Source organism: Ruegeria sp. BB10 (assembly GCF_056535725.1).
The window spans coordinates 2,861,345-2,976,687 of sequence record NZ_JBQFIW010000001.1 but is presented as its reverse complement, the minus strand read 5'-3'; the positions used below and the strand labels follow the sequence as shown (position 1 = coordinate 2,976,687).

Sequence of the window (115,343 nt, the reverse complement as noted above, 5' to 3'; positions counted from 1 at the left end):
GTTGGCCATGGTCAGCAACTCGGCCGCCACCGGAAAGCCGCTATCGCGCTTGTCCATGGCGAGGCTGCCAAAGAACCGCCCCGTGTCGCGCCCGACCAGCAGGTACTTCATGGAAAGCGCGCGGAAGGTGTAGAGCAACCCCGAGAGGTAGCGCGACACGATCCGCACCTCTTGTTTCGAGATCGCACCCTCCGCCTCCATCGTCGCGGCCACGCGCAGGAGGTGGACGGTGATCACCTCGAATTTGCGGAAATAGCGGCGCGAGGCAAAAGTGTCGGTCAGGCCGACATGGTCTTGGGTGGGGTCAGTCATTATCCACGCGCTCTTTTCTTTGTCGGTGGCCGAATAACTTCTCATCAAGCTGTTCAAGTTTGATCAGACCGTTGGCGAACAATACGCAGAGGCAGAACGTTGCCAGAAGAACACCCACGATCAGCACAAGTTTGATCACCAAATGGTCTGGCATCCAATCAGCTGTCAGAAGAAGCAAAGTCAGGAACCCGCCAAAAACAACAAAGAGAATCCCTATCCTGAACCTGTAGCGTATTCCTTTTGGCTTGCCTTTGGAACGGAACGTCACTGAAGCGCCTCACCCGCCATACAAATTCTTATCATGCTTCTCGACAATCGAGGCAAACCGGCGCGCAAAGCGTTCATCCGCCTTGGCCTTTTTCTCCAGCACGTCGCGGGCGAAGACCATGTGGTCCTCATGCGCCTCAAGCATGTCGGCCATTTTCTGGTTGGTCGCGGTGCCGATGGCGGCCATGGCGGTTTGCGCCTCTTGGTCCGTTTGCACGCCGATCTCGTTGATGCGGTGGGCCACGTCCTGCTGCTGCGCGGTTTTCAGCGATTTGGTCAGGGCATCATACAGGACCACGCGCTGTTGCGTGTCTGTCTGCAACTTGTTGATCAGCACCATCTGCGTCGCCGCCTGGTTCTGGAGTGAATCGACCCAGGTCTTTCCCTTTTCGATATAGCGCTCCAGCGTTTGGCTTTTAGCCAGCTTGACCTGCTCTTCCTGAACCTTGGCGTTGTATTGCTTGTTCAGCTCTGCCAGTTCGGTTTCCAGCTGGGTACGCGCGGCGGCGTCCTGTTCGACGCTGATCTTGTTCTCCAACGTGATAATCGTTGGGTCCATGCCCTGAATTTCGGCCCGCAACGCTTCCAGTTCAGCCACGGTCGCCTCACGGTCATCCAGCGTGCCAGTCAGGTTATCCTCGACCTTCACGCGCTGTTCTTCCAGCACTGATAGCTGGCCTTCCAGCAGCTTTACGATCACGTCTGACTTGGCGATCAGATCCTGCAGCTTGTCATCGATATTTGCAGTGCGCATGCGCTCCTGCCGCATCGACTCGGATTTGGCTTTGGCAAAGATGCCGACAAACGATTCCCACCCGGTTTTCGATCGCATCTCGTCGAAATCCTTGGAAAACGCGTTGGTCACATCGTCCAGACCCATGATCAGCTCGGCGATATTGGCGTTCATCACCTCGGTATGGGCGTGCACATCCTCAAGCGTGGCATTTTCGATGTCGATATCCGCCTCGGTGGTGCCGATCTTGGCGCGGGCGGCCTCAATCCGCGATGTCAGCCCTTCGATCTGTGATTGGCTTTCACGGACTTTCGCCTGAGTCTCTTCGATCAAGGCATCAAATTGATGGTTCGACATCTCTGCTATCCCTTTTTTTCTTTATTTACCCAATAAGATAGGGAATGTTACGGGTGTTTACATCCCCTTGGGTCCAAATTTCCTCCAGACTTTGACAAACTCAGCCTGAAAAAGATAGGCGTGATGCACGGCCTTGAACTGAAGGTTATTTGATCAAATCTGGATTGACCCGCTGGCGATAGTGGACATAGACATTCCCGACCCCACCTGATTGGGTGCGTTGAACCAATTTTCTGCCGGAGGCTGACCCATGCTGGACGCGACAACCGATCTGAAATCCCTTCTGAAAAACCCTGACCTGCTGGTGACCAAAGCCTATATTGGCGGTCAGTGGGTGGATGGCGACAATGGCACCCTTGCGGTGACCAACCCGGCCCGCGGGGATGTGGTGGCCGAGGTTGCCGATGTCAGCCGGGCGCAGGTGGCAGGCGCCATCGCTCAGGCCGAGGCTGCGCAAAAAGAATGGGCCAAGCTGACCGGCAAAGAACGCGCTGCAATCCTGCGCCGCTGGTTCGACCTGATGATGGAAAACGCCGAGGATCTGGGCAAGATCCTGACCGCCGAACAGGGCAAGCCGCTGGCTGAAGCCGTGGGTGAAATTGCCTATGGTGCCTCGTTCATCGAATTCTTCGGCGAAGAGGCCAAGCGTGTGTATGGCGAGACCATCCCCGGCCATCAGCGCGACAAGCGGATCACCGTGCTGAAACAGCCCATCGGTGTGGCGGCTTCGATCACTCCGTGGAATTTCCCTAACGCGATGATCACACGCAAGGCGGCCCCAGCGCTGGCCGCAGGTTGCGCCTTTGTGGCCCGTCCGGCGACGGAAACGCCGTTGTCAGCGTTGGTGCTGGCGCTGCTGGCGGAACAGGCGGGCGTACCTGCCGGCGTGTTCAACGTTGTGCCCTCGTCTCAGGCCAGCGAGATCGGCAAAGAGTTCTGCGAAAACCCCGGCGTGCGCAAGCTGACCTTTACAGGCTCGACCGAGGTGGGGCGCATCCTGCTGCGTCAGGCCGCCGATCAGGTCATGAAATGTTCGATGGAGCTGGGCGGCAATGCACCTTTCATTGTATTCGACGACGCCGATCTGGATGCGGCCGTCGAAGGCGCGATGATGTGCAAGTTCCGCAACAACGGCCAGACCTGTGTCTGCGCCAACCGCATCTATGTGCAGGCCGGTGTATACGACGAATTCGCAGCCAAGCTGAAAGCCGCAACCGAGGCCCTGCAAGTCGGCGACGGCCTGAAGCAGGGCATCACCACCGGCCCGCTGATCAGTGACGAGGCCGTCGCCAAGGTGCGCGAACACATCGCCGATGCCACGGAAAAAGGCGGCGTTATCCTGACCGGCGGCCTGCCGCATGATCTGGGCGGTACATTCTTTCAGCCCACCATCGTCACCGGCGTGACGCAGGACATGAAGGTCGCGCAAGAGGAGACCTTTGGCCCGCTGGCCCCTCTGTTCAAATTCGAGGACGTAGATGATGTGATCGCCATGGCCAACGACACGATCTTTGGTCTGGCTTCCTATTTCTATGCCAAGGACCTGAGCCGCGTCTACAAAGTGGCCGAGGCGCTGGAATACGGCATCGTGGGCGTGAACACCGGCATCATCTCGACCGAGCTGGGACCGTTCGGCGGCGTCAAACAATCCGGCCTGGGTCGCGAAGGCAGCCATCACGGCATGGAAGACTATCTTGAGATGAAATACATCTGCATGTCGGTCTGATTTTTCCTGATCTCTGCCCGTTGTGCATGGGCAGAGACCAATCATTGGTCGACTTCTTTAAATCCAGCCACGTGGTCGGTAACCTAATTCCAAAGCGAAGTGATCGCGATGCCCGGAACCGGCAGCTTCGGTTAGGGCTCGAGCCAGAAATTCTAGGGGCGTTTGGCAAAGTGAAAAGCCGAGGCGTCCAGGTAAAACTGTGAAAATCTATTTCTTGCACATCTGACACGGGCCCTTCTTTCGCCATTTCAACCAATTAAACAGCAACTTATCCACAGCAGTTAGCTTGGGTAAGCTTCTGGTATTGCTGAGAGTAATTTATTTGAACTGCTTAGACTGTTAAACTATTCGGCTGCAATATTTACGAGAATCCAGTTTTCGGCTAAGCTAACGATTAAAAATACAAAGAAAAAATTTTATTTTGCCGTTCTGTTGAGGTAGATTGGTATTTAGGTAGCTAGTGTGGGGACAACGTCCATGACGCTCTCTAAGTTGTTTTTGGCGGTCGGTTTTGTGACCTTTTGGTCCACAAGTGCGCAGGCGTTGACGATTGATGTAAGTCAGTACGATGGATCGGCCTACGGAAACGGGCAAGGAGTTTTCGAGGGATTTGAAGTCCATGGTGCAGTCCACGGTGAAGGTGAGGTAGCGAACGGCTTCTCAACTGCTGTTGGAACATTCTCGACCTTGGGTGGAGTTGGCACCGGCGGCACAGTTTCCGGTTTGCCTGGCAATTCTGGTAGTATGCTGGCGTTGCGCGAAGGTAATGTTTTCGGACGCGAGAATGTTTCTCCCAATGGGGGTTCGTGGTTTTTGGACAGCAATGACACCTGGGGGTTGAATTGGGATGTCGCCCTTGCCGGTGGGAAATTATTCACCAAACTGATATTCACTGTTTCTGATGCCAGCGATGTTGGTGGGTTTCTACGCATTTCCACCGGTGGTCAAAACCACGAAGTGCGGACCGGAGGAAAATTGTCAAACGGCAACGTTCAACTGGTCACTATAGATTTCGGGGCACCAACCAATTCAGCGACAATAGCACTCGCCAACTATTCGAGTCTGGGTGGGAACAATCCACTTCGGAACGACGGGTTCTCGATTGACGGGGTGCAGATCGCTGCTGTTCCGTTGCCCCCATCCATTCTTTTATTGGGTGGTGCTCTATTCGGCTTGGGCTTCGTTTCTTACCGCAGAAGGCGCGTTTTGGTCTAATCGCATTTCCTGAGAAATATAGCACTTAGCCTAGCAACATTCTGTTCATTTAAAAAGCGTTCGCGATTGTGCGGGCGCTTTCTTCAATTCTTGACCCGCATTATCGGCCAGAGTTCCGACCAAAACAACGCCCCGCGTCTGGAGGAACGCGGGGCGCATGGTGCGGCGGCCCAGAGAGGAGGAGACCGCCGCGGCGTGTGGGTCAACCGCCTTAGTTCACGGCTTTGGCGTCGACCACATCCTTTTCAATGGCGTTGGCCGAAGCGATCTCGATCCGGCGCGGTTTCAGGGCCTCGGGCACCTCGCGCTTCAGGTCAATGTTCAGCATGCCGTTTTCGTGGTTGGCGCCGGTGACGCGCACGTGATCGGCCAGCGCAAAGCGGCGCTCGAACGCGCGGGTGGCGATGCCACGGTGCAGGTAGCTGCGCTCTTGGTCTTCGGCGGCTTTCTTACCGGCGACGATCAGCGCGTTTTCCTTAACTTCGACCGACAGGTCATTTTCCGAAAAACCGGCGACAGCGACCGAAATGCGATAGGTGTCGGCATCGGTTTTTTCGATGTTGTAAGGCGGATAGCTGGGCTGAGCCACGTCATTGGTCAGAACGCGGTCCATCATGTCTGCGATCTGGTCGAAACCAATGGTTGCGCGGTGCAGCGGTGCAAAATCAAAAGTACGCATGTGTCATATCCTCATATCTGAGCGATCTACGATTTGCCCTCCGTTCGGACGGGCGATTGAGTATGCCAGGCCCCGTTCACGGCGACCCGGTACAATTCACATGGGGAGCATTTTGAACGAGTTCAAGACCCGTCGGATGAGATGAACTTGGCACCGGAACTGGACTTGTCCGACCCCACCTGCAATCGGCGTATCCTGGCCTTGGGCTGGGGTGCATCTCGGCGCAGGTCAGCTTTCAAATCAGAAACGATCCCAGACAGTTCCATGCCATACCCGACCTTGCGCCGACCATCAAAACCACCCGCGGATACAACCGACAGAATCTGCCAGCGCGGTCCCTTTTTTGCCAGAATGGCCGACCCCGAAGACCCAAAGGTTACGTCACAGTCAAAGCTGATCAGCCCGCGACCGCGTTGAAGGATGCTGCACGAACGCTGGCGCGTAATCGCCTCGGATCGGCCTTGCCCGTAGGATGCAACGCTGATCTCGTTGTCGTTGATCCGTCCCTCGTACAACGCAAACGGATCGGCGACGCCGTGCGGGACCGGGGCATCCAGACGCATCAGCGCCACATCGATGCGAACTCGCGGTGCCGAGACCGGCGCATTGGCCACAAAATCCGGATGGGTGGCGATCTGGATGACTTTGCGGTCGGCCAGAGAATTACCGTTGCTCAATCCGGCACGGAACGTCACTTCTCCGGGTTTATAGGGCCGGCCGGTGGCCTTATCCAACGCACAATGAGCCGCCGTCAGAACCAGATCCCGTGCAATCAGCGTGCCGGTGCAAAAGCCCTTATTGCCGATATCCAGACGGCCCACCGCCTCCCAGCCATAAAGGTCGTCACGGTCCGTCAGCTTGCGTTTTGCGGTTTGCGAATGGGATGCAGTCGACAAGACAGACAAGCATAAAAATGTGCCCAGCAGAATTCGTATCATGGCTTGATGAACCTCGCGCCAATGTTTCTTTTGGATGTACCCTCAGGGGTCGCAGCCAGAAACCCGCGCCCAGCCGACAGTTCAGCTTGCAACAGGCGCAGCGACCCTTCGACCGGGGTACCGACGGCAACGCGCTGGCCGTTCAACTCGGCCTTGGCAGCCACCACGGACACGATGCGCGGGCGGTCACCCTCAAAGGAAAAAACCGGCGCGCCCGAAGAGCCGAACTCGACATCGCAGGACATCACCAGAACTTCTGACCGGCGGGTCATGACCGAGCAGACCTCTTGTAGCGCCGGGGCTTCAGCCCTGTCCTGCCCGTACGAGACGACGCCCACCTCTTCCCCCCGACGCGGGCGATCGCCGGTTTCAAACGGGATCACAGTGGTGTTGCGAATGGGTTGCCACAACTCGATCAGTGCAATGTCATTGCGCAACCGTGCCGTCGAAGTTTCGTTGTCATAGCGATAGTCCGGATGCACCACCGCCTGCCGCGCCGCACGATAGGCGGACGCGCGGCCCAGACGCCACGCGGCCAAAAACTCGACCCCGGACAGATCGATCCGCTGACCGGTTGTTTTGTCGTACAGGCAATGCGCGGCGGTCAGCACCAAAGTAGGTGAGATCAGCGTACCCGTGCAAAACCCCGATCCGTTTATATCCAGACGGCCAACGGCCATCCACGCCCGCCCGGCATCGGTGGTATCCAGGCTTTTTAGCCCACTATCCTGCGCCGCGGCCGCTATCGGCATCAATGCCAGCGCTAAAGCCCTGATCCAGTTTTGCAAGCGGTTCTCCGGCGTTGCTGTTGGATCACCTTCCTACGGTCGTGGTGGGGCGAAAATAGGGCAGCCGTGCCGGGTTTGGTTTCGTCCGAAAACTGATGCGCCGCTGCATCAACCAGGCTTATCTGAGGATCGGAATCTGTGCCCCATCACCCGGTTGTAAGGCCCGTGGTTTGGGGCCACCGGTGGCCCAGTCCAACAATTCAACCGTGTGCAAAACCGGAATATCTGTACCCGAGCCGATTTGCATCATGCAACCAATATTGCCAGCCGCGATCATGTCCGGTCTCTTCGCCTCAAGCGTTTTCACTTTGCGCTGCTTCAACTGGCCCGAGATTTCCGGCTGCATCAGGTTATACGTACCAGCGCTGCCACAGCACAAATGGCTGTCAGCAGGCTCTAATACGGTGAATCCAGCCTTTTTCAACAAAGTCTTGGGATGAGTTTTGATCTGTTGCCCATGCTGCAGAGAACATGCCGCGTGATAGGCAACAGTCAAGTTCTGGTTCGTACCTTCGGGAAGGTCCAGAAGCATCAGCAATTCGCTGACATCCATCGCGATATCCGCCACCCGCGCGGCGCCTTCCGCCAGCGGATCGTTTCGGAACATGTGCCCGTAATCCTTGACCGTCGTGCCGCAACCCGAGGTGTTGATAACAATGGCGTCCAACCCACCGCCATCCATCTCGGCCGTCCAGGCCTTTATATTGGCTTGGGCCGCTTTGTGACTGTCGCCGGTCTTGCCCATGTGATGGGTCAGCGCGCCACAGCACCCGGCTCCTTTGGCAACCACAACCTCACACCCCAACCGGGTCAGCAGGCGAATGGTTGCGTCGTTGATATCGGTGTTCAGCGCCTTTTGCGCACAGCCCGTCATCAAAGCCACGCGTTTCTTGCGCGGTCCCTTGGACACAAAGCTTTGCGGGTCGTCATTTCGGCTGACCGGAGGGATATGCTTGGGCGCCATATCTAACATCGCCCGCAGCCGCGCATCCGGCATGAGGAAACGAAGCGGGCGACCCAGTTTCGCCCCTAGTAGCGCCCAGCGGAATCGTGTCGGGTAGGGCAGAATTTGCGCCAGTATCCAGCGCAGCGCACGATCACTGAAGGGGCGATTGTAATTCTGTTCGATATAGTCCCGCGCGTGATCAACCAGATGCATGTAATGCACGCCGGACGGACAAGTTGTCATACAGGCCAGGCAGGACAGACAACGATCGATGTGTCGTACCGTTTTTTCATCCGGCACACGCTCATTCTCAAGCATGTCCTTGATCAGATAGATACGTCCGCGCGGGCTGTCGAGTTCGTCGCCCAGTACCTGATAGGTGGGGCAGGTGGCAGTACAGAACCCGCAATGAACACAGCTGCGCAGAATTTCATTCGCGCGCTGGGTCGCCGGGTCCTTTAGCTGTTCTTCGGTAAATGTCGTCTGCATCAATTTATCCCATCAGGCCCGGATTGAAGAGGCCGCGTGGATCAAAACGCTGTCTTAATCCCTTTGTTAGAGCCTTAACTTCGACAGGTTCAGGCTGAAATTGACCCAAAGTTTCTATTGTATCTGCTCCAGCCCGTACCAGTGTTGCGTGGCCGTCAAATGCACCCAAACGTGCGCGCAGATCGGTTCCTTGTGAGACCCGCGCCCAGATCAAACCCCCGCCCCAATCGAACAAAAGCTGGTCCGCCGCCAGACTCCTCGAAACTTCGGGCGCGTCGCTTGGCTTGACCGAAATCCGCCAGACGTCGCCGTCTAGACCCTGAAACGGCTTAACATCACGCAGACCTTGCCACAGGTCCGCAGAATCCGGGATTTCTGTGACCTCACCAAATCTGGTCAATACTGATCTCAGCTGGCCAAAGCGATAGGACACCGAATCGGAAAACCCCTCGATCCGCAAATAGGTGCGCCCATCTTGAGGGTCATACGCGGCCCCGTTGACCTCAAATGGAGATTTCAGCGCTGCGGACATGGCTTGCACTGCGTCTTCAGCATCCGCGACCTGTACAGCCAAGGTCGCGGTGGATTCGGGCTTTGGCAGCACTTTCAGCGACACTTCGGTTAATATCCCCAACGTGCCCCAGGACCCTGCCATCAGTTTGACCACATCGTATCCGGTGACGTTTTTCATCACCCGGCCACCGTTCTTGATCACCTGCCCATTGCCATCGACATACCGCACACCCAGCAGGAAATCCCGGCAGGCACCGGCTTGAATACGCCGTGGGCCCGAGATATTGGCCGCCACGACACCGCCGATGGTGGGCTCTCCGCCCGTGCCCAGCAGACCACGATGATCCATAGGCTCAAACGGCAATTGCTGGCCTTCTGCTTCCAGAGCGGCCTCAATTTCGGCCAAGGGTGTACCGGCCTGCGCCACAAGGGTCAGAGCGCCGGGTTCATACAGGTTTATGCCGCTTAAGCCCACGGTGTGAATGGTTGCGTTTGGCCCGCCAATACCACGGGTGCCACCACCGGCAATACGCACCGGATGGCTCAGTCCGGCCACCATCTCGGCCAGTTCGGTTTCCGTCTTGGGTTTCATCGCATATCTTTTGTGTTAGAGCCTATTATTCCGCAGCCAGACGCACATCGCGCCGGGATGCTGACGCGTCCAGAGGGAACACTTTGGCGGGGTTCAGCAACCATTTCGGATCAAACACATCCTTGATCGACATCTGTGCTTCCAGGTCTTGCGGCGCGTATTGATGTGTCATCAAATCCCTCTTTTCCACGCCTACCCCGTGTTCACCCGTCAGGCAGCCGCCTACATCGACGCATAGCCGCAGAATGTCGGCGCCAAACGCCTCGCATTTCTCAAGATCACCGGGTTTGTTGGCGTCGAACAGGATCAGAGGGTGCATGTTACCATCACCCGCATGAAACACATTACCGACGGGCAGGCCGTAGTCTTGGCTCATCTCGCCGATCCGGCGCAACACTTCGGGCAGGGACGAGACCGGGATCGTACCGTCCAGACACATATAGTCGTTCATCTGCCCCATGGCCCCAAAGGCCGATTTCCGGCCCAACCAAATCTTGGCGCTTTCCTCGGGCGATTGGCTTTCGCGAATTTCCACCGGGTTATGGCGTTTGGCAATCTCGACGATCTTCGACAGCTGATAGTCGATCTCAGCCTCGGACCCTTCGACCTCGATGATCAGCAGCGCCGTGCAATCGGGATAGCCTGCTTTGGCAAAATTCTCACAAGCCCTGATGCACAGCGTGTCCATAAACTCGATCGCGACGGGCAGAATGCCCGATTTGATAATATCCGAGACACAGTGCCCGGCGACTTCGTTGTCGTCGAAACCAATCAGAACCGGCCGAGCGCCCTCGGGTTTGCGCAGTATGCGAAGCGTTGCTTCGGTCACGACACCCAATTGCCCTTCCGAGCCGCAAATCACCCCCAGCAGGTCCAATCCACCTGCATCCAGATGCGCGCCGCCGATCTCAACCACACTGCCGTCCATCAATACCATGGTCACGCCCAACAAGTTGTTGGTCGTCACACCGTATTTCAGGCAATGCGCCCCGCCGGAATTCATCGCGACATTGCCCGCGATGGCGCAGGCCAGTTGTGACGAAGGATCGGGGGCGTAAAAGAAATCCTCTTCCTCAACGGCCCCGGTCACGCTCAGATTGGTGCGGCCGCTCTGAACGCGGATAAAGCGATTGTCATAATCGGTCTCCAACACCTCGTTCATGCGGGCGATGCCCAGAATGACGCAATCCGCCGTCGGCAATGCCCCGCCCGCCAGAGACGTGCCCGAACCGCGCGGCACAACCGGCACGCCTTCGGCATGGCAGATGCGCAGCACGTCCGAGACCTGTTGCGTGGTCGCCGGCAGCACCGCCAGCATCGGAGGACATTTATACGCCGTCAGCGCATCGCATTCATACGCGAGGGTTTCAGCAGCATCATGGATCACAGCATCTTGGGGCAAAACCTCCAGCAATTGCTGCAAAACGGCGTCCCTGCGGCGCAGAATATCTGGGTTTGGCGTTGGCATGTCCATGGCGAGCCCTCCGGTTTGGTAAATTAATATTACCAATTTCAACCACTGGCAAGTTCTCTTGGCCGCGCGTAGTGTCGCGATCATGACCTGGATTGAACGTGCCTTGGTGTTTTCACCGCTCGACTATGCGGCCATTGTGATGCTGTTTTGTGCGTGGCAATGGATCGGCTGGCGGATCGACAACCCTTCACCGCGCAAAAACTCCGTCACGATGATGATGGATGATTTTCGCCGCAACTGGATGCACGAGATGGTAACGCGCCAACCGCGCATGTTTGATGCGCAGATGGTTGGCACCATGCGGCAGGGCAGCACGTTTTTCGCCTCGACCACGATGATTGCCATTGGCGGCGGGCTGGCCTTGCTGGGCAATACCGAACGTCTGGCCGGGGTGGCGCAGGATCTGGCCATAGGCAGCGCCCCGGCCTTGGTCTGGGAGATCAAGATTCTGATTGTACTGGCATTTCTGTCCAACGCGTTTCTGAAATATGTCTGGGCGCACCGCCTGTTCGGCTATTGCGGGGTGCTGATGGCCGCCGTGCCCAATGACCCCGAAGATCCGCAGGCCTATCCCCGCGCTGCGCAAGCCGCCGAGATTTGCGTCACCGCCGCACGCAGCTTCAACCGTGCCCTTCGGGCGACCTATTTTGCGCTGGCCTCGGTGACATGGATATTGGGGCCGGTTGCCCTGATCATCGGCACCACCGTCACCTTTGGCGTGTTGTACCGGCGGGAATTTGCCTCGCATTCACGATCGATCCTGATGGACCTGCCACCCAACACAGGTTCGTGATGACGCGGGTGCGTCGCACACCCTATGGTCAGCGCATGCGATACCTGATTCTCAGTGCCTTTCTGGCCAGCCCTGCCCTTGCCGATCCGTCGGTGATCGAGAATGTCTCGGCCCGTCAGAGCGGTGATACCTGGCGATTCGACGTGACGATCCGCCATCCCGATACCGGCTGGGATCATTACGCCGATGGCTGGCGCGTGCTGGATATGGACGGCAACGAGCTGGGCATGCGCGTGTTGCACCATCCACATGAGAATGAGCAGCCCTTTACCCGGTCGCTAAGCGGTGTGGCCATTCCCGAAGGTGCAACACAGGTTCAGATTCAGGCACGCTGCAATGTTGATGGTTGGAACGAAGACACTACGGTCGTTGATCTGAACTGAGGCTCAGAACACGCCCAGAGTCAGACCCGCAGCCAAAGCAGCACCAATCTCGCGGCATTGGTCCAATTGGTCGTCTGGAACAGTCTTTTCCGCCAAAATCGCCTCGGGCGTTTGCGCATGGGTGCAGATGATCAGTGGCGGTTGCACCTCTTTCAACCGCCAGCCGGTTGCGATCCGGGCGATTTGGCGCGCGGCGTTCTCGCCATCGGACCCGGCGCACACCATCTGGGCATAGGGACGGCCTTCGATCTTGCCCAGTACGGGATAATAGCTGCGGTCGAAAAACTCTTTCATCAAACCCGAAATCGCGGCCAGATTCTCGGGCGCGCAGAACAGGTAGCCATCGGCGCGCAGGAGATCGTCCGGTCCGGCCTGATCGGCGGGTTTCAGGATGGTTTCGGCCTCATCATGCGCGGCCTCAGCCGCGGCTTCGGCCATTTGCCGGGCGCCGCCGGTGCGCGAATGGTAGACGATCAAAAGCTGCGCCATGTCAGACCCGGTGGTAAGGGCCGCCCGACAGGATGGTTGCGGCCCGGTAAAGTTGCTCGGCCAGCATCACACGGACCAGCATATGGGGCCAGACCATCGACCCGAAGGAAATGGAAAAATCGGCCTGGTCCCGCAGATTAGGGTCTATTCCGTCTGCCCCGCCAATGATCAGCGCCAAATCCTGACGCCCGGCATCGCGCCATCCGCCCAGTTTCTTGGCAAAATCCGGCGAGGACATCACCCGCCCGCGTTCGTCCAGGGTGCAGATCACAGCCCCCTTGGGCAGTGCCTTGCGCAGCAGCGCACCTTCGGCCCCCATGCCTGCGTTTTTCTTGTCCTCAACCTCGATCACACGTGCAGGACCGAGGCCCAGTGCGCGGCCGGTCCGGTCAAATCGGGTCAGGTAATCGTCAAGCAGGGTCTTCTCCGGTCCGGCACGCAATCGCCCGACCGCACAAATGCTTATACGCATATTTCTCTCGCCGCCGGCCTGTTAATGCAGGCCGGGATGGCGCCTCAGTTCGCCGAGGCGCTGCCGCCCTGAGGCAGCCACATCTTTTCCAGCTGATAGAATTCACGCACTTCGGGGCGGAAGATATGGACGATCACATCGCCCGTATCGATCAACACCCAGTCGCCGGCATCCTTGCCTTCGACCTTCGAGGTGAAACCGAATTCCTGCTTGATGCGATCCGTCAACTTTTCCGCCATGGCCGAGACCTGACGGGTCGACCGACCCGAGGCAATCACCATGTGATCCGCAACCGAGGACTTGCCTTGCAGGTTGATCTGCACGACATCTTCGGCCTTGTCATCGGAAAGTGAGGAAAGGATACGTTCAAGCAGCTTGTCGCTGATTGACTGAGAGTGAGCCATTACATTGGCCCGGTCATCGGCGGGCAAACCCGCCTGGGTATGTAGAGACAGAACATAGTCCTCCTTTGCTGCGCGCCGTAAAACCCCGGCGCCGGGGTACTAATAAGGTAACAAGGGGAATGCAACATTTCAATGAAACGCCGCTATGCGGGGCGCACAGGGGATCACTCTTTGGCGACCTGTTGCGTGGCTGCGTCGGACAACAACCGAACCTCGCGCTGGGGGAAGGGGATGGAAATACCTTTGGATTTAAACGCATCCCACAGGGCCAGATAGACATTGCCGCGGATATTGGTCAGGCCCTTGGTCGGGTCACTGATCCAGAACCGCAGGACGTAATCCACGCTGCTGTCACCAAACCCGGTGATGTGGCAGACCGGCTCGTGCTTACCGCCACTTAACACGCGCGTCACGGATTTGACCGCACCGATGGCCGTTGCACGGACATTATGCGGGTCGTCGTCGTAGCTGGTGCCGAACTCCAGGTCCAATCGCACGAATTTGTCGGAATGCGACCAGTTCACCACCTGATTGGTGATCAGATCCTCGTTCGGAATCAGGTATTCCCGCCCGTCCCGCGTCACGACCGAGACATAACGAGCGCCCAGCGCATTGATCCAGCCGAACGTGTCGCCCAACGAGATCACGTCGCCCGGCTTGATCGACCGGTCCATCAGGATGATGATCCCGGATATCAGGTTGGACACCACCTTTTGCAGCCCGAACCCGATCCCCACACCAATCGCACCGGACAGCAGCGCAATACCGGTCAGGTCAAACCCAAGCGTGCGGATGGCTGCCAGAAAGACAGCGCCATACAGCAGCACCTGAATGCCCTTGGCCAACAACACCTGCATGGATGGGGTGATGTCGTCATTGTTCATCAGCCCCCGCTCGGCCGCGCGGGTGCCAATACGGGCCAGCGTCAGCAAAATACCGATCAGCAGAACCGCCTTGATGATCCCCAGCGCCGAGATGTGCAGATCGCCAATGGAAATCGCTACCCCGTCCAGAAAATCGGCCACGTCATCGGTCAGATTCAGCGCAATCAGCGTTGCATAGACCCACATGGCCCATTTGAATATCCGCCGCAGGGTCCGGTTGCGCACCAGCCGCGCCACCAGGGCAATGGCCAGCCACGCCAAGGCCAAAGTCGCAAAAACGCCGATAATGTAACTGCGCGACGGCCAGGTGACTTGCTGCATCAACAGATACAACGCCCAGGACATCACCACGAAATAAACCAGCGTCAGGCGCTGCATTAACTGCACCAATGTACGCAGCCGCCATTTCGGCCAGCCCGAGCGGGACCGGGCCCAGGTCTCCCACCGGCCTTGCGTTGCCAATTTCAAAAGGAGGGCCAACCCCCAAAGAACAACAATGATGACCAACTGGTGCTGTCGCCAACCGGGGGTGACAATTAGTTCGACAAGGTTTTCGAATTGCACGGAAAAGCCCGCGACCATGTTTTCATAAAGGTCCGACAGCGAGCTGGGGATCAGGTCCTGATTCATGGTTCCAGCTTGGACAGCGTTGCTCAATGATGCAAGTCTGACACCGGATTGAACCTTGATTGACAGCAAAGCCCGATATATCTGGTGCGCATGAGACTCAATCTGGCCCCTGCACCGACGTTGCAAGACCGCACGCGCCTGCGTGAACGGTTCTTTGGGGCCGCCCGCACGGTTCTGGCCCGCCTATAAGGCGCGTCCAGCCACTCGCCAGCTATTTCTCATTTAAATACGGGAGAGGACCAATGTCCCCCAAAACACTCTATGACAAAATCTGGGATGCCCATGTCGCGCACGAAGCCGATGATGGCACCTGCCTGCTGTATATCGACCGCCACCTGGTTCACGAAGTGACCAGCCCGCAGGCGTTCGAAGGCCTGCGCATGGCGGGCCGCAAGGTGCGCGCCCCGGAAAAAACCATCGCCGTGCCGGATCATAACGTTCCGACTACACCGGACCGCGTGAACGGGATCGAAAACCCGGAATCGCGCATTCAGGTCGAAGCGTTGGACAAGAACGCCAAGGATTTCGGCATTCACTATTACCCAGTGCATGATGTCCGTCAGGGCATCGTGCATATCGTCGGCCCGGAACAGGGCTGGACCCTGCCCGGCATGACCGTTGTCTGTGGCGACAGCCACACCGCCACCCATGGCGCGTTTGGCGCGCTGGCCCACGGTATCGGCACGTCTGAGGTCGAGCATGTTCTGGCCACACAGACTCTGATCCAGAAGAAATCCAAGAACATGAAGGTCGAGATCACCGGCAAATTGCAGCCAGGCGTAACCGCCAAGGACATCACTCTGGCCGTGATTGGTGAGACCGGCACCGCCGGTGGCACCGGCTATGTCATCGAGTATTGTGGCGAAGCGATCCGTGATCTGTCGATGGAAGGTCGCATGACCGTCTGCAACATGGCCATCGAGGGTGGCGCCCGGGCGGGCCTGATAGCGCCGGACGAAACGACGTTTGAATATGTCAAAGGTCGCCCGCACGCACCTAAAGGTGCGCAGTGGGAAGCTGCGATGAACTGGTGGAAGACGCTCTACACTGATGAAGGCGCGCATTTCGACAAAACCGTAACCCTGCGCGGAGAGGACATTGCACCGGTTGTTACATGGGGCACCAGCCCCGAAGACGTGTTGCCGATCACCGCGACCGTGCCGAACCCCGAGGATTTCGAAGGCGGCAAGGTCGAGGCGGCCCGCCGCTCGATCGAATATATGGGCCTGGAAGCCGGCCAAAAGCTGAGCGATGTGGAAATTGACACCGTCTTTATCGGGTCCTGCACCAATGGCCGGATCGAAGACCTGCGCGCTGCCGCCGAAATTCTGAAGGGCAAAAAGATCAAAGATGGTCTGCGTGCCATGATCGTTCCCGGCTCGGGCCTGGTGCGCGCGCAGGCCGAAGAAGAGGGTCTGGCGGATATCTTCAAAGCAGCAGGCTTTGAATGGCGTCTGGCTGGGTGTTCGATGTGCCTGGCGATGAATCCGGATCAGCTGGCACCGGGGGAACGCTGTGCCGCGACCTCGAACCGCAACTTCGAAGGTCGTCAGGGCCGGGGCGGACGCACCCACCTGCTGAGCCCGGCAATGGCTGCCGCTGCGGCAATTACGGGACGGCTGACAGACGTCCGTGAATTGATGTAAGGTCTCCTCATATCTAGATATTTGAGGGATTGAACACATGAGTGACTGGATCAAATGGTTCCTGCTGGGGCTGCTGTCGATAGCATTTGGCGTCTTTGCGCTGGGCAATGCGATTGCAGCTTCAGTTGCGGTGACGGTGGTGACTGGGGTGTTGCTGCTGATTGCAGGCGCGTTGCAGGTTGTCGGCGGGTTCACCGTCGAAGGCACCGGCAACAAGATCCTGTCTCTCATCATGGGTGTGGTGATGCTGTTTCTGGGCTGGTCTTTCCTGGATCACCCGCTGCAGGGGACCTTGACCTTGGCGACGGTGATGCTGGTTCTGTTTATGGCAGGCGGCATCGCGCGGGTCATTTTGTCGTTCCAAATGAAAGGAACGCAGTTTTTCTGGCCCACGATGATCTCGGGCATCTTGTCGATCGTCCTCGCCGCTATCATCTGGACTTATGTGGGCAAGGAACCCCAGGCTCTGCTGAGCATTCTGGGGATCTTCCTGGGCATTGAGATGCTGTTCAACGGGTTCGGATTGGTCTTCATGGCGCTCTTCATCAAGAACGCACCCAAAGACGAAACAATAGAAGCGAAACAGGCTTAAACGCGGGGAACGGGCGCAGCCTTCTCCCGCAGGAGTGTGAACATGGAAAAGTTTGACAAAGTCCACGGGGTGGCTGCCCCAATGCCACTGATCAATATCGACACCGATATGATCATTCCGAAAGTTCATCTGAAAACCATTAAACGGTCCGGCCTTGGCGTCGTGCTGTTTGATGAGATGCGCTATCACGATGACGGGCAGGAGAACGAAGAATTCGTCCTGAACCAACCCGCCTATCGTGAAACCGAGATTCTGGTGGCAGGCGACAATTTTGGCTGCGGTTCGTCCCGCGAGCACGCGCCCTGGGCAATCAAGGATTTCGGCATCAAGGTGGTGATCTCGACCAGCTTTGCCGACATCTTCTATAACAACTGCTTCAAGAACGGCATTCTGCCGATCGTGGTCGAAGAAGAACATCACGCGCTGCTGATGGAAGATGCCCATAAGGGTCAGAACGCCCGCATGACCGTGCATCTGGAAGATCAGCAGATCACAACATCGGATGGCGTCGTGATCGAGTTTGACGTCGACCCACACCGCAAACACTGCCTGCTGAACGGTTTGGACGATATTGGCCTGACGATGGAAAAAGACCATCACATCGACAAATTCGAGGATCACGCAGGCCAGGCCCGCCCCTGGGTGTGATTCTGTGGATGAATCTGTGAATACTCAACCTAATGGGGTCGCCTCGGCGGCCCCATTCGCATTCTTGGGGTCAAAGGTCTAACTACCACAAGATATAGGTATCAATTTGAGATACACGTCGGATTTGCGTCGAAAATGATGCAATCCCGCACCAGTTGCGCCATCATTTTGCCCGAAACTACGTGTTTTCTGCACCCTGGCTTGAGCGAAATGTCGCTTATCGTCAAAGTTGGCGTGACAGAGGCATCCGTCATAAAAAATGCGGCGGGCACAAGTTGGAACGTAAGTCGGCACAGAATCGGCTACTCCGGTTTGGAAAGGGTTCGGATAGTGATTGCGCGCACAACTGGGGCGGCAATTCGGGGAATAATGGTTGCACTGATGGTGCTAACCCCCGCGTTGTACTTGCCCGTATCGTCAACGAATGGCACCGAGATTGTCGTCTTTCTCGCCATTCTCGCATTCTTTCTGACGTTTGCTGAATATAACTCGGCCTTTCCCAGCTTTATCGAATTCCGCGACGCACCACCTGTGAACCGCCTGCGTTTTGTCGGGTTGATGTCGATGATCACTTTCCTGACGCTGATCTGCAAAAACGCCTATGCGCCCAGCGATCTGACCGGGCTTTTCTATGCGTTGGGGCTGGGCATCGCCAATGTTGTCGATTTCCCCTATTCGCCGGTTCGGCTGGTTGTGCTGGTGCTGCCCGCCGATGCCAACGCGCCGCTGATCGAATTGGTGCGTATCTCGGCCAGTGTTGCTTATGTTGCCGCGCTAGTGACCATTGCCAGCTTTGCCTATGCGGTGAAGATGCGCGGCTGGCCTACCGGCAACGGTGCGTTCAACGTCTGGACCAACCTGCCTCTGTTTGACCCGACCAAGGGCGGGGACGTCGTCACCCGCCTGCAACGGGACGGGCGCCTGAATATCTCGATCGGGGTGCTACTGCCATTCCTGATTCCAGCGCTGATCAAATTGCTGACTGACTATGCCAACCCGATCTCGCTGAGCAATCCTCAGACCATGATCTGGACCATGAGCGCCTGGGCCTTCCTGCCCGCCTCGATGATCATGCGCGGCATGGCGACATTGCGCATCGCCAATCTGATCGTTGAAAAGCGCCGCGCCTATTCCACGGCTGAGTCCACACAGGCCGCATGATCCGCATTCTTCTTCTGTTGCTGTTGCCGGTTATGGCACAGGCAGAAACGCTGCGCATTGCCACCTTCAACACCGAGCTGAACCGCGACGGGCCGGGTCTGTTGCTGCGCGATATCCGGCGCGGCGATCCACAGGTACAGGCGGTGGTCGACGTTCTGGTCGCCGCCCGACCAGATATCGTCAGCTTGCAAGGCATCGACTGGGATATGGACGGGCAGGCTTTGACTGCTTTGGCCGATCTGTTGCGGACCGCTGGACTGGACTATCCCCATCACTTCGCCGCCCAGCCCAATGCGGGGCTTGAGACCGCTTTGGACCTGAACGGAGACGGGCGCACCCATGGTCCGGCAGACGCGCAGGGCTGGGGTCTTTTCACCGGTCAGGGTGGGCTTGCGGTGCTGTCACGGCACCCTATCCGCACCGACACTGTGCAGCAGTTTACGGATCTGCTGTGGCGCGACCTACCGGGCGCGCAATTGCCAGTGACGGAAGACGGCCCCTTCCCATCGGAACAGGCCCAGCGCATTCAGCGCCTGTCCGCTGTGGCCCATTGGATAGTACCTGTGGACACACCCATTGGTTCGCTGGATCTGATGACATTTCACGCGGCCCCACCAGTGTTTGACGGCCTCGAGGATCGCAACGGGTTACGCAACCGCGACGAAATCCGCCTTTGGTCCGCAGTTCTGGACGGAGAATTGGGGCATAGGCCCCAAGGCCCCTTCGTGATCGCCGGAGATGCCAACCTGGACCCGACACGCGGCGATGGGCGGAAAGAGGCAATACAGGCGCTGCTGGCCGATCCGCGCTTGCAGGACCCACACACAGATCAACCATTGGAGTCCCAGACTACTGTAGTCTGGAAGGCGGTGGGTGAAATGCGGGTGGATTACGTGCTGCCCTCGGCCGACCTGCAAGTTACCGCAGCGGGGGTGTTCTGGCCCAAACCGGGCACGCCTCTGCGCATCGCCGCCGAACAGGCCAGCAGACACCGGTTGGTCTGGGTCGACATTGCTGCGCCCAAGCAGCTTTCGCACTGATCCATTCATTTCACTTCTGTTATTGCCGCCAGGATCGGAACGTGTATTCATTTCTGAATGGACAAATCTCTTACTCATGCCGACTGGTCTTTGATCCAAAGCTTTCTGGCCGTGGCTCAGACCGGCTCGCTTTCGGCAGCAGCGCGACAGCTGGACCGAAGCCAACCTACGCTGGGCCGCCAAATACACGCGCTTGAGGATGAGCTGGGCGTGTCCTTGTTCGACCGGCATGCCCGCGGCCTGAAGCTCAGCGATGTTGGCGCGCAACTGCTGCCGATGGCGCAACAGATGCATTCGGCGATGACGTCATTCAGCCTGACGGCGGCGGGTCAGGCACAGCAACTGGAGGGGACGGTGCGCATCACCGCTTCGGTCTTCGCGTCGCATCACTTGCTGCCGCCGATTCTGGCACAGATCCGGGCCCAGGAACCTGCCATTCAGTTGGAACTGGTGGCAACGGATACCATCGAAAACCTGCTGTATCGCGAGGCCGACATTGCCGTGCGCATGTATCGCCCGGAACAGATGGACCTGATCTCGCGCTATCTTGGGGATGTGCATCTGTGTTTTTGCGCGGCCCGCACTTATCTGGATCGCGCCGGGCGGCCAACACGCCCCGAAGAACTGTTCGACCACGATCTGGTAGGCTTTGACGCCAATGAACAGATCATCACTAAGATGCGCGCGCGAGGGTGGCCCGCCAGCAGGGACAGCTTCGCCACTCGCTGTGACCTGCAAAGCGCCTATTGGCAACTGGTCCGTGCGGGATGCGGAATCGGCTTTACCCAGATCGAAGTGGCAAAGGCTGATCCGGATGTCGAAATAATACCGCTGGATGTTGATGTTCAGACATTGCCAGTCTGGCTGGCCGCACCGCAGGCCATGCGTCAGACCCCGCGCATTCGCAGGGTCTGGGATTTGCTGGCGGACGGGTTGAAGGCCAGCCTTTAAAGCGCGCCGGTATAGGTGCCGCGCGGCGGGTAGTTGTTGCCCAGAGTGAATTTCAGACCGCCAACAATGTCGGACATGGCAGGTCGGGCAAAGGGCGTGGTCTGTTGCCACGCATAATAAAGCATTCGATTCGGGGCGATGAAGAAATGACCTGGTTCGGCGAACAGGTCAGGTTCGGCGCTGCCTTCGCGCGCGGTTGAGATGCTCAGCCCCCAATCATCCCGCGCCGCAGCCATTGGCAGGCTGTGCCCCACACGCAGCCGCGAAACACCGGCTTTCTCGGCCGTTTCCGCGGCGCGCTCGGCCGTGTCTGTGGTGATCATGATCACTTCGATACCAAGCTCGGCAAATTCATCCAACGCCGCTTCGACCTCGGCCATCTGCTTGATACAGATCGGACAGTGCAGGCCGCGATACTGAATCACCAACGTGCCATTTTCGCCCTTGCCCGTATCCAAATCGAAACGTCCATGGCTTATGGTTTCAATTTTCAGCTCAGGAACGGGGTTTCCCGGTATCAACATGTGTTTTCCTCGTGAATTGGCCGGATCGTCTCATTGACCCGATGCGGCGCAGACGCTAGGGCCTTTGCGACGAAACGCAAGGAGATCCTTCATGTCCAACCCCTCGCTCCTCATCCTGCCCGGAGACGGAATTGGCCCCGAAGTCATGGCCGAAGTGCGCAGAGTAATCGATTGGTTCGGCGAAAAGCGCGGCCTTCACTTTGACGTGAGCGAGGATCTGGTGGGCGGTGCGGCCTATGACGCGCACGGCAAGCCACTGTCGGACGAGACCATGGCCAAGGCGCAGGAAGTTGACGCCGTTCTGCTGGGTGCTGTTGGTGGTCCGAAATACGACGATCTGGATTTCAGCCTCAAGCCCGAACGCGGGTTGCTGCGTCTGCGCAAGGAAATGGACCTGTATTCTAACCTGCGCCCTGCACAGTGCTTTGACGCGCTGGCCGATTTCTCGTCGCTGAAAAAAGACATCGTCGCCGGTCTTGATATCATGATCGTGCGCGAGCTGACCTCGGGCGTCTATTTCGGCGAACCCCGCGGAATCTTCGAAGAAGGCAATGAGCGCGTTGGCATCAACACCCAGCGCTATACCGAATCCGAAATCGAACGCGCCGCGCGCTCGGCCTTTGAACTGGCGATGCGCCGGAACAAAAAGGTCTGCTCGATGGAGAAGGCCAACGTGATGGAATCGGGCATCCTGTGGCGCGAGGTCGTGGACCGTGTGGCCAAGGAATACCCCGAGGTCGAGCTGTCGCACATGTATGCCGACAACGGCGCGATGCAGCTGGTGCGCGCACCCAAACAATTTGACGTGATCCTGACCGACAACCTGTTCGGCGATATCCTGTCGGATTGTGCCGCGATGCTGACCGGCTCGCTTGGCATGCTGCCGTCGGCGTCCTTGGGGGCACCGATGGCCAATGGCCGCCCCAAGGCGATGTACGAACCGGTCCACGGCTCGGCCCCCGATATCACGGGTCAGGGCAAAGCCAACCCGATCGCCTGTATCCTCAGCTTCGCCATGGCACTGCGCTATAGCTTTGATCAGGGCGAAGAGGCGGATCGACTGGAGGCCGCGATCGAGAAGGTTCTGGCAGACGGTGTCCGCACCGGTGACTTGCTGGCCGATGAGGGCGTTCAACCAGTCTCGACCACCGAAATGGGTGACGCGATTCTGGCGGCGCTGGACAGCAGCCTCTGATCCGCTTTCACATCAGACAAATAAAAGGCGGTGCCACGCGCCAAGCCACTATAGGTAAATGTTGACGAGCTATCGACCAGCAGTTAGGCTGCTGGTCGTTTTCGTTTAGAAATAAGAGCTTGTGACGTTCTGGAACCCAAGAAGGCTTCGCAAAAATCTGCGAACAAAATGAGAACTCGGATTCCTCGCCTGCCTGGAGGTTTCTCAGTCAATTTTTGCCGCAATCCACTTTGTGACCTTTACGGCGTATTACCTGACCCACGAGATGGGCGCGGCCGACCAGGTACTCCCGGTTCGAACTTGGCGCGGGGCAAGGTCTCCGGGTCTGGAGATTAGCGCACTTATGGTTGCCCAAGTTGCGGACGGTCTAGCATCCTCAAATCCAACAAGGCATTGGCGGAAGAATACGCAAGGCTCTCCAACCTGAATAGAAGAACAAAACGTGAGAGTTGTCCGAGTGTTGCATGTATCAACCATGGAGCGACCGTTGAGCTTATGCTCAGCAGGTATCGAAAGTTCGGTAAGACGGCCAAAGGAGATCCAAGATATCAGTGCAGAGCGTGTAAGAAGACCTTTTCGATTGGTCGCTCGACGAGGCGACAAAAGCGTAGCGATCTAAATGGAAAAGTCTTTAGATTGCTGGTTAATGGCGTGACGCTTTCAGCTATCTCACGATACCTCGATACATCACTCCCGGAAGTCTATTCGAAGATCGACTTCATCCACGAGCAATGCCAAGCCTTTGCAGCAGATCGGAGAAGCGACTGCCCGAAGTATTTGAAGGAAATAGTCCTCACTTCGCCACGGACACACAAATCCTTCAGGTGAACTGGCCCGACAAAGGTATTCGTAAACTTGTAGAAGTGCGCCACAAGTGCACCGTCCACAGTGATAGCAAGTATGTCATCGCGTCTACAACAGATGTTGATCCCGACATTCACCCGCTTGCCGTCGAAAAGGCGATGGACATTGTCGGTGACAAAGACAAGCCTCGTTCTATGCGAGAGAACGCTCGGATTTGGTTTGCCAGTGAATACATCGAGTTCATTCGCAAACGACACGAGGCGACCAACCCAAAATCAAGCAGGTGGCACCGCAACAAAAATCCAAGAAAGCTTGATGACGATATCAGGCTCCTTGAAAAGGCTGCGAGGGTTCGACAAGACGCGGCCGAGTTTGCGCATATCATGCTGCTAAGGAAGAAGATCGGTAAGAAGTATCGACTGCTGAACTTTTCAGTCGACCGCGATACCGGTGTCTCTTCAGCCTTTTGGCTGTGTTAAAAATGAAGTGCAGAAGAGCGTGGTGCGGATTGCAGACGTCACCATGTCAAAGAATGAAAGCCATCCGCGGCGCATGGGGTTTGTGGCTGAAGGTAACAGGGAATTAGAGCGTGTGGAGCATTTGATGCGTCAGGCAGGGTTCTTGCCTGGAGATGGTGATCAAGCTGTCTCCAGATCACAGGACGGCGCCAAGGAGTACCTTTGGAAGCCTCCTTTGGCAAAATGGCACCCTCCGATATCAGGGAGCTCCTAATGGATCATACCGGTCAGTCTGAAGCGGCCGGCATTCACTATCCGTTCCACTTCATCAATGAGCCGCATAAGCGGGTGATTTTCCGCACTGACCCAACACGATTAGACTTTGTCCAGATGGCCCAGTTCGCGGTTCGGGCGGGAACGCATCCGGTGGACATGTATCACGCTCGGGCACGAACTAAGGTCATGGGATTTGAGCGTGGCTTGGCAACGTCGAGCCGCAAAGTCTGTGGTACTACAAGCAGTACTACAATCCGGTCATGGTTATGAAGCTGGTGGACATCTTGAGGTTTTCCCATAACTACACCGACCTCATGGTAAAGAACACAAGAGCCCAGCTATGAAGCTCGGTATTGCAAAGGGCTTTGTGTATGATCGGGATCTCTTCAGCTTCTGAACTCGGCAAGCGCAAAGCCGCTGTTTACTTTAGCATTTGAGCGGTCGAAAATTCTCGTACCAATATCTCTCCGCTTTCTGTAGTAGTCGGCCCAGTTCTTTCTCCTCCACGTTTGACGAAGTCTTTTCTGGGTTCGTACAAGAGAAAATTTTGACAAATTCTAGAATCGAAATATTGTAATTTGAGTTGTCGGTTCTCAGCCGCTTTCCACTGACAACCTTCGGTGAATATGAGGCGGTCAAACTCATTTGCGGGAAAAACAAGCCCTATTCATGGGCTAGATCGATCAAATAAGTGGATCGTTGGTTTGGACTTTAAAACGACGCAAGAAGTTCCCGAAAACGACCATTAGGAACATCTAAAGGCAGTCGAAGCATCGTCTAGTTTTTTTAGGGTGATTAAACGGCGCTTCTAAAGTCTGACCTACCCACAAGAATAGGAAGCTATTCGGAATAGCCCAAGGCGTGTTGTGTCCTGCACGGTATATAGACCGTTAACAGAGCGCGATTTCTTAACTTTGATGCTTTTCCCGAGAAGGAGACAAACATGATCAAACCTCACCAAGTTGCCTCGTCCTTGGCTGCTTTCTTTTGTACTTTTGCGATCTCCGCGACGGCTCAGGATTTTGATCCGACATCGCTATCGACCTACGGGAGCAAACCCAACATCATTCTGATCGTTTCTGACGATACTGGTTATTGGGACCTTGGTGCCTATCATGGTGGCGCAGCGCGTGGCATGGACACCCCCAACCTTGATCAAATGGCCAAGCAGGGGATGATGTTCACGGACTTCTACGCTCAATCCTCTTGCACGCCGGGGCGTGCAGCAATGCAGACTGGGCGTTACCCGAACCGTTCAGGCATGACGACGGTCGCCTTTCAGGGTCAAGGTGGTGGACTGCCGGCGGCAGAATGGACGATTGCGTCTGTTTTGAAACAGGCTGACTACAACACTTACTTCATGGGTAAGTGGCATCTCGGTGAAGCGGATTACGCCATGCCAATTGCCCATGGCTATGACAAGATGGAGAATACATTCCTCTATCACCTGAACGCGTATACTTATGCTCTGGACGACTGGAATGTGCAGATGTCCGACGATCAGAGGGCATTTTATAAAGAGAACACCACTGGCGTATTTGAAGGTGTAGCTGGTGAACCTGCCAAGGAAGTGCTGACCATTGAAGACATGACAACCGCAGATCTAGCTGCGTTGGACAAGGTTGGTGCAGAAAAGGCAGTGGCGGAACTGGAGCGTCTTGCTGGTCTGGACAAGCCGTTCTTCATGTCGATCAACTGGGCTGCAAACCACCAGCCTAACCTGCCGTCGCCTGATTTCGTGGGTAAGTCGGCGGTAAAGAACAAGTACGGCGACAAGGTGGTCGAGCTTGATTTCCACACTGGTCAAATCCTTGACAAGGTGGAAGATCTTGGAATTGGGGAAAATACCCTGATCATTTACACTGTTGATAATGGCGCGTGGCAGGATGTTCATCCTGATGCCGGCATGACACCGTTTCGCGGAACTAAGGGAACCGACCGGGAAGGAGCGTACCGCGTACCGTTCTTCGCCAAATGGACAGGTAAAATTGCGCCGGATTCGAAGTCGAGCGACATTACCGGTGGTACTGACTTGATGGCCACCTTTGCGAGCCTTGCAGGAGTGCCGTTGCCGACCGAAGACCGGGAAGGTCAACCGACGATCTTTGACAGCATCGATATGGCTCCAGTCCTGTTTGGAGAGGCTGATCCGCAGCGCAACTCCTGGGCATATTTTACAGAAAATGAACTTTCGCCGGGCGCGGTGCGCGTTAACGAATGGAAAGCTGTCTTCAACATGCGTGGCGACAACGGTGCACGGGCCGGTTCTGAAGCCCCGGCAGCCGAATTGGGTTGGCGCGGTGCTGAAAAGTACGTTGCCACCGTTCCGCAGGTGTTCAACCTGTGGGAAGATCCCATGGAGCGGTATGACATCTTCATGACAACCGGGCGTGAGAACACTTGGACAGTTCCGACGCTGATGGGCGAACTTGAACGTGTGGTAAAAACCTACATTGAGTATCCGCCGCGTCCAGTTCAGAGCGAGTCATATTCTGGTCCGATTACTCTAACCGAGTATCACCGGTTCAAGACTGTGCGAGACCAGCTGGAAAAAGACGGGTTCTCGCTAAGCCTTCCAACCGGGAATTGATGCAAATGGTTGAGGCGTCGTTATGCGGCGCCTCGACACTTCGATGACACAGTCGAGTGGGGCAAGGAGTAGCAAGGTGCAGACCAATCTGAAGGCTTCAGGTACAAATGTAACTTCGACCCGGAATTTCCTTGCCAGGTTCTTCTTTAGCCTTTTCGTCTTTCTGGGAGTATCTACGGCAACAGGCAATCCTGTGGTTGCACAGGAGAGCGACGCGGCGTCAGCAGCAGCTCAGGCGAATAATCCGCTGGCAAATTTCAAAGCGGTCAACGTTCAGAACTATTATATTGGCGATATTTCCGGAACGGACCAAACTGGCAATCAGTTTTGGCTCAGGTATGCGCAACCTTTGAGCTTGGGGAACACAAATTGGGTTCTAAGGGCCTCTTTGCCTTTAAATTCATTCCCGGCACAAAGTGGGAAAACGACGGGCGTTGGTGACCTCAACGTTTTTGCCGCTTACCTTATAGATATTGGAAATCCGGCTGTTAGCTTTGGTGTTGGTCCTCAATTAACCGCGCCAACAGGTTCGACGGATGGGTCTGGATCTAAAAAATGGTCAGCCGGTATCGCGAACGTATTGTTCAATGCGTCGTCACCGATATTCCAATACGGTTACCTTCTGACTTGGCAAGCCAGTTTTGCCGGAGACAGTGATGCAAAGGATGTAAATATCGGAGCTTTTCAACCTTTTCTGTTCTACCAACTCGGTGGAGGGACATACCTAAGGTCAGCGCCAATAATGACCTACGATTTTGAATCGGACAGCTATAATGTGCCAATCGGCTTGGGTATCGGGCAAGTGTTCAAAAAGAAGGACATCACCTACAACTTCTTTGTCGAACCGCAGTACTCAGTTGCGAGCAAAGGGCCAGGGCAGGCAAAATGGCAGATCTTTGCTGGCTTCAATACTCAATTTTGAAGGTAATGCCTTTTCCAACTACCTCCATGTCGGCCGCTCTCGCGTTGTGAGGTCTTTCGCTGCACCAAAATCCAATGCAAGTTAGTTGGTGTCAATTTTCCATCGTCTCAATCGGAGCAAAGAAAAAGAGGCTGAAATCTCAGCCTCTTTCAACATTTACCTATAGGGCCTTGGCCACGCGCACCGCCTTTTTTATTGGTGCATCAGTTGCCGAATATATTGTTCAGCAGATTGTTGATTGCATTTTCAAACCCACCCTGCCTGCGGCGTTGTCGCTGCGGCTGTGCCACCTGTTTAGGTGGATCCGGAGCCAACATGGGCAGCGGCGTGGGCGTCATACCTTCGGTCACGCGTAGCATGGTTTCTTTCCAGATCTCTGCGGGCAGCCCACCCCCGGTAACTCCGGACAGGGGTGTGTTGTCGTCATAACCCATCCAGACACCGGCCACGTAATCCGCTGTAAATCCGATAAACCACGCATCCCGCGCCGCCTGCGTCGTGCCTGTCTTACCGGCCACCTGCCAGCCCGGCAGTTGCGCCCGTGCGCCGGTCCCCTCGGACACCACACGCTGCATCATCCAGGTCAGCTGCTTGGCGGCCTTGTCGTTGATCACCCGCTCACCAATGCCCGAACTGGTCACCATCACCGGCGTATCATCCTCCAGCAGCTTCAACTCTGATAGGCCATAGGGTTCCACGGCCGAGCCGCCATTGAGGATACCGGCATAGGCACCGGTCATCTCGATCAGCGTGCTTTCCGATGCGCCCAGCGCCAAGGCCGGACCCTGCGCCAGATCGCTGTCGATGCCGAACTCACTGGCGACCGTGCGGACATTGTCCAGACCGGCAACTTCGGCCACTTTCACTGCCGGGATGTTCAGCGAATTCTTCAGTGCATCTGCCAGCGTAACCCGACCATAGAACTTGTGGGTATAGTTCTTGGGACACCACTGACCGGACCCTGGAATGTTGACGCAATAGGGCTCATCCACAACCGTATCCAGCGGTGAATAGCCCAGCTCCAAAGCCGTGGCATAGACAAACGGCTTGAAGGACGATCCGGTCTGGCGCAATGCCTGCGTGGCGCGGTTGAACGCACCCGAGACCCGCGTCTGGCGCCCGCCGACCATGGCGCGTACGGCGCCGTCTGCCGACATCACCACAATTGCGGCCTGCGCCTTGGACCCTTCGCGGACCTTCTCCTGAAAGATGTATTTCAGCGCTTCTTCTGCCGATTTCTGCAAGCGCTGGTCCAGGGTCGTCTTGATCACCACATCATCCGTGGTATCTGCCCCAAAGTAACTGGGCAGCTCGGTAATGACCCAATCGGCGAAATACCCGCCGGCCCGTGCTGCTGCGGCCTCGGACAGTTGTGCGGGGTTGCTGCGGGCACTGCTGGCTTGCGCGGTTGTCAGATAGCCCTGCGCCTCCATCAGCCCCAGCACCAGACGCCCCCGATCCTGCGAGCGTTGCAGGTTGTTCGTGGGCGCATAACGCGTGGGGGCCACCAGCAGACCGGCCAGCATCGCCGCCTGCGCCGGGTTCACCTCGGCTGCAGAGATACCGAAATAGCGCTGGCTTGCGGCCTCGAACCCGCGGGCACCGGCACCAAGGAACGCGCGGTTGAGATAGATGGTCAGAATCTCATCCTTGGAATACTTGACCTCCATCGCAATCGCATAGACCGCTTCCTTGGCCTTGCGCCACAGCGACCCCTGACGGCAATCGGATTCATACGCAGCCTCGGACTCCCATTCGCTGGGCACATACGGCACGCCCAAGCAGAGCAGCTTGGCGGTCTGCTGCGTGATGGTTGATCCGCCATGGCCTGACAGCGGCCCGCGCCCCTCGCTCAGGTTGATGCGCACAGCACTGGCCACACCTCGGGGGCTGACGCCGAAATGGCGATAAAACCGCTTATCCTCGGTGGCGACGACAGCGTTTTTGAGGTGCGGTGAAACAGTGCCCGCCGTGATCACCCCGCCGAACTGATCCCCGCGCCAGGCAAAGACCTTGCCGTTGCGGTCCAACAGCGTGACCGACCCCCGCGCCCGACCGTCCAGCAGTTCATTCACATCTGGCAGCGTGGTGTAGACAACTCCAACAGCCAGCGCCAACAGCATCGCAACCACCGCGCCGACGCGCCAGGTTATGCCCCAGATCAACCGCCAGACCCACCGGAAGAAACGGCGGAAAATACCCCCACCACCGCCACCGGATTTCCGGCGCGCTTTCTTACGCGTGGTCTTGCGCGTCGTCGTTTTGCGCGCGGCCGCCTTCTTGCCCGCGGGTTTCGCGGTGCGCTTGGTCGTCGTCGGCTTGCGCCCTTTCGACGGGTATCTTTTATCCGCGACAAGCGGTGCCTTTCGGCGCCTGAACTCAGTCATGCTCAAACTCTGCCCGGTTATCGTTTTGAGGCACAATACCCTGCCACGCCGACGAAGTAGAGGTCTGAATTTCCGGCAATCGCCCTCTTTAAGTTGCCCATTTTTTACGCATTTGCCAAATTTTGTGCAAAAATTGCGCACTTCGGCGCGCATTCCCCCTGCGTCGCCCCCCCTAAACCGTTCCTTCCCGCGATCAGTCGCGCTCTTTTTCTGCAGGTGCAAACAAGCCGGACCCACCGGGGAAGCAGAGGGGAATAGCGTGAAACTGATTATTGCGACAATCAAGCCGTTCAAGCTTGAAGAGGTGCGCGAGGCACTGACCGACGCAGGCCTGCAAGGCATGATGGTGACCGAGATCAAGGGCTTTGGCTCTCAGTCCGGCCACACGGAAATCTATCGCGGGGCCGAATACGCCGTGAACTTCGTACCAAAAATCAAGCTGGAGATCGTGGTGCCTGCCACGATGGCCGACCAGATCGTCGAAACCATCACCAAAACCGCCCGAACCGGCAAGATCGGCGACGGCAAGATTTTTGTCCTCGATGTCGAGCAGGCCCTGCGCGTGCGGACCGGGGAAATGAACGAAGAGGCGCTGTAAGCGCTCTCTATCCAAAAATATTCGAGGACTGACTATGAACCTGATGAAATCTCTCATCCCTGCCGCCGCGATCATCGCGTTGCCGCAGATGGGTCTGGCGCAAGAGGCAGCTGCCGAAGGCGAGGCCGCGCTGCACACCCAGTATATCTTCACCACTCTGCTGTTCCTGATGGGCGGCTTTCTGGTGTTTTTCATGGCTGCCGGTTTTGCCATGCTGGAAGGTGGCCTGGTGCGTTCCAAGAACGTGGCGATGCAGATGATAAAGAACGTGGCGCTGTTTTCCATCGCCGCGATCATGTATTGGCTGATCGGCTTCAACCTGATGTATCCGGGCGATGGCTGGTCCATCACCGGTTGGTTGGGTCCGTTCTTTTCGACCACCAAGCTTGATCCCGTCGGCGTGGGTGCCGATGCGGCCGCGCTGGATTATGCCTCGGTCGGTTCGGATTTTTTCTTCCAGCTGGTCTTTGTGGCCGCGACTGCATCGATCGTCTCGGGCGCTGTGGCGGAACGCATCAAGCTGTGGCCCTTCCTGGCCTTTGTCGTCGTGCTGACCGGCATCATGTACCCGATCACCGGGTCGTGGCAGTGGGGCGGTGGTTGGCTGTCCGAAGCCGGATTCTCGGACTTCGCCGGGTCGACCGTGGTGCATTCGGTCGGTGGCTGGGCAGCACTGGCTGGTGCCATCATCCTTGGCCCGCGCATCGGCAAGTACAGCAAAGACGGCAAAGTCATCCCGATCCCAGGCTCCAACCTGGCGCTGGCAACCTTGGGGACATTCATCCTGTGGCTGGGCTGGTTCGGCTTCAACGGCGGATCGCAGCTGGCGATGGGCACCGTGGGGGATGTCTCGGACGTGTCGCGCATCTTTGCCAACACCAACATGGCTGCCGCTTCGGGTGCCGTCGCAGCGCTGATCATGACCCAGCTTCTGTATAAAAAGCCGGACCTGACCATGGTGCTGAACGGCGCACTGGCCGGTCTGGTGTCGATCACCGCCGAACCTTTGGCCCCGACCCTGTTCGGCGCACTTTGGATCGGTGCCGTGGGCGGTATCATCGTGGTCTTTGCGGTTCCGATGCTGGACAAGTTCAAGATCGACGACGTGGTCGGTGCCATCCCGGTTCACCTGTTCTGCGGTATCTGGGGCACCATCGCCGTCATCTTCTACGGCGAGGCCACGCTGATCACACAATTGACCGGCATCATTGCCTACGGTGTCTTCACCTTTGTCGGAGCCCTGATCCTGTGGATGATCCTGAAAGCCACCGTCGGCATCCGCGTCAGCGAAGAGGACGAGATCAACGGCCTCGACATGGCGGAACTGGGTATGGAAGCGTATCCCGAGTTTTCAAAAGGCTAAGAGTCAACCACTCTCAAACAAAAAACCCGGGCGTTCGCGTCCGGGTTTTCATTTTTTAAAACTGCGGGATTTCAAACCCCGACGTCGACAATCGCCTTGGCCAGAATTGGCACCGTCGTTGCATTCAGACCGGCGATGTTCAGACGGCTGTCGCCGACCATGTAGATACCGTGATCGTCGCGCAGTTTCTCGACCAGTTCCGGAGCCGCACCCAGGCGCGAGAACATACCGCGGTGCTGAGCAATGAAACCAAAGCGGTCCGAGCCGCTGAGTCGTTGCAATTCATCCGAAAGCTGCTGACGCAGACCCAGCATGGACAGACGAACATCTTCGAGCTCAGTGGCCCAATCGGCGCGCAGGGCGTCGTCATTCAGGATGGTGGTCACCACGCGCGCACCGTGATCGGGCGGGAAGGAATAGTTCTGGCGGTTCAGGAAGGCCAGCGTTGCCTGATTCAGAGCCGTTTGCGCCGCATCGTCACTGATCGCCATCAACAGGCCGGTACGTTCGCGGTAGATGCCGAAATTCTTCGAGCACGACGCCGCGATCAGGCAGCGCTTGACCGACGAGGCCACAAGACGGGCCGCCTGCGCGTCCGCCTCAAGGCCATCGCCAAAGCCTTGATACGCAATGTCGATCATCGCAACCAGACCGCGTTCGTTGATCAGGTTCACGACCTCTTGCCACTGCACCATGTTCAGGTTGGCGCCGGTCGGGTTGTGGCAGCAGCCGTGCAATAGCACCACGTCACCCGCCTTGGCCGTCTTGAGATCCTCGATCATGCCATCGAAATCGACGCCTCGGGTATCGCCGTCGAAATAGCGATAGGGGACCATCTCCATTCCCAGATAGTTCAGAATCGACAGGTGGTTCGGCCATGTCGGGTTCGACACGAAAACGCGCGCCGATGGGTTGGCCATGCGGATCAATTCGAACGCTTGGCGGCAGGCTCCGGTGCCGCCCGGAGTGGCCACGGCAGCGATGTTACCGCGCGGCACGGACGTGCCCAGAATCAAACCAATCATCGCATCCGCATAGGCCGGATCACCGGCCAGACCGGTATAGGCTTTGCTTTCCTGCTCTTCCAGAATGCGCTTTTCGGCGGCCTTCACCGCGCGCATCACCGGGGTCACGCCTTCGGCATTCTTGTAGACGCCAACGCCCAAATCGATCTTTTGATCACGCGGGTCTTCGCGGTACATCTGCACCAATGCCAGAATTTTGTCGGCAGGTTGCGGCTTGAGGTTCTCGAACATCAGTTCTCTCCGGTTGCGACGGGCAGGGTCGGGAAGGCACCCCATTCAGCCCAGGAGCCGTCATAAAGCGAATGATCTTTCTTGCCCAAGCGTTCCAACGCCAGGCTGAGGATGGCGGCGGTCACGCCCGACCCGCAGGATGTGATCGCGGGCTTTGACAGGTCCACACCTGCGGCTTCGAACACAGCGCGGCAATCGTCGGGCGATTTCATCGTACCATTCTTGTTCAGCAACAGGTCAAAAGGCACGTTGCGCGACCCCGGAATATGCCCCGACCGCAAACCTTCGCGCGGCTCAGCCGCAGTTCCGGCAAAGCGGGCGGCGGATCGGGCATCGATAATCTCATGATCGGCGAGTTTGGCTGCGGCCGATACCTGCGTCACATCCCGTACCAAATGGTTTTGCACTCGTACGGTCATATGGCGATCCCGAATGATCGGCGGCAGGTCTTCGATTTCTCGGCCCTCGGCCTGCCATTTCGGCAAGCCGCCATCTAAAACAGCGATGTTTTCCTGACCCATCAGCCGAAACAGCCACCAGACCCGCGCCGCAGACATCAACCCGGCACCGTCATAGACCACGACCTGATGTCCATCCCCCACACCCATCGCCCGCAAGCGCGACATGAATTTTTCGACCGGTGGTGCCATATGCGGCAAGTCCGAACGCTGATCGGAAATATCATCGATATCGAAGAACCGCGCGCCGGGAATATGGGCGGCATCATATTCCGCCTTAGCATCCCGCCCCTGTTGCGGCAGATACCACGACCCGTCCAGAATCCGTAAATCAGGATCCTTGATATGGGCGGCAAGCCATTCGGTGGAAACGAGTGTTTTCGGATCGTCCAGCATCAAAGCCTCCCCTAAGCGAGCTTGAGTTTTCCCTATACGCGCACGCATTCGGGTTCAAGACTGGATGGGGCCTAGCCCGCCTAACGCGCGCGTCTGAGACGGAAAAACTGAACGATCCCGATCATACTGATCAGAATCCAGAAGGATTCGATCAACATCGACGCCAGATTGAAATTCTGAAGCAGCGAATAGACGATCAGGATCGACCCGGCGAGGTTCAGCACCGGGAATGCCAAATCGTCCGAATTCATCATCCGCATCTGAGTGGCAAAATACGCAGCCACCACGACCAAAGCACCGATTGAGCCAATCGCGTCCGCCAGTGTTAGAGTTTCCAGAAAAGCGCCCATATCTTGCCTTTTACTATGTGGGGTCAGGTTCAGCCGATCGCGGGCAGCGCATCCAATTGTGCATAATGGTGCATGTTCAAAAAAACAGCCCCTTGATCACTGGCGCGATAGCCATGCGGCAGGTCCGCCGCAAATCGCAGGCCCTGTCCCGCCTCAAGCGCCACCCACTCCCCATCACGCAAAATCTCAAGCGCGCCGTTCAGGACAAAGACCTCTTCCGTCACGCCAGTCGCGTGGGCGGCGGATTCGTGGCTTTGGTTCGGCGAAAGCTCCACATGAAATGTCTCGGCCCGCAGGGCGGGGTCAAAGGGAAAGACGATCTTAACCTCGATGCTGCCTGGAAAGGTCACCGTGCGAAACACGTCAGGCATTGTCGTATCGCGCAGTGCCGCCGTGCCGATTAATGCACTGAGGGGCAGTTGAAACCCTTTGGCAATCTTCCACAGCGTCGCGATGGTCGGGCTGGATTCTCCACGCTCGATCTGGCCCAGCATGGCTTTGCTGACGCCGGTCATCTCGGCCACCTTCGACAGGCTCAGCCCCGAGGCCGCCCGCACATCCCGCAGTTTCAGTGTAATATCGTCCGGTGCCATCTGATCGTCTTTCGAATCCTCTTGTGCGTTATAGCGCACATGTGGTACGTGCGCTATAACGCACACATCCCGCATATCGCAACCGGGGCAAAAGGGAAACAGCATCATGCCAATGTACCGATCCAGAACCTCCACCCATGGCCGCAACATGGCCGGTGCCCGCGGCCTGTGGCGCGCAACCGGTATGCAGGATGACGATTTCGGCAAACCGATCATCGCCATCGTCAACTCGTTCACCCAGTTCGTTCCCGGCCACGTTCACCTGAAGGACTTGGGCCAGATGGTCGCGCGTGAGGTTGAGGCAGCAGGCGGCGTCGCCAAGGAGTTCAACACCATTGCGGTGGATGACGGCATCGCCATGGGCCATGACGGAATGCTGTATTCGCTGCCCTCGCGCGAAGTGATCGCGGATTCGGTCGAATATATGGTCAACGCTCACTGCGCCGATGCGATGGTCTGCATTTCGAACTGCGATAAGATCACCCCCGGCATGCTGATGGCCGCAATGCGCCTGAACATCCCGGCCATCTTCGTCTCGGGCGGTCCGATGGAAGCGGGCAAAATCGACATCGCTGATCTGGACGTCAAAAAGATCGACCTCGTCGACGCGATGGTTGCCGCCGCTGATGACAAATACACTGACGAACAGGTGCAGCATATCGAAGAAAATGCCTGCCCCACCTGCGGGTCATGCTCGGGCATGTTCACTGCCAACTCGATGAACTGCCTGGCCGAAGCGCTGGGTCTGGCGCTGCCGGGCAATGGTTCGACCCTGGCCACCCACGCTGATCGAAAAGATCTGTTTCTTGAAGCCGGTCGCCGCATCGTCGAGATCACAAAACGCCATTATGATCTGAACGAAAAAGGCTTCCTGCCGCGCGAGATCGCAACCTTTGAGGCGTTTGAAAACGCCATGAGCCTCGACATTGCCATGGGCGGATCGACCAACACGGTTCTTCACCTGCTGGCCATCGCGCATGAAGGCGAGGTGCATTTCACCATGTCCGACATGGACCGCCTTAGCCGCAAAGTCCCCTGCCTGTGCAAGGTGGCACCAAACACTGAAAACGTACACATGGAAGACGTTCACCGCGCCGGGGGTATCTTCTCGATCTTGGGTGAGCTTGGCCGAGCGGGGCTGCTGCACGAAGATTGCGCCACCGTGCATTCCGCCACGATGGGTGAGGCAATCGCGAATTGGGACATCAAGGTCGCCAACAACCCCAAGGCGCAAGAGCTGTTCAAGGCCGCCCCGGGGGGCGTGCGCACCACCCAAGCCTTCAGCCAATCGAACCGGTACAAGGAACTGGATATCGACCGCGAAGGCGGTGTAATCCGGTCGAAAGAGCATGCCTTCAGCCAGGATGGCGGTCTGGCGGTTTTGTTTGGCAACATCGCTCGGGACGGCTGTATCGTGAAAACTGCAGGCGTTGATCCCGCCAGCCTGACCTTCACCGGATCGGCCTATGTCTGCGAAAGTCAGGATCAGGCGGTCAATGACATTCTGACCGGCAAAGTCGAAGCGGGCGACGTCGTGGTGATCCGCTATGAAGGCCCGCGCGGCGGTCCGGGGATGCAGGAAATGCTGTATCCGACCTCGTATCTGAAATCCAAAGGTCTGGGCAAAGCCTGCGCCCTGCTGACTGATGGTCGGTTCTCGGGCGGTACATCGGGCCTTTCGATTGGCCACGTCTCACCCGAAGCCGCCGAGGGCGGTGAGATCGGACTGGTGCGCCCGGGCGACAAGATCGAGATCGACATCCCCAACCGCAGCATCCATCTGGCTGTGTCTGACGAGGAACTTTCAGCACGGCGCGAAGAGCAGGACGAAAAGGGCTGGGTTCCAGCCGAGCCGCGCAAGCGCAAGGTGTCGACCGCACTGAAGGCCTATGCCAAGCTGACTACCAGCGCGGCGAAAGGAGCCGTGCGTCAGGTCTGAACCGGGTTGCGGTAGGCAGACTATAGGCCTCGCTGTATTGCACAGCGGGGCCTTTTCATTTTTGAATGCCAACTTGATCAAAAGGAGCTCTGATGACGATTTGGCGTCCGTATCAAGGCATTCGGGTCAAGGCGATCGGCTTGCTATGGAGAGGTCCCAGTCTCTTGGTCGCCGACGTCCATGACGACAGTGGCAATCTGAAAGGTGTCCGTCCGCTTGGCGGTACAGTTGAGTTCGGCGAAACTTGGCAGGACGCGCTGAAACGCGAATTTCACGAAGAGCTTGGCGTTGACATTCAGATTTCCGGCGCGCCTTTGGTTTTGGAGAACATTTATCGCCACGAAGGCCAGCTGGGGCACGAGATAATTTTCGCCACAGAAGTGGCTCTATCAAATCCATCTGCCCTACCAAAACATGCTATCACCTTTGCCGAGGATAACGGACTCATGTGCAGAGCCAGTTGGCGCGACCTCAGTGAACTCGATACGGATAGCGGACCAAATTTGTACCCTATCGGTCTGAAACGCGAACTGATCGCTACCTGAGCCATCTCAGACGGCCTCCCGCGCCCGACCCGTACCATCGGCTACGCCGATTCTACGTTCGGCCTTGGGCCCGGCGCCGCGCTGTGCGCAGCGCCGGGCCCAACTAGAGGAGACGTCTCGTCAGAGACATTGACGACAGGCGGAAGTGCCTGCCTTATGGCAGGTCAATCGCCTAGTTTGGCGTGAACCTCATCCATATCTATTTCACCGATCGGCATCTTATTTGCAGGGTTCTCAAAATCGTAGCGGAACAGTTCGAAATCCTGTTTGTAGATTTCGTAGACCAAATGCATGGACAGATCGTCGAAATAATCCTCGACCGGATGCGCACGTTTGGGGCCATGCCCTTCGGATTCGTTGAACCGTGGAATATCTGAAAGGCTGACCGCGTGAGGTGTGTCCAGATTGTCCAGCACCCCCTGCATTCCGTCATTGAATTTCTCGGTCCAGAAAATGCGGTCGTAGCGTCCACCATTTACGATGAAAGTCGAGACATGCCCTGACACGGCCGACCAGTGAATGTCCGGGTCCATCGGTCGGCGCCAGCGGATCGTATCCCGCGCAAACAGCAAAAAGCGGCGAAAACTGGCGATCTGGTCGAACTCACCCTTGCCATCATCGCCGCCCACTTCGATTCCGTAATTATAGATCAGCGTCGGGACCAGATTGCCCCGATACCGGCTGCCATTGCGCTGAATACCGCAAATCTTGTCGAAGAACGAGCTAAGTATCCGGGTGTACGGATTGCGCACACAGGTAAAAGAGTATGAGGCGTGTTTGCGAATATTGCCGGAAATCCGGGCCTGGCTGTCGGCAAAGGCCCATTTGTGCATACCGTCCTTGGCGTCATGAATATCGCCGTCGAAAAACCGACCGTGGTCCGAGTAGTACATAATCTGCCCGATGGTCGAGCACGCACATTTCGGCACAACACGGTACACCATACTCTCACTCTCGGTCATCCATGTACCGGGAAAACCCATCTGCAATGCCTCCTCAGCGGGTCAAAATAACCACACGCGCCCGCCTAGGCTCATAAAGAACCAAAAATATTCTGTTTATTCAATCGCTCATCCTCAGTATCAGAGAGCAAACAGGCAGAAACGGACGTTACAGACGCAATATGGCAAAAATTGCCTATATTCTATTGTGCCACAAGGACCCTGACGCAATCATCGCGCAGGCCGAGCAACTGACAGCCGCAGGCGACTGCATGGCCATCCATTTTGACGCGCGCGCCAGCGCGGTGGCCTATGACCGTATTCGCAGCGCGTTGAAAGGTAATCCAAATGTGGCTTTTGCCGCCAAGCGCATCAAATGCGGCTGGGGCGAGTGGTCTTTGGTGCAGGCGACCCTGAATGCCGTGCAGGCTGCGGTGGATGCGTTTCCACGGGTCACCCATTTCTACATGCTGTCTGGCGATTGCATGGCGATCAAAACCGCCGAGTACATCCATTGGTTTCTGGACGAAAACGACAAGGATTTTGTGGAAAGCCACGATTTCTTTGCCAGCAACTGGATCAAAACCGGTATGAAGGAAGACCGGCTAATTTACCGTCATTTCTTCAACGAACGCACCCAGAGCAAGCGGTTCTATGCCGCATACAACCTACAAAAACGCTTTGACCTGACGCGCGATATCCCCGCAGACATCCAAGTTATGATCGGCAGTCAGTGGTGGTGCCTGCGCCGCCGCACGGTCGAGATGATCCTTGAGCTCCTGCAACAGCGCCCGGATGTGGTCCGATTTTTCTCGACCACCTGGATACCGGATGAGACGTTTTTCCAGACCCTTGTCCGCCATCTGATCCCCAAGGAAGAGATTGAGAACCGCACCCCCACTTTCCTAATGTTCTCGGATTACGGGATGCCGGTGACCTTTTACAACGATCACTACGACATGCTGCTGGGGCAGGATTACATGTTTGCCCGCAAGATCAGCCCCGAGGCGCATGAGTTGAAAGAGAGGCTGGGCCAGCTCTATGCCAGCGAAGGGGTCGAGTTCCAAATCTCGGATGAAGGGCGGAACCTCTATGGGTTTCTAACCGGGCGCGGGCGCGTTGGCCGCCGCTTTGGGCAGCGCTTTTGGGAGGCCGGGAATACCCTGGGTCCCGAACGCGAACTATATCTAATTGCGTGCAAAAAATGGCACGTGGCTAAGCGTCTGGTCGATCAGATCACGTCCGAGACTGACATTCCTTGTGTCGAATACCTGTTCAATGAAGAAGACACCCTTCTGCCTAATCTTGGCGGTATCGAGACGACGCTAACCAAGCGCTCCCGCCACCGGCGCGCGGTCGTGCGGATGTTGTTCGATCATTTCCAGACCGACAAGCTGGTATTGTGTGTGGACCCGGCAAATCTGGATATCATTCAGGATTTCTGCTCGGACCAGGTCAGGACCCGGGTTCTTGAGATCGAATGCGACTATTCTGACGATTACCTGATCGGCCATGCGCGGCGGGTCGGTCTGGCCGGAGAAAACAGCCCATCGGAAACCGTGGCGCGCCTTGTGCCGGCCTTGCGCAATTCGCTGACCTATGAATCCGAGTTGATCCGGGGTGCGGGGTTCGAAGGATACTTGCGTATCCGCGAGGCCAATACGCGGGCTGAAAACGAAGAGGTAATGGCTGAATTTCTGAATGTCCCAGAAGACAAGGCGCAGGCCGTGATGAGACTGGATTATCTGTTTGCAGACTGATCCGGCGGCACCTGCCGATGCCGCCGGAAGGGTCAATCAGATGTCGAACTTGACGCCTTGGGCCAGCGGCAGTTCGGCTGAGTAGTTCACCGTATTGGTCTGACGCCGCATATAAGCCTTCCAGGCGTCCGAGCCGCTTTCGCGCCCGCCACCGGTTTCCTTCTCGCCGCCAAATGCGCCACCGATCTCGGCACCCGAAGGTCCGATATTTACGTTGGCAATTCCGCAATCCGACCCGGCTGCGGTCAAAAACTGCTCGGCCTCACGCATGTTCAGGGTGAACACGCACGACGACAGACCTTGCGGTACGTCATTCTGAATCTCGATCGCATCGTCAAAATCGTCATAACCCATGACATAGAGGATCGGAGCAAAGGTTTCGGTCTTCACCACATCGCTTTGGCCGGGCATTTCGACGATGGCGGGTGCCATATAGACCCCGGCTGGCACGCCTTCGGTCACACGGTTGCCGCCGAATACGGTGCCGCCTTCGGCCTCGGCCGCTTTCAGGGCTGCGGTCATGGCCGCACCCGAGGCTTCGTCGATCAGCGGGCCAATCAAGGTGCCCTCAGCCAGCGGGTTGCCAATGGGCAAACCAGCATAGGCCTTTTTCAAACGGCTCACCAATTCTTCACGGATCGAGTTATGCACAATCAGACGGCGCAGTGTGGTACAACGCTGACCCGCGGTGCCCACAGCCGAAAAGACAATCGCCCGCACTGCCATTTCCAAGTCAGCCGACGGACCGACAATCATTGCGTTGTTGCCGCCCAGTTCCAGAATGCACTTGCCAAACCGCTGCGCCACGATGGGGGCCACTGCGCGGCCCATACGGGTTGAACCCGTGGCCGAGATCACCGGCACATCCTCGCTGGCCACCAGCGTCTCGCCCAGCGCGGCGCCGCCGATCAGGGTTTGCAACAAGCCTTCGGGCGCGTCGCCGAACCGGGCCAGTGCACGTTCAAAGATTTTCTGACAGGCCATTGCCGTCAGCGGGGACTTCTCGGACGGCTTCCAGATCACCGGATCGCCACACACCAGCGCAAGCGCTGCGTTCCACGACCAGACTGCGACGGGGAAGTTGAAGGCCGAGATTACGCCCACCGGACCCGCCGGGTGCCATGTCTCCATCATCCGGTGGCCGGGCCGTTCCGAGGCAATGGTCAGACCGTATAGCTGGCGCGACAGGCCAACGGCAAAATCGCAGATGTCGATCATCTCCTGCACTTCGCCCAGACCTTCCGAGGTGATCTTGCCAGCCTCCCAGCTGACCAGCGCGCCCAGATCGCCCTTGGCGGCGCGCAATTCCTCGCCCAGCAGACGGATCAACTCTCCCCGGCGCGGCGCGGGCACGGTGCGCCATGCCTTGAAGGCCATTTTCGAACGGGCAAGGATGGCCTCCATGTCGGAAGCTGGGGTCTCATGCACCTCGGCCAGCAGGCTACCGTCAATCGGCGAGGTCACCTTGAGCGTGCCGCCGGTCAGTTCGGCCTCGGTCAGGTCCAGATTTGCCAGGGTGGTTTGCGCAGTCATCACGATGTCTTTCATATCTCAGGCCGCCTTGTTCTGTTCAGTTACGTCGCCGGCGCGATAGAGTCGGCCAAATTCAGTGTTGAGGAAATCGGACAGGTTCACCTGTTCCTGCCGGATAAATCCTTTTGCGGGCAGTCCCCCGGTGCGCATCAGGTCGACCACGCCCAGAACGCCTGCGGCGGTGGTGACCTGAATGGCGCTCCAGACCTGTCCGTTGAGGGTGCGGGCAAAGCTTTTGTTGATCAGGGATTTCTCGCGCAGCGCACCGTCAATCAGACCCTTGGCAGTGCAATAGACCAGCACCACATCCTGATCGGTGCGCGGCAGCGCGGTCTCGAAGATGTCCTTCAGCAGGTCGCGGCGGCGCTCCAGCCCCAGATCCTTGAGCAGCAGCTTCAGGATATCGCAATGGCCGGGATAGCGGATCGAGCGATAGGATACCGCCCGCGCCTTACCCTCAAGCGTTTCGGGCAGCGTGCCCAACCCGCCGGAGGTGTTGAAGCATTCGTATTCCACCCCGTCATGGCCCAGCACTTCGTAATCTTCCAGCGGCGCGGTTTTCACGCGCTCGCCATTCACGATGGCATCGCAGGGGTTGCAGTACTCGTTGATCAGCCCGTCGGTCGACCAGGTCAGATTGTATTTCATCGCGTTGGTCGGATAGAGTGGCAGCGCCCCCACCCGCATGTGCAGGCTGTCCAACTCGTCAAATTCGGCCGCCAGCGACGCGCCAGCAATGCCAACGAAGCCCGGAGCCAGACCGCATTGCGGCATGAAGGCGGTATCGCTGTCTTCGGCCAATTCGCGCACCGCATTGGTGGCTGCAACGTCTTCGGTCAGGTCAAAGTAGTGTGCCCCGGCGGTCTTGGCCGCCTTGGCAATCTTCGGCGTCAAAAAGAACGGAGCAGCTGAGATTACGGCATCAAACCCAGACAGTCCTTGGGTCAGTTGTGCCTCATCCCCCACATCGATCTGCCGGGTCGCAATCCCCTGTTTATTAAGCACCGATAACGCCGCCAGATCGCGGTCGGCAACGGTGACCGAGTAATTCGACGATGCTTGCAGCAGGCTGGCGATCATCTGACCGATCTTACCTGCCCCTATGACACAAATGTTCCAGCTCAAAACGCGCCTCCTCTTTCGTTTAGGAAAAGTATGAGGGGTGGGCTGTTCGATCTGCAGGGGTATTCTTGACGAAAACGCGGAGAGTTACGTCATTACGACGGTAATTTCGACATAATGTCAAAACCATGGCTGACAGGAAGCGGGCGACAAAAGCTACAATCCGAACTCGTATAGTCAAATCAACAACATCGGTGATTTTTGTGTCCAAATGCGATACGGTACGCGCAATTGGGCCCATTTGTTCGCGCTGAACGTGCGCGTTCTGTTGGCCCGGCCAGTGCAGATTAACCGTCGGGCCGGTCCTATATTTCTGTTTGACCATAAGACGCCTGACACATGCCACAAGACGCAGCACTGGTTCTTTGACGACATTCACGGCTTTAGTTCAGGGGGGAACAGACGTGCCTAAAGACCCGATTGAAAACACTATTTCCTATCATCCAACCGAATCCGAATGGGCGCTGATACAAGAAGTTCTGCCCGCCGATGATCCAACCGTAATCCAACCGCATTTCGAGTGTTTCGAGGTGGCTGAGGATACGATCCTGCCATCGCAGGGCATGTATGTGGTGCTGGGGGGCGAGGTGCATCTGCGACAGGACGAGACGGTTCTGGCAACGGCCGATGCGGGCGACTATTTCTACGAGGAACATCTTGAAATCTTTGATATTCCCGTCAGCCTCGAAGCTTTGGCCACGCCCGGCACCAAGTTGGCTTATTTGTCCAGCAATCACTGGCTGGAAATTCCGACTGACATCCGCGAGGCCTGCTATGACACCCTGTTCGGTGATCTGGTCAGCGTGCATTTGCAGAACTTTCAGCAACCCATCAATTGCTGCAGCGTGACGGCAGCAGCGCTGAGCATGTCGGCGCTGGGGTTCAGTTGCGAGGTCAACGATATCTTTCGCGAATGTGCCCTGCCCACGTCTTTCGTGGTCAATGATGGTATTTCACTGGGTGAGCTTTACGACGTCGCCTGCACCTTCATCCACACCCAGGGCCTGCGCGACAAGGTGCAGGTTCAGGCCTATTTCATGGACGAGGCCACGACCTCGGTCGAAATTTTGCTGAAGGCGATCGACGAATCCAACCGCCTGGGTGGAGACAACGACATCCTGGTGGCAAATTTTCAGGTCGGTGTCGCCCATGGCAAACCGACCATGCCGGGGGGCCACTTTGCCATCATCGCCAAGTGCAACCCCAGCACCGGGCTGGTGCATATGATGGACGTCCACCCCGAGAAATACGGCAAGCTGTGGGTCACCACCATCGACCGGCTGTGGGCCGGAATGTCGGATCGCGACGGAACCTCGATGCGATCACGGGGCATCCTGCGGTTTTCAGCGCGTGAGGCTGTTAAGACCAACCTGCAGACCCTGCAGCAGGACTGCAACTATGTGGACAGCACATTGTATCTGGCCAAAGACCCCAAGAAACGCCGCAACCTGTTCCGGCGGGCCAGCCCGAACATGAACTCGTTGGGGGTGCTGGCCGAAAGTCTGGCGATCCTTGGGGATGAGCAGGTCGATGAAGACAAGCTGCTGATTGCCACGCAAACCGATTACACCGAAGCCTTGAGCCGTGTGTCCACCGCCAAGGAAATGCACAGCCTTGCGCAGCGGTACCTGAGCCAATCGCCCGATGTGCATCTGGGCAGCACGTTCCACAGTTATGCCTTGCGACCTAATCCCGAGGAGATAACACCCGAGAAATGGTTCCAAGATCATTTGCGCTTGCTCAACAGCGATGATGATCGGCACCTGATGATCAACATCGACTTTAACCGCGTGCTGGGGTTTGAAGTCATCCGTCCGCCCGAGAACGTCTATCGTGAAACGGCCTTGCTTGAGGAATTCTGGTGCCTCTGCATCGCCTATGACGAGGATACCGATCTGGTGACCGTGGTGGATATGAGCCCCGCGACCTCGCAGGTGTGGCAGGCCCCGCGCGGGCATATCTTCCGCGGCCTGCGTGATTTGAAAAACCCAGCGATGCTGGTGATCGAGGAACACGACCCCCCAGAAGACCCCACCGACGTGGCCCGCATTGTCGCGACCAACCCGCTTGTGCTGTTTTACGCCGATGAGGACCCGTGGTCCTATATGCTGCGTAGTATCCTGTCCAATATCGGCATCACCAGCATCAAGCTGATCGACATTGAAGGCCACGGGGCCAATGTGATGAAGATCCGGCGGCAACTGAATGTGCTGACCGGTAAGGAAAAACCGCCTTACCTGTTTTTCCAGAGCGAATGCCTGGGCAGGCGGTCGGACATTGTCGATATGATCCTGAAAGGTCGGTTGCAGGAACGGGTACACAAAGCCGGTCTACCGGTTCTGCTGCGCCATGAATCCCCCAGCCTGGACAAGAACATCTTTGGTTATCCCAAGGGCGGGTTGACCGATGCGCCGACCGAAAAGCGCAACGTATTGCTGTGCGCCTGCGGATCATCGGCAGCCGACAAGGTGCCGGAACTGGTGGAACGGATCACACAGGCCGGGCACAACGTGAAACTGATCCCCTCGGTCTCGGCCGAGAGGTTCTTTCGCGATTTCGGTGCCGAACGGATCGAACGATGCATCACCCATAACGACTATTACCGCGACGATGACGAGTGGAACTTTCGCTATATCGAGTTTGGAATGCCCCTGCGCGCCTCGCATCTGGCGCTGTGTGACTGGGCCGATTGCGTGATCGTGGCGCCGGTGACCTGCAACACAATGGGCAAGATCGCCAACGGAATTGCCGACAACCTGCTGACCTCGGTCTTTGTGGCGTGGCAATACCGGAACAAACCGGTGATCCTCTGCCCCGCTTGCAACACCAATATGTGGAACAACGTCACCACCCAGAACAATGTCGAAAAACTGCGCGATCTGGGTATTGATCTGGTCGGGCCGCGCAAAGGGCGGCTGTCTAACGGCATGATGGGCATCGGTATGATGGCCACCCCGGATCAGATCATGGAGGTTCTGGACGAGGCCTTCGAGGAACTGGCCGATCAGGAACACAACATCTGCAAATGGGCGCAAGAGGCCGCCGCCTCGGATGAATTCGCGCAATGGGGCCGTGTATTTCAGGCCATCGACAACGGTATGGCTGGAATTGATATCGTTGATGACAGCAACGGCGACACCCTGTTGCACTACGCGGCAGGCGGCGAAGGCGAGATGAACGAGAGCGGGATGGATCTGGGCAAGCCCGACCTTGAGGCGGCACAGGCGCTGATCGACCGTGGCATCAACGTCAACGCCAGCAATGACCACGGCTTTACCAGCCTGCATGTGGCGGTAATGAACAACTCGGTCGAGATGGTGAAAATCCTGCTGGCAGCTGATGGGATCGACGCCAGTTCGTGCATCCAGTTCCTGCAGAATCCCAAAAACGCCAGAGACGCCAAAGTCTCGGACGAAATCCAGGCGATGCTGGACGATTGGGCCAATACTCACACTCTGACTGAGCTTGAGGATGAGGACGAAGACGATCTGATAGAAGACCGTGAAAAGACCCATCTCTACTTCACCTACGGATCGTTGAAGAAAGGCTTTCCCAATCACGATGCCCATGCCGAGGTGCTGGATGATTTTGTGGGCGAGGCGATCACCCGGCAACGCATGCCCCTGATCGTGCCGCACAAACCGTTCTGCGATAATCCGAACTGTGGGTTTTTGCACCGGATGGCCACGCTGGTCGACCAGAAAGGCCGTGGCAAAGCGGTGCGGGGCGAGGTCTATCGCGTCTCATCCACCGGGATGAAAGAGCTGGACAAGCTTGAAGGCTATCACGGCCCCAACTCGCCCGAGAATGTTTATGTTCGCAAGCGGATCAACGTGTTGATCAACGGCGTCAAAAAACCCGCCTATACCTATGTGATCGCGCATCCCACCAAGTATCTGGATGAATGGGAACAAGGCACATCCGGGATCGTGGCGGAATACACGCTGGATATGGCCACCGGTACGCCAAAACCGGGGTTTCAACCGACAGCCTAATTGTGGGTTTCGATCACGGCCTCAACCTCGGGTCCAGCCTTGAGGCTGAGGTTGTAGCCCGTGATCGCCACCATGCACAGAAGGACAACAGGCCAGAACGCGGCCTTTGGGTACAGGTTGTCCTTGTAATGGATAAGCCGCAGGGACGGCACAGCCTCGGATGCAAACAAGTAGGTGTTTACGGAAACCGCCAGCAACAGAAAATACATCAGGAAAAAGAACGACTCCATGTAGATCACCGGCGATCCGGCAAAGCCTTCACGCAGCTGTACATGGGCCAGCAGGATCACGAAAAACAAGACCGAGCATGTGCCGATCACGCTGGAGGTACTGAAATCATGCCGTTCGATCAATTCGGGGCGGCGGGTCACCGTCATTACCGCACCGAACAGCAGCATCGTCACCACGATCAACGGGATCATGTGGACAATGAAAGCGTTCCCGAAATTGCGCTTGATGACGAAGTTATAATGCAGTTCCGGCAGGTTGGTCTGGAACTCGTTTTCGCCAATTCCCAGCGTGGTATCCAGATCGGACAAGCGATAGTCGAAATAGGTGTTCTCACGCTCCCACGTGCCCATGACGATGCGAGGATCTATGCCAAAAATATCATCCGGCCCGGTGGCGGGATAGGACGTAAAATCAGGGATTAGAGCCACATTTATATCAAACTCACCGGGCCAAAACCGGACCCAGACGGTTTTATGGTCGAACGGATAGCTGGTGTAGTCAAAGCTCTGCCGCAGGGTCTGTTCAAAATACCAGCCAATCAGGGTCACGCCGTCCTGCTCCATCCTATAGGCCTCTTCGATTACACCATTCGCGGCATCGACGGCCTCGGGCAGGATGAACCCGATCTCTTTTTCGGTTGGCTTGATCGCGTCATGAACGCCGTCTTCGAAATGTTGCCAGACGTAGCCGCTCACGCGCACGTCGCTGGCGCCGGTAAAGCTGAAGGATTTGATGAAGATGCCGGTTTTGACCCGATAGTCGGGCAAATTGTCCAGCTTTTGCAGATACTCATCGACTGAGGCCTCATCTGGCAATTGCGTCGGGTCGCCCTCAAAATGGTTCAGCGCGACCAAAAGTTTGAACAGCACGACGGCCAGAGCAAGCGTCAGGGCACCGGAAATCAGCCAAACCTTCTTTTCGATGCTCATTCAGCCCCTCGCCCGCTCAATTCAACCGCCCGACCAGAGATTGCGTGATGCCCATCTCGGAAAAGCGCGCGCCCAGCGCTTCGAAATCTTCATGTGCTGACATGGGAATGCCCCAGCCCCCGCACGCGGCCAGAACCCTGGTGTGCTGTATCGACAGGTCGACCATTGGCAGGGGTTCCTCGGCGGTGAATTTTGCCAATGCGTCCGCATATTCAGTCGCCCGGTCCCATTCCTGCCGTGCCAGCATGACGGCGCTGGCATCGGGATAAAAATGCAGGTGGCTGTGGCCAACGCAACCCTCGGCAATGATCTGGGCGCCCAGTTTCAGGTGCTGATCCTGTTTATTAGGGTCTGTTTCCGCCATGGCCAGCGCCGACAACGCCTTGGGCCCCACGAAATTCCGACCATGTTCGAGCGCAATATCGACAGCCCGCTGACCGGTTTCCCGTGCATCGTCCATCTGCCCGGCGTAAACCTGTGTGCGGGCCAGATGCTCCAATGCCTGCGCCTCAAGCCGCTTTGCGCCTACGCGGCTGGCAATTTCGGCCGAAACTGCGAAGGTCTCCAGCGCCCGATCCAGCTCACCCAAAAACGTATGCGCAACGCCTAGGCAGGTCTGGGCCACGCATTCCGGCACAAAGGCAAAATACTTCTGGGACACCTCGATGGCCTCTTGTGCATCCAGCTTGCCCTGCGCCACATCGCCGGTATAGCTGCGCGCCACGCTGAGGTTGTGCAGGTTCGCTGCCAGATCACGCACTAACCCCTTTTCTCGTGCCCGTTCCACCGCCTGCGTATAGAACCCCGTGGCGGTCTGCATGGTCGCGTTCATGAAATTCGCATCGCCGAAACCGCTGAGCGCACCGACCTCAAGCCGCGCCGATTCCAACTTTCTGGCCAGTGTTAGAGCCTTTTCATTGCTTTGCAGGGCGTCCTCGACCCGACCCAGAGGAAAATACACATTGCCACGGACATAGTTGATCTGGGCAATATCGCGTTCCGATCCACACCGCTCTGCAGCTATCTCGGCCGTACCCAGGCTTTGCAATGCGTCTTTGTACAAACTGGCCTGCCGTGCGGCCTGCGCCAACCCGATATGGGCGCGGGCGGTCTGTTCATCCGTTTCAGCCAGATCGGCCGCTTCTTTGAATTCGCGCAAGGCGTCGTCCGACAGGCCCTGCAAACGGTGGGTTTCACCGCGCGCGCAAAACAGATCGAACCGTACCCCGGATGGCGCGGGCAATTCCAAGGCCCGTTCGATCAGCGGGCTGGCATCATCAAACTGGAACGCCTGAATCAATTTCTCGGCAGCTTCCAGATACGCTTGTGCCGCATTGGTGGCACCTGCCCGATCCAGATGTTGCGCCCGCAGGGTGGCATCGCGATCCTCGAACCATTTCGCGGCCTGACGATGCAGCCGCGCGCGTTCGGATTTCACCAGCGTCGCATAAGACCCGTCGCGGATCAGCGCGTGGGCAAACATCAGATCGGTTCCTGCCTCACGGATCAGGGCGGACCGGATCAGGGTCGAAGTGTCCAGATGCCCTTCACCCAAGACATAGTTCAGCACCTCGGGCGAGAACCTCTGACCCAACACCGAGGCCGCCTGAATCGCCGCCCGACTGCGCCGGTCCAGCGCATCCAGCCGCGATTGCACGATGCCCTGAATGCTGCCCGGCACGGATTCGCGTTTCAGCACATCGATATTGCGCAAGAGCTGTTCCAGAAACAGCGGGTTGCCCCCGGCGCGCTTTACGCAGGCATCCAGCAGTTCGGGGTCCACGCCGGTGAACTCCTGAACCAGCTGTCGGGCCTGCTCATCCCCCATCGGCGCCAGTTCCAGCTTCGAGATCAGCGCGCCTTCGGTGCCCATTTGCCATTCACGGTTGATCGGATCGCCCTCGACCCGGCTGGTCATCAACAGTACACAAGGCAAATCGCGCGTGGTCGCGGCAATATGGGCGCAGGCGGTCAGAATTTCGGGGGCGGCCCAGTGGATATCCTCGATCTGGATGAGCATCGGCGCGTCACGACTGCGTGCCGCGATCAGCTCGTCGATCACTTGCCGCCTTCCGCGTTGGCGGGTGGCGTTATCCATCACAGCATAAACTTCGGCCAGGCCAGGGTCCTGCTCCAGTTCCAAAAGCGCGTTCAGATGTGCCACGTTAGACGGCGACACCCAGCCCTTGGTCACCGCATCCTGCGCCATTGCAGCACCGGTGGCAGCGTCATCCGTCGGTTGCAGCCCCAGAATGCTGCGGGCAACGGACTGGATGGCCGAATGCCCCTCACGCGCGCCGAAATCCATGACCACGCCATTGTGGATCGAGTATCCGAGCTCCGCAGCCATTTCGGCAACCTGTTCGGACAGATGAGTCTTGCCGATGCCCGGCTCGCCCAGAACGATATGCACCTCACCCTTGCCGTGCTGCTGGCAGCGATCGAACGTGGCCGAGAACAGCGACATCTCGCGCTCGCGACCGACAAATCGGTGCCGGCGTGACCGGATGTTGCGCGCCATTCGATCCAGACGCCACAGTTCGACCGGTTCGTTCAGCCCCTTGATCGGCTTTTCACCCAGCGACTCGCCGACAAAAAGCGGCCCTAACGCGCGCTGAATGTCATGGGACACCAAAGTATCACCCGGCGTCGCCATATCGGTGATGCGCGACGCCAGATTAACGCCGTCGCCCGTCACCGTGTATTCTGTATGCGCCTGACTGCCGGTTGTGCTGGCGATCACCTGACCCGACGCGATGCCGATGTGACACGACAGAGGCGGGTTCAAAGCGGGCAGCACTGCATGGATTTCCAGCGCCGCCCGCGCGGCCCGCTCGGTATCGTTGGTGTGCGATATCGGCGCTCCAAACACCGCCATCACCGCGTCCCCGATATGCTTGTCGATCCGACCACCGAATTTTTCGACCACATGATCCACCTTGGCAAAAAACGCGTTCAGCAGTTCATGCATGTCCTCGGCGTCCAACTCGCTGGTCAGGCGGGTAAAGCCGGTTAGGTCGGCGAACATGACTGTGACTTGCCGCCTGGCGGGCTCCAGCGGGGTTTCGGGCTCATAGGGTTGAACGGTTTCGACAGTCTCAAGCTCAGCAATCGCGCGCAGCAGCCTGCGGCGGTCTCCGACAGCGGTCACTCCGATTTCGATCAGGTCTTCGCCCGTCAGATCGGGCAAAATTGCGAAATCAATTTTGTTATCCAAAAAGGCTTGCGCATAGTCAGATAGTCCAAGTGCGCTTAGCCAGTCCCTAAGGTCCTGAGACATGTCGCCCCTCTGAAGCCCCCAACTTCAGTCACAGACCTAGCACAGCAGACCCGTCTGAGTCTGCAATGGTTAACGAATTTAATGTTTATGTACGCCCATATGCACGAAACAGGAGCATCTGACCGCAGAGATTCAGGATGAGCTTATCGAGATTTGCCGCGTTCAAACCTGTAACACCGTGTGGCCTTGTCAGATTTCAGCTTATGAATGGCACGCGTGCCTCATCCAGAGATGTCTGCCCGCCGGGCAAGGTCAGTTCATGGATCACCGGATTCGACCGGGCGATAACCCGGCCTTTGCGCACCACGGTCAGACGATGGGCGCGCAGGCGGATCGCCTCGATCTTGTCGCTGGCCTGCAGCAGAACGAAATTCGCGTCGCAACCCTTGGCCACGCCGTACCCCTGCAACCCCATGATCCGGGCCGAGTTTTCGGTCACCGCATCAAAACACCATGCCATATCAGCCCGGCTGGACAGCTGGCCCACATGCAGCCCCATAAAGGCCACGTCCAACATGTCGGCCTTACCCAGCGAATACCACGGGTCCATCATGCAATCCGATCCGAACCCCACGGTGATCCCCGCATCGCGTAATTCGCGCACGCGGGTCTGGCCGCGGCGTTTGGGATACGTGTCGTGGCGGCCCTGAAGCATAATGTTGATCAACGGGTTTGGGATTGCATGTACCCCGGCTTCGACCATCAGAGGGATCAGTTTCGATACATAGTAGTTGTCCATCGAATGCATCGAGGTCAGATGCGACCCCGCCACCCGTCCGTTTAGACCCAATCGTTGGGTTTCATAGGCCAACGTCTCGATATGGCGGCTTTGCGGGTCATCGCTTTCGTCACAATGCATGTCGACCATCAAGCCACGTTGGGCCGCGATTTCGCAAAGCTGACGTACAGAGTCGGCCCCGTCCGCCATGGTGCGTTCGAAATGCGGAATACCGCCCACCACATCCACACCCTTGTCCAGTGCGCGGATCGTGTTCTGCATCGCGGTAGGGTCGCGCAGAACACCGTCCTGCGGAAAGGCAACCAGTTGCAGATCCAGGTGGTCCTTCACCTGCTCGCGCACTTGCAGCAGGGCTTCAACACCCTTCAGCTCATCATCGCAGGTATCCACATGGCTGCGGATCGCGCCAATCCCCTTGGCCACGGCCAGCTCGCAATACCGCATTGCACGCGCAACGATGTCCTCGACCGTTTGGATCGGCTTCAGCTCTCCCCACAGCGCGATACCTTCCAGCAATGTGCCCGAGACATTCATGCGCGGAATACCTAGCGATAGAGTCGCATCCATATGAAAATGCGGGTCAACAAAAGGGGGAGAAACCAATTGGCCACCCGCATCGATTACTTCGCCAGCTTCGGCTGTGATCCCGGATTCAATCGCGGCGATCTTGCCATCCGCGCAGGCAATATCAATGCCAGTCTGGCCATCGGTCAGGGTGGCATTCTTGACGATCAGATCGAACATGACGTTTCCTATCGTTGGCCCTTGAACCAGGGGGTGAGCAATGCACGCGGATAATCCGCCGACCGCGCCGCAACCACAAGGGCGATGATCGAGAGGATATAAGGGGCCATCAGGAATACCTGACCTGGCACCAGCGCGCCGATCTCGGTTTGCAGCCGCACCTGCAACGCATCAAAGGCCCCGAACAACAACGCGCCCAACAGCGCCTTTCCAGGCCGCCAACTGGCAAAGATTACCAGCGCGATGCAAACCCAGCCGCGCCCGTTGACCATGCCGAAGAAGAAGGCATCAAAGGCGCTCATCGTGAGGAAAGCCCCGCCCAAAGCCATCAAGGCCGAGCCCGCGACAATGGCCCCGATCCGCAGCCCGTAAACCGACAGGCCTTGTGCATCGACACTGTCCGGGTTGTCTCCAACCGCCTGAATGGCCACGCCCAGGGCGGTGCGGTTCATCACATACCAGACCACCGCCACCATGAGCAGAGCCAGCCATGTCAGTGCGGTTTGCTGGAACAAAACAGTCCCTAAAAAGGGTAGATCTGACAGTACGGGCAAATCCAGCGGTTGAAATGGCTCGATCCGCGGCGGTGACGACACGTTCGGCAATGCGGTGCGATAGGTGTAATAACTGACGGAGGTTGCAAACAGAGTGATCCCCAGCCCCGAGACATGTTGCGACAGACCCAGAGGCACCGTTAGGATCGCGTGCAATAGGCCAAAAAAGGCCCCGGCCAGCGCCGCGACCAGCACGCCGCCCCACAGCCCCGCGCCCAACCAGACGGCCATCCAGCCGCACATCGCTCCGACGACAAATATCCCCTCGATCCCGAGGTTCAGCACGCCCGCCCGTTCGCAAATCAACGCACCCAGCACGCCAAAGATCAGCGGCGTGGCGATGCGCAAGGACGCGGCCCAGAAGCTTTCGGAGAGCAGGATATTAAGGATATCCATCATGACGTGACCCCTGACGTGCTGGCCCGAACGATCCTGTAGCGGGCAAAGAACCCACCAACCAACACGCAAAGCAACGAAACCGACACCACCAGATCGGCCAGAAAAGACGACACGCCCATTGCGCGGCTCATACTGTCAGCCCCTACGAACACGGATGCGATGAACAACGCGGCGATCACCACGCCCACAGGTGACAGCCCCGCCAACATGGCGACCACGATGCCGGTATAGCCAAAGCCCGGCGACAGGTCCGAGGTCAGATACCCCTTGAGCCCGGCGACCTCGCTGACCCCGGCCAGCCCCGCAAGGCCACCAGACAAGATGGCCACGCCAAACAGCGAGCGGTTTACATTGATCCCGGCATGGCGCGCGGCAGCAGCGTTTTCCCCCACCGCCCGCAAACGGAATCCCCAAACCGATCGGGCCAGCATGAATTGCGCCAATCCGGCCAGTATCAGAGCCACAATCAACCCTGAATGCACTCGCATCCGCTCGATCAAAGGCGGCAACATACCCTGATCCAGGATAGGTGCGGATTGCGGCCATCCCAGGCTCATTGGGTCCTGTAGGGCCCCTTCCAGCATCATCTGCACAAAGATCAGAATGATGAAATTCAACAGCAAGGTAGTCACCACCTCATCCGCGCCAAAACGGATTTTCAGATAGGTCGGGGCAACCATCCCTGCCGCACCCGCTGCAGCACCCAGCACGACGATCAGCGGTAATAACAAGATACCATGGACATCCAGCACCCCCGACCCAACCGCCACAGCCGCCATCGCACCCAGATACAGCTGCCCTTCGGCCCCGATATTCCACAGCTTGGCGCGGAACGCCAAAGCGGCGGCCAGACCGGTAAAGATCAGTGGCGTGGCGCGCGTCAGCACCTCGGAAAATGCGAAAACAGAACCAAATACGCCGCGAAACATCTCTTGATACGCCAGAATAGGGTTCGCCCCCGCGGCCAGCAATGGAATGGCGGCAAACCCCAGTGCAATTATGGCGGACAGGATTGGAACACCCAGGGTAAAGGCTCGCGACTGAGTCTGGCGCGGTTCTATGCGGATCATGCCGGTTCTCCTGCCATCATCAGCCCGATCTGTTCGCGGTCACGGCCGGGGGCCTCGTGCAATTCACCATCGCGGATCACCACGATGCGGTCGGCCAAACCCAGAATTTCATCAAGATCTTCTGAGATCAGAACCACTCCGGCCCCGCGCGCGCGCGCCTCAAGCAGGCGGCGTCCGACCTCGGCAGCAGCCCCCATGTCCAGACCACGCGTCGGTTGATTGGCCAGGATCAAACGCGGTGCCCGATCAAATACCCGCGCCAGAATAAGCTTTTGTATATTGCCACCCGACAGCAACCGCGCCGGTGCTTCGACACCCGGCCCACGCACGTCATAAGCCTTTGCAAGGCGCGCGGCGTTCTCTTCGATCGCCTCACGTCGCAGCAGGCCGCGCGATTGCACGTCGCTGTCACCCAATCGCTCGATCACCATGTTTTCAGCCACGCTCATCGCGCCAACGATGCCTTCGTGGTGGCGATCTTCGGGGATACGACCCACGCCCGCCCGTATCATCGCCGCGGGGTTGAGCGTGCCGATTTCAACTCCATCCACCTTTATTAGACCCTGTTCTGGCTGAACGAGACCAGAGATCACATTGGCCAACCCGCTTTGTCCGTTGCCCGAAACCCCAGCGATCCCGAGGATTTCATGCGCATGTACAGTTAGATCTACAGAACTGAGCGTATCGCGCTTGGACCGGCCAGCGACTGACACGCCGGACAGGCTGAGTACCGGAACGCCCGGCGCCATGGTGCCCCCGGCAAGTTCCGGCGTATCCGCCCCGACCATCATTCGGGCGATAGATTTCTCATCCGCTTCGGATGTAGCCATCTCACCAACTTTGCGCCCGTGGCGCAGCACCGCGATCCGATCAGAAAAGGCCAGAACCTCGCGCAGCTTGTGGCTGATGAAAATGACCGACAGCCCCTCATCCGTCATCATACGGATGTTTTCGAACAATGTGTCGGCCTCTTGCGGGGTCAGCACGGCGGTGGGTTCGTCCAGTACCAAAATTCGCGCCTGCCGATACAGGGCTTTCAGGATTTCCACCCGCTGCCGTTCACCCACCGACAATCGTCCTACGGGCGTATCCAGCGGCGCGGTCAGGCCACTTCGATCTATAATGGCCTGAATCTTTTCTCGGGCCTCCTGCCGGCTGCGGCGCAGTGCAAGCAGGGGTTCTGAGCCCAATGTGATATTATCTAGGGCCGAGATATTCTCGGCCAGCGTGAAATGCTGATGCACCATGCCCACGCCTGCGGCCAGCGCCACCTGCGGGTGACCCAATGGCAAGGGCTGCAGAACACCCGCCTCGTCAGCGACGTCGATAGACCCTGAATCGGGCAAATAATGCCCGAACAGCATATTCATCAACGTGGTCTTGCCTGCGCCGTTTTCGCCGAGCAACGCCAGAACTTCGCCTTTGTTCAGGATCAGACTAACATTGTCATTGGCGATTACCGGGCCGAAATGTTTGCTCAACCCGTTGAGCTTGAGAACTGTAGTCATGGGGAAAGCGGGCCGGCGCAAAGTCCGGCCCGATTGCAATCAGTTGTCCGAGACCGGGCGGTCATCGTTGACATTCACCCGGAACAGACCGTCCAGAATCTCGGCCTGACGGGCATTCACCGCCTCAAGAACCTCGGCCGGAACCAGCTCTTCATCCAGAACCATTGACCCGCCGCCATAACCCATAAAGCTGTACTGGCCGTAATCCGCAGCCTCGAATGAGCCGCCCGCAACATTGGCGATAGCCTTGTCGATGGTCGGCTCCATATGCCACAGGGCTGAGGCCATGATCGTGCCGGGGTAGTCACCCGACGTGTCGATGACGTTGCCTACGGCCTTTACACCACGCTCAACCGCCGCATCCGAGACACCAAAGCGTTCCGCGTACATGATATCCGCCCCCGCATCCATCATCGCAATGGCGCTTTCCTTGGCCTTGGGCGGATCGTACCAGCTGTCGATGAAGGTCACGAGGAATGTGACATCCGGGTTCACTTCACGCGCACCATCCATGAAAGCGTTCATCAGGCGGTTTACCTCGGGGATGGCATATCCACCGACCATGCCGATCACGTTCGATTCCGTGGCAGCCCCTGCCACCATGCCAGTCAGGTAAGACGGTTCGTGAATCCAGTTGTCGAAGACCGAGAAATTAGGCGCTACCGGTCCAAAGGAAGACCCCATCAAAAAGGCGGTGTCGGGATAATCCTTCGCCACCTTGCGCGCGGCGCGTTCCAGGCCAAACACCTCGCCCACAACCAGCTGTGCGCCCTGTTCGGCATATTCGCGCATCACACGTTCATAATCTGTGTTCGCCACATTTTCCGAGAACACGTATTCGATGTCACCACGCTCGGCTGCGGTGTTTAGGGCCTTGTGTATGCGGCTGATCCATTGCTGTTCCACCGGCAAGGTATAAATCGCCGCGACCTTGACGGTTTCCGCCGCCGCCAGACCGGCGGAGAATAGGGTTGAGGCAGCCGCCACAGCGGCCAGCAGTACTCTTCTTGAAAATATTGTTTTTGTCATAACACTCTCCTGTCTGGCAGGATGGCAGCATTTTTTTACTGTTCAGTCAATTTTTTCATCCATGTCCCATGGGAACATGACTGTATCTCAGACAGTTTCGGCCGTGTTTCTAAGGTTGGGGTATGGTCAAGCGCTTAGGCCCAAAGCTCATGTTTTGGTGCTATAGGGCAAAGCGGCACGACACACGTTTTACGTGTGTCTGGCGTAAAAGTTTGTAAGCAGGTGTCTAAAGGATAATTCCGGTGTCACGACACATTACACCAATCTAAAAACTAAAGACTGCCGCAATGGTTTTCCCGGTGACAGCGCGCCGTATTGGCGCACTACTATTCGTTTGTTTGAACAGCGGATCAGTTGGTGCCCACTGTGCTTGTGGTGCTGTTTGACGACCCACCGCCACCGCCGCCCGAAGCAGCCACACCTACTGCGGCCGCAGCCACGCCAAGTGCGGGCGCGACAAGAGGTACAAAACCAGTCACACCTTCAGCCGCAGCTGCAGCCGCCGCATCGTCCAATGGGGCTACACGAGTAGGATCTACAGGCTCCGGGGTCGTCCCGTCGGTCGCGTCCTGCGCAAAGGCGCTTGTGGTTGAAAGGGCCAGAACCAACACGGTCGCTCTGATCATCATGAATCTCCTAAAACAAGTCTTGGCCGGACGCTATCACACCCGTTCGGAGGTGAGAATGCTATTGCTGAAAAAATTTCTATAAACGTGCAGATTAAATCCGTTTTTTCAGAGGCTTGCCACATATCCGCGCCCGCAGACCCCCCAGGCGCGTTTCCTTAAATTCGAGGGTGGCCTGCAACGCTATCCGGCCCGGCCACACTGCCGTTAACTCTTCAATTGCAGAATTGCCACAAGGTGTTTTGTGGATATTTTTTTTGGCGGATTGTTTCGGGACGTTTGTTTTGAAAGTTGTTAGTGAGGCGCCGATCGAAAAAGCGATAGATTGACGTGAAGATTCGAGCGGTGTCTTTGAGGTTGAGAAGCCTGTTGGCGTTGGTATGTGCGGGTGCGGCGGGCATGGGTCAGGCGCAGTCTGTTTCGACCTATGGCACACCCGGCCTGCTTGAGATTCCGACCGCCGAGATGTTCGATGACGGGGCGCTGGTGTTCACCGCTGCGGGGTTGCGCAATAGCGGGCGGGGGACGATGACGTTCCAGATGCTGCCCTGGGTGCATGGCAGCTTCCGCTATGCGGTGATCGACAGGCTGGATGGGCCCGACACCACCCGGTATGACCGCAGCTTTGACATCCATTTCCGGTTGCGCGAGGAAAGTCGGCACAGCCCGGCCATCGTGATGGGGCTGCGCGATTTTGGCGGTACCGGCGTCTATGCCGCCGAGTATTTTGTGGCCACCAAGACCTTTCAGGACCGGCTCAAGCTGACCGGTGGCATCGGCTGGGGCCGCATGGCGGGGCGGGGCGCGTTTTCGAACCCGCTGGGTGTGTTTGGCAGCCGGTTCGACACCCGGCCGCCGCCAAATTCGAACGGTCAGGGCGGTGAGCTGGAATTCGGCAACTGGTTCCGTGGCGATGCGGCGCTGTTTGGGGGCGCCAGCTGGCAATATAATGACCGGCTGACCTTTCTGGCCGAGTATTCCCCCGATCTGTACAGCCAGGAAGCGGTCAACGACAGTTTCCGGGTCAGATCCCCGATCAATGTCGGGGTCCAGTACCGGTTCGACAATGGCACGCAGCTGACCACATCTTATCTTTATGGCTCCACGCTGGGGCTGACGCTGAGCTATTTCGTCGACCCGCGCAAATCGGTGGCGCCGGGCGGACAAGGTGCCGCGCCACCACCGTTGCAGCCCAGATCCCAGACCGCTGCCGCAACAGCGGACCGCGCGACCGGCGACATCCGGTCCCGGATGCAGGCCGCGCTGGAACAGGAAGGGCTGCGGCTGGTCTATCTGTCGGGGACCGGCGATACGGTTCAGGTCGGGGTCGAGAATACCACCTATGGTCAGGCCGCCCAGGCGTTGGGGCGCACCGCCCGCGTGCTGGCCAATGAAGAACCCGCCCAGACCGAGCATTTCGACATCGCGCTGATGTCGAACGGCGTGCCGCTGAGCGCGGTGCGGGTCAATCGCGACGACCTGTATGAGCTGGAACACGACCCCGACAATGCCTGGCGCAGCTTTGCCCGGGCCGAGGTGTCGGACACGCTGCCGCTGATGCAGGGCGGCATTCTTACGGATGCTTACCCGCATTTTTCCTATCGGTTCGGGCCGTATCTGAACTTTTCCTTCTTCGACCCCGACGACCCGCTGCGATACGAGGTGGGCGCCGCGCTGGGGCTGGATTACACGCTTTCGCCGGGCTTCACCCTGTCAACCGGGCTGCGGTTGCCGATCCTCAGCACGCTGGATGACAGCACCCGGGTCTCGGATTCACCGCTGCCGCATGTGCGCTCAGACTGGGCGATCTATGCCCGTGAATCCAACCTGCGGATCGAACATATGACCGGCGAGTATCTGTGGCGGCCGGGCACGAACCTTTATGCCCGCACCACGCTGGGCTATCTCGAGACCATGTTCGGCGGGCTGTCGGCGGAACTGCTGTGGTATCCCAGCAACAGCCGCCTGGCGCTGGGGGCCGAGGCCAATTATGCGGTGCAACGCGATTTCGACGTGCTGTTCGGCTTTCAGGATTATTCCGTCGCCACCGGGCATGTCTCGGCCTATTACGATCTGCCGGGCGAATATCACGCGCAGGTCGATGTCGGGCGTTACCTGGCGGGCGATTATGGCGCCACCTTCACGCTGGATCGCGAGTTTAACAACGGCTTCAAGGTGGGGGCCTTCTTTACCCTGACCAATGTCAGTTCCGAGGAGTTTGGCGAAGGCTCGTTCGACAAGGGCATCCGGCTGGAGATCCCGGTCTAGTGGCTGACCGGGCGCCCGTCGCGCAACAAGATCGCCCAAACCATCCGCCCCGTTCTGCGCGATGGCGGCGCGCGACTGCATGTGCGCAACCGGCTCTATGGCGTCACCCGCGAGGCCCGCGCGCAGGACCTGTCGCGCGGCTGGGGGAGGTTCTGGCGATGACAGCCCTGCGCCGCCCTGCCCTGCTGGCCCTGCTGGCCCTGATGCTGATCTCCTGCGGCGACGCGCAGGAAGATGTCGATCTGCTGAAGGGGGCGCTGTTTCCCAATGCGCCCCGGTTCCATCCGCGCGCGCAGGCGCTGGCCGCGCGCCGCCCGATCCCGCCGCGGCTTGAAGTCGGCTTTCCCGCCCGCGATCTGGCCGGGGTCATGTTGCTTGAGACCGAGCGCGCCGGGGTACAGACCTGGCTGAGTGCGGATGGCGCCACCATCACGCTGGATCAGGGGCTGCTGACCTCGGCCAAGGGTTCGGCGGCGGTCTGGCCGGATCGGATGTCAGCCAGAGCGCGGCGCTGATCCTGAGCGGCGGTTCGGGCCGGGCCGAGCGGTTCCACAGCTTTCTCAACGGCAATGACGAGATCGAGCTGCACGCCTATCGCTGCCGGATCACCCCGTTGGGGTCTGACCCGGTGGTGTTGCAGGCACGCCCGTTGCCGCGCAAAAGCGGCAAGAGGATTGCTATGGGGTGGCCGAGACCTTCAGCAACATTTACTGGGTGCAGGACAGCACCGGCCGCATCGTCCAGTCTTCGCAATGGACCGGCGATTTCCTGGGCAACATGGTCATAAAGGTGGTGCCCGATGAGAGTTGAGTTTTGAACAGCAAAGGACAGCGCGTGCGCCATTTCCCCCTTCTCCTCAGTGCGCTGGCCCTGAGCGGCCTGATCGCCGGATGTTCAACCATCTACCGCAGCCCCTCGGTGACCGCAGGCGTGTCGGATGCCGGCAAGGTCCGTGTCGTGCCGGTCACGCCCGAGACCGTGCTGGTGGCCAACCGCTCGCCTTATGCGCCCAAAACCCTGCCTTCGGTGTTTGGTCTGTCGGCAGGCTCCGGCTCCTCCACCAGCTTGCGCGGCACCGGCCCCCTGCCCGAGGCGCCCTCGACCCAGGACGGATCACGCGCCGGGCTGCAGCTGGACCCGCCACCGCAAGTGAACCCCGGCCCCTACACCATTGGCATCGGCGACGTGCTGGTGCTGTCCACGCCATCCACCCAAGGCACCGCCGGAGAGCTGTCGGGCCTGCTGGCCGCGCAGAACAGCCGCAACGGCTATACCGTGCAGGATGACGGCTCGATCAACATCCCGATGTCGGCCGCGTGCGGCTGGTCGGCCTGACCGTGGATGAGGCCGAGGCGCTGCTGTTCCAGCGTCTGGTGAAAACCAGATCGACCCCACCTTCAGCCTGGAAATTGCCGAGTTCAATTCCCGCCGCGTCTCGGTCGGCGGCGCCGTCGGCCAGCCCGGCATCCAGCCCATCACCCTGACCCAGCTGACCTGGGCGAGGCGCTGTCGGCCGCCGGGTCGGTCTCGGTCAGCGATATCGACAATTCCTCGGTGCGCATCTACCGCGACGGGCAGATGTATCAGATCCCGCTGGAAGATCTGTATGCGCGCACCGCCTTGCAGAACCTCAACCTGATCGCCGATGACTCGGTCTTTGTCGATACCGACTATGATCTGGACCGGGCCGAGCGCTTTGCCCAGCAGATCGCCCTGCGCGAGACCGTGCTGGAAGGCCGCCAGACCGCCCTGCAAGAGCTGAACGTGGCCGTCAATCTGCGCCGTGCCGATCTGGATGAGCGCCGCAACAACTTTGTTCAGTCCATCGAACTGGATGCGGTCGATCGCGATTATGTCTACCTGTCCGGCGAGGTCCGCACCCAGGGCCGCTATGCCCTGCCGTTCAACCACGCGGCCACCCTGGCCGATGCGCTGTTCGACACCGGCGGCGGCATCGCCAAGGAAACCGGCGACGCATCGGAGGTTTATGTGCTGCGCGCCGCAACCGACGCCCGCGAGTTCGGCGCCGTCACCGCCTGGCACCTTGATATCCGCAACGCCGCACAGCTGACCCTGGCCGCGCAATTCCAGCTGCGCTCAAACGACATCATTTTCATCGCGGAAAACCCTGTCACAAAATGGGGCCGCACCATCAGCCAGATCACCCCATCCCTTGTCACGACGCCAATCAATGCCGCGGTAAATTAAGACACCCACCCGGGCACCGCCATCGCGCTCAATCAACACAAGCGCGCGCTGGCCGCCCGGGCCGGATCATTGCCTTCACGTCTTTCAAAAGCTTATCACACACCAAAAACACGATTATGATCGCACCGGGCGTGCCGACCCTGGGTACACAAGGAACCAAGATATGAAGATCGCGATTGCCGGGATTGGCTATGTTGGCTTGTCCAACGCCGTGCTGCTGGCGCAAAACCACGACGTTGTTGCCCTGGATGTGTCCGCCGCGCGCGTGGACATGCTCAACCAGCGCGAAAGCCCGATCCAGGATGCCGATATCACCGACTTCCTGACCAACCGAACGCTGAACCTGACCGCCACCACCGATCCCGAAGCCGCGTTTGGCGGGGCAGATTTTGTCGTTGTGGCCACCCCGACCAATTATGATCCGCGCAGCAACTATTTCGACACCAGCTCGGTCGATACGGTGATCGACCAGGTCACCAGAGTGAACCCCGATGCTGTCATCGTGATCAAATCCACCATCCCCGTGGGCTTTGTCACCGATGCCCGCGCGGTTGGCACCGACAATGTGATCTTCTCGCCAGAGTTTCTGCGCGAGGGGCAGGCGCTGCACGACAACCTGCATCCCAGCCGGATCATCGTCGGCGAACGCTCGGACCGGGCCAAGGCCTTTGCCGAGCTGCTGCTGGAAGGAGCAGTCTCAAAAGATGCGCCGGTGTTGTTCACCGACCCCGACGAGGCCGAGGCGATCAAGCTGTTCGCCAATACCTACCTTGCCATGCGTGTGGCCTTTTCAACGAGCTCGACAGCTATTCCTGGCCGGCGGCATGGACCCGCGCCAGATCATCGAAGGCGTCAGCCTCGACCCGCGCATCGGCGCGCATTACAATAACCCCTCGTTCGGATATGGCGGCTATTGCCTGCCCAAAGATACCAAACAGCTGTTGGCCAATTACAACCATGTGCCGCAGAACCTGATCCGCGCCATCGTCGATGCCAACCGCACCCGCAAGGATTTCCTCAGCGATCAGATTCTGATGAAAGGGCCCAAAACCGTCGGCATCTACCGGCTGGTGATGAAAGAAGGCAGCGACAATTTCCGCCAAAGCTCGGTTCAGGGCATCATGAAGCGGATCAAGGCCAAGGGCATCCAGGTCATCGTCTATGAACCGGTTTTGAGCGAGGATCATTTCTTCCACTCACCGGTGATCCGCGATCTCGACGCCTTCAAGCAGCAGGCCGACCTGATCCTCGCCAACCGCATCTCGGACGAGATCCGCGATGTCAGCGACAAAGTCTTCACACGCGATCTGTTTGGCGCGGACTGATCCCGACAGAGGGGATTTGAGGATACAAAAAACCCCGCCGCCGGAAGTCCGGTGGCAGGGCTGTGCGCCGTAAACGGCGGATACCTTACGTCAGCACAAGCGCATGAATGCCCGACGCCGTCGTGCCGGTCGCATGCACACGCGTAACCCCCACCGGCAGGATCGAAAAATCCGTCACCTGAACGGTGCGCGTCTCCCCTCGCACCGTGGTCATCACCACGGCCCCGCCCCCCTCAACATAAAGACCAATCGCCACATCCGACAAATCCGCCACATCCGACGGCGCAACAGGCAAAACATCACGCGCAGGCCCCGAAAGGCTGGAAACGCGATTGATAAAAGGGTTCATGCTCATCAGCCCAACCTCACTCAGTCATCTCAATCAGAAACACCTTAAACAAAACACAACTAACAAAACCAAAACACACCGAACGGAACGGCTGCACCAAGCTTTCCGGGCAACAAAAAAGGCCCCCGTCCGGGGGCCTGATCAATGCGCCATACCTGGCTGCGTGGCGTCAAATGGGGTTGGAACGTCAACCCTTTGCGCCCTGACCGCGCGCATAAACATCCTCGTACCGGACGATATCATCCTCACCGAGATAGGTTCCGGTTTGAACTTCGATCAGAACCATCGGCACCTTGCCAGGGTTCTGCATCCGATGCACCGCCCCCAACGGGATGTAAACCGATTGGTTCTCGGTCACCAACTGTTCCTTGTCGTCGATCGTCACAAGTGCCGTACCTTCGACGACGATCCAGTGTTCCGAGCGGTGGACATGGCTTTGCAGGCTCAGCGACGCGCCAGGGTGGACGTGAATACGCTTAACCTGGAACCGGTCGCCAACCACAAGGCTTTCGAACCAGCCCCAAGGGCGGTGATCCTTTGGGAAGGTTGTAGCCTGTGCAGCGCCTTTTTCCTTTAGCGCGCTCACCGCTTTCTTAACGTCCTGCGCCCGCGAGGCATCCGCAACCAGAACCGCATCATTCATTGCCACGGCGATGATGTTTTCAAGCCCGATGCCCACCAGCTCCAACTGGTCACTGTCCGAGCGCAGCAGCGCGTTGTGGCAATCAATGGCTGTGGCTCCGCCGCTGGTCACCACGCCGTCAGAATCCGGCCCGCTTTCTCGCCAGACTGCATCCCATCCACCCAGATCGGACCAAGCCGCGTCAAACGGGACAACCGACAGGTTCGTCGCCTTCTCCATCACCGCGTAATCGATTGAGATATCTTCGGCCTTGCCCCAGGGTTCAGGGTTCAGGCGCAGAAAGCCCAGATCCGGCGTCGCCGTATCGACGGCTGCCTCGACGGGCGATATCAGTTCGGGCGCATGAGCCCGGAAGGCCGCAATCATATCCGATGCACGGAAAAGAAAGATTCCGGCATTCCATTTGAAATTACCCGCTTCGAGCATTTCAGTTGCGCGAGCCAGATTTGGTTTTTCCACGAACTTTTTCAGCGGAACGGGTGATCCGCCGCTGTTCGATGCGCTCGCCAATTCGAGATAACCATAAGCCGTTTCCGGATGCGTTGGGGTGATCCCGAATGTTACCAGTTGCCCTTGCTCGACAGCCTCCAACCCGCGGGCAACCGCATTCTGGAACGCCGCCACATCAGGCACTACGTGATCGGATGGCGCAACCAACAGCACCGCGTCCGGATCCTCGGTATGGGCGCGCAGCGCGGCAGCGAGGACCGCTGGGGCCGTATTCCGCCCTTCGGGCTCAATCAAAATGGCACCGGGATCAATGCCGACGGCCTGCAATTGCTCGGCCACGATGAAGCGGAAATCCGAATTGGTCAGAACCATCGGAGCAGCGAATTCCAACCCCGCCGCCGCGCCGGACAAACGCCGCGCTGAGGCCTGGAAAAGTGTCTCATCCCCAACAAGTGGCACAAATTGTTTGGGGTAACTCTGCCGCGACAACGGCCAAAGACGCGTCCCGGACCCGCCGCAAAGAAGAATAGGGGTGATCAACATGATAAGCTCGAAACCTGATTTAATTTAAACAGGTCCTATTAGATGTGAATTAGCGTGACAAGATTTTGCTCAGCTTCAACAGGAAAAAGCAAGTGCAACCGCGGATTTGCGCCTGTACGGGCTCAGTCTTCAGCCTTGTGACGTCAAAAATCTGGGCTCCCCACCATCCAGGCAAACTGCACTTAACACACCAGTTGCAAAAGCGCCGGTATCAATGGAAATTCGTCCCTTTTGCGCGCCAGCCTCACCGACAATCGTATGCCCGTGTACAACCCAAACACCGTCGCGCCTGATTGTTTTTAGAAATGACGGATGACCCCAGATAAGGGTCTTTTCCGACTGGTCGGTGGGCGGAACATTGGGGTCAGCACCGGCATGCACCACAAGGACGTTGCCCGACATTTCCCAGATCTTCAGCCCGGTCACCCATTGATACAACGTGTCGCCCATCGCCTCTTGAAACCTGTCCCGGCACTCTGTCAGCTCATCACCGGTCATCTCAGCCCGGACCCCGCGCACATCGAACGAGGCCAAGGTCTGCAACCCGCCATAACGCAGCCACCGCGGACCCTGTTCCAAAGGGTCTTTCAGGAACCGCAGCATCATCTCTTCATGATTGCCTTTCAGGCAGGTTATATCGGGGCGCGCACTGATCAGGCGCAAGACCTCGGCGCTGCATTCTCCGCGGTCGACATAATCACCCACCAGAATGATCCGATGGTCCTGCGGCACTTTGTTCAGTAGCTTTTCCAACTGCACGACACAGCCATGCACGTCACCGATTACGCATATTGGAGTATCTGGGGTTGGTGGCAGAAACGGGGCACGCCGCCTGAATCGTCCGAAAAGGGATGACAGCACGATGAACTTTTCTCCTGCCCGGTTAGCCAAAAAAGAGCCGATACAGGAAATCCGGCACCGGCCTTAGATCCACACGTGATACCCGGCGACCTGACTGCGGGCAAGACCGGGTTCAGGCGGTTCGGCAAGCGGGTACGCCCATTTGAATGATCTCGCGGCCTTTGACCTTATAAAGCCCGTTGATCCGGTTCCGGGCTTTGGTCATGAACCAGGATTTCAGCGGTTCCGGATAGTAGGCGGCCATGATCTGGCTGAAATAGTCGAAATCATCTTGCGCAAGCCGGCGACCGTTTCGGGAAGGGCCGTGAAACCCAAAGGTGGTATCAGGATCAACGCAAGTTCCGGGCAACCCCAGAAACATCGTGCATGTCGAATAGCAGATACGGCCCCTGATCTCGACCAGAACTCCGTTGCGCTTGAGGTTTTCCAACTCGATCAAACGGTCATGCAGATAGCCGCCGCGATCGCTTCCCACCACAAGTAACTGCTGTGCCTGAGCGCGTGTTGGCGCAAGGGTCACCGGTATCAATGTCGCGACACTCAGCAAGACGGTAAAAAACCGGACAATGCTACAAGCAGAGCGCTGTCCTGTTTGCGCTGACGCTTTGAAACAACAGTCGAGGAAACCCGGCATGGTTCTATCTCCGATTCCAGTAATGATCTGGATCAGGGCTAGAGAACCGCGATGCCTCAGCTGTGCGCCGCCTGTGGCGAAACTTGGCCTTAAATCAATGTTTTAATAGGTTTTTTACGTAAACTTTCCATGTCCAATACGCACGCAGCGTTGCGCGAATGACGCTTAGGGTCATGGGACGGTCTTAGATTCGGTGTCGCCGAGCGATACAGCGACAGATGCGTCTGCCCGATAGAACAAGCGCACAGAGATCAATACTCTCAGTCACTTGTAAACAAAACGCAGTATATCAGATCAAACACCCTTTACCAAACTGCCCACAAGTTTTGGACGCAACCAAGCGTGCGGGCGCGGATGTTTTTTGTTGTTTACCAGAGACTTGAAGCCAAACAGGACTTTTCACCCGCATGTTTGTTCAGCAGCTTTGGAATAAAGCGGGCAAGTTCTAATTCGACCAGCGCTTGGTACGCCGCTGGAGACGCCAAAGATCACACCAGTAAGAAATCCGCCAAGGTGAGCAAAGGGCGACCTTCCACCACTTCCGACTTTCCTGAAAAAGCTTTTGTTCATATTCCTTTTTGGAATAACGTTTGGGCAGCGCGATGTGAATCTTAGAACTGAATTCCTGAGACGTCGCAGACGTATCGGGTGCGTTCAGCATCGCACTGGTTTGCAATGCCAGCTGACGCCTAAGCCCGACTTCAAAACTCGAGGGATGCACATAATCCACAACCATGTTGGCGCCGTCACCATCGCTATCTGCCCAACTGTCACCCAGCGCAGTATTGGCGAACACAACCGTGCTTTGCAGGTTGTCCCAATCGCTGTAGAAACTGTCCCATACCGCCGGGCGCACGATGTCCTGCAAAACGAACCCTTCGGCAAGAAACAGCAAAGCCCAAAAGCTGGGCCATGAAATCAGCAGGTCCTGAACCTGTTGTTCAGCTACAGGAACCGGTGAGAATACTACAATATCAGCGTAACTCGTTAGCAGGTTTACGCTGTGTTCCGCTTCACTCAGGCTTGCCGCAGGAACGCCCTTAGTGACGTGAATGATACGAAGGCCACCATCAGTGGCCTTCTGAGGAGAAACGGTCTTAGACAGCGCGCTAAAGGAAGATTGAGTGACACGTGGAACACCGCTCTGCTCATAGGCCGCGCACCATTCCGTGTGCTTTCGGCCTTCCAGAACGATAATTTCACTTACATGTTGCTTGCACGCTGAAACAACCTTCTCAACGGCTAAGCTCCTTGTTTCACTGTCATTCATTCAGATTTACACTCTGGCGGGTTTAGTAGGTATTCATAAAGATTTGGACCGCTGTCCGGAATTTCCAGCCACATTAAAAATGCTGCCCAGATATCTCTAACCTCTGATTTTGAGACATTGAATGGGCGATTTCCGTAAACGAACTCCAGTTGCTTCCCAGCAAAAGCGGCGCACGCGATAGCAGGATTACATCTGCCAGCGCATATTTAAGCTGCACTTCAGATCGGTCATATACCGTTCTTGGCAGGCTGGTCACGCGATCTTGGTATTTCGCAGCGAAAGCACCATAGGATTCAGAGTTATCCGACGCCAGAAAAATCGTGGAATCGGCCTTGGCCTCCAGCAGTTGATCCAGACGTTTGAAGAAGAACGCATAGTGGGATCTGCTGCGGGCACGTCTGGAAATCTCGTCTTCTGACCGCGACCAGGCTCCGGGAACGTCCCCATGAGGGTCCGTAGCCGCGCCGCCATTCATACGCACATGCACGGCGATGTCGTTTTGGCTGCGTACGGACTCGATCATCTCTTGCACATCCGCACTCGGTTTCAGCTCACGCAGGAATTTCCGTTCAATGGGGTCGTAGGGTTTGCCGAATGTAAACCTGTAGGCCGATTGGATAACGATATCCCGCTGCGCCTTAACCAATGAGGCGGTGTCAAAGGCCTCCCGGAATGCCTTGCTCATCAGGTCGACCGTTAACGCGTTCTCCGGGTCGTTCTCTTTGGTATCCTCGACAGCCCCGTCAAATTCGAACAATGACGCAAAGGTGCAATCGCAATGTTCGTCAGGCACCCACCGAATGATCAGTTCGCGATCGTGGACTTGTGAAAATGAAAACCCCGAAGCAATTGCGCGCAATCGGTTGCCCAAACCATGCTGCGCATCGACGACAAGTTTCGGCTTTTGCAGGCTATGCCCCAGCGGAACGGTAACTTCGCCTGTATTCTCTTCCGGTTGCAGCGACGTGTTGCTGATGGCCACTATGGCGTCTTCCAACGAGCGGGTCATCAACGCATAATCCACAGCTTCACAGGAAACAGAGACCGCAACACCTTTGAACACATCATGTATTGCGCTAACCGCTGCTTCGGCGCGTTCCATCCGCGTGCCAATAAGGTTTGTATCTACGCCGTAGGGGTGGCTGCGTCTTAACCGCAATATGTTCGCGGTTTCACTAAGCACCCGGAAACCTGTCATTGGGCAACTCGCATCCCACGGGGCGCAGGAAGACGCAGTTTGCCGGTTCAACGCGATCCAGAACTGCGGAAACGACTGCACTTCGTCCCATCCGGTGACCGGTGTACTTTTGGGGCGCTCAACACGTCTTACGTCGGAATGATCAATATGGCTGATGGTGTCGGGATCGACATCTTCTCTTTGCACGCCTGCGTCGGTCAGGCGTCCGTACAGGTCGTCGTCATCCCAGCCATAGGTGACAATCCGCTCGTTGAAGCCGTTAACAGCCAAAAGATTTTCACGCCCAACGACGAAAAAGCCGTTCACGTGGCTTTGTCCGGATTTCACCAGGCGCCAGTTCCCTGCAGTCAGTTGGTCAACACCTGTTGTGTTGCGGCTAAAGAACTCTGAATCGAGGATAATGTCACTGTCGACTTTGATAATCTTGTCTTTGGTCGCAGCGCGGAATCCCAGATTATACGCGTGGGACAAAATCCAGGATCCTTCATCCTCGACCCGAAGAATGCGTATACGTGGATCAGTTATCCCCGCTTTCCGAAGAGTGATCTCAACCGGAATTTCCGAACTCCAGTCCACGATGATAACTTCGCCAATTTCCTGATGCACAAGCCACGTTGGCAATGTCTGCGCCAGGTGGTCATTTCGGTTCATGCAGCATGTGACAGCAGCAAAACCGGGTTCCATGGCTGCATCGGGTTCATATTCTGCGCCAGCTTCTTCAAATTTTGGAAGGTTGCGCCAAACGTCAGGTTGCGTTCGTATCTCATTGTAGAGGGCAGAAACCGAAGTTGGTGATTTAGCGTTCCGCACCGAAAGCTGTGCTCGAATCAAACTGCGAAATGTGTCCCTGGCGTCAACTGTTGTGACGGTGTCATCAGATGCGTTCGCATCGCAGAGGCTTGCAACTATATCTTTAGAAGATTGCATTTTCTCAGTTTGAACCCTTGGTATGCCAATGCCTTCGGTATTTTAATATTTTGGTCGTTCAGTACATTCCACCTGGGATTGCGTACAAACAACTTGAGCACCGAGTACCTGTTTGTTCAGGCGTGTCAATCACCAAAGACGGTATCTTTGAAGCAAGCCTCCAAGATTTCAACCTGGATGAGCGGTGATACGCCGGAATCATTGTTTTGACGCCCTTGTCAGGTCAGCTTGCTGTCTTGGTTGTGTTCCAGTTATCTGGAGTTTTAGGTTATTGGCCTCGCATCGCTTAGGTCAATTTGGTTTTCCGGCATTGAAGCTTTGTTTTGGATGGGGTTTTTGCCACTCACCCCATTGTTTTATGGTTCTGACGGGTTGAGTTTGTTAAGCGATTGATCTTGGGGATCAATTGTAGTGTGACCGGGCTGTTCTGAGATTTTCTGACGCTGGTTGCGGGAGTAGGATTTGAACCTACGACCTTCAGGTTATGAGCCTGACGAGCTACCGGGCTGCTCCATCCCGCGTCAGTGTCAGATTTGTATCATCGTTAGAGAGATGTTTTGGGCTTTTACTAGGTTTGGCGGTGACCTACTCTCCCGGGGCTTAAGCCCAAGTACCATTGGCGCGGCAGTGCTTAACTTCCGGGTTCGGGATGGGACCGGGTGTTTCACTTGCGCTATGACCACCAAACCGAGGAAAAGCCCATGTCTGCATTCTTGCTGAGCAAGAAAGCGACGGGTGGCAGGCAGCGTCTTTGCGTGCAAAGGCGCGTTGCCACTCGGTTGTTATGTCACCCCTTTACGGGGTTTCACATCAATCAACGTTGTCCAACTCAAGGTCGGTGTATGCTTTTGGTCTTGTTTGATCGCCTACCGCTTCGCTACTTGAGGCGGTGAGCTTTGTCTTTCTGTTACTGGATCAAATCAAGCCTATCGGGCGATTAGTACCGGTCAACTGAACGCATTACTGCGCTTACATCTCCGGCCTATTGACGTGGTGGTCTTCCACGGCCCTCAGGGAGACCTTGTTTTGAGGGGGGCTTCCCGCTTAGATGCCTTCAGCGGTTATCCTGTCCGATCATAGCTACCCAGCACTGCCGTTGGCACGACAACTGGTCCACCAGTGGATCGTTCACCCCGGTCCTCTCGTACTAGGGGCAACTCCTCTCAAGTCTCCTACACCCACGGCAGATAGGGACCGAACTGTCTCACGACGTTCTAAACCCAGCTCACGTACCTCTTTAAACGGCGAACAGCCGTACCCTTGGGACCTGCTCCAGCCCCAGGATGAGATGAGCCGACATCGAGGTGCCAAACACTGCCGTCGATATGGACTCTTGGGCAGTATCAGCCTGTTATCCCCGGCGTACCTTTATCCGTTGAGCGATGGCCCTTCCACTCGGGACCACCGGATCACTATGGCCGTCTTTCGACTCTGCTCGACTTGTCAGTCTCGCAGTCAGGCTGGCTTCTGCCATTGCACTCAACGAGCGATTTCCGACCGCTCTGAGCCAACCTTCGCGCGCCTCCGTTACGCTTTAGGAGGCGACCGCCCCAGTCAAACTACCCGCCACGCAGGGTCCCGGATCCGGATAACGGACCGCGGTTAGACATCAAGAGTGCGAAGGGTGGTATCTCAGGGAGGCTCCACGGATACTTGCGTTTCCGCTTCAAAGCCTACCACCTATCCTGCACATCACAATCCTGATGCCAGTGCGAAGCTGTAGTAAAGGTGCACGGGGTCTTTCCGTCTAACCGCGGGAAGCCTGCATCTTGACAGGCAATTCAATTTCGCTGAGTCGATGTTGGAGACAGCGGGGAAGTCGTTACGCCATTCGTGCAGGTCGGAACTTACCCGACAAGGAATTTCGCTACCTTAGGACCGTTATAGTTACGGCCGCCGTTTACCTGGGCTTCAATTCAAGGCTCTCACCTCTCCTTTTAACCTTCAGGCACCGGGCAGGCGTCAGACCCTATACGTCGTCTTGCGACTTCGCAGAGCCCTGTGTTTTTAATAAACAGTCGCCACCCCCTGGTTTGTGCCCCCAGCCCCTAGTTGCCTAGGAACCGGGCCTCCTTCTCGCGAACTTACGGAGGTATTTTGCCGAGTTCCTTCAACATCGTTCTCTCAAGCGCCTTGGTATTCTCTACCAGTCCACCTGTGTCGGTTTAGGGTACGGTCTGATAGGAGGGCTATTTCCAGGAACCTCTCAGCAGCCCAATCAATCCGATAAGATTGAACTACACCTGAGATCCGTCACCACTCCACGGCCCAGGAATATTAACCTGGTTCCCATCGCCTACGCCTTTCGGCCTCGGCTTAGGGGCCGGCTTACCCTGCTCAGATTAGCTTTAAGCAGGAACCCTTGGACTTTCGGCGAGAGTGTCTCTCACACTCTTTGTCGCTACTCATGTCATCATTCTCACTAGTGATCTCTCCACCGGATCCCTCACAGGCCGGCTTCATCGAAAGCCTCTCTCCTCCAATCCGCCCGAAGACGTGAAGGAGGAATGAGACTATGTCACACTACGCTCTGCTACCATGCCTTACGGCATCCTAAGCTTCGGCTCATGGCTTGAGCCCCGTTACATCTTCGCCGCAGGACAACTTATTTAGACCAGTGAGCTGTTACGCTATCTTTAAAGGATGGCTGCTTCTAAGCCAACCTCCGGTTGTTTTGGTCGTCCCACCTGCTTTCCCACTTAGCCATGAATTGGGGGCCTTAGCTGTAGGTCAGGGTTGTTTCCCTCTCCACTACGGACGTTAGCATCCGCAGTGTGTCTGCCATCTAGTACTCCCGGGTATTCGGAGTTTGGTTAGGATCAGTAAGCCTGTGGGGCCCCATTACCCATCCAGTGCTCTACCCCCCGGGGTATTCGGATGACGCTCTACCTAAATAGATTTCGCAGAGAACCAGCTATCTCCGAGTTTGATTGGCCTTTCACCCCTAGGCACAGCTCATCCCGATCCTTTTCAACGGATGTGGGTTCGGTCCTCCAGTAAGTGTTACCTTACCTTCAACCTGGCCATGCCTAGATCACTCGGTTTCGGGTCTGATCCCACGAACTCATGCGCCCTATTAAGACTCGCTTTCGCTACGCCTACACCTAACGGCTTAAGCTTGCTCGTGAGACCAAGTCGATGACCCATTATACAAAAGGTACGCCGTCAGCTCGCAAGGAGCCTCCGACTGATTGTAGGCGTTCGGTTTCAGGTACTGTTTCACTCCCCTCGTCGGGGTGCTTTTCACCTTTCCCTCACGGTACTGGTTCGCTATCGGTCAGCAAGGAGTACTTAGCCTTCGAAGGTGGTCCTCCGATCTTCAGACAGAATTTCACGTGTTCCGCCCTACTTAATACGTCCATCAAAGCTTCCTATACGGGGCTGTCACCCGCTATGGCCATGCTTCCCAACATGTTCTAGTCACTTATCTGGCTCGGCTGGTCCCCGTTCGCTCGCCGCTACTAGGGGAGTATCAATTGATTTCCTTTCCTCCGGGTACTTAGATGTTTCAGTTCCCCGGGTTTGCTCTTAAAACCCTATGTATTCAGGTCTTAAGTACCTGTTTAAGCAACATATTGATTATCAGAGATAACAATATGAAGCTTTCAGGTGGGTTGCCCCATTCAGAAATCCATGGATCAAAGCTTATTCTCAGCTCCCCATGGCTTATCGCAGAGTATCACGTCTTTCATCGCCTCTTGCTGCCAAGGCATTCACCAAACGCCCTTCTCGCGCTTGATTTGATCCAGAAAGAGAAAGACACGAAGTCCTTCACGGCAGGCCCAGCTGGTAACTAAAGGCCGCCTCTGTTTCTGAACCAAAAGCATACTTTCCCGCCTTCCATCCTGGAACCCATGCTGCCGATGTCGGTCGGCCCCACATGGAGAATGGAAGACAATGCATGATCGTCAGATCATGCGGGTTAGTGTACTTGACTTGGACAACTCTGTTCGTTTCAGCCGGGATATTCAAAGAGGGACGAGGAAACATCCCTAATCGAACCTCCTCCGAAGAGGACCAACTGAGATCAACGCCACACTCGGCGCGATCAAACAGTGTTGATTGATTTCTCTCTATACGATGTCAAAGCCTCCGAAGAAGCTGCGTCCAATCGGACGGTTAAGAACCCAAAGGTGCTTAACGATCTGATCGAAAGGTAAATGGTGGAGCCTAGGAGGATCGAACTCCTGACCTCCTGAATGCAAATCAGGCGCTCTCCCAGCTGAGCTAAGGCCCCAAAAGTTTTTGGTGGGTCGAGGAGGACTTGAACCTCCGACCTCACGCTTATCAGGCGTGCGCTCTAACCACCTGAGCTACCGACCCAGTTGATTTTGCAAAGCAAAATCGACGTTGCCCGACAGGCGCTTTTGCTCGCAAAAGCTGCCGAGAGGGCCAGACCTCACAGCGTGCAGGCCTGATGTGTTCTGAAGAGATATGAGGACGGCTCGGTCCATGAGTTTGATCAACTTTGTTTGTTGATCTTCTGCTAAGTGTATCACGAGATTTGCGAACAAATCTAACTAGATACATCCTTAGAAAGGAGGTGATCCAGCCGCAGGTTCCCCTACGGCTACCTTGTTACGACTTCACCCCAGTCGCTGATCCTACCGTGGTCCGCTGCCCCCAAAAGGTTAGCGCACGGCCGTCGGGTAGAACCAACTCCCATGGTGTGACGGGCGGTGTGTACAAGGCCCGGGAACGTATTCACCGCGTCATGCTGTTACGCGATTACTAGCGATTCCGACTTCATGGGGTCGAGTTGCAGACCCCAATCCGAACTGAGACAGTTTTTTGGGATTAACCCATTGTCACTGCCATTGTAGCACGTGTAGCCCAACCCGTAAGGGCCATGAGGACTTGACGTCATCCACACCTTCCTCCCGCTTATCACGGGCAGTTTCCTAGAGTGCCCAGCCGAACTGCTGGCAACTAAGGATGTGGGTTGCGCTCGTTGCCGGACTTAACCGAACATCTCACGACACGAGCTGACGACAGCCATGCAGCACCTGTCACTAGGTCACCGAAGTGAAAGACCCATCTCTGGGCCGGTCCTAGGATGTCAAGGGTTGGTAAGGTTCTGCGCGTTGCTTCGAATTAAACCACATGCTCCACCGCTTGTGCGGGCCCCCGTCAATTCCTTTGAGTTTTAATCTTGCGACCGTACTCCCGTGCGGAATGCTTAATCCGTTAGGTGTGTCACCGAATAGCATGCTACCCGACGACTGGCATTCATCGTTTACGGTGTGGACTACCAGGGTATCTAATCCTGTTTGCTCCCCACACTTTCGCACCTCAGCGTCAGTATCGAGCCAGTGAGCCGCCTTCGCCACTGGTGTTCCTCCAAATATCTACGAATTTCACCTCTACACTTGGAATTCCACTCACCTCTCTCGAACTCTAGACCGATAGTTTTGAGGCAGTTCCGGGGTTGAGCCCCGGATTTCACCCCAACTTTCCGATCCGCCTACGTGCGCTTTACGCCCAGTAATTCCGAACAACGCTAACCCTCCGTATTACCGCGGCTGCTGGCACGGAGTTAGCCGGGGTTTCTTTACCTGCTACCGTCATTATCTTCACAGGCGAAAGAGCTTTACGACCCTAAGGCCTTCATCACTCACGCGGCATGGCTGGATCAGGGTTGCCCCCATTGTCCAAGATTCCCCACTGCTGCCTCCCGTAGGAGTCTGGGCCGTGTCTCAGTCCCAGTGTTGCTGATCATCCTCTAAAACCAGCTATAGATCGTAGGCTTGGTAGGCCATTACCCCACCAACTACCTAATCTAACGCGGGCTAATCCAATGGCGATAAATCTTTCCCCCGAAGGGCTCATACGGTATTACTCTCCGTTTCCAGAGGCTATTCCGTACCATTGGGCATATTCCCACGCGTTACTAACCCGTCCGCCGCTCACCCCGAAGGGCGCGCTCGACTTGCATGTGTTAGGCCTGCCGCCAGCGTTCGTTCTGAGCCAGGATCAAACTCTCAAGTTGAAAGCACATTGCTGCGCTATCCTTGACGTTCGAACCTCTGCACATCTCATCAGGAGGCTAATCCTGATGAAGTCTTCTGTTTGATGTACACAGACTTCCTAAGAAATCAGTGAACCACTCAAACAGTGAAGCTGACACTAGATCATCGGCCCCGATTGCTCGAGAAACCTACTAGCGCGATATACAGACATTCAATCCGTCGAAACGAACCAAACCGCCCACATATCTCTTCAGTTATCCATCAATGTCAAAGAACATAACACCCAGAGCCAAAAACCAGACCGTTGCGCCAATAACCTCAGCGCGCCCGCCTAACAAATCCCTCAAGATGCCCCCAGTCTCTCCTGAGCGTCTCCGCCGTCTCCAGCGTCCCAACACCGCCTCAGCAGCGCCGGTGAAGGGGTATTTACGGATTAGGTCTGGGACCTGCAACCCCCATTTTGAAAAAACTTCGCTTTTCCCCGTAGAAACTTACCAACCTTAATGAAATCAATAAGTTAACTTAACAATTCGTGGAAAAAACCCGCTTACAGGCCACTGAAATTGGGGGAAGGGTTGGTCTATGGGCGGAATCGTACCCAATGCTTGGTATGCGCCCGGGGCTGGGCCAAAGAAAACGCCGCCCGAGTCTCTTCGGACGGCGCAATCATTACGTTAGTCGCGTGTTTACGACAGATCGAAGCGATCCGCGTTCATCACCTTGTTCCAGGCCGAAACAAAGTCGCAGACGAATTTGCCCCCGGCATCAGCCTGACCGTAGATCTCGGCCAGCGCCCGCAGTTGCGAGTTCGACCCAAAGACCAGATCAACACGCGTACCGGTCCACTTGACCGCCCCGCTGGCGCGGTCGCGGCCTTCATAGACGCCGTTGCCCGCAGGCTTCCACTCGGCACCCATGTCCAGCAGGTTGGTAAAGAAATCGGTGCTGAGCGTGCCGACGTTGTCAGTAAACACACCATGTGTTGTGTCGCCGAACGTTGCGCCCATTACCCGAAGCCCGCCAACCAGCGCCGTCATTTCCGGGGCTGACAGAGCCAGTAGCTGCGCCCGGTCGATCAACAGCTCTTCGGGCGATACGCTGTAGTCGGACTTTTGGTAGTTTCGAAAGCCGTCTGCAATTGGCTCCATCACCGAGAACGACTCGACATCCGTCTGATCCTGCGTCGCATCGGTGCGGCCCGGGGCGAACGGTACCTGAACCTCATGACCCGCCGCTTTGGCGGCCTGTTCAATACCGGCTGCACCGCCCAGAACGATCACATCGGCCAAAGAGACCCGTTTGTTGCCCGACTGCGCATCGTTAAACGCTTTCTGAACGCCTTCCAACGCATCCAGCGCTTTGGACAGCTTCATCGGTTCGTTCACGTCCCAGTCTTTCTGCGGCGCAAGACGGATGCGGGCGCCATTGGCTCCGCCGCGCTTGTCCGACCCGCGGAATGTCGAGGCCGAAGCCCAGGCGGTCGACACCAGTTCAGAGACCGACAGGCCGGCTGCCAGAATCTTGCTCTTCAGGTCAGCCACATCCATGTCATCGATCAGGTCGTGATCCACGGCCGGTACATTGTCCTGCCACAGCAACTCTTCGGTCGGGGCCTCATCACCGATATAGTTCGAGCGCGGGCCCATATCGCGGTGGGTCAGCTTGAACCAGGCACGGGCAAAGGCGTCCGCGAACTCTTCCGGGTTCTCGTGGAACCGCTTTGAGATCGGGCCATAGATCGGGTCCATGCGCATCGCCATGTCCGCCGTGGTCATCATTGTCTTGACCTTTTTCGACGGATCATGCGCCGCGGGGGCCATATCTTCTTCTTTCACGCCGACCGGTTCCCAGATCCAGGCGCCCGAGGGGCTTTTGGTCAGGTTCCAGTCATAGCCGAACAGCAGGTCGAAATAGCCATTGTCCCATTGGATCGGGTTCGCAGTCCACGCCCCTTCGATCCCGCTGGTGGTGGTGTCGTCGCCTTTGCCCGAACCGAACTTGTTTATCCAGCCAAGGCCCATTTCCTCGATCGGCGCAGCCTCGGGTTCCGGACCAACCAGATCGGGATCACCTGCGCCGTGTGCCTTGCCAAAGGTGTGACCACCCGCGACCAATGCGACTGTCTCTTCGTCATTCATTGCCATCCGACCAAACGTGTCGCGGATGTCACGACCAGAGGCCAACGCATCAGGCTGCCCGTCGGGGCCTTCAGGGTTCACATAGATCAGGCCCATCTGCACGGCGGCCAGCGGGTTTTCCAGATCACGCTCGCCTGAATAGCGGCTGTGAGGATTGTCTGTCGGAGCGAGCCATTCCGTTTCCGTACCCCAATAGATGTCTTCTTCGGGTGCCCAGATGTCTTCGCGGCCACCGGCAAAGCCAAAGGTCTTGCCACCCATGGATTCGATGGCGCAGTTACCGGCCAAAATAATCAGATCTGCCCAGGAAATCTGATTGCCGTATTTCTGTTTGATTGGCCACAACAGACGGCGCGCCTTGTCCAGGTTGCCGTTGTCCGGCCAGCTGTTCAGCGGCGCAAAGCGTTGGTTGCCGGTCGACGCGCCACCACGGCCATCTGCGGTCCGGTACGTTCCGGCGCTGTGCCAGGCCATCCGGATGAACAGTCCACCGTAATGACCGTAATCTGCCGGCCACCAATCCTGAGAATCCGTCATCAGCGCGTACAGGTCTTCCTTCAGCGCCTTCATGTCCAGCTTCTTGAACTCTTCCGCGTAATTAAAATCGCCCCCAAGCGGGTTCGACGCGGGCGCATGCTGGTGTAGGATCGACAGGTTCAGTTGGTTGGGCCACCAATCCCGGTTTGACCGGGTTCCGGCGCCATGCATCACCGGGCATCCGCCCGTTTTGGGGTTATCACTTCCATCCATATCGATCTCCATTCCTGGCTAATTTCCGGCAGGTTCGCACGGTTCAAACTTGGTCGATCAAGAACTCATGCAGATGACACCTTTACCCGCCCTTAACGCGCGCCCAGGGGCACGCGTTTTTCGCTCGGGGGGATCGGCGACTCTTTGGTCTTGTCACCACCAGAAGTAGCAAATCAAAATCATGCATAAAAGTTTTGTTTAATGATGAATGCGATAGGGAATGATTATGGATTTTTCATAATCCACCGCGTTCTGACCCGTTCACCGGCAGCACCACAAAATAACCTTGGGTCACATCCCAATAGCGCCAATTGTTTTTTTCGATCGCTGCGCCACAGTCAGACCCACGAAAAGTTACAGGCATAGCCATGCCCGATCCGGCACTGAGGGAGTCAGGATGGAATTCGACTACGTCATCGTTGGCGGCGGGTCCGCGGGTTCGGTACTGGCCAATCGCCTCAGCGCCGACCCAAACACCCGCGTTTGCCTGCTTGAGGCCGGCGGTCGTGGCGACAGTATTCTGGTCCGTATGCCCTCGGCCGTGGTCGCTGCCCTGCCCGGGCGGCCAAAGATCAACAACTGGGCGTTCGAGACCGTGCCGCAGCCGGGCCTGAACGGACGCCGGGGGTATCAGCCGCGCGGCAAGGCACTGGGTGGGTCCAGTGCCATCAATGCGATGCTTTACATACGGGGGCAGCGTCAGGACTATGACAGCTGGTCCGATCTGGGCTGCACCGGCTGGGATTGGGAGAGCGTGCTACCCTATTTCAAACGGTCCGAGAATAATGAGGACGGAGCCGATGATCTGCATGGTGACAGCGGTCCGGTTCAGGTTTCACACCAAAAAGAGCCGCGCCCGATCACTCATGATTTCATCCGCGCAGCCGAACAAATGCAGCACCGCCGCACGCATGACTTTAACCGTGGCAACAATGAAGGGGTCGGCCTGTACCAAGTGACCCAATTTCACGACCCGGCCCGAAATGGAGAGCGTTGTTCAGCAGCTGCGGCCTATGTCTTTCCGGTGATGGACCGCCCGAACCTGAAGGTCATCACTCATGCAGTGGCAAAAGAGCTGACATTCGACGGTCAGCGGGCGAGCGGCGTGATCTACAAGAAAAAGGGCAAAGGGCCCGACATCGTGGTTACGGCCAGACGAGAAGTGCTGATTTGTGCCGGTGCACTCAAATCTCCGCAATTGCTGCAACTGTCAGGAATTGGGGATGGCGCGGACCTTGCCCGACACGGCATCACGGTGCGCCATAACCTGCCCGGCGTTGGCCAGAACCTGCAGGATCACCTAGATTTCATTCTGTCCTACAAAACAAAAGACACTGACAGTTTCGGGATCGGGGCGACCGCATCGGTGAACCTGCTGCGGCACCTGCTGCGTTGGCGTAAGACCGGCGTGTCAATGGCAGCCACACCCTTTGCGGAAGGGGCGGCTTTTCTGAAAACCTCACCCGATCTGGACCGGCCCGATATTCAGCTGCATTTCACCATTGCGTTGGTTGATGACCATGCCCGCAAATTGCATTACGGTCACGGCTTTACTTGTCACGTCTGCAAATTGCGTCCCGAAAGCCGAGGCACGGTGGGGCTGCACAGCGCCGACCCATTCGCCACCCCTGCCATTGATCCAGCGTTCCTGTCTGACGACCGTGATCTGGAAACACTGATCAAGGGCGCGCGGATGACGCGTGACATCATTCAGGCCCCGGCGCTGGAGAAGTATCGGCACAAGGAAATGTTCGGAACCGAAACCGCGCAAACCGATGCCGATTGGGAAAACCACATCCGCGATCGCGCCGACACGATATATCACCCGGTCGGGACCTGCAAAATGGGTTTGGATGACATGGCCGTGGTCGACCCGGAATTGCGCGTACGCGGTATCGATGCGCTGCGCGTGATCGACGCCTCGGTTATGCCGACGCTGGTGTCCGGTAACACCAATGCGCCCACCATCATGATTGCCGAAAAGGCCGCTGAACTGATCAAGGCTGCTGGCTGAGCGTCAGGTGTCTTTCATCAGGGCCTCAAGCCCGGTGCGGTAATCAGGATAAAGCAGACGTATGCCCAGTTCGTCCTTGATCCGGTCATTCCTGACCCGCTTGTTTTCGTTATAGAAACTGCGGGCCATTGGGGTCAGATCAGCCTCGTCGAACGGCACCTCTGGCGGTAAGGGCAGGCCCTGCAACTCAGCGGCATAGGCAATCACGTCCTGTGGTGGCACCGGCTCATCATCGCAGACGTTAAATATGGCACCAGGGTTGGGCGCGGCCATCGAGGCGGCCAGAACCTGTGCGATATCCGCGACGTGAATGCGCGAAAACACCTGACCGGGCTTGATAATACGCCGCATCCCCGCCCGCTTGAGCTTGGAAAACGGACCGCGACCGGGACCATAGATGCCCGCCAGCCGGAAAATATGTGTGGGCAGCTCAGGGATGCTCATCCACTGCTGTTCAGCCTTCACCCGCCATCTGCCACGCTCAGCCATGGGCGCAGGCGGGGTAGTTTCATCCACCCATGCACCCTGATGATCGCCATAGACTGCTGTCGTCGACAGATATCCAACCCATTCAAACTGCGCAGCCCGCGCGGCAATCTCATCTTGCAGGGCAGCCAGCACCGGGTCTCCGTTCGCTTTCGGCGCCGTCGAAATCAGCAAATGCGTCACCCCGTCCAGATTCGGCACCTGCCCTGGCCAGACCAGCGGGTCTGCTCCGGATGCGCGAATAGCGGGGGATTGGGCCGGGTCGCGTGTGGTGCCGTAGATGCGCCAGCCTTGTGGATTCAGTAGCTGGGACAAGGCTTGCGCCGAATATCCGTGGCCGAACGAAAAAAGAGTTCCTGTCATGGCGCCTTAGATGATCCGCAATCCCGGCGGATGCAAGCAATTGCGCCGGAATACTTGATTCGAATCCCTCAATGCGCCTTTCTTTTGAGTATGAGTGACAAAACGCCCAATCTGCACGCTGCCTATGCCCTGGACTCACCGGAAGAACACAAACGGCTCTATGCCGAGTGGGCCGGGGACTATGACGATTCCTTTGCAGCACTTGAAGACTATCAACTGCACATCCACACGGCCCGTGCCTTTGTGAGCGCGGGTGGGCAAGGCCCGGTTCTGGATGTGGGTGCCGGCACAGGATTGTGCGGTGCGGTTCTGGCCGGTCTGGGCGTCGGGCCAATTGATGCCACGGATATCAGCGCCGAGATGCTGGATCAGGCCATGCGCAAGGATATCTACCGCGATGCGATTGAGGCAGACCTGAACCAGGGTATCCCGGTCCCGCGCGACAGCTATGCGGGCATCGTATCCTCGGGCACTTTCACCCATGGCCATCTGGGCCCCGAGGCCCTGCTCGCCCTGTTGCGCATTGCCCGCCCCGGCGCACAGTTCGCCCTGTCGATCAACGCAAAGCACTATGAGAAAATGGGCTTTGCCGAAACCTTGCACAAACTGGCGCAGGGCCAGATTCGAAACCTGACCCTGCCCGAGGTGCGCATCTACGGGGACCTCGCCGCAGGCCCCAACAAGGATGACACCGCGTTGATCGCCTTGTTCGAGCGGAGCTGATCTTTTAGGTATACATCTGCTTTTTGAAAGCGCGCGTCCGCGTCGTCGCCTCGGCCGAGCCGTCGTGATAGGTGCCAAACCACTTGTCGAACGGAATCTCAGAGGTGCCGTAGTTGCACTCGAAATACCGATGATGCAACTGGTGGAAGAAGTCCCCTGCGCGGGCGGCATCGGTTTCCCGGGCACGCAGCTTTTCAAATCCGGAATGCGACAGGACCGGGCTGACCTGTTGGAAATAGGCATGGAACAGCAGGTGCAGCGGATGCGAGGGCACGATCAAGTGGATGAAGTAGGTGGTGAAATATAGGAAGTTTTCGAACCAATGGTTTGAAATGCCTGACCACGGCCCCGTATTTACGTTGCGGTGATGCACGGCATGCACGTGTTTATACAGCTTGGGGTGATGTTCCAGCCGATGCACCCAGTAAAAATGCAATCCCGACCACATCGGGATGAATGCCAGCCAAACCATGCACCAGACCGGCGCGCTGGCCCAAGTTACGGTGGGCACATAGCCGTTCGCCATGGCCCAGTAGATGATCCACTGATACACTGTTGCGACTGTCATCGCGCTGCCCAGCGTCCACCAGATATTGTCCCAAACCTGATTGCGAAAGGTGAACGTGCCGTTGCTGCGGGTTAGGTCGCGGCGGTCGAACTTTTTGTACATGCCCTGCCCTTTGCGCATGTACAGCCACCAGTGCAGACCACCCGCGATTAGAATCTGAGGCACCATGTTCAGCAGCCAAATGCGGAACATCCAGCCGGGTGCAAAGGTTTTCATCGTCTCTAACCCTGGGAAAAAGAGCGCATAGGCTGTCACCGCCAGCACCAAGCACAGCGTCAGCGACGTGATCTGCAACCAGGCGCCGCTATACCATTTCAGCACGGCAGCGGGGCGCGGAGGCCAGTTGAACAACGGGTTCAATCCCACTGGCCCCTCAGGGTGGTAATTCCAACGGGCGGCTTCGGGGTCCTGAGTGGAATCGGTCATAGCATTACCCTTTATGTGGCGTAGTCTGAGCCATCGGCATCCAGCAGAGCCTTGATTTCGCGCAGATGCGCATCGGCCTGATCGGGATACTCGTCCAGTTCCTGTGCCGTCTTTTCGGCAATCTCATCCGACAACACGCGCAACGATTGGCCGGTTTGCAGCGCACGGATATACGTTTCGGCCGCGCGTTCGAAATAGTACAACCGGTTGAACGCATCCGCGGGATCGCTTCCGATCACCAACACGCCATGGTTGCCCATGATCATGACCTTCTTCTGCGGATCCGACAGCATTGACGCGCAGCGCTCACCTTCACTTTCAAAGGCCAGACCACCAAATTCGTTATCCACCACATAGCGATTGTAGAAGGTGGCCGTATTCTGATCGATCGGCGGCAGGCGACTGTCGGCCAGCGAGGCCAAAACGGTGGCAAAGATCGAATGCACATGCATCACACAGCGCGCATGCGGGCAGTGGCGGTGGATCGAGCCATGCAATCCCCACGCGGTTGGGTCAGGCGCACCGGGCTGGGACATGACGTCCGGGTCATTGGCATCCAGCAGCAACAGATTCGAGGCCTTGATACGGGCAAAATGCATCTGATTGGCATTCATCAGAAACTGCGTACCATCTTCATTCACTGCCAGACTGAAATGATTGGCGACGCCTTCATGCATGTTCAGGCGTTCTGTCCAACGAAAGGTGGCGGCAAGATCTACGCGGTCCTCCCAGTGGTCGATATTGGGGCGCAGGTTTGTGACGGTCATTGCGGGCTCCGATAGGGTGGTTGGGGCTGCTGAAAAGCCTGCCTGCGCTTTAAAAAATTGACCAACGAAAAAAACAGACCTAATTCATAAGTTGAGCTAATGGCAGGATTATGCGAATGCAGAAACAGCTTCCTCCGCTGGGGTGGTTACGCACATTTGAAGCCGCTGCGCGCCACTTATCCTTCACCGGCGCTGCCCGCGACCTGAACATGACCCAAAGCGCGGTCAGCCAGCAGATCAAATCGTTGGAGGGATATCTGGGTCAGCCCCTGTTCCTGCGCCGCCCGCGCGCGCTGGAACTGACCGAGGCCGGCATCACCTATCTGCCGGTGGTGCGCGAGGCGTTTCGAACGCTGGTCCGCGGCACGCAAGCCGTCACAGGCGCGCAGCAAAACGCCGTTCAGGTGCAAAGCAACATCACGTTTGCCGTCAATTGGCTGGCCCCGCGCCTGCCGCAATTCCGCGAGGCACACCCAGAAGTCCAACTGAACATTTTTACCGAATTATGGGAGCCGCGGGAGATGGCCGAAGGGGCCGCCGTGGAAATCCGATTTTCTCTGCGCCCATCCGATTTGGTGCGAACGGAATTGTTGCGGACCGATTATTATTACCCAGTCTGTGCGCCGGGCTATGAAGTGATGCTGGACACGCTGCAACTAAAGCCGTTGTTCGATTGTTCGAATCTGCTGTCAAACTGGGCAAATTGGGCCGAAGAACAGGCTCTAATTTGGGGAAATCCGCCTATCACTTACTCGACAACCTATTTGGTCAGCCTGTCCGTCGCGATGGCAGGCGGGGGGCTATGCCTGACCCACGACACTATTGCACGCGGCTTGATCGAACAGGGGCGGCTTGTGGCCCCCTTTGCCCATCGCGCTCCAATGCCCGAAGCCTATTACCTGTTATTGTCACCCCAAGCCGAAGAAACCCCGGGGGCGCTGGCCTTTGCAGATTGGTTGCGCCGCGAGATGGAGGCAGACGCGCAGCCTTGATATGGGGCACTCCCGCCCATCGTCACTGCCGCTGTGCGGCACTTCCTCTGGTTGGGCCCGGCAGCGCTGACGCGCTGCGTGACGGTTTCATGACAGCTGTACGGTGGGGGTTGAACCTTTCTCTGCATTCAGGAAAGTTGAGCCATGGAATACACACCTTTCCCAAGCTGGCCCGATGTCGCCCCTAAATTGATTGCCGTTGCCGCGGGACGGGAGGCCGCGGATTTGGTCATTCGCGGCGGCACTTGGGTGAATGTACATAGCCGCGAAACCCTACCCGATCACGACATTGCCATTGCCGCCGGGCGCATCGCGTATGTTGGGCCCGACGCGTCCCATTGCATTGGCCCCGACACGCAGATCATCGAAGCACATGGTCGCTATATGCTGCCGGGACTGTGCGACGCCCATATGCATATCGAATCGGGGATGTTGACCCCGGCTGAGTTTGCCCGTGCGGTGATTCCGCATGGCACCACCTCGATGTTCACCGACCCGCATGAGATTGCGAATGTGCTGGGGCTGGACGGCGTGCGCATGATGAATGATGAGGCGCTGATGCAGCCGGTGAACATCTTCACGCAGATGCCGTCATGTGCGCCGTCGGCACCGGGGCTTGAGACCACAGGTTATGAGATTACGGCCGAGGATGTGGCAGAGGCCATGAACTGGCCGGGCATAATCGGGCTGGGCGAGATGATGAATTTCCCCGGTGTTATTCACGGCGATCCAAAGATGCTGGCTGAAATCGCGGCGACTCAGCGAGCCGGGAAAACAGTCGGTGGGCATTACGCTTCGCCTGATTTAGGGCCTGATTTTGCAGCATATGTGGCCGGCGGACCAGCGGATGATCACGAAGGCACCTGCGAGGCCGATGCCATTGCCCGAGTGCGGCAGGGCATGCGGTCGATGATGCGGCTGGGCTCGGCTTGGTTTGATGTGGAAAGCCAGATCACAGCGGTCACCGATAAAGGATTGGACCCGCGCAATTTCATCCTGTGTACCGATGATTGTCATTCCGGCACCCTGGTCAATGACGGACACATGAATCGGGTTGTGCGCCATGCAATTGCTTGTGGTTGCGATCCGCTGGTGGCCTTGCAGATGGCAACGATCAACACGGCCACCCATTTCGGGTTGGAGCGTGAGATCGGTTCGATCACTCCGGGACGGCGAGCGGATATTATTCTCAGCTCGGACCTGACGGAGCTGCCCATCGAGATGGTCATTGCCCGCGGTCAGATTGCCGCCGAAAAGGGCGCAATTTCAGTGGATTGCCCGCACCTGAACTGGCCGGGTACTGCGCGCGACACCGTACATTTGGGGCACGCACTGACCGGTGCGGATTTCGAAATCAATGCCCCCGCAGGTGCCAATCGTGTGCAGGCCAATGTGATTGGCGTTGTGGAAAATCAGGCCCCCACAAAGGCGCTGAAATGCGAGCTGCCAATCATCGGCGGTTTGGTCGAAGGCGAAGGCGAGGTCTGCCAGATCGCGCTGGTCGAGCGCCACCGCGCCACCGGGGGGGTGACAAACGCCTTTGTCTCGGGCTTTGGATATCAAGGCAAAATGGCGATGGCTTCGACTGTGGCGCATGACAGTCACCACATGATCGTTGTCGGCACCGACCGAGACCAGATGGCACTGGCAGCAAACCGTTTGGCCGAGGTGGGTGGCGGCATCACTATATTCCGCGATGGCGCGGAACTGGCACTGGTGGAACTGCCCATTGCAGGCCTGATGTCGGATAGCCCAGCGACTGAAGTGGCGGCGAAAGCAGAACAGATGGTCGCGGCTATGCAGGCCTGCGGCTGCCAGTTGAACAACGCGTATATGCAGCACTCGCTGCTGGCCTTAGTCGTGATTCCCGAATTGAGGATTTCAGACCTTGGGCTGGTGGATGTGCGGACCTTTGAAAAGATCGACCTTTTGGAACCCCTTGCATGACAATAATCAGAACACCCGACGTTCCTACACCCGAGAAGTTCACCGACCCCGCGGCGGCGGTGGTTCGTCTGGAACAGATTTACGATCAGGCGACCCAGTTCCTCTGCGACAGCTTTGCAAAGGCAATAGAAGGGGAGGCACCGCCCGAACGATTCAGAGCCTATTACCCGGAAATTCGCATCAAAACCGCGACCTATGCTCAGGTCGACAGTCGGCTTAGTTTTGGTCATGTCTCTGAACCCGGCACCCATGCAACCACGGTGACACGGCCCGATTTGTTCCGGTCCTACCTGACGCAGCAGATCGCACTTTTGATCCGCAACCACGGCCAACCTGTGTCCATCGGTGCCTCAGACACGCCGATCCCGGTGCATTTCGCTGTTGCCAACAACCCTGATCTTGTCGTCCCGCATCAAGGTGCGGCCGGGTTTACGCTGCGCGATGTGTTCGACGTGCCGGATCTGACAACAACCAATGATGACATCGTTAACGGGGTTCATGATCACGAAGGGGATCACGGCCCGCTGGCCTTGTTCACCGCGCAACGGGTGGATTATTCGCTGGCACGGCTGGCGCATTATACGGCGACCGATCCCAGCCATTTCCAGAACCACGTGTTGTTCACCAACTACCAGTTCTATGTGTCCGAATTCGAAAACTACGCCCGATCACAGCTGGCCGATCCGGAAAGCGGCTATACAAGCTTTGTTTCAACCGGAAATGTCGAGATCACCTCGCCAGATGGCACATTGGACCAACCCCTGAAACTGCCGCAAATGCCGACCTATCACCTCAAACGCGAGGATGGGTCCGGGATTACTCTGGTCAATATCGGGGTGGGGCCGTCGAACGCCAAAACAGCCACCGACCATATTGCCGTCCTGCGCCCGCATGCCTGGTTGATGGTGGGCCATTGCGCCGGGTTACGGAACACGCAGGCATTGGGGGATTTCGTGCTGGCCCATGCCTATCTACGCGAAGACAAGGTACTGGACGACGACCTGCCCGTCTGGGTGCCGATCCCGCCCCTGGCCGAGGTTCAGGTCGCGTTGGAACGCGCCGTGGCCGAAGTCACCGAACTGGAAGGCTATGAACTCAAGCGGATCATGCGGACAGGCACCGTCGCCTCGGTCGACAACCGCAACTGGGAACTGCGCGACCAGTCCGGCCCGGTGCAGCGCCTCAGCCAATCCCGCGCGATTGCGCTGGATATGGAAAGCGCCACCATCGCCGCCAATGGCTATCGGTTCCGGGTTCCATACGGCACATTGCTGTGTGTTTCCGACAAACCGCTGCATGGTGAATTAAAGCTTCCCGGCATGGCGTCGGCGTTCTATACCACTCAGGTCAGCCGCCATCTGGCGATTGGAATCCGTGCGATGGAACACCTGCGCGGCATGCCGTTAGAGCGTCTGCACAGCCGGAAATTGCGTTCATTTGACGAAACGGCCTTTCTCTGAAGCAAAAAAGCAACGAAATCCCCCTATTTTTAGGGTTTTCGACGCTACTATTCGTTGTGTTCGCCCACAATATCCCGTTACAGTTACGCGGTGAGGCCCTATTTATCGGGCACGTTAAGGAGACCAAGAAATGGCAAAGCCTATGACAAAGACTCAGCTGGTTGCTGCTCTCGCTGAGGAAATGGGAACCGACAAGAAAGCTGCAAACGCTGCGCTTGAGGCCGTGACCGGCCTGATCACCCGCGAAGTGTCGGCTGGTGGTGCGGTAACCCTGCCCGGTGTTGGCAAAATCTACTGCCGCGAGCGCCCCGAGCGCATGGTGCGCAACCCCGCCACCGGCGAGCAGTTCAAGAAAGAGGCCGACAAGGTGGTCAAGATGACCATCGCGAAGGCTCTGAAAGACAGCGTGAACGGCTGATCCCAGTCTATACGGACAAGCGATTGAGGGCCGCCGATTGGGGGCCCTTTTTCTTTGCCTCAGTGCAGGCTTAGCAGCACTTCCAGATCGCGGCGGTTGAGGCGGATCATCAAAGCCCTGTCATCAGCAGACAGTTTTGCCCCTTTGCGAATGTATGCCTCGAGATACGCGGCAATTTCACTGGTCGAGCGATAGTACAAATCCGGCGAAGACCGGCTGAGTTCATCCACAAGCCTAAACAGCAGCTTCTTCTGTTTTTCCGAGTCCAGATCTTTGCGTTTTTCTTCCAGCATGAAGTTTCCTATCACCCTTACAGACGAGGTAGGGCTTCATAGCTCTTCAACAACTCTTACGCGTTGTTTCTTTCCGATATTTTGGGCGCTTTTTTTGCACCTAGCGACTAGAAGCAATTTCGATTGCGATGAGTTCTTTCGGCCCAAAGATCAAAACCCTGTTTAAAAACTTAAATTGGCAACCAGCAATCCGCCTCGTCAAAATAAAACTTCGTGAAAACTGGAGGCGCAAGGAAGGGATTTGGCCTCAATAAGACTTCTATCAAGGCTGTTTCATCTGGAAGCTTTTCACTACTTACTAAAGAACTTTCGGCGTCAATAACCCAGTGGTGCAAGTTTTTTGATTTTAGAACCGCGACGAAAGCGTGCTTCTTCAAACAGCCAACTTTCGCGGTTTCATCAATCAAACGAATGTAGGAAGTTTGTCGACCGCTCAGGCTCTCAAGAGCCGCCATTCGATAGGACTGATAAGCAAAAGCAAAGGCAAGCAATGAGAATAGCAGTAAAAGAATTATTCTTTTCATAATCTTAAGCTACGAATACACAATTGATTTCACAAGCCGACGCAAAGCCATAATCTTACTCTGCAAAGCTGCGAAAACTGCCTGCTTTTCCGATGGAAACAACGGGCGCCTTGGCGCCCGTTGTTCGGTTAATCGCCAAAGTTGATCAGTGAACCGTCTCAACCTTGTGGAAGTCCAGATCGCGGTCTTCAGGCATCGAGTCGATGCTCAGTACCTCTTTGCGCTTGGCGATCAGGATATAGACCACGCAGGCCAGATACAGGCCGACGACCACCGCTCCGATCCACTGGATCTGCAACCACTGGCTCTGGAACAACAGGGTCAGCACGAACAGCAGCACGACGTTGCCTGCGACATAAATCGCCTTGCCAAACCGCTCGACCGTCATGTTCAGGTTGTCGGTGTAGAGCCTAATAAGCGAGTCCAGCGAGTTGATTACGAAGGTCACGCCTACAATCACCATCGCGATGTTGGTGATGCCTGCGGTGCTGATGCCGTTCAGGTGGTAGTAGTAGAGAACGGTGAACCAGATCGCCAACGGGATCGACGGGAAGATCAGCAGCGCTGCCAGCAATTGCCAGGTCTTCAACCCACCCACAAAGCGCGAGGTGAACTGGCCAATCATGATCGACCACGCAAACCACCAGAACAGGTAGAAGGCGTGATAGTCGGTCAGCGGCAGGACGAACTTGTGCAGATTGGCGAAATAGGCCCCGATATTGCTGCTGGTTTCCGCAAAACCTGTAAAGCCCATGCCAGCTGCAACCCACATGCCAAGGATCAGCGCCAGAAACAGAAAGGTCGAACCCACCGAAAGGATACGCACGTATTTCAGGTCGGTCGACGAATAGGCCGCCGCCAGAATGACCACAAATACGATGACATAGAAGGTGGTGACCACGGATTCGCCGTCTCCGACCTCGGGCAGGTAGCCGGGCAGGTAGATCAGGAACAGGCTGGCGGTAAAGGCGCAGGTGCCGATGATGACCACGTTGTTGATCAGCTTGATCAGCGGGATCTCAAAGAACTTGACCCGCGGTTCGATCACGCAGAAGTAGAATGCGGTCAGGAAATAGAAGGCCCAGATCAGAAAGCCCCAGAACCCGAACTCGATCGCCAGCGGATTGGCAAAGGCATAGGCTGGATCTTCGGCATAGCCGCCGAACTCGGTCAGCGGGAACATGATCAGACCTACATCCAGACCGGATGTGAACAGGATCGCGATGAAGGTGAACAGATGAACAGGTGTCACACCGACACAGCGCAGATTCCACCATTTCACAACGAAGAAAGCGACCAGGCCCAAAGCCAATAGGACGCCAAAAGACAGAATGTATTCCAGAAGCACTGACAAACCTCCCATAATCAGCCAGATTTTTCGCATTTATCTTTAATTGGCCGGTCAATCAATAAAAACGTCGCAGTTTTCACGCTTGCCCCAAAGGTGTGGTTTTTTGGCAAGGGGCGCTTGCGGCCTGATAGAAATTCGGAAACAGTCGCCGCGTTCTGACTGGGGGATGCTCAATGGATCTGCGCGCCATCGCCATGGGGCTGGTTTTTGCTTTTATCTGGTCCTCGGCTTTTACCTCAGCCCGGATCATCGTTGCCGATGCGTCGCCTCTGTTCTCGCTGGCACTGCGATTCTTGATATCGGGATTGATAGGCGTGGCTATCGCACGGGCCATGGGGCAAAGCTGGCACCTGACCCGATCCCAGTGGCGCGCTACAATTCTGTTCGGAATTTGCCAGAATGCCCTTTATTTGGGTCTGAATTTCTATGCGATGCAAACAGTCGAAGCCTCGGTGGCGGCTATAATCGCGTCCACCATGCCGTTACTGGTCGCTTTGGCCGGATGGTTGTTTTTGGGTGAAAAGCTGCGTCCGGTTGCGGTGCTGGGTCTGATCGCCGGATTTGCTGGCGTCGCCCTGATCATGAGCACCCGCATCGGCGGTGGCCTCGACCTGTTTGGTGTGGCTTTGTGTTGTATCGGGGCGCTGGCGCTGACTTTTGCCACACTGACCATCCGCGGCGCCACATCGGGCGGCAATTTCATGATGGTAGTCGGATTGCAGATGCTTGTGGGCTCAGCCGTTCTGTTTGTTGCCGCCCCCATATTCGAGACGATCTTCATCCACCCAACCGTGCCCCTGGCGATGGCCTTCACCTATACCACTTTGTTCCCGGGCCTGTTGGCCACGCTAATCTGGGTTCTGCTGCTGGACCGGATCGGAGCCACCCGCGCGGCGACCTTCCATTTCCTCAACCCGGTCTTCGGCGTTACCATCGCCGCTATTCTATTGGGTGAAAAGCTAGGCCCGCTGGATGCTGTCGGGGTTGGGATCACGACACTGGGCATTTTAGCAGTGCAGCTTTCCCGCCAACCTGCTCAGGGCAATAAAGCCTCGACCTGATGCAGCAGCTTTGGTGAGTCCGGTTTCACATTTGCACCATATGTAGCGACGACTTCCCCGTTGGGATCGAGCAATATTTTGTTAAAATTCCAACCAGGCTCAAACCCGGTTTGCGCCTTTACCTCCTTGTAGAATGGATGGGCATCGGCACCCCTGACCGGCGTAATATCCGTCATTGGCAATGTTAGTCCATAATTCAGCTCGCAGAATTGCCGGACTTCTTCAGCAGACCCTAACTCCTGATTGAACGAGTCTGACGGCACGGCCAAAACCACAAGTCCGCGGTTAGAATAAACCTCATGCACCTTTTGCAGAGCTTCATATTGTCCGGTAAATCCGCAGTGTGACGCAGTGTTAACGACAAGAACCGGTAGTCCCCTCCAATCTGCGATCGAAATGGTGCCACCATCGATTGACGCGAATTCTCCGCCCAACGGCGCGGCCTGAACGGCGCGACCAAGCATTATCAAAGCCGTTAGTAGAAGCATTCTGATCATTACATACCCTCCCTTTGCTCTCATTACGTATGGAAACCGATTGCAGATCACCTGCACGACTGCGCGAGAACACTGAAATAGGGCTTTGAATTCTGCACCCCTGCCCCCAGATTATGCCACAAGTCTAATGACCGGAGGACCCATGACCCAATTCACTAAATCCCCCGAGGCCATCGCGGCATTGTCGCCCGAAGAGTTTCACGTCACGCAGCGCAGCGGAACTGAGCGCCCGGGAACCGGCAAATACCTGAGCAACAAGGAACCGGGTATTTACGTGGACATCGTCTCAGGCGAGCCGTTGTTCGCCTCGACCCACAAATACGAATCCGGTTGCGGCTGGCCCAGTTTCACAAAGCCCATCATCCATGAGCATGTGGAGGAGTTTCACGACGCCACCCATGGTATGATCCGCACCGAAGTCCGCTCGAAACACGGCGACAGCCATCTGGGACATGTGTTCCCGGACGGCCCGCGTGAACATGGCGGGCTGCGCTACTGTATCAACTCTGCCGCCTTGCGATTCGTTCATCGCGATGAGATGGAGGCCGAAGGTTATGGCGAGTACCTGATCCATGTGGAGGACATCAAATGACCGAACAACGCGCCGTTCTTGCCGGGGGCTGTTTCTGGGGCATGCAGGACCTGATCCGCAAATTGCCGGGCGTGTCGCGCACGCGCGTTGGCTATACTGGCGGTGACGTGCCCAATGCCACCTATCGCAATCACGGCACCCATGCCGAAGGAATTGAGATCTTTTTCGATCCAGCCAAGATAACCTATCGCGAATTGCTGGAGTTTTTCTTTCAGATCCACGACCCGACCACGCCGAACCGTCAGGGCAATGATCGCGGGATGAGCTATCGCTCGGCCATCTATTTTGTCGATGACGAGCAAAAACAAGTGGCGCTGGATACGATCGCCGATGTGAATGCCAGCGGTCTGTGGCCCGGCAAAGTGGTGACCGAGGTCGAGCCCGTCAGTGATTTCTGGGACGCCGAGCCCGAACATCAGGATTACCTGGAACGTATCCCAAACGGTTACACTTGCCACTTCCCACGCGCCGGATGGGTTCTGCCCAAACGCGACGCGGCTGAATAATGGTGATAGTCCCCTGCGGGGCTATTCCGACGCAACGCGGGGCCTGCCACTGGCCTCAACGGTGACCATAGCCTCGACGAATACCTCCTGCGCTTCGATACGGGCAGTGCGGATGTCCCGGTCAACCACGACCCGTATATCCGCAGCCCCGGCCTGACGCACAGCGCCCTCTGCCTCGTCCCGCAGCACCGATTCAAGCATGTCCAGCGCCTTGTCGGACGCGGTGAAATCCTGTGGACCGTCCTCAAGATGTACCCTGAACCGCCCCTCGGACGGGGATGTCACCGTGCCGGACCGGCGCAGGGTCAGCCGTCCGACCACAGCACCGATAGCGTTGGCCACGCCCGCGTGTTCAGGCAGGATCATGCGGGCGTGCAGTCGTTCCCCAACCGCTGGGTAATAGCTGGGGGCCGAGGCCCCAAGACCCACCACATCCACATTCAACGCTGTATCCAGCGCCAAAAGTCCACGATGGCGCGCCAGCCCTTTTTGCGTCAGAACGTGACGGGCAAGATCGGCAGAGGGCACGCCAAAGTCATCGGCCTCTTCAGCAAAAGCACTCTCTAACAAGGTCAATGCGGTCTGTTTGGTCAGCTGATCCACGATCATCTGCGCCAGCTTTTCCGGTGATGCGGCCAACATGTCGCCGGATCCTACACGCTTGCGCGCGACAATCTCCAACGCTTTACGCGCCGCATCCGCATCCCACGCATCCAGCCGGCCCAACATATGGCTGGCATCCGAAGGCGTCACGCCAGAGACCTGAACGATCCCGCGATCCACCAGGCGCATCAGGGCACCGTTTTCCATCCGGGTGCGCAACAGGTCACTCAGCGGCATGACATTATTGCCCAACCGCTCCATCAACGCCTCTTCCCGCGCGCCCAGGCCTTCGGCGTGGATGCCTGGGACCTGGCGGGCAAACCGGGTATCATGTTCGCCCACCGTTGTGGACCGCAATTGCATATCCAAAACCGCGTGGACAACATCTGGTGCCTCAGATGCAATCAGGGAAACCGGCAAAACCCGTCGCGGCCCCAAAAACACACCGCCACCCAAACCTTCGGTCACCACATGCATCTGACTGTCACCACCCAGACCATGGGTACGCATCGCCACGGCTTCAACCATGGTGCGGAAACCGCCGACCTGAGCGCCCGCTGGGTCAATTGCAGGTTTGCCATCGCGGATCAGGGCCACATCCGTGGTCGTTCCACCGATATCCGACACCAGCGCATTCTCTGCCCCGGTCAGCCAACTGGCTCCGACGATAGACGCCGCAGGTCCGCTGAGGATGGTCTCAATCGGGCGTTCCCTTGCCTGTTCGGCACTCATCAACGCACCATCTCCACGCACAACCATCATCGGCGCGGTGATGCCCAATTCCAGCAACCGATCCTGTGCGCGCCCGATTAACCGGTCGATCATCCCGATCAAACGGGCGTTCAATACCGCCGTCACCGCCCGTTTCGGGCCGTTCAATTTGGCTGACAGATGATGTGAGCATGTCACCGGTGCGCCGGTCCTGTCGGTGATGATCCGTGCGGCCTCCAGCTCATGTGCGGGGTTGCGGGTGGCAAATTGCGAGGCCACCGCAAAGCCAGATATGCCTTTATGAGAGTCTAAAAATGCGTCCAACGCGGTCACATCCAACGGCGTGGTCTCTCCCCCGGCATGGGTGTGACCCCCGGAAATTACCAGCGCCGGATCGCCCTTCAGCGCATCCCGCAATCCGTGCTTATCCAGATCGCCATCCTTGAACCCGATGTAGATTAACGCAACCCGTCCACCCTGCCCTTCAACGAGCGCATTCGTGGCCAGTGTGGTCGACAAGGACGCCATGGAAATCTGCCCCGGTGCCACCTGCGCCGCATCCAGAACCGCCTGAATAGCCTTACCCACACCGATCGCCAGATCAGCTCGCGTGGTCAGGGACTTGGCCGAGGCGATCACCTCACGCTCATCCCGGATCAGCACCGCGTCGGTGTATGTTCCACCCGTATCCACCCCCAAAGCCAGCGCCATCGGGTTCTCCTTCCTGTTCGCTGCTGATGGGTGTAGCGGTTTGGACCGACACGTCCAGCCTGTTTGCGGCACTTACGCCAGTTGTTCGACCGCCCAGCGCGCGGCATCTGCCACCGTTGGGTCTGAGTCTTCCACCAATCCTTGCGCCACCGGTCGCAACGAAGCCATTCCCGAATTGCCGATGGCATACAGAACATTACGCACGAACCGATCGCGCCCGATCCGTTTGATGGGCGACCCGGAAAACTTCGCCCGAAACGCGGCATCGTCCAATACCGCCAGCTCCGCCAGGGGTGGCGCTTTCAGATCGTCCCGTGCGGCGTACCGGACATCGCTGGCCGCAACGGCGAATTTGTTCCACGGACAGGCTGCCAGACAATCGTCGCAACCGTAAATCCGATTGCCCAGCTTGCCGCGCAGGTCTTCCTCAATCGGACCTTTATGTTCGATTGTCAGATACGAAATGCAGCGCCGCGCATCCAACTGATACGGGGCCGGAAACGCATCCGTTGGACATGAATCCAAACAAGCCCGGCATTTTCCACAATGATCGGTTTCGGCCACGTCGACCGGCAAGTCCAATGTCGTGAAAACAGAGCCTATAAAGGCCCAATTTCCCCAATCTCGGCTGACAAGGTTGGTATGTTTCCCCTGCCAACCCAGCCCTGCGGCATGGCCTAACGCCTTCTCTGGAACAGGCGCGGTATCAACAAAGACCTTAACTTCTCCGCCGCATTCGGCAATCAGCCAGCGCGCCAGCCGCTTCAACCGTTTCTTGACCAGATCATGATAATCCTTGTTCTGCGCATAGACAGAGATCGCCGCCCTGTCTGGATGATCCAGTATATCAGTCGGATCATGCTCGGGCGCATAGCTTTCGGCCAGCATGATCACCGACCGCGCCTCGGGCCACAGGGCCGCCGGATCACCCCGCCAATGGGTACGCTCAGCCATCCATCCCATTTGCCCATGATATTCAGCCTGAAGAAATGCCTCCAGCCGTGACGGCACCTGCGGTACATCCCAGGGTCGACAGATCCGGCAAGACACAAAGCCCTCGCTCAGTGCCTGCGCCACCAACTTTTCCTTTAGATCCGATCCGCTCTTCATCTGGCTAAAAATATCCTTGGGGGTGAATTGGCCTATAGGGCCAAAAAGGGGCAGACAGCCCTTGTTCCACCCTATCAGAAATCCAGATCGGCGTAATGCGCAGGGGGTCGGAATCCAGGCACCTGATCGGCAAGAATCGACCGAAACGCGGGGCGTGACTTGATCTTGGCATACCAGTCTTTCACCGCTTGCGATCTATTCCAGTCCACGTCCGAGATATAATCCAGCGCTGACAAATGTGCAGCAGCGGCAAAATCGGCCAATGTCATCTGATCCCCCGCCAGCCAACGGCGGTGATCCAAAAGCCAGGCCATGTAGTCCAGATGATATTTGATTGCCCGCGCGCCTTCCTTGACGTTCTTGCTGTCCGGATAGCCTTCACCGGTGACTTTCTTGTTCACACGTTCATACAGCAGTTTCGAGGTCACCTCGTGGTGGAACTTATCATCGAACCACCCCACCAAACGCCGCACTTCGTACCGGCTTTCGGGTGTTTTCGGCATCAACGCAGGCTCCGGACGCGTTTCCTCGATATATTCACAAATCGCCGCGCTTTCCGCCATCACCTGCCCGTCCAGTCGCAACACCGGCACCTTTCCGGCAGGGTTGCGGCGCAGGAAATCCGGGTCTTTCTCCCAGTATTTCTCCTCGACCAGCTCAACCTCGATCTTCTTTTCCGCCAAAGACAGACGAACCTTGCGGCAATAAGGGGACAGGGGAACGTGAAACAAACGCGCCATGAGCTTCCAATCGAACCAGTGTATACCCCCCAGCTTTAGCCTTGAGGGGTGTTGAGTTTCAATCCTCGAAACAATCCGCGCGACCATCTGCGCGGATGGTGGCCGCTCCATCCAGGATCGACGCGGCCCGTCTGCGCGTCCGCACTGACGGATCAGTGACTGAGCGATTGCGAGGTGAGGGCAAAATCGCCGCGATCCGGGCCGCCTGAACCGGACTCAGCCGGGCAGCGGATACGTTGAAATTGCTTTGAGCCGCCGCTTCGACCCCAAATACGCCCTGTCCGGTTTCAGCGACGTTCAGATAGACCTCGAGAATACGCTGTTTGCTCCAGAAGATCTCGACAACCGGCGTGATCGAAGTTTCCAGCGCTTTACGCACCCAGCTGCGGCCCTGCCACAAGAATACGTTTTTCACCACCTGCTGGGTAATGGTCGACGCCCCACGTGATCCGCCATCTTCAAGCGCATCGCGAATTGCCTCAACGTCAAAGCCCCAGTGTTGGCAGAAATTCGCGTCCTCAGCCGCAACAACTGCACGCGCCATGACGGGTGAGATTTCCTCGATCGGGACCCAGTCACGCTCGACCTTGCCCAGCCTACGCCATTCCGACCAGATCGTGTGTGTCACGGGCGGGTTTACCACCGAATACAAAGCGACCAATGCAACGACCAACACAACGGCCGCCAACAAGCCACGACTGACCCATCGGCGAAGCCGTTGCATCAGTGGGGTTTTGGCTTTGGATGCCTTTTTTTTCTTACCGCTTTTTTTGCGGACCGCTGCTTTTGCCATGTCACAGCTATACGACGTTGGGCGCGCGTTTGAAACGGGTGTTGTCGGTATAAGGATTTAAGAAAACCCGCGCAGCCAATTGGCGCGCGGGTTTGAGACTGGTCTGTTGCAACCCGTTATTCAGCCGGAACAGCCGTTGCTTCGGTGGTCAGAGGGTGGCTGAGCTTGTTCAGCATCTCTTTCGGGCAAACCTGCAAGAAGTTGGCCTTTTCAACATCCCAATGCTGCAGAATGTCGGCGGCCTTGCGGCTGAAGGTTTCGGCCTGATGGGTTTCGATCAGCGATTTCAGCTGATCTTCCCAATGGTCGACGGTCACCGGGCAGGTCACCAGCGTTTCCATGTTCATCAGCGCCTGCGCCTTGCCTTCCGGGTCGTACAGATAGGCCATACCGCCGGTCATGCCCGCGCCAAAGTTGGCACCAATATCACCCAGGATCACCGCGATTCCGCCGGTCATGTATTCACACCCGTTCGAACCGCAGCCCTCGATCACAACCTTCGCGCCCGAGTTGCGAACCGCGAACCGCTCGCCCGCGCGACCTGCGGCAAACAGGTGGCCATCGGTGGCGCCGTACAGGACGGTGTTGCCGATGATAGTGTTGTCATCCGCCTTCAGCGGGCTGACCTGTGGCGGACGCACGACGATGGTACCACCCGACAAACCCTTGCCGACATAGTCATTGGCGTCACCCGACACTTCCAGCTTCAGACCGGGTGCTGCAAAAGCCCCCAGCGACTGACCGGCCGAGCCCTGCAGTTTGACGTGCAGGTGATCGGACTGGAACGTGTTCCGCATGCCAAAGTTCTGCACGATATGGCTCGAGACGCGGGTGCCCACAGTCCGGTGCGTGTTCTGCACCGCATAGGACAGCTGCATTTTCTCACCGTCTTTCAGGAACCGCGCCGCATCCCGCACGATTTCAGCGTCCAGCGTATCCGGCACCGCGTTACGGTCCTTGTCGCGATTGTAGACGATATCATGCGCGCCATCGACGGTGATCAGCAGCGGGTTGAGGTCCAGATCGTCCAGATGCGCCGATCCACGGCTGACCTGCGCCAACAGGTCGGCCCGGCCGATGATCTCATCAATCGAGCGCGCGCCGAGGCTGGCCAGCAGCTCACGCACTTCCTGCGCGTAGAAGGTGATCAGGTTCACCACCTTGTCTGCATTACCGGTGAATTTGGCGCGCAGGTCCTCGTCCTGCGTACAGACACCAACCGGGCAGGTGTTCGACTGGCACTGACGCACCATGATACAGCCCATCGCGATCAGGGCGGCAGTGCCGATGCCGTATTCCTCGGCCCCCATCATCGCGGCCATGACGATATCGCGACCAGTCCGCAGACCACCATCGGTCCGCAGGGTGACACGATCGCGCAGGTTATTCATTGCCAGAACTTGATGCGCCTCGGTCAGGCCCATCTCCCACGGCAAACCGGCATATTTGATCGACGTCGCGGGCGACGCACCTGTACCACCGTTGTGGCCCGAGATCAGGATCACATCCGCCTTGGCCTTGGCCACACCGGCGGCAATCGTGCCAACGCCCGAAGACGCCACCAGTTTCACCGTCACCTTGCAGCGCGGGTTGATCTGTTTCAGATCATAGATCAGCTGCGCCAGATCCTCGATCGAGTAGATATCGTGGTGCGGCGGCGGCGAGATCAGCGTCACACCCTTGGTCGAATGGCGTAAACGCGCGATCAGGTCGGTGACCTTCATGCCCGGCAGCTGACCACCCTCACCCGGTTTCGCACCTTGGGCGACCTTGATCTCCAGCTCTTCACATTGATTCAGGTATTCCGCAGTCACACCGAACCGGCCCGACGCCACCTGTTTGATCTTGGCTGACGGATTGTCGCCATTGGGTTCCGGTACGAAATGGGCCGGATCTTCACCACCCTCGCCCGAGTCGGATTTCGCACCGATCCGGTTCATCGCCACGTTCAGCGTCTTGTGCGCCTCGGGGCTGAGTGCACCCAGCGACATGCCCGGCGTGACAAAGCGTTTGCGGATCGAGGTGATCGATTCCACCTCTTCGATCGGCACCGGTTTGCCCATGGGTTTGAAATCCATCAGGTCGCGCAGATGGATCGGCGGGTTCGACTGCATCTTGGTCGAATATTGCTTCCACAATTCATATGAGGCCCTATTACAGGCCATCTGCATCATATGCATCGAGGTTGCTTCCCACGCGTGAGTCTCACCCGACTTGCGTGCTTTGTAGAAACCGCCGATGGGCAGCACATCCAGACCGCTGTCCCAACCCTTGGCGTGAATTTCTTCGGCTTTGACGCGGATGCCGTGAATCCCGATGCCCGAAATACGGCTGATCATGCCTGGGAAATACTCGGCCACCATGGCACGGCTCAGACCCACGGCTTCGAAATTCAGCCCGCCTCGGTAAGAGGAGACAACCGAGATACCCATCTTGGCCATGATCTTGAGAAGTCCCTGATCAATTGCCTCGCGATAGCGGGCCACATTTTCGGTCAGCGTGCCATCCAACAGGCCACGTTCAATGCGGTCGGCCAGCGAATCCTCGGCTAGGTAGGCGTTCACAACTGTCGCGCCACAGCCAATCAACACGGCAAAATAGTGCGGGTCGATACATTCCGCCGACCGCACGTTGAGCGAGCTGAAGGTCCGCAGACCCTGACGTGTCAGATGGCTGTGTACCGCGCTTGTGGCCAGGATCATCGGCATCGCCACTTTGTCCGGCCCGGAATACTGATCGGTCAGCACCAGATGCCCTGCACCAGAACGCACGGCCTCTTCCGCTTCGGCTCTGATACGGATCAAAGCGCGGTCCAGCGCGCCCTCACCGGGTTCAAAGCTGCAATCGATCTCAGCCAGCGGCGCGTTGAAGTTTTCGGCCAGAATTTCCCACTGAGCGTTGCCGACAAAAGGGCTTTCCAGAACGATGATCTCGGTCTGGCTACTGTCCTCGTCCAGCACGTTCTTGAGGTTCCCGAACCGCGTCTTCAACGACATCACGCGGTATTCGCGCAAGCTGTCGATGGGCGGGTTGGTCACCTGGCTGAAATTCTGCCGGAAGAAATGGCTCAGCGGACGGTACTGCTTTGACAGCACAGCCGAAGGCGTGTCATCCCCCATCGAGGCCAAAGCCTCTTTGCCGTCCTCGGCCATGGGTGCAAGGATCTGCTCAAGTTCTTCGACCGAATATCCAGCCGCGATCTGACGCTTGCGCAGTTCCTCACCCCTAAACAAGGGCTGTTCGGTTACACTGCCCAGCGTAGTGTCCAGATCGTTGATTTTGCCGACCCAGTCGCCGAACGGCAGGGCGCGCGCCAGCTTGTCCTTGATTTGCTTGTCACGGAACAGCTTGCCCTTCTTCATATCCACGGCCAGCATCTGCCCCGGACCCAGCGCGCCTTTTTCGGTCACAGTGGCCTCATCAATCGGCACCATGCCAGCCTCAGAGCCCGCAATCACCAGACCATCGCCCGTCACCACATAGCGCATCGGGCGCAACCCGTTCCGGTCCAGACCGGCACAGACCCAGCGGCCATCTGTCATCGCCAGCGCGGCGGGACCGTCCCACGGCTCCATCACCGAGTTGCAGTAGGAATACATGTCACGCCAGGCCTGCGGCAGTTCCACCGCCTGCTTGGACCAACTTTCCGGCACCAGCATGGTTTTCGCCATCGGGGCCGAGCGGCCCGCGCGCACCAGAACCTCGAAAACCGAGTCTAATGCGGCCGAATCTGACGATCCACCCGCGATGATCGGCTTGATGTCTTCGGCATAGTCGCCAAAGGTGCCACTGGCCATGCGGATCTCATGACTTTTCATCCAGTTGACGTTGCCCTTCAGGGTGTTGATTTCACCATTATGAGCCAGCATCCGGAACGGTTGCGCCAACCACCATTGCGGGAAGGTGTTGGTCGAATAACGCTGGTGATAGATCGCAAAGGCGGATTCGAACCGCTCATCCATCAGGTCGGGGTAGAAAACCGCGACCTGCTCAGCCAGCATCATGCCTTTATAGATGATCGAGCGGCAGCTCAGCGACGCCAGATACAGGTCCGAAATCCCGGAAGCAGCGGCAGCTTTTTCAATACGGCGACGGATGACGTACAGCTCACGTTCGAACGTCTCTTCATCTACACCTTTCGAGTTGGAGATCAGGATCTGTTCGATCTCGGGTCTGGTCGCGTTGGCCTTTTCACCCAAGCAGGTCACATCGACCGGTACGTGACGCCAGCCGTAGATGTAATATCCCATGCGCAGAACTTCGGTTTCTACGATGGTCCGGCACTGTTCCTGCGCGCCGAAATCGGTACGAGGCAGAAACACCTGACCGACAGCGATCAACTGGTCCAGATTGGGCTCATGACCTGTGCGGCGGATCTGGTCATAGAAAAAACGAACCGGGATCTGCACGTGGATGCCCGCACCATCGCCGGTCTTGCCATCAGCATCCACGGCGCCGCGGTGCCAGATCGCTTTCAGCGCATCAATACCGGCGTCGACAACCTTGCGTGATGCTTTGCCGTCAACGGATACAACAAGACCCACGCCACAGGAAGAATGCTCTTCTTCCTCAGAATAGAGACCGTTTTTTGCCATCCATTCACGTTTGGCTTCTTCGGCCCGTACCCAATCGGCATCATATTTGGTCATTGGCTGTCTCCTTCTTCCGAGGGGGCAAACATCGCCTCGACCTCGGCTTTGGTCATTTGCTTGCGCTCACCTGCGAACGCATACCCTTTGGGCTTTTTGTCGATAAAAAGTTCCAGTTGCAGTCCGTGGCCCGTGTCTTCGAACAGGCCCGCTGCTATTTCTGTGTGTCCGTGCATGTCGCCGGGCGCGGTGACCCGGTACCACAGGGCCGAGCCGCATTCGGCGCAAAAGGCGCGCTCGGCCCAGTCGGACGAGGTAAAGGTCTTGACCGGTCCCAGCGCGGCATACCCCTCTTCGGCTTGAAAACTCACCAGCATTGAACTGGTCCAGCGGCGGCACTGGTCGCAATGACAGGCACCCAGCGCATCCTTCGCTGGGGTGGCGGTGACGGTGACCGCACCGCACATGCATTGGCCTTGCAGTTCAGGCATTCCTGACCCTCCTGTCGCTGGGCTGGGTGTTACTCGGCTGCGACGGCAGCCTTGCTGTTGAACCTGTCAATGATCGCATCGGCACAGTCGCGGCCGTCACGGATCGCCCAGACCACCAGCGAGGCGCCACGCACGATGTCACCAATGGCATAGACACCGTCCATCTCGGTTTCGCCGGTTTGGAACGCGGCCTTAACGGTGCCCCAACGGGTCACGGGCAGGTCGGGCTGACCAAACAGCGTAGGCAGGTCTTCGGGCTCAAAGCCCAGCGCCTTGATGACCAGATCGGCCTCTTCGACATAGTCCGCACCTTCGATGACCTCGGGGGCTTGGCGACCAGTCGCATCTGGCTGACCCAGACGCATCTTTTGCACCATCACGCCAGAAACCTTGTCATCGCCGGTGAACCCTTTGGGGGCGCTCAGCCATTCAAAGATCACGCCTTCTTCCTCGGCATTCTGCGTTTCACGCTGCGATCCCGGCATGTTCGCCCGGTCGCGGCGGTACAGGCATTTGACCGATGTCGCACCTTGACGGACCGAGGTACGTACGCAGTCCATCGCGGTATCGCCGCCACCAATCACGACAACCTTTTTGCCGTCAGCATTCAGCCGGCCATTGTCGAAATCCTCGACCGCGTCACCAAAGCTTTTGCGATTCGAAGCGGTCAGGAAATCAATGGCAATTTCGATACCATTCAGGCCACTGCCTGGCATGGACAGATCACGGGATTTATAGACCCCGGTTGCGATGATCACGGCATCATGCTTGGCGCGAATGTCGTCGAATTTGGCGGCGTCCACTTCGCAGTTCAGCTCGAACTTGACCCCGCCATCAGCCAGCAATTCGTTGCGACGCTGAACAATGTCCTTTTCCAGCTTGAAGCCTGGAATACCGTACATCAACAGGCCACCGGCACGGTCGTGACGATCATACACAGTGACCTGAATGCCAGCCCGGCGCAGCATGTCCGCAGCCGCCAATCCACCGGGTCCGCCGCCTATGATACCGACGCTTTCGCTACGCTCGGCTCCAGGTGCCACGGGGGTCACCCAGCCTTTGTCCCAGGCGGTGTCCGTGATGTACTTCTCAATCGTGCCGATGGTAACCGTGCCGTGGCCTGATTGTTCGATCACACAATTACCTTCACAAAGACGATCCTGAGGGCAAATGCGGCCGCAGATTTCCGGGAAGGTATTGGTGGCCTGGCTGGTCTGATACGCCTCTTCCAGACGGCCCGTGGCGGTCAGGCGCAGCCAATCGGGGATGTTGTTGTGCAGCGGGCAATGCGACTGGCAATACGGCACTCCGCATTGGCTGCAGCGACTAGCCTGTTCTTCCGCCTTGGCTGCGGCGTATTCAGCATAGATTTCGTCAAAGTCTTCTTTGCGGTCATCGGCGGCACGCTTTTCAGGCATGACGCGGTCGATCTGCACAAATTTCAGCATCGGTTGCTTGGCCACGGGTTAGACTCCATGAATTGGCTTGGTCGCGCCTGTTTAAGAGATACCTTACGGGATTAAAAGTCAATTATGCTGACCTAAATTAAAAAAATACACGACGTCAGGAAAAGTAATTGGAAAATGTCGTCATTTTTAGTTCCGTTTCGGACCTTTTTACGTGCTTTCCTTTTCGGCATCGCACTTATACCCATTTCCCCTAACAATACGCGGCGGCAGCACGGCAGGTTAAATGAGTCTATTTCAGTTGATTCTCGCGGCGATTATTCAGGGGATAACTGAGTTCTTGCCGATCTCTTCCTCGGGTCACCTGATCCTGCTGCCCAGCTTGACCGGTATGGAAGATCAGGGGCTGGCCATCGACGTCGCCGTGCATGTCGGCACGTTGGGCGCGGTTATCCTGTATTTCTGGTCCGATGTGAAACAGGCCGCTGCCGGCCTGCCACGCGCCCTGACCGGGCAGATCGACACCCCGCAAGCACGGCTGGCGATGAGCCTGATCATCGCAACGATTCCCACGGTCATTGTCGGTGCCATTTTGTTCACAACCGGGCTCAGCCAGTCCCTCCGCTCGATGGCGGTGATTGGCTGGACCATGCTGGGCTTCGGATTGTTACTGTATTGGATGGACCAAAAGGGCCCCCAAACCAAGAAAACCAACGATTGGGGCCCGCGCGATGCGGTCATCATGGGATTGTGGCAGGTTCTTGCGTTGATCCCCGGCACCTCGCGGTCAGGTATCACCATCACCGGCGCGCGGCACCTGGGGTATAGCCGCGAAGACGGCGCGCGGATCGCGATGCTGATGTCGATCCCGACGATTCTGGCCTCGGGCGTATTACTGTCGACACAGGTGATCCGCGAGGCGGATGCCCAACTGGCTAAGGACGGTGCCATAGCCGCTTTTTTTGCCTTTATCTCGGCCTTATTGGCGCTGTCCCTGATGATGCGTCTGCTGCGCAGCGTCAGCTTTACGCCTTATGTAATATATCGCGTGATTCTTGGGGCAATCCTGCTGGTGATTGCCTATAGCTGATCAGGTACGCAGGTTGTCTGCTGATTTCTGGATCTCATCATACTGGCCCGAGGGACGGAACTTCCACAGGTAGTCCGGCAAGATAGATTCCAAAGTAGCCGGTTCGATCTCCAAGTCGCCAAAGCCTTTAGCATCGCCCGACACCACATTGTCCCGGCGCAGATTCGTCAGCTGATCGCGCGTCAGAATGTGGTTGGGAAACAGCTGAAAACTGACAAATTTGGCTATATCCAGCACACCCGCCATGATCCGGGCGGCCCAGAACGGCACACCAACAATCACCCGGCGGCGATGAATCACCCCCAGCATCTGCTGCATCAGCGCGCGGAAGGATTTTACCTCTGGGCCGCCCAGCTCATAAGTGCCACCCTCGGCCTGCCCCAGAACGCCCTGCACGGCGGCCTTGGCGACATCATCCACATAGACCGGCTGGAACTTGGTCTCTGCGCCGACCAAGGGCAGGAACGGCCCCATCCGGGTCATCCCGGCAAAGCGGTTAAAGAACTGGTCCTCGGTTCCGAAAATAACCGACGGGCGCAGGATCACCGCGTTCGGCATATGCGCCAGCACACCGGCCTCGCCCTGTGCTTTGGTGCGGGAATACTCGCTTTTGGACGTGGCGTCCGCGCCGATGGCCGAGATATGCACCATCCGCGCAACACCCTGTTCGGCAGCGATGCGCGCGATCCGCTCAGCCCCTTCGGCCTGTACCGCGTCAAATTCGTTCTTACCCAGCTCGTTCAGCACACCCACGCAGTTCACCACCGCATCGGCCCCATGCATCACGGCAGCAACCGACGCATCATCGCGGATGTTGCACAAAATGGGTTCAACCTGACCAACCACGCCATAAGGTTTGACGAACATCGCCTCGTTCGGGCGCCGCACTGCGACCCGCACACGCCATCCTTCATTTGCCATACGCCGGGCGATATACCGACCGACAAATCCCGATCCGCCATAAATCGTGACCAGTTTGGACATGCGAGGGCTCCTGCTGATTGGTCTTGATCCGATCTACCGCCCAAAGCACCGGCAAACAAGGCGCAATAACGCCGCGCGTCCGCGAAAACCCCGACAATTTCCCAAGCGTTTCGGAGGTGGGTCAAAAAACTTGAAAAAATCTTCCCGAATCTGGTTGACGCCCCCCGTCAGTAGGCTTAAACGCCGCTCCACGACACCTGCCCAGGTGGCGGAATTGGTAGACGCGCTAGCTTCAGGTGCTAGTGTCCGTATGGACGTGGAGGTTCGAGTCCTCTCCTGGGCACCAAATCCCCGACAGATTTTTGGCTTGTCTCTGATCGTATCAAATACGTGTTCGGGTGACGTATTCCCCCAATTTCTATCTATTGGACGTCTCTCCCTTAGGGCTTTGCTTTGCCAGATTCCTGCGGAGACAGACTGGCTAAATGGTCCCGTTCAGGCCTTAGCGAGACCCGCATCTTTCGTGACGCTACGTCACGAAAACTGGCCGGGTGAGTGAGCATCTTTACGTAAAGGTAAGCTTTCCAATCATTTTTTGACTGGTCGGTTAATAAATGACGCAAAAACCCGGATTCTTCCCCCTTACGGTGGCAAACGACCTGCCTAAATGCGCCCTGTCGCTGCGGATCATCACTCACGGATTAATGATCCTCGAGCTCTCGACCATAGGGTTCGGGTCGGGTCCGCAGCGGCAAATTTTTACGCTTTGAATTTGAAGGACCGCAACAATGAAGAAAATTTCGTTTCTCAGTCGCTTCAAGTTAATGAAAGCGCACCGGATGGACGTTTCAGAAGATGACCTGTCTTCGGATTATCGGCGTACGCTGCCCCTGGTGAAGAAATCTGAACTCAAGGTACTTTTTCGAACCGTTCTGGAAGAAAAGCAGGCGGACCTGCCATCGCGACGCCGGTAATGGCATACTAACCCGGATGGTTCAGACCCGTCCGTTTGAACCGGTCAGTCTTACCCTGTCAGACCCGGGATTTTTCGAACTTTTCCCAAGCGGAATGAAACGCATTGAAATCAAACCCCGGCTGTGTGGCAGCGTCGAGGACGATGCGCTCGGTGGACAGCAATTTCTGGATTGCGCCCTTTAGTTGGTCAACAACATCTTCTGGTATCACCAGCGCTCCGTGCTGATCGGCATGGATCAGATCACCGGGATTGACCGAAAGACCAAAGATCGAGACCGGCGTATCGACCGCGCGCACGTGGACGAAACCGTGGCTGGGCCCGACCGATCCGGCAACCACCGGGAACCCCTGTGGCAGATCGCCAAGGTCGCGCATAACGCCGTTCGTCAGCGCGCCGGACATGCCGAACCCCTTGTGTACGGTGGTGTTGATCTCACCCCAATAGGCACCGATACAGTTGGGGAAATCGACATCCTCGATCACCGCAACCGAGGGTGCGGGACCTTCGGCCATGTATTTGTAATAGTCCATCCGGCGTTCCCTGATGACCTCGGGCGCCTCGGACGGAGGCTGCACAGCGGCGATCTTTGCCGTACGGGCGTAGCCCACGATCGCAGGTTCCGACGGGGCCGAACACAGCATGGTGCCGCGCGAGAAGCCGTCAAATCCGCGCTTGCCCTGCGCCACCTCGATGGCGTTGCAGACGGTGGGGGTGTCAACCTTGCGCAACAGGGTCAGAAGGGAAGGTGTCATGGGGCCTCCAGCCAGCGGATCAGGGCCGCTGTTGTGTCATTGGGTTGTTCCAGAGTGGGCAGGTGCCCGGCTTCTTCGATGATTTGTAACGTGCTGTTGGGCAGAAGGTCGTGCATCAACTGGTGTCGCTCGACCGGGCACAGGCCATCCTCGCGCCCACACATCACCAGTGAGGGACCCGTGTAGACGGCCAGTGTTTCGGTCTGGTCCGGGCGATCCATCAAAGCGCGGGATTGGCGAAGGAATACGTCCGGACCCAGATCAACGGCCATCGCCATGCATAGGTCCAGAATGGCCCCCTGATGCGGACCGTCGGCCAAGTAATTGGGCTTCATCTCGTCGCGCATCACCTGCCGCAACTGACCTTCCTGAACGGCCTTCATCTGCGGCCCACGCCGGGCTTTGACATCGGGCTTTTCGGCCAACGGATTGGTGTCCATCAACGCCAACCGTTCAACGCGATCCGGGGCTTCCCGCACCACCTCCATCGCAACGATGCCGCCCATCGACAGGCCGGCCAGCGCAAAGACCGACGGTGCGTTTGACAAGATTTCGGCTGCCATCTCCTGAACACTGTCCTGCGTCACCAGCGGGAAGGTCATCAGCGGCCGTGACCCGGACAACGCAGCGATCTGCGGCTGGAACAACCGAGCATCACACATCATACCGGGCAAAAGAACCAGCGGTGTCATGCCGAGGCCAGTTTTGCACCCTCGGACAATGCCGTCAGCTTGGCATAGGCAATATCGGGATCCACCGCGCCAAAGCCTGCAAAGGTGCCAAACCCACAATCGCTGCCTGCGATCACCCGATCGGCACCGACGATATTGGTAAACCGCGTGATCCGCTGCGCCACTAATTCAGGGTGTTCGACAAAATTGGTGGTGGTGTCGACCACACCGGGAACCAGAACCTTGTCGTCCGGAATCTCGGAATTACGGTCGCGGAACACGGTCCATTCATGGGCGTGGCGCGGGTTCGAGGTTTCAAACAGCACGTAGCGGGATTTGGTCGCCATCAGAGTGCTGAACACCTTATCCATGGCGATGTCACAACAATGTGGCCCTTCGTAATTGCCCCAGCAGATATGCACCCGCACCCGGTCCTGCGGAACATTCTGCAGCGCGTGGTTCAGGGCCTCGACATGCATGTCGGCGATCTTGACGAACTCTTCATCGGTCAGGTCGGTGAACAGCATGTGCCGCGACAGGGCCAGATCAGGGCAATCCAGCTGCAAATCCAACCCGGCGGCCACGATGGTTTCGTATTCCTCCTTCATCGCATCGGCCAGCGCGGCCAGATAAGCCTCACGCGTGGGGTAGAAATCGTTCTGCAGAAACAGCGAGATGACCCCTGGTGAGGCGGCATTCATAAAGCCCTGCCCGGCCCCGTGCTGCGCCATCGCAGCCTTGAGGTTGGCGATGTCCTTCTCAAGCTCACCCTGCCCTTTCGACCGCACCTCGCCGGTACATTGAGGCCGCGCGTATTGGGGCGTACCGCCATCATCAGCCAGCCGTTGCAGAAAACCGGGGAACATCTTCAGATCGGCGGGCGCATTGCGCGGGCTATCGCCCGAAAACCCGGTGTAACGGTCCTTGACATAGGTGGCATAAGAAATCTTTGAGGTCTCGCCATCGCTGACAATATCCACACCGGCCTCGATCTGCTTGCGCACGGTCTCGGCCACGGCGTTAGTCATGCAGGCGTCAAATGCGGCGGGGTCAAAGGGTTCCTCCCGCTCGCGCGCAAAAATGAAATCCACCACGTCCTGAGTTCGTGGCAAGGATCCGACATGTGTTGTCTTTACGGTCATGGAACCTCCGTTAATTCTTGCGTGCCATCAGCACAGTATGGCTTTGGGTTTCCGGGTCCTTGGCCAAAAACCCTGTCATGATCATCCCGTTTTCTTCAAGGCAGGTGGCGTAACCGGCGGGTGAGAGAGAGGCGTGATACACGGGTTCGCCGCCAACAGTTCCCTGTTCCTCACCTGCGCTGGGGCCAACGGTCAGCATCAACATTCCGCCCTTGCGCAGATGGCGGGCCATCCGGGCGATGCAGTCTGTCTGTTCGTCAGCCGTCAGGTGGAAAAAGCTGTTCCAGGCGATAATGCCATCAAATCTCTGATCCAGTTCGAAGTCCCGCATGTCTGCCTGCAACCAATCGCCATCGGTCCAGCGGTCGCGGGCTATCTCAAGCATGGCTTCGGAAAAATCGACGCCGGTGACGGTGAACCCTTCGGCCTTGAACCAGCGGGCGATGGGCTCACCAGTTCCGCAACCCAGATCCAGCACATGATCGCCGGGTTTCAGGCTGGCGGTGAAGCGCGCCAGCCAGCGCGCTTCGAACAGGGCCTTCGAGCGTTGCGCGTCATAGGCCCTGGCCTGCCGTTCGTAAACGGCATGGGTATCGTCCGGATCGACGGTCATCCGACCCAGGTCGCACCGGCGGGATCGTCGGTGGCCGTGATGCGGTACAAGCCTGCCTGCCCGGTCATTGACGGCGCGATCGTGTAGGTTTCGCCGGGCATGACAACCGCAGTATCGCCGTTGGACAAGGTGGTGGAATAGCCATCCACGGTAATGCGCCAATGGCCGCTTGCCGGCATCAGAACCACAGGCCTTTCGGCTTTGACCGGATCGTTGACGGCCGAGCCACGGGTCAGGAAATCAACTTCGAAACCCGGTTTATCCTTGATGATGCCGGTCTCACCGATCACCAGCGCGGGTTTGTCCGCCGCCAGCGCCATCAGGTCCCAATAGCGGGCGACGTATTTGCCGATCACCGCGTCGACCGGCACCTCTGGATAGGCTTGCAACTCTGCTTCGTTCAACAAGGGCATCGGCCGGACATTGTGGGGCAGTTCCTGACCCTTTTTGCTGTCATAAAGCACACCGTTGTCGCCCAGCATCAGACCATGCGCCTGTGCGTCCTCGATCACCTGCGGGGCCCATGTGACACCGCCACCGGCATCATCGCCACCGAGGATCGACATGATCATGCCGTAGTCTTGACCGACATTCTCGAACCCGCGGAAGATACCGGTGGGAATGTTGAAGATATCCCCCTCTTCGGCAATGAATTCTCCGGCCGTGCCATAGCGTCCCCAGAAGAACCGCCAGCGGCCTTTCGCGACAAAAAACACCTCGGCCGTGGTGTGGCTGTGCAGCGAGTTTCGGCATTTCGGCGGCTGACCCGCCGCGCCGATGTTAAAGCCGATCTTGTCGGTGATGTGGACGTGCTGATCGGGCGATTCCGACACGCCGCCACCGATGATGGTAAAGTTCTCTTTCTGATCGCTGCCCGGAGTGTGAGCGTCGATAAAGGCGGTTTTACAGGGTTGCAGCTCGCCATAACGGACGATGCGTTGTTGAATGGTACTCATGACGGTGTCTCCTTGGATTTGGGGGAAAGATGGGATCAATTCCCGCCCCCGGGAGGCCGATTGTTCAGACGCCGTGCGCGCAGCGACGCACGATGGGTATGATAGCGCCGTGCTGTCTGGCTGGCGTTCAGGGATGAGGCCATCGCGGTCACCTAGCCCTCTCCACCCTGCAGCAGGATCTGTTTCCAGACCGAAGTTTCGTCGAACAGCGTGTACTCGCGCCGCAGCTGTGGCTGACCGCCGATCAGCGCACCAAACTCAGCATGGCTGATGCCCAGAACATAGACTTGCGCGCCGGTTGGGGCGCCAAATGCACCCCAGCCATCATGTTTACCCCACAGGCTCCAGCGCACGGCAGCACGGGGCGGCATGTTCGGATCATCGCGACCAATCTGGTGTTCAACCTTGAATTCCGCATTGGGGAAGCTGGCCCGCAGACCCATCCAGAACCGATCCACCGCATCCCAGCCATGGCCAGTGACACCGCCGACATATTCTGATTGCACGGCGCGGTCATACTCGGCCTCGATCACGCCCATATCGGCATTCATGATCTTGGTCAGGATATAGGCATAGCGCTGACCCCATTCATTGTCATTGCCCTTGCCTTTATAAGGGCCGGGCTGGTCGGTTTCTGGCGTCAGCGGTTTGACGCAGTTCTCTGGCCCGCCCTCGCGCGCGATCAGGTCAGCAGCGTATTCCTTGGGGTCCCAGCCCATCTGCCGGACGATGGCACCCTGATCGCGGATCAACCATTCATCGTCGATCTGATTATCTTTGGCGTGACAGTCGGCCAGAATCCGATAGCGCAGCTTTGTGCCGCTCGGCTTGCCATACACCCCTTCGGCCAAATGCGTCGCGGTCGAGATGATCCGGTGCGAACTTAACATCCCCTCTTCCGGCGTGCCGGACCAGATCACATCCTCGCCCAACAGCTGCCGATCCGGAAACTCAGCCAGTGTTGCCATGGTGGCGCCGATGACGTTCTGATTACCCAGAACAACGGACCCGGGCGAGCGCACGACGATATCCTTGCTGTAATAGTCATGCAGCGTGGCGATGCCCCGGTCTTCCCAAATTTCCTTGGTGATACCGATAATATAGTCGGGAAAATCCCGAAACTTCGGATCGAAGCCTTTCATATGTCTGTCCTTTGTGGGGTCCACCCTTTTGGCAACCGGGCCGAGGTACGTACAATCAGCGGCCCGTCTATGGCCACCTTGCGCGCCGCGGCAGCTGCCGGGTTTTCGATATGATCCAAAAGCGCTTCTACGGTTTCAGAAACCATCAGATTGGCCCGCTGTCGGATCGTCGTGAGGTTATAGGCAAGCCACCCAGCCTGCGGGACATCATCGTACCCGACCACCGAGACATCTTCGGGCACACGCAGACCAAGCTCAAAGCGGATGACATCCATGACGGCCAGCGCCATATGGTCATTTGCCACGAACACGGCATCAGGCCTGTCATCCGGTGCAACATCAAACATGCGACGAGCGGCAGTCCGGGCATTTTCGGTGTGAAACTCGCCCACACCATGGGCAAACACGGTCTCACCGGCCTCAGCCAATGCCGCCCGGAACCCGGCCTCGCGGTCACGCTGGGTCGAGGCGCCCTGCCAACCCGCGATATAAGCAATGCGACTGTGGCCAGCGGCAACCAGGAACTCGGCCACCTTGCGGCCACCGGCATAATTGTCAGACGTGACCGACGTGATCCCGTCCAGGTCCTGACTTCGGTTGAACAGCACCACGGGTACACCCGCCTGCTGACAGCGCGTTGCAATATCTGACGACATCGCAACCGAGGCCAAAACAACGCCATCCACCTGATAGTCGAGGATTTCCTCCATCACGTCATCAATGTTACCCGCCGTGCGAGAGGCCATGAAGATCAGCACGTGATACCCCTGTTCTTGCAGGGCGTTGGACAGTTTCTCAAGCGCTTCGGGATAGAAGTAGTTGTCCAGATAGGCGACCACCAGACCGATGATACGGCTTTTGCCCGACACCATTGCGCGCGCCAGAACATTGGGTCGATACCCCAGCTCTGCCGCCGCCTTGCGCACCTTTTCTTCAGTCTTTTTGCTGACCGAGGCACCCGGCGTGAACACCCGGCTAACCGCCGACTGACTGACGCCTGCCAGTTGCGCAACCTGAAGGGATGTGACTTTTTCTGCCATCAATCCGCTGTCCACCCCCCGTCAATCAACATCGAAGTTCCGGTCACCAAAGCCGAGGCGTCCGAGGCCAGATAGGTCACCGCGCCCATGATGTCTTCGACTTCACCGACACGGTCCAGCTTGATC

95 protein-coding genes, 4 tRNA genes, 3 rRNA genes and 3 pseudogenes (2 of these 105 running past the window's edge) are annotated in these 115,343 nt (G+C 57.4%); 39 read left to right on the top strand and 66 right to left on the bottom strand.

Annotation, left to right across the window (positions count from 1 at the left end):
* The 3 genes in view from ACR3EP_RS15285 to ACR3EP_RS15275 are tightly spaced (at most 9 nt apart) and all read right to left on the bottom strand, a layout consistent with a single transcriptional unit that may run on beyond the window.
* On the bottom strand, positions 1-312 hold the 5' end (the start) of the coding sequence (locus tag ACR3EP_RS15285; RefSeq protein ID WP_480638563.1) for a hypothetical protein. It extends 807 nt beyond the left edge of the window; 312 of the gene's 1,119 nt are visible here — the first part of the coding sequence; its start codon is at positions 310-312; its stop codon lies beyond the left edge, outside the window.
* Positions 305-580: a hypothetical protein gene (locus tag ACR3EP_RS15280; RefSeq protein WP_170345712.1), complete on the bottom strand. Its 276-nt coding sequence runs from the start codon at positions 578-580 to the stop codon at positions 305-307. Before ACR3EP_RS15280 ends, ACR3EP_RS15285 begins: the two co-directional genes overlap by 8 nt.
* Positions 581-589: 9 nt before the next feature.
* Positions 590-1,669: a coiled-coil domain-containing protein gene (locus ACR3EP_RS15275; protein WP_170351872.1), complete on the bottom strand. Its 1,080-nt coding sequence runs from the start codon at positions 1,667-1,669 to the stop codon at positions 590-592.
* 250 nt (positions 1,670-1,919) lie between these two features.
* Here ACR3EP_RS15275 and ACR3EP_RS15270 point away from each other — a divergent pair, with 250 nt between their 5' ends.
* Both ACR3EP_RS15270 and ACR3EP_RS15265 read left to right on the top strand, forming a co-directional pair.
* On the top strand, positions 1,920-3,395 hold the full coding sequence (locus ACR3EP_RS15270; protein ID WP_480638562.1) for an NAD-dependent succinate-semialdehyde dehydrogenase: 1,476 nt from the start codon (positions 1,920-1,922) through the stop codon (positions 3,393-3,395).
* Between the two features lie 477 nt (positions 3,396-3,872).
* Positions 3,873-4,610: a hypothetical protein gene (locus tag ACR3EP_RS15265; protein WP_480638561.1), complete on the top strand. Its 738-nt coding sequence runs from the start codon at positions 3,873-3,875 to the stop codon at positions 4,608-4,610.
* Between the two features lie 211 nt (positions 4,611-4,821).
* Here the strand turns inward: ACR3EP_RS15265 and ACR3EP_RS15260 are convergent, their stop codons facing one another.
* The 6 genes from ACR3EP_RS15260 to ACR3EP_RS15235 form a co-directional block, all read right to left on the bottom strand.
* Positions 4,822-5,289 carry an Hsp20 family protein gene (locus ACR3EP_RS15260; RefSeq protein WP_170351869.1) on the bottom strand — a complete coding sequence of 156 codons (468 nt, stop codon included), beginning with the start codon at positions 5,287-5,289 and terminating at the stop codon, positions 4,822-4,824.
* 122 nt (positions 5,290-5,411) lie between these two features.
* Positions 5,412-6,227, bottom strand: coding sequence for a trypsin-like serine peptidase (locus tag ACR3EP_RS15255; protein WP_480638560.1), 816 nt, complete (start codon positions 6,225-6,227; stop codon positions 5,412-5,414).
* On the bottom strand, positions 6,224-7,015 hold the full coding sequence (locus tag ACR3EP_RS15250; RefSeq protein WP_226689697.1) for a trypsin-like serine peptidase: 792 nt from the start codon (positions 7,013-7,015) through the stop codon (positions 6,224-6,226). Before ACR3EP_RS15250 ends, ACR3EP_RS15255 begins: the two co-directional genes overlap by 4 nt.
* A 118-nt stretch (positions 7,016-7,133) precedes the next feature.
* Positions 7,134-8,450 (bottom strand): glycolate oxidase subunit GlcF, encoded by a 1,317-nt coding sequence (glcF, locus tag ACR3EP_RS15245; protein WP_480638559.1) that lies wholly within the window; start codon positions 8,448-8,450, stop codon positions 7,134-7,136.
* Positions 8,451-8,454: 4 nt separating this feature from the next.
* Positions 8,455-9,555 carry an FAD-binding protein gene (locus ACR3EP_RS15240; RefSeq protein WP_480638558.1) on the bottom strand — a complete coding sequence of 367 codons (1,101 nt, stop codon included), beginning with the start codon at positions 9,553-9,555 and terminating at the stop codon, positions 8,455-8,457.
* 25 nt (positions 9,556-9,580) lie between these two features.
* Entirely contained in the window at positions 9,581-11,029 is a 1,449-nt protein-coding gene (locus tag ACR3EP_RS15235; RefSeq protein ID WP_480638557.1) for an FAD-linked oxidase C-terminal domain-containing protein, read from the bottom strand.
* 82 nt (positions 11,030-11,111) lie between these two features.
* Between ACR3EP_RS15235 and ACR3EP_RS15230 the strand changes: the two genes are divergently transcribed.
* Both ACR3EP_RS15230 and ACR3EP_RS15225 read left to right on the top strand, forming a co-directional pair.
* On the top strand, positions 11,112-11,822 hold the full coding sequence (locus tag ACR3EP_RS15230) for a DUF599 domain-containing protein (protein WP_170351864.1): 711 nt from the start codon (positions 11,112-11,114) through the stop codon (positions 11,820-11,822).
* 35 nt (positions 11,823-11,857) lie between these two features.
* Entirely contained in the window at positions 11,858-12,205 is a 348-nt protein-coding gene (locus tag ACR3EP_RS15225; RefSeq protein ID WP_170399387.1) for a hypothetical protein, read from the top strand.
* A gap of 3 nt (positions 12,206-12,208) precedes the next feature.
* Here ACR3EP_RS15225 and ACR3EP_RS15220 read toward each other — a convergent pair whose 3' ends face one another.
* The 4 genes from ACR3EP_RS15220 to ACR3EP_RS15205 all read right to left on the bottom strand — a co-directional run bounded on the left by ACR3EP_RS15220 (position 12,209) and on the right by ACR3EP_RS15205 (position 15,084).
* Entirely contained in the window at positions 12,209-12,694 is a 486-nt protein-coding gene (locus tag ACR3EP_RS15220) for a flavodoxin family protein (protein ID WP_480638556.1), read from the bottom strand.
* 1 nt (position 12,695) lies between these two features.
* On the bottom strand, positions 12,696-13,166 hold the full coding sequence (rlmH, locus tag ACR3EP_RS15215; protein WP_480638555.1) for a 23S rRNA (pseudouridine(1915)-N(3))-methyltransferase RlmH: 471 nt from the start codon (positions 13,164-13,166) through the stop codon (positions 12,696-12,698).
* Between the two features lie 44 nt (positions 13,167-13,210).
* Positions 13,211-13,570, bottom strand: coding sequence for a ribosome silencing factor (gene rsfS, locus ACR3EP_RS15210; protein ID WP_058276550.1), 360 nt, complete (start codon positions 13,568-13,570; stop codon positions 13,211-13,213).
* A gap of 164 nt (positions 13,571-13,734) precedes the next feature.
* On the bottom strand, positions 13,735-15,084 hold the full coding sequence (locus ACR3EP_RS15205; protein ID WP_170351860.1) for a mechanosensitive ion channel family protein: 1,350 nt from the start codon (positions 15,082-15,084) through the stop codon (positions 13,735-13,737).
* A 90-nt stretch (positions 15,085-15,174) separates the two neighbouring features.
* Between ACR3EP_RS15205 and ACR3EP_RS15200 the strand changes: the two genes are divergently transcribed.
* The 7 genes from ACR3EP_RS15200 (at position 15,175) to ACR3EP_RS15170 (ending at position 21,122) form a co-directional block, all read left to right on the top strand.
* A complete protein-coding gene (locus tag ACR3EP_RS15200; RefSeq protein WP_170351859.1) occupies positions 15,175-15,273 on the top strand; it encodes an isopropylmalate isomerase in 99 nt (32 codons plus the stop codon).
* Positions 15,274-15,326: 53 nt separating this feature from the next.
* Positions 15,327-16,730 carry a 3-isopropylmalate dehydratase large subunit gene (gene leuC, locus ACR3EP_RS15195; protein WP_480638554.1) on the top strand — a complete coding sequence of 468 codons (1,404 nt, stop codon included), beginning with the start codon at positions 15,327-15,329 and terminating at the stop codon, positions 16,728-16,730.
* A 37-nt stretch (positions 16,731-16,767) separates the two neighbouring features.
* Entirely contained in the window at positions 16,768-17,322 is a 555-nt protein-coding gene (locus ACR3EP_RS15190) for an HdeD family acid-resistance protein (RefSeq protein ID WP_170351857.1), read from the top strand.
* 42 nt (positions 17,323-17,364) lie between these two features.
* Positions 17,365-17,970 carry a 3-isopropylmalate dehydratase small subunit gene (gene leuD, locus ACR3EP_RS15185; protein WP_170351856.1) on the top strand — a complete coding sequence of 202 codons (606 nt, stop codon included), beginning with the start codon at positions 17,365-17,367 and terminating at the stop codon, positions 17,968-17,970.
* Positions 17,971-18,351: 381 nt separating this feature from the next.
* Positions 18,352-19,131: a hypothetical protein gene (locus tag ACR3EP_RS15180; protein ID WP_174818948.1), complete on the top strand. Its 780-nt coding sequence runs from the start codon at positions 18,352-18,354 to the stop codon at positions 19,129-19,131.
* On the top strand, positions 19,128-20,171 hold the full coding sequence (locus ACR3EP_RS15175; RefSeq protein ID WP_480638553.1) for an endonuclease/exonuclease/phosphatase family protein: 1,044 nt from the start codon (positions 19,128-19,130) through the stop codon (positions 20,169-20,171). Before ACR3EP_RS15180 ends, ACR3EP_RS15175 begins: the two co-directional genes overlap by 4 nt.
* 57 nt (positions 20,172-20,228) lie before the next feature.
* The gene (locus tag ACR3EP_RS15170) at positions 20,229-21,122 is read left to right on the top strand and encodes a LysR family transcriptional regulator (RefSeq protein WP_170351853.1); all 894 of its coding nucleotides are present in this window, start codon (positions 20,229-20,231) and stop codon (positions 21,120-21,122) included.
* On the opposite strand, the gene ACR3EP_RS15165 is transcribed toward ACR3EP_RS15170, so the two are convergent.
* The gene (locus ACR3EP_RS15165; protein ID WP_480638552.1) at positions 21,119-21,646 is read right to left on the bottom strand and encodes a redoxin domain-containing protein; all 528 of its coding nucleotides are present in this window, start codon (positions 21,644-21,646) and stop codon (positions 21,119-21,121) included. The two genes, ACR3EP_RS15170 and ACR3EP_RS15165, sit on opposite strands and share 4 nt — an antisense overlap.
* A gap of 91 nt (positions 21,647-21,737) precedes the next feature.
* Between ACR3EP_RS15165 and leuB the strand changes: the two genes are divergently transcribed.
* The 5 genes from leuB to ACR3EP_RS15140 all read left to right on the top strand — a co-directional run bounded on the left by leuB (position 21,738) and on the right by ACR3EP_RS15140 (position 27,891).
* Positions 21,738-22,841: a 3-isopropylmalate dehydrogenase gene (gene leuB, locus ACR3EP_RS15160; protein WP_170361851.1), complete on the top strand. Its 1,104-nt coding sequence runs from the start codon at positions 21,738-21,740 to the stop codon at positions 22,839-22,841.
* A gap of 495 nt (positions 22,842-23,336) precedes the next feature.
* Positions 23,337-23,669 (top strand): transposase, encoded by a 333-nt coding sequence (locus tag ACR3EP_RS15155; protein WP_480639034.1) that lies wholly within the window; start codon positions 23,337-23,339, stop codon positions 23,667-23,669.
* Positions 23,573-24,124, top strand: coding sequence for a hypothetical protein (locus ACR3EP_RS15150; RefSeq protein WP_480639048.1), 552 nt, complete (start codon positions 23,573-23,575; stop codon positions 24,122-24,124). The genes ACR3EP_RS15155 and ACR3EP_RS15150 overlap by 97 nt, the downstream gene beginning before the upstream one ends.
* A 1,198-nt stretch (positions 24,125-25,322) precedes the next feature.
* Positions 25,323-26,969 carry an arylsulfatase gene (locus ACR3EP_RS15145; RefSeq protein WP_170362759.1) on the top strand — a complete coding sequence of 549 codons (1,647 nt, stop codon included), beginning with the start codon at positions 25,323-25,325 and terminating at the stop codon, positions 26,967-26,969.
* A gap of 76 nt (positions 26,970-27,045) precedes the next feature.
* On the top strand, positions 27,046-27,891 hold the full coding sequence (locus ACR3EP_RS15140; protein ID WP_480638551.1) for a hypothetical protein: 846 nt from the start codon (positions 27,046-27,048) through the stop codon (positions 27,889-27,891).
* A 203-nt stretch (positions 27,892-28,094) separates the two neighbouring features.
* On the opposite strand, the gene ACR3EP_RS15135 is transcribed toward ACR3EP_RS15140, so the two are convergent.
* Positions 28,095-30,278, bottom strand: a complete 2,184-nt coding sequence (locus tag ACR3EP_RS15135; RefSeq protein ID WP_480638550.1) for a transglycosylase domain-containing protein — start codon at positions 30,276-30,278, stop codon at positions 28,095-28,097.
* A 259-nt stretch (positions 30,279-30,537) separates the two neighbouring features.
* Here ACR3EP_RS15135 and ACR3EP_RS15130 point away from each other — a divergent pair, with 259 nt between their 5' ends.
* Together ACR3EP_RS15130 and ACR3EP_RS15125 are read left to right on the top strand one after the other, a co-directional pair.
* On the top strand, positions 30,538-30,876 hold the full coding sequence (locus tag ACR3EP_RS15130) for a P-II family nitrogen regulator (RefSeq protein ID WP_170351849.1): 339 nt from the start codon (positions 30,538-30,540) through the stop codon (positions 30,874-30,876).
* 34 nt (positions 30,877-30,910) lie between these two features.
* Positions 30,911-32,239, top strand: a complete 1,329-nt coding sequence (locus tag ACR3EP_RS15125; RefSeq protein WP_480638549.1) for an ammonium transporter — start codon at positions 30,911-30,913, stop codon at positions 32,237-32,239.
* A gap of 71 nt (positions 32,240-32,310) precedes the next feature.
* On the opposite strand, the gene ACR3EP_RS15120 is transcribed toward ACR3EP_RS15125, so the two are convergent.
* The 4 genes from ACR3EP_RS15120 to ACR3EP_RS15105 all read right to left on the bottom strand — a co-directional run bounded on the left by ACR3EP_RS15120 (position 32,311) and on the right by ACR3EP_RS15105 (position 35,292).
* Positions 32,311-33,495 (bottom strand): amino acid aminotransferase, encoded by a 1,185-nt coding sequence (locus ACR3EP_RS15120; RefSeq protein WP_480638548.1) that lies wholly within the window; start codon positions 33,493-33,495, stop codon positions 32,311-32,313.
* Positions 33,495-34,349 (bottom strand): 3-mercaptopyruvate sulfurtransferase, encoded by an 855-nt coding sequence (gene sseA, locus ACR3EP_RS15115; protein ID WP_170399356.1) that lies wholly within the window; start codon positions 34,347-34,349, stop codon positions 33,495-33,497. Before sseA ends, ACR3EP_RS15120 begins: the two co-directional genes overlap by 1 nt.
* Positions 34,350-34,429: 80 nt before the next feature.
* Positions 34,430-34,699: a CBU_0592 family membrane protein gene (locus tag ACR3EP_RS15110; RefSeq protein WP_170351845.1), complete on the bottom strand. Its 270-nt coding sequence runs from the start codon at positions 34,697-34,699 to the stop codon at positions 34,430-34,432.
* Positions 34,700-34,728: 29 nt separating this feature from the next.
* Complete coding sequence (locus tag ACR3EP_RS15105) at positions 34,729-35,292, bottom strand: helix-turn-helix domain-containing protein (RefSeq protein ID WP_480639033.1); 564 nt, start codon at positions 35,290-35,292, stop codon at positions 34,729-34,731.
* A 106-nt stretch (positions 35,293-35,398) separates the two neighbouring features.
* Between ACR3EP_RS15105 and ilvD the strand changes: the two genes are divergently transcribed.
* Both ilvD and ACR3EP_RS15095 read left to right on the top strand, forming a co-directional pair.
* A complete protein-coding gene (gene ilvD, locus ACR3EP_RS15100) occupies positions 35,399-37,231 on the top strand; it encodes a dihydroxy-acid dehydratase (RefSeq protein ID WP_170379356.1) in 1,833 nt (610 codons plus the stop codon).
* 92 nt (positions 37,232-37,323) lie between these two features.
* Entirely contained in the window at positions 37,324-37,776 is a 453-nt protein-coding gene (locus tag ACR3EP_RS15095; protein WP_480638547.1) for an NUDIX hydrolase, read from the top strand.
* 164 nt (positions 37,777-37,940) lie between these two features.
* Here the strand turns inward: ACR3EP_RS15095 and ACR3EP_RS15090 are convergent, their stop codons facing one another.
* Entirely contained in the window at positions 37,941-38,759 is an 819-nt protein-coding gene (locus ACR3EP_RS15090) for a sulfotransferase family protein (RefSeq protein WP_480638546.1), read from the bottom strand.
* Positions 38,760-38,899: 140 nt separating this feature from the next.
* Here ACR3EP_RS15090 and ACR3EP_RS15085 point away from each other — a divergent pair, with 140 nt between their 5' ends.
* Positions 38,900-40,477 (top strand): DUF5928 domain-containing protein, encoded by a 1,578-nt coding sequence (locus tag ACR3EP_RS15085; protein ID WP_480638545.1) that lies wholly within the window; start codon positions 38,900-38,902, stop codon positions 40,475-40,477.
* Between the two features lie 36 nt (positions 40,478-40,513).
* Here ACR3EP_RS15085 and amaB read toward each other — a convergent pair whose 3' ends face one another.
* Positions 40,514-42,025 (bottom strand): L-piperidine-6-carboxylate dehydrogenase, encoded by a 1,512-nt coding sequence (amaB, locus tag ACR3EP_RS15080; RefSeq protein WP_480638544.1) that lies wholly within the window; start codon positions 42,023-42,025, stop codon positions 40,514-40,516.
* A gap of 3 nt (positions 42,026-42,028) precedes the next feature.
* Positions 42,029-43,135 (bottom strand): saccharopine dehydrogenase family protein, encoded by a 1,107-nt coding sequence (locus ACR3EP_RS15075; RefSeq protein WP_170361843.1) that lies wholly within the window; start codon positions 43,133-43,135, stop codon positions 42,029-42,031.
* Positions 43,136-43,536: 401 nt separating this feature from the next.
* Between ACR3EP_RS15075 and ACR3EP_RS15070 the strand changes: the two genes are divergently transcribed.
* Positions 43,537-47,127: a flavoprotein gene (locus tag ACR3EP_RS15070; protein ID WP_480638543.1), complete on the top strand. Its 3,591-nt coding sequence runs from the start codon at positions 43,537-43,539 to the stop codon at positions 47,125-47,127.
* Here the strand turns inward: ACR3EP_RS15070 and ACR3EP_RS15065 are convergent.
* From ACR3EP_RS15065 to ACR3EP_RS15030, 8 genes are all read right to left on the bottom strand, one after another.
* Positions 47,124-48,287, bottom strand: coding sequence for a hypothetical protein (locus tag ACR3EP_RS15065; protein WP_480638542.1), 1,164 nt, complete (start codon positions 48,285-48,287; stop codon positions 47,124-47,126). The two genes, ACR3EP_RS15070 and ACR3EP_RS15065, sit on opposite strands and share 4 nt — an antisense overlap.
* Before the next feature lie 16 nt (positions 48,288-48,303).
* Positions 48,304-51,567: an adenylate/guanylate cyclase domain-containing protein gene (locus ACR3EP_RS15060; RefSeq protein ID WP_480638541.1), complete on the bottom strand. Its 3,264-nt coding sequence runs from the start codon at positions 51,565-51,567 to the stop codon at positions 48,304-48,306.
* A 196-nt stretch (positions 51,568-51,763) separates the two neighbouring features.
* Positions 51,764-53,050 (bottom strand): amidohydrolase family protein, encoded by a 1,287-nt coding sequence (locus ACR3EP_RS15055; RefSeq protein ID WP_480638540.1) that lies wholly within the window; start codon positions 53,048-53,050, stop codon positions 51,764-51,766.
* Between the two features lie 8 nt (positions 53,051-53,058).
* Positions 53,059-54,000: an ABC transporter permease gene (locus ACR3EP_RS15050; RefSeq protein ID WP_170351939.1), complete on the bottom strand. Its 942-nt coding sequence runs from the start codon at positions 53,998-54,000 to the stop codon at positions 53,059-53,061.
* Positions 54,000-55,073 (bottom strand): ABC transporter permease, encoded by a 1,074-nt coding sequence (locus ACR3EP_RS15045; RefSeq protein WP_170399328.1) that lies wholly within the window; start codon positions 55,071-55,073, stop codon positions 54,000-54,002. Before ACR3EP_RS15045 ends, ACR3EP_RS15050 begins: the two co-directional genes overlap by 1 nt.
* Positions 55,070-56,581, bottom strand: coding sequence for an ABC transporter ATP-binding protein (locus ACR3EP_RS15040; RefSeq protein ID WP_480638539.1), 1,512 nt, complete (start codon positions 56,579-56,581; stop codon positions 55,070-55,072). The genes ACR3EP_RS15045 and ACR3EP_RS15040 overlap by 4 nt, the downstream gene beginning before the upstream one ends.
* Positions 56,582-56,620: 39 nt before the next feature.
* A complete protein-coding gene (locus ACR3EP_RS15035; RefSeq protein ID WP_170379376.1) occupies positions 56,621-57,610 on the bottom strand; it encodes a BMP family protein in 990 nt (329 codons plus the stop codon).
* A gap of 350 nt (positions 57,611-57,960) precedes the next feature.
* Complete coding sequence (locus ACR3EP_RS15030) at positions 57,961-58,236, bottom strand: hypothetical protein (protein WP_170351938.1); 276 nt, start codon at positions 58,234-58,236, stop codon at positions 57,961-57,963.
* 399 nt (positions 58,237-58,635) lie between these two features.
* Between ACR3EP_RS15030 and ACR3EP_RS15025 the strand changes: the two are divergent.
* The 5 genes and pseudogenes from ACR3EP_RS15025 to ACR3EP_RS15005 all read left to right on the top strand — a co-directional run bounded on the left by ACR3EP_RS15025 (position 58,636) and on the right by ACR3EP_RS15005 (position 64,037).
* A pseudogene (locus ACR3EP_RS15025) lies at positions 58,636-60,666 on the top strand (YjbH domain-containing protein).
* A complete protein-coding gene (locus ACR3EP_RS15020; RefSeq protein WP_480638538.1) occupies positions 60,663-61,019 on the top strand; it encodes a hypothetical protein in 357 nt (118 codons plus the stop codon). The pseudogene ACR3EP_RS15025 and the gene ACR3EP_RS15020 overlap by 4 nt, the downstream one beginning before the upstream one ends.
* A 169-nt stretch (positions 61,020-61,188) precedes the next feature.
* Entirely contained in the window at positions 61,189-61,314 is a 126-nt protein-coding gene (locus ACR3EP_RS15015; protein ID WP_480638537.1) for a hypothetical protein, read from the top strand.
* A 24-nt stretch (positions 61,315-61,338) separates the two neighbouring features.
* A pseudogene (locus ACR3EP_RS15010) lies at positions 61,339-62,712 on the top strand (polysaccharide biosynthesis/export family protein).
* Positions 62,713-62,875: 163 nt separating this feature from the next.
* A pseudogene (locus ACR3EP_RS15005) lies at positions 62,876-64,037 on the top strand (nucleotide sugar dehydrogenase).
* Positions 64,038-64,122: 85 nt separating this feature from the next.
* Here ACR3EP_RS15005 and ACR3EP_RS15000 read toward each other — a convergent pair.
* From ACR3EP_RS15000 to katG, 13 genes are all read right to left on the bottom strand, one after another.
* Complete coding sequence (locus ACR3EP_RS15000; protein ID WP_480638536.1) at positions 64,123-64,392, bottom strand: spike base protein, RCAP_Rcc01079 family; 270 nt, start codon at positions 64,390-64,392, stop codon at positions 64,123-64,125.
* Positions 64,393-64,573: 181 nt separating this feature from the next.
* Positions 64,574-66,022, bottom strand: coding sequence for a mannose-1-phosphate guanylyltransferase/mannose-6-phosphate isomerase (locus ACR3EP_RS14995; protein ID WP_480638535.1), 1,449 nt, complete (start codon positions 66,020-66,022; stop codon positions 64,574-64,576).
* Between the two features lie 129 nt (positions 66,023-66,151).
* Positions 66,152-66,883 carry a metallophosphoesterase family protein gene (locus ACR3EP_RS14990; RefSeq protein ID WP_480638534.1) on the bottom strand — a complete coding sequence of 244 codons (732 nt, stop codon included), beginning with the start codon at positions 66,881-66,883 and terminating at the stop codon, positions 66,152-66,154.
* A gap of 112 nt (positions 66,884-66,995) precedes the next feature.
* On the bottom strand, positions 66,996-67,361 hold the full coding sequence (locus ACR3EP_RS14985) for a hypothetical protein (protein ID WP_425082674.1): 366 nt from the start codon (positions 67,359-67,361) through the stop codon (positions 66,996-66,998).
* Between the two features lie 601 nt (positions 67,362-67,962).
* Positions 67,963-68,787 carry a hypothetical protein gene (locus ACR3EP_RS14980; RefSeq protein ID WP_170400155.1) on the bottom strand — a complete coding sequence of 275 codons (825 nt, stop codon included), beginning with the start codon at positions 68,785-68,787 and terminating at the stop codon, positions 67,963-67,965.
* 73 nt (positions 68,788-68,860) lie between these two features.
* The gene (locus ACR3EP_RS14975; protein ID WP_480638533.1) at positions 68,861-70,669 is read right to left on the bottom strand and encodes a galactosyltransferase-related protein; all 1,809 of its coding nucleotides are present in this window, start codon (positions 70,667-70,669) and stop codon (positions 68,861-68,863) included.
* A 687-nt stretch (positions 70,670-71,356) separates the two neighbouring features.
* Positions 71,357-71,433 (bottom strand) — tRNA-Met (locus tag ACR3EP_RS14970).
* Positions 71,434-71,484: 51 nt separating this feature from the next.
* A 5S ribosomal RNA gene (rrf, locus tag ACR3EP_RS14965) occupies positions 71,485-71,599 on the bottom strand.
* 229 nt (positions 71,600-71,828) lie between these two features.
* Positions 71,829-74,653: ribosomal RNA gene (locus ACR3EP_RS14960) — 23S ribosomal RNA — on the bottom strand.
* A gap of 420 nt (positions 74,654-75,073) precedes the next feature.
* Positions 75,074-75,149: transfer RNA gene (locus ACR3EP_RS14955), tRNA-Ala, on the bottom strand.
* A gap of 9 nt (positions 75,150-75,158) precedes the next feature.
* A tRNA-Ile gene (locus tag ACR3EP_RS14950) sits at positions 75,159-75,235 on the bottom strand.
* A 213-nt stretch (positions 75,236-75,448) separates the two neighbouring features.
* Positions 75,449-76,901: ribosomal RNA gene (locus tag ACR3EP_RS14945) — 16S ribosomal RNA — on the bottom strand.
* The 16S, 23S and 5S rRNA genes sit together here with 3 tRNA genes alongside, the layout of an rRNA operon.
* Before the next feature lie 666 nt (positions 76,902-77,567).
* Complete coding sequence (katG, locus tag ACR3EP_RS14940; protein WP_480638532.1) at positions 77,568-79,769, bottom strand: catalase/peroxidase HPI; 2,202 nt, start codon at positions 79,767-79,769, stop codon at positions 77,568-77,570.
* Between the two features lie 397 nt (positions 79,770-80,166).
* Here katG and ACR3EP_RS14935 point away from each other — a divergent pair, with 397 nt between their 5' ends.
* The gene (locus ACR3EP_RS14935; protein ID WP_480638531.1) at positions 80,167-81,783 is read left to right on the top strand and encodes a GMC family oxidoreductase; all 1,617 of its coding nucleotides are present in this window, start codon (positions 80,167-80,169) and stop codon (positions 81,781-81,783) included.
* A 3-nt stretch (positions 81,784-81,786) separates the two neighbouring features.
* On the opposite strand, the gene ACR3EP_RS14930 is transcribed toward ACR3EP_RS14935, so the two are convergent.
* Complete coding sequence (locus ACR3EP_RS14930) at positions 81,787-82,632, bottom strand: SDR family oxidoreductase (protein WP_425081167.1); 846 nt, start codon at positions 82,630-82,632, stop codon at positions 81,787-81,789.
* A 90-nt stretch (positions 82,633-82,722) separates the two neighbouring features.
* Between ACR3EP_RS14930 and ACR3EP_RS14925 the strand changes: the two genes are divergently transcribed.
* Positions 82,723-83,355, top strand: a complete 633-nt coding sequence (locus ACR3EP_RS14925) for a class I SAM-dependent DNA methyltransferase (protein ID WP_170376693.1) — start codon at positions 82,723-82,725, stop codon at positions 83,353-83,355.
* 4 nt (positions 83,356-83,359) lie between these two features.
* On the opposite strand, the gene ACR3EP_RS14920 is transcribed toward ACR3EP_RS14925, so the two are convergent.
* Together ACR3EP_RS14920 and ACR3EP_RS14915 are read right to left on the bottom strand one after the other, a co-directional pair.
* On the bottom strand, positions 83,360-84,349 hold the full coding sequence (locus ACR3EP_RS14920) for a sterol desaturase family protein (protein ID WP_480638530.1): 990 nt from the start codon (positions 84,347-84,349) through the stop codon (positions 83,360-83,362).
* Positions 84,350-84,360: 11 nt separating this feature from the next.
* On the bottom strand, positions 84,361-85,116 hold the full coding sequence (locus tag ACR3EP_RS14915; RefSeq protein ID WP_480638529.1) for a class II aldolase and adducin N-terminal domain-containing protein: 756 nt from the start codon (positions 85,114-85,116) through the stop codon (positions 84,361-84,363).
* Positions 85,117-85,232: 116 nt separating this feature from the next.
* Between ACR3EP_RS14915 and ACR3EP_RS14910 the strand changes: the two genes are divergently transcribed.
* The 4 genes from ACR3EP_RS14910 (at position 85,233) to ACR3EP_RS14895 (ending at position 89,933) form a co-directional block, all read left to right on the top strand.
* A complete protein-coding gene (locus ACR3EP_RS14910) occupies positions 85,233-86,108 on the top strand; it encodes a LysR family transcriptional regulator (RefSeq protein WP_480638528.1) in 876 nt (291 codons plus the stop codon).
* A 144-nt stretch (positions 86,109-86,252) separates the two neighbouring features.
* Positions 86,253-88,055, top strand: a complete 1,803-nt coding sequence (gene ade, locus ACR3EP_RS14905) for an adenine deaminase (RefSeq protein ID WP_480638527.1) — start codon at positions 86,253-86,255, stop codon at positions 88,053-88,055.
* Positions 88,052-89,515 (top strand): AMP nucleosidase, encoded by a 1,464-nt coding sequence (locus ACR3EP_RS14900; RefSeq protein ID WP_170550465.1) that lies wholly within the window; start codon positions 88,052-88,054, stop codon positions 89,513-89,515. Before ade ends, ACR3EP_RS14900 begins: the two co-directional genes overlap by 4 nt.
* Positions 89,516-89,645: 130 nt before the next feature.
* Positions 89,646-89,933, top strand: a complete 288-nt coding sequence (locus ACR3EP_RS14895) for an HU family DNA-binding protein (RefSeq protein WP_170349467.1) — start codon at positions 89,646-89,648, stop codon at positions 89,931-89,933.
* 59 nt (positions 89,934-89,992) lie between these two features.
* Here ACR3EP_RS14895 and ACR3EP_RS14890 read toward each other — a convergent pair whose 3' ends face one another.
* The 3 genes from ACR3EP_RS14890 to ACR3EP_RS14880 form a co-directional block, all read right to left on the bottom strand.
* Positions 89,993-90,226 carry a hypothetical protein gene (locus ACR3EP_RS14890; protein ID WP_170550462.1) on the bottom strand — a complete coding sequence of 78 codons (234 nt, stop codon included), beginning with the start codon at positions 90,224-90,226 and terminating at the stop codon, positions 89,993-89,995.
* A 170-nt stretch (positions 90,227-90,396) separates the two neighbouring features.
* The gene (locus ACR3EP_RS14885) at positions 90,397-90,750 is read right to left on the bottom strand and encodes a hypothetical protein (RefSeq protein ID WP_170550459.1); all 354 of its coding nucleotides are present in this window, start codon (positions 90,748-90,750) and stop codon (positions 90,397-90,399) included.
* A gap of 145 nt (positions 90,751-90,895) precedes the next feature.
* On the bottom strand, positions 90,896-92,092 hold the full coding sequence (locus ACR3EP_RS14880) for a BCCT family transporter (RefSeq protein WP_480639032.1): 1,197 nt from the start codon (positions 92,090-92,092) through the stop codon (positions 90,896-90,898).
* Positions 92,093-92,274: 182 nt separating this feature from the next.
* On the opposite strand from ACR3EP_RS14880, the gene ACR3EP_RS14875 reads away from it, so the two are divergent.
* Positions 92,275-93,162 carry a DMT family transporter gene (locus ACR3EP_RS14875; protein WP_170361180.1) on the top strand — a complete coding sequence of 296 codons (888 nt, stop codon included), beginning with the start codon at positions 92,275-92,277 and terminating at the stop codon, positions 93,160-93,162.
* Here ACR3EP_RS14875 and ACR3EP_RS14870 read toward each other — a convergent pair.
* Positions 93,138-93,659, bottom strand: coding sequence for a glutathione peroxidase (locus ACR3EP_RS14870; RefSeq protein ID WP_480638526.1), 522 nt, complete (start codon positions 93,657-93,659; stop codon positions 93,138-93,140). The genes ACR3EP_RS14875 and ACR3EP_RS14870 overlap by 25 nt on opposite strands.
* A gap of 142 nt (positions 93,660-93,801) precedes the next feature.
* On the opposite strand from ACR3EP_RS14870, the gene msrB reads away from it, so the two are divergent.
* Together msrB and msrA are read left to right on the top strand one after the other, a co-directional pair.
* Positions 93,802-94,251, top strand: coding sequence for a peptide-methionine (R)-S-oxide reductase MsrB (gene msrB, locus ACR3EP_RS14865; RefSeq protein WP_170361176.1), 450 nt, complete (start codon positions 93,802-93,804; stop codon positions 94,249-94,251).
* Positions 94,248-94,757, top strand: a complete 510-nt coding sequence (gene msrA, locus ACR3EP_RS14860) for a peptide-methionine (S)-S-oxide reductase MsrA (protein ID WP_170349476.1) — start codon at positions 94,248-94,250, stop codon at positions 94,755-94,757. Before msrB ends, msrA begins: the two co-directional genes overlap by 4 nt.
* A 21-nt stretch (positions 94,758-94,778) precedes the next feature.
* On the opposite strand, the gene ACR3EP_RS14855 is transcribed toward msrA, so the two are convergent.
* The 7 genes from ACR3EP_RS14855 to ACR3EP_RS14825 form a co-directional block, all read right to left on the bottom strand.
* Positions 94,779-96,782, bottom strand: a complete 2,004-nt coding sequence (locus ACR3EP_RS14855) for a hydantoinase/oxoprolinase N-terminal domain-containing protein (protein WP_480638525.1) — start codon at positions 96,780-96,782, stop codon at positions 94,779-94,781.
* Between the two features lie 72 nt (positions 96,783-96,854).
* Positions 96,855-97,892: a tRNA epoxyqueuosine(34) reductase QueG gene (queG, locus tag ACR3EP_RS14850; RefSeq protein WP_480638524.1), complete on the bottom strand. Its 1,038-nt coding sequence runs from the start codon at positions 97,890-97,892 to the stop codon at positions 96,855-96,857.
* 74 nt (positions 97,893-97,966) lie between these two features.
* A complete protein-coding gene (gene fzlA, locus ACR3EP_RS14845; protein WP_170349481.1) occupies positions 97,967-98,632 on the bottom strand; it encodes an FtsZ-binding protein FzlA in 666 nt (221 codons plus the stop codon).
* A 58-nt stretch (positions 98,633-98,690) separates the two neighbouring features.
* Positions 98,691-99,425 carry a monofunctional biosynthetic peptidoglycan transglycosylase gene (gene mtgA, locus ACR3EP_RS14840; RefSeq protein ID WP_170349483.1) on the bottom strand — a complete coding sequence of 245 codons (735 nt, stop codon included), beginning with the start codon at positions 99,423-99,425 and terminating at the stop codon, positions 98,691-98,693.
* A gap of 116 nt (positions 99,426-99,541) precedes the next feature.
* Positions 99,542-104,074, bottom strand: coding sequence for a glutamate synthase large subunit (gene gltB, locus ACR3EP_RS14835; protein ID WP_170506479.1), 4,533 nt, complete (start codon positions 104,072-104,074; stop codon positions 99,542-99,544).
* Positions 104,071-104,505 (bottom strand): GFA family protein, encoded by a 435-nt coding sequence (locus tag ACR3EP_RS14830; protein WP_170349486.1) that lies wholly within the window; start codon positions 104,503-104,505, stop codon positions 104,071-104,073. Before ACR3EP_RS14830 ends, gltB begins: the two co-directional genes overlap by 4 nt.
* 29 nt (positions 104,506-104,534) lie before the next feature.
* Entirely contained in the window at positions 104,535-105,968 is a 1,434-nt protein-coding gene (locus ACR3EP_RS14825; protein ID WP_480638523.1) for an NAD(P)-dependent oxidoreductase, read from the bottom strand.
* A 229-nt stretch (positions 105,969-106,197) separates the two neighbouring features.
* Here ACR3EP_RS14825 and ACR3EP_RS14820 point away from each other — a divergent pair, with 229 nt between their 5' ends.
* Complete coding sequence (locus tag ACR3EP_RS14820) at positions 106,198-107,001, top strand: undecaprenyl-diphosphate phosphatase (protein WP_425081181.1); 804 nt, start codon at positions 106,198-106,200, stop codon at positions 106,999-107,001.
* Here ACR3EP_RS14820 and ACR3EP_RS14815 read toward each other — a convergent pair whose 3' ends face one another.
* Positions 107,002-107,985 (bottom strand): complex I NDUFA9 subunit family protein, encoded by a 984-nt coding sequence (locus ACR3EP_RS14815; protein WP_480638522.1) that lies wholly within the window; start codon positions 107,983-107,985, stop codon positions 107,002-107,004.
* A 199-nt stretch (positions 107,986-108,184) separates the two neighbouring features.
* On the opposite strand from ACR3EP_RS14815, the gene ACR3EP_RS14810 reads away from it, so the two are divergent.
* A tRNA-Leu gene (locus ACR3EP_RS14810) sits at positions 108,185-108,271 on the top strand.
* Positions 108,272-108,713: 442 nt separating this feature from the next.
* Positions 108,714-108,899: a hypothetical protein gene (locus ACR3EP_RS14805; protein WP_480638521.1), complete on the top strand. Its 186-nt coding sequence runs from the start codon at positions 108,714-108,716 to the stop codon at positions 108,897-108,899.
* Positions 108,900-108,957: 58 nt separating this feature from the next.
* On the opposite strand, the gene ACR3EP_RS14800 is transcribed toward ACR3EP_RS14805, so the two are convergent.
* The 8 genes from ACR3EP_RS14800 to ACR3EP_RS14765 form a co-directional block, all read right to left on the bottom strand.
* Positions 108,958-109,653, bottom strand: a complete 696-nt coding sequence (locus ACR3EP_RS14800) for an RraA family protein (protein ID WP_480638520.1) — start codon at positions 109,651-109,653, stop codon at positions 108,958-108,960.
* The gene (locus tag ACR3EP_RS14795; RefSeq protein ID WP_170349492.1) at positions 109,650-110,345 is read right to left on the bottom strand and encodes an alpha/beta fold hydrolase; all 696 of its coding nucleotides are present in this window, start codon (positions 110,343-110,345) and stop codon (positions 109,650-109,652) included. The genes ACR3EP_RS14800 and ACR3EP_RS14795 overlap by 4 nt, the downstream gene beginning before the upstream one ends.
* Positions 110,342-111,466: a cobalamin-independent methionine synthase II family protein gene (locus tag ACR3EP_RS14790; RefSeq protein ID WP_480638519.1), complete on the bottom strand. Its 1,125-nt coding sequence runs from the start codon at positions 111,464-111,466 to the stop codon at positions 110,342-110,344. The genes ACR3EP_RS14795 and ACR3EP_RS14790 overlap by 4 nt, the downstream gene beginning before the upstream one ends.
* 10 nt (positions 111,467-111,476) lie before the next feature.
* Positions 111,477-112,079, bottom strand: a complete 603-nt coding sequence (locus ACR3EP_RS14785) for a class I SAM-dependent DNA methyltransferase (RefSeq protein ID WP_480638518.1) — start codon at positions 112,077-112,079, stop codon at positions 111,477-111,479.
* Positions 112,076-113,035 carry a cupin domain-containing protein gene (locus ACR3EP_RS14780; protein ID WP_480638517.1) on the bottom strand — a complete coding sequence of 320 codons (960 nt, stop codon included), beginning with the start codon at positions 113,033-113,035 and terminating at the stop codon, positions 112,076-112,078. Before ACR3EP_RS14780 ends, ACR3EP_RS14785 begins: the two co-directional genes overlap by 4 nt.
* 152 nt (positions 113,036-113,187) lie before the next feature.
* Positions 113,188-114,177 carry a nuclear transport factor 2 family protein gene (locus ACR3EP_RS14775; RefSeq protein ID WP_480638516.1) on the bottom strand — a complete coding sequence of 330 codons (990 nt, stop codon included), beginning with the start codon at positions 114,175-114,177 and terminating at the stop codon, positions 113,188-113,190.
* Positions 114,174-115,217: a LacI family DNA-binding transcriptional regulator gene (locus tag ACR3EP_RS14770; protein ID WP_480638515.1), complete on the bottom strand. Its 1,044-nt coding sequence runs from the start codon at positions 115,215-115,217 to the stop codon at positions 114,174-114,176. Before ACR3EP_RS14770 ends, ACR3EP_RS14775 begins: the two co-directional genes overlap by 4 nt.
* Positions 115,217-115,343, bottom strand: the end of a protein-coding gene (locus ACR3EP_RS14765; protein WP_480638514.1) for an SDR family NAD(P)-dependent oxidoreductase. 638 nt of this gene lie beyond the right edge of the window; the window shows 127 of its 765 coding nt (coding positions 639-765); its start codon lies beyond the right edge, outside the window — the gene reads right to left on this strand; the stop codon is at positions 115,217-115,219. The genes ACR3EP_RS14770 and ACR3EP_RS14765 overlap by 1 nt, the downstream gene beginning before the upstream one ends.

What these genes read in the sequence shown, in the direction of transcription:
- ACR3EP_RS15275 (WP_170351872.1), bottom strand. Translation starts at nt 1,669, where the DNA reads ATGTCGAACCATCAATTTGATGCCTTGATCGAAGAGACTCAGGCGAAA.
- ACR3EP_RS15270 (WP_480638562.1), top strand. Translation starts at nt 1,920, where the DNA reads ATGCTGGACGCGACAACCGATCTGAAATCCCTTCTGAAAAACCCTGAC.
- ACR3EP_RS15265 (WP_480638561.1), top strand. Translation starts at nt 3,873, where the DNA reads ATGACGCTCTCTAAGTTGTTTTTGGCGGTCGGTTTTGTGACCTTTTGG.
- ACR3EP_RS15260 (WP_170351869.1), bottom strand. Translation starts at nt 5,289, where the DNA reads ATGCGTACTTTTGATTTTGCACCGCTGCACCGCGCAACCATTGGTTTC.
- ACR3EP_RS15255 (WP_480638560.1), bottom strand. Translation starts at nt 6,227, where the DNA reads ATGATACGAATTCTGCTGGGCACATTTTTATGCTTGTCTGTCTTGTCG.
- glcF (WP_480638559.1), bottom strand. Translation starts at nt 8,450, where the DNA reads ATGCAGACGACATTTACCGAAGAACAGCTAAAGGACCCGGCGACCCAG.
- ACR3EP_RS15240 (WP_480638558.1), bottom strand. Translation starts at nt 9,555, where the DNA reads ATGAAACCCAAGACGGAAACCGAACTGGCCGAGATGGTGGCCGGACTG.
- ACR3EP_RS15235 (WP_480638557.1), bottom strand. Translation starts at nt 11,029, where the DNA reads ATGGACATGCCAACGCCAAACCCAGATATTCTGCGCCGCAGGGACGCC.
- ACR3EP_RS15230 (WP_170351864.1), top strand. Translation starts at nt 11,112, where the DNA reads ATGACCTGGATTGAACGTGCCTTGGTGTTTTCACCGCTCGACTATGCG.
- ACR3EP_RS15225 (WP_170399387.1), top strand. Translation starts at nt 11,858, where the DNA reads ATGCGATACCTGATTCTCAGTGCCTTTCTGGCCAGCCCTGCCCTTGCC.
- ACR3EP_RS15220 (WP_480638556.1), bottom strand. Translation starts at nt 12,694, where the DNA reads ATGGCGCAGCTTTTGATCGTCTACCATTCGCGCACCGGCGGCGCCCGG.
- rlmH (WP_480638555.1), bottom strand. Translation starts at nt 13,166, where the DNA reads ATGCGTATAAGCATTTGTGCGGTCGGGCGATTGCGTGCCGGACCGGAG.
- rsfS (WP_058276550.1), bottom strand. Translation starts at nt 13,570, where the DNA reads ATGGCTCACTCTCAGTCAATCAGCGACAAGCTGCTTGAACGTATCCTT.
- ACR3EP_RS15205 (WP_170351860.1), bottom strand. Translation starts at nt 15,084, where the DNA reads ATGAATCAGGACCTGATCCCCAGCTCGCTGTCGGACCTTTATGAAAAC.
- ACR3EP_RS15200 (WP_170351859.1), top strand. Translation starts at nt 15,175, where the DNA reads ATGAGACTCAATCTGGCCCCTGCACCGACGTTGCAAGACCGCACGCGC.
- leuC (WP_480638554.1), top strand. Translation starts at nt 15,327, where the DNA reads ATGTCCCCCAAAACACTCTATGACAAAATCTGGGATGCCCATGTCGCG.
- ACR3EP_RS15190 (WP_170351857.1), top strand. Translation starts at nt 16,768, where the DNA reads ATGAGTGACTGGATCAAATGGTTCCTGCTGGGGCTGCTGTCGATAGCA.
- leuD (WP_170351856.1), top strand. Translation starts at nt 17,365, where the DNA reads ATGGAAAAGTTTGACAAAGTCCACGGGGTGGCTGCCCCAATGCCACTG.
- ACR3EP_RS15180 (WP_174818948.1), top strand. Translation starts at nt 18,352, where the DNA reads ATGGTGCTAACCCCCGCGTTGTACTTGCCCGTATCGTCAACGAATGGC.
- ACR3EP_RS15175 (WP_480638553.1), top strand. Translation starts at nt 19,128, where the DNA reads ATGATCCGCATTCTTCTTCTGTTGCTGTTGCCGGTTATGGCACAGGCA.
- ACR3EP_RS15170 (WP_170351853.1), top strand. Translation starts at nt 20,229, where the DNA reads ATGGACAAATCTCTTACTCATGCCGACTGGTCTTTGATCCAAAGCTTT.
- ACR3EP_RS15165 (WP_480638552.1), bottom strand. Translation starts at nt 21,646, where the DNA reads ATGTTGATACCGGGAAACCCCGTTCCTGAGCTGAAAATTGAAACCATA.
- leuB (WP_170361851.1), top strand. Translation starts at nt 21,738, where the DNA reads ATGTCCAACCCCTCGCTCCTCATCCTGCCCGGAGACGGAATTGGCCCC.
- ACR3EP_RS15155 (WP_480639034.1), top strand. Translation starts at nt 23,337, where the DNA reads ATGCTCAGCAGGTATCGAAAGTTCGGTAAGACGGCCAAAGGAGATCCA.
- ACR3EP_RS15150 (WP_480639048.1), top strand. Translation starts at nt 23,573, where the DNA reads ATGCCAAGCCTTTGCAGCAGATCGGAGAAGCGACTGCCCGAAGTATTT.
- ACR3EP_RS15145 (WP_170362759.1), top strand. Translation starts at nt 25,323, where the DNA reads ATGATCAAACCTCACCAAGTTGCCTCGTCCTTGGCTGCTTTCTTTTGT.
- ACR3EP_RS15135 (WP_480638550.1), bottom strand. Translation starts at nt 30,278, where the DNA reads ATGACTGAGTTCAGGCGCCGAAAGGCACCGCTTGTCGCGGATAAAAGA.
- ACR3EP_RS15125 (WP_480638549.1), top strand. Translation starts at nt 30,911, where the DNA reads ATGAACCTGATGAAATCTCTCATCCCTGCCGCCGCGATCATCGCGTTG.
- ACR3EP_RS15120 (WP_480638548.1), bottom strand. Translation starts at nt 33,495, where the DNA reads ATGTTCGAGAACCTCAAGCCGCAACCTGCCGACAAAATTCTGGCATTG.
- sseA (WP_170399356.1), bottom strand. Translation starts at nt 34,349, where the DNA reads ATGCTGGACGATCCGAAAACACTCGTTTCCACCGAATGGCTTGCCGCC.
- ACR3EP_RS15110 (WP_170351845.1), bottom strand. Translation starts at nt 34,699, where the DNA reads ATGGGCGCTTTTCTGGAAACTCTAACACTGGCGGACGCGATTGGCTCA.
- ACR3EP_RS15105 (WP_480639033.1), bottom strand. Translation starts at nt 35,292, where the DNA reads ATGGCACCGGACGATATTACACTGAAACTGCGGGATGTGCGGGCGGCC.
- ilvD (WP_170379356.1), top strand. Translation starts at nt 35,399, where the DNA reads ATGCCAATGTACCGATCCAGAACCTCCACCCATGGCCGCAACATGGCC.
- ACR3EP_RS15095 (WP_480638547.1), top strand. Translation starts at nt 37,324, where the DNA reads ATGACGATTTGGCGTCCGTATCAAGGCATTCGGGTCAAGGCGATCGGC.
- ACR3EP_RS15090 (WP_480638546.1), bottom strand. Translation starts at nt 38,759, where the DNA reads ATGGGTTTTCCCGGTACATGGATGACCGAGAGTGAGAGTATGGTGTAC.
- ACR3EP_RS15085 (WP_480638545.1), top strand. Translation starts at nt 38,900, where the DNA reads ATGGCAAAAATTGCCTATATTCTATTGTGCCACAAGGACCCTGACGCA.
- amaB (WP_480638544.1), bottom strand. Translation starts at nt 42,025, where the DNA reads ATGAAAGACATCGTGATGACTGCGCAAACCACCCTGGCAAATCTGGAC.
- ACR3EP_RS15065 (WP_480638542.1), bottom strand. Translation starts at nt 48,287, where the DNA reads ATGAGCATCGAAAAGAAGGTTTGGCTGATTTCCGGTGCCCTGACGCTT.
- ACR3EP_RS15060 (WP_480638541.1), bottom strand. Translation starts at nt 51,567, where the DNA reads ATGTCTCAGGACCTTAGGGACTGGCTAAGCGCACTTGGACTATCTGAC.
- ACR3EP_RS15055 (WP_480638540.1), bottom strand. Translation starts at nt 53,050, where the DNA reads ATGTTCGATCTGATCGTCAAGAATGCCACCCTGACCGATGGCCAGACT.
- ACR3EP_RS15050 (WP_170351939.1), bottom strand. Translation starts at nt 54,000, where the DNA reads ATGGATATCCTTAATATCCTGCTCTCCGAAAGCTTCTGGGCCGCGTCC.
- ACR3EP_RS15045 (WP_170399328.1), bottom strand. Translation starts at nt 55,073, where the DNA reads ATGATCCGCATAGAACCGCGCCAGACTCAGTCGCGAGCCTTTACCCTG.
- ACR3EP_RS15040 (WP_480638539.1), bottom strand. Translation starts at nt 56,581, where the DNA reads ATGACTACAGTTCTCAAGCTCAACGGGTTGAGCAAACATTTCGGCCCG.
- ACR3EP_RS15035 (WP_170379376.1), bottom strand. Translation starts at nt 57,610, where the DNA reads ATGACAAAAACAATATTTTCAAGAAGAGTACTGCTGGCCGCTGTGGCG.
- ACR3EP_RS15030 (WP_170351938.1), bottom strand. Translation starts at nt 58,236, where the DNA reads ATGATCAGAGCGACCGTGTTGGTTCTGGCCCTTTCAACCACAAGCGCC.
- ACR3EP_RS15020 (WP_480638538.1), top strand. Translation starts at nt 60,663, where the DNA reads ATGACAGCCCTGCGCCGCCCTGCCCTGCTGGCCCTGCTGGCCCTGATG.
- ACR3EP_RS15000 (WP_480638536.1), bottom strand. Translation starts at nt 64,392, where the DNA reads ATGAGCATGAACCCTTTTATCAATCGCGTTTCCAGCCTTTCGGGGCCT.
- ACR3EP_RS14995 (WP_480638535.1), bottom strand. Translation starts at nt 66,022, where the DNA reads ATGTTGATCACCCCTATTCTTCTTTGCGGCGGGTCCGGGACGCGTCTT.
- ACR3EP_RS14980 (WP_170400155.1), bottom strand. Translation starts at nt 68,787, where the DNA reads ATGAATGACAGTGAAACAAGGAGCTTAGCCGTTGAGAAGGTTGTTTCA.
- ACR3EP_RS14975 (WP_480638533.1), bottom strand. Translation starts at nt 70,669, where the DNA reads ATGGAACCCGGTTTTGCTGCTGTCACATGCTGCATGAACCGAAATGAC.
- katG (WP_480638532.1), bottom strand. Translation starts at nt 79,769, where the DNA reads ATGGATGGAAGTGATAACCCCAAAACGGGCGGATGCCCGGTGATGCAT.
- ACR3EP_RS14935 (WP_480638531.1), top strand. Translation starts at nt 80,167, where the DNA reads ATGGAATTCGACTACGTCATCGTTGGCGGCGGGTCCGCGGGTTCGGTA.
- ACR3EP_RS14930 (WP_425081167.1), bottom strand. Translation starts at nt 82,632, where the DNA reads ATGACAGGAACTCTTTTTTCGTTCGGCCACGGATATTCGGCGCAAGCC.
- ACR3EP_RS14925 (WP_170376693.1), top strand. Translation starts at nt 82,723, where the DNA reads ATGAGTGACAAAACGCCCAATCTGCACGCTGCCTATGCCCTGGACTCA.
- ACR3EP_RS14920 (WP_480638530.1), bottom strand. Translation starts at nt 84,349, where the DNA reads ATGACCGATTCCACTCAGGACCCCGAAGCCGCCCGTTGGAATTACCAC.
- ACR3EP_RS14915 (WP_480638529.1), bottom strand. Translation starts at nt 85,116, where the DNA reads ATGACCGTCACAAACCTGCGCCCCAATATCGACCACTGGGAGGACCGC.
- ACR3EP_RS14910 (WP_480638528.1), top strand. Translation starts at nt 85,233, where the DNA reads ATGCAGAAACAGCTTCCTCCGCTGGGGTGGTTACGCACATTTGAAGCC.
- ade (WP_480638527.1), top strand. Translation starts at nt 86,253, where the DNA reads ATGGAATACACACCTTTCCCAAGCTGGCCCGATGTCGCCCCTAAATTG.
- ACR3EP_RS14900 (WP_170550465.1), top strand. Translation starts at nt 88,052, where the DNA reads ATGACAATAATCAGAACACCCGACGTTCCTACACCCGAGAAGTTCACC.
- ACR3EP_RS14895 (WP_170349467.1), top strand. Translation starts at nt 89,646, where the DNA reads ATGGCAAAGCCTATGACAAAGACTCAGCTGGTTGCTGCTCTCGCTGAG.
- ACR3EP_RS14890 (WP_170550462.1), bottom strand. Translation starts at nt 90,226, where the DNA reads ATGCTGGAAGAAAAACGCAAAGATCTGGACTCGGAAAAACAGAAGAAG.
- ACR3EP_RS14885 (WP_170550459.1), bottom strand. Translation starts at nt 90,750, where the DNA reads ATGAAAAGAATAATTCTTTTACTGCTATTCTCATTGCTTGCCTTTGCT.
- ACR3EP_RS14875 (WP_170361180.1), top strand. Translation starts at nt 92,275, where the DNA reads ATGGATCTGCGCGCCATCGCCATGGGGCTGGTTTTTGCTTTTATCTGG.
- ACR3EP_RS14870 (WP_480638526.1), bottom strand. Translation starts at nt 93,659, where the DNA reads ATGATCAGAATGCTTCTACTAACGGCTTTGATAATGCTTGGTCGCGCC.
- msrB (WP_170361176.1), top strand. Translation starts at nt 93,802, where the DNA reads ATGACCCAATTCACTAAATCCCCCGAGGCCATCGCGGCATTGTCGCCC.
- msrA (WP_170349476.1), top strand. Translation starts at nt 94,248, where the DNA reads ATGACCGAACAACGCGCCGTTCTTGCCGGGGGCTGTTTCTGGGGCATG.
- ACR3EP_RS14855 (WP_480638525.1), bottom strand. Translation starts at nt 96,782, where the DNA reads ATGGCGCTGGCTTTGGGGGTGGATACGGGTGGAACATACACCGACGCG.
- queG (WP_480638524.1), bottom strand. Translation starts at nt 97,892, where the DNA reads ATGAAGAGCGGATCGGATCTAAAGGAAAAGTTGGTGGCGCAGGCACTG.
- fzlA (WP_170349481.1), bottom strand. Translation starts at nt 98,632, where the DNA reads ATGGCGCGTTTGTTTCACGTTCCCCTGTCCCCTTATTGCCGCAAGGTT.
- mtgA (WP_170349483.1), bottom strand. Translation starts at nt 99,425, where the DNA reads ATGGCAAAAGCAGCGGTCCGCAAAAAAAGCGGTAAGAAAAAAAAGGCA.
- gltB (WP_170506479.1), bottom strand. Translation starts at nt 104,074, where the DNA reads ATGACCAAATATGATGCCGATTGGGTACGGGCCGAAGAAGCCAAACGT.
- ACR3EP_RS14830 (WP_170349486.1), bottom strand. Translation starts at nt 104,505, where the DNA reads ATGCCTGAACTGCAAGGCCAATGCATGTGCGGTGCGGTCACCGTCACC.
- ACR3EP_RS14820 (WP_425081181.1), top strand. Translation starts at nt 106,198, where the DNA reads ATGAGTCTATTTCAGTTGATTCTCGCGGCGATTATTCAGGGGATAACT.
- ACR3EP_RS14815 (WP_480638522.1), bottom strand. Translation starts at nt 107,985, where the DNA reads ATGTCCAAACTGGTCACGATTTATGGCGGATCGGGATTTGTCGGTCGG.
- ACR3EP_RS14805 (WP_480638521.1), top strand. Translation starts at nt 108,714, where the DNA reads ATGAAGAAAATTTCGTTTCTCAGTCGCTTCAAGTTAATGAAAGCGCAC.
- ACR3EP_RS14800 (WP_480638520.1), bottom strand. Translation starts at nt 109,653, where the DNA reads ATGACACCTTCCCTTCTGACCCTGTTGCGCAAGGTTGACACCCCCACC.
- ACR3EP_RS14795 (WP_170349492.1), bottom strand. Translation starts at nt 110,345, where the DNA reads ATGACACCGCTGGTTCTTTTGCCCGGTATGATGTGTGATGCTCGGTTG.
- ACR3EP_RS14790 (WP_480638519.1), bottom strand. Translation starts at nt 111,466, where the DNA reads ATGACCGTAAAGACAACACATGTCGGATCCTTGCCACGAACTCAGGAC.
- ACR3EP_RS14785 (WP_480638518.1), bottom strand. Translation starts at nt 112,079, where the DNA reads ATGACCGTCGATCCGGACGATACCCATGCCGTTTACGAACGGCAGGCC.
- ACR3EP_RS14780 (WP_480638517.1), bottom strand. Translation starts at nt 113,035, where the DNA reads ATGAGTACCATTCAACAACGCATCGTCCGTTATGGCGAGCTGCAACCC.
- ACR3EP_RS14775 (WP_480638516.1), bottom strand. Translation starts at nt 114,177, where the DNA reads ATGAAAGGCTTCGATCCGAAGTTTCGGGATTTTCCCGACTATATTATC.
- ACR3EP_RS14770 (WP_480638515.1), bottom strand. Translation starts at nt 115,217, where the DNA reads ATGGCAGAAAAAGTCACATCCCTTCAGGTTGCGCAACTGGCAGGCGTC.